Source organism: Isoptericola nanjingensis (assembly GCF_050311635.1).
GTDB classification, from domain to species: domain Bacteria; phylum Actinomycetota; class Actinomycetes; order Actinomycetales; family Cellulomonadaceae; genus Isoptericola; species Isoptericola nanjingensis.
Map to the genome: position 1 here is coordinate 1 of NZ_JBNOZL010000002.1, position 114,719 is coordinate 114,719.

Below are 114,719 nucleotides of genomic sequence, written 5' to 3' on the forward strand. Positions count from 1 at the left end.
CCCGTGATGATCTTCTTCATCCTCTTCCAGCGCTACATCGTCGACGGCGTCGCCACCCAAGGCCTCAAGGGCTGACGTCCGCCGCTGCACCTGCACCACCCACCGAACCAGCCCGCGGCGGAACGACCGTCCGGGCCCGACCCCCGCAGAGCTGCGGGACGGAGGAACCATGAAGCTCGCACGACTCTCCGGCGCCGTCGCCGCCATCGCCGTCACGGTCGGCCTGACCGCCGCCTGCGGCAACGGCGGGGCGGACGCCGGCCCGGCCGCCAAGGTCTCCACGGACGAGGACATCACGCTGTCGTTCGCCTGGTGGGGCAACGACGACCGCGCCGCGCGGTACGAGAAGGCGATCGACGCCTTCGAGGAGAAGTACCCGAACATCACCATCCAGACGCAGTTCCAGTCCTGGGACGACTACTGGACGGCGCGCTCCACCGAGGCCGCGGGCAGCGCCCTTCCCGACGTCGTCCAGATGGACGCGGGCTACGTGCGGCAGTACGGCGCCACGGGCCAGCTCGCCGAGCTGGACGGCCAGGTGGGCGTCAACCTCGACGTCGACGGCGTCGACGACACCGCGCTCGCGTCGGGCCAGATCGAGGGCAAGACGTACGCCGTCCCGGTCAGCCTCAACACCCAGTCGATCATCTACAACACGAAGCTCCTCAAGGAGCTCGGCATGGAGCCCCCGGCCGAGGGCTACACCTGGGACGACCTGGTCGCCTGGTTCGGCGACGTCGCCGAGGCCGGCGCGAAGCACGACCCGCAGGTGTATCCCATCGGCGACATGACGGGAAACAGCCCGTGGTTCCAGCAGTGGCTGGTGCAGCAGGGCAAGGCCCCGTTCACCGACGACGGCCAGATCGCCTTCACCCAGGAGGACGTGCAGGCCTGGGCCGACCTGTGGGCACCGCTGCGCGAGTCCAAGGCGTTCTTCCCCCCGCAGCGCGCGGCGCAGCTCGAGCCCAAGACCGGCCTGAACTCGAGCGAGGTCGTGGCCGAGGCGAACTGGGACACGCTGATGCCCAACTATGTGGCCGAGCTCGGCAGCGACGACCTCGACCTCATGCCCATCCCCACGGGTGACGACGGCAAGAAGATGTACTGGCACTCCGGCGTCATGCTCTCGGCGTCGGCCAGCTCCTCGCACCCGGACGCGGCGGCCGCGTTCATCGACTTCATGACCAACGACCCGCAGGTCGGCGAGATCTTCGGTACCTCCAAGGGGGTGCCGGCGACGGACGCCCAGAAGGACGCGATGACGCTGGAGGACGGCTCTCCCGACTCCCGCCTCATCGGTTACGAGGACGCCAACGCCGACGACGTCACGGAGCCCGCGCCGGTGCCGGTCGAGGGCTACGGCGAGATCGAGGCCGAGATGGCCCGGCTCTCCGAGGAGATGCAGTACGGCAAGCTCACCGAGGAGCAGTTCGTGGACCAGTGGTTCCAGTACGTGCAGGACACCGTCAAGGCGCAGTGACCCGACCGCGACGCCCTGCGTCGCACCTCCTCTGAGTCCCTGACCCACCCCACCGATCCCCGGGCCCGGGAGCCGCGCGCTCCCGGGCCCGGCCCGGGCCGTGCCCGGAGACGCAGCACCCCGCACCACCCGCACACCGCACGACGTGGCGGCGCACCGACGCGCCGCGGCGAAGCAACACCCTCACCTGCCCGGGACACAGCGGTCCCGGCCCAGCAGAAGGAGTTGTCCCACCCATGTCACCAGCGATGTCACCGGCCCCGTCACCGGCCCCCGCACCCGGGGTCTCCCGCACGACGACGCCGCCCCGACGCCGCGGGAGGGTCGCCGCCCTGCTGGTCGCGGTGGCCGCGTCGGTCGGCCTGGTCGCGTCGTCCGGCGTCACCGCGTCGGCCGACCCCGACGACGCGCCCGGCACGTACCGGAACCACGTCATGGACAACCTGGCGGACGCGTTCTCCGACCCGTCGATCATCCGCGGCAAGGACGGGTACTGGTACGCGTACGCGACCCAGACCAGCATGCGCAAGGACAACCAGGGCGGGCCCTGGGAGGACCAGTACTTCATGCCGATCACGCGGTCGAAGGACCTCGTGAACTGGGAGTACGTGGGTGAGGTCTTCGGCCCCGACAACCACCCGGAGTGGCGCGACTTCGCCACCACCTACTACTGGGCGCCCGACGTCCGGTACATCGACGGGAAGTACTACCTCTACTACTCGGTCGCCGGGGGTGACAAGAACACGATCGCGCTGGCCACGGCGGACCACCCCGCTGGCCCGTGGAGGGACATCGGCCACCCGGTGCTGCCCTACGACTACCAGGACAAGGTGGTCAACCAGATCGACCCGGCGGTCTTCGTCGACGACGACGGCCAGAAGTATCTCTACTACGGCTCGTTCAAGGACGGCGGCATCCAGGCCGTGCACCTGAACGACGACGGCACCGAGGTGGTGGGCGACCCGGTGCAGGTGGTCGGCGCGCGCCGCGGCGAGGCCGCGTACGTCGTCAAGCGCGACGGCTGGTACTACCTCTTCTACTCGGGCCTCGGCTGCTGCGCGAAGGCCGACGGCGCCTACCCGGTGTTCGTGGGCCGGGCCAAGGACCCGATGGGCCCGTTCGTCGACGCCGAGGGCGTGGGCCTCACCGGCCTGCACCTGGGCGGCACGATCGTGAACTCGCCCAACGGCAACCGGTGGGTCTCCACGGGCCACTCGGCGAACGTCGTCGACAAGTCCGGCCAGGACTGGATCCTCACCAACGGCTTCGACCGCACCGAGACGGACCCGAGCTGGGGCGGGCGGCCCGCCGTGATGGACCGCCTCGACTGGATCGACGGCTGGCCCACGGTGCGGGCCGGCGAGTGGACCAGCGACGACGTCGAGACCGCGCCCGTCGGGGCGTGGGACGCGGGCAGCGACTTCACCGACGGGCTGCGCGGCTTCGCCGCCGTCGGCGCCGGGCCCTGGACCACCGGCACGGACGCCGACTCGGGCGGCTTCGCCCGTCCGGTCAGCCGCGGCGCGGACCCGCAGCTGCTGCTGCCCCGCAAGGCGCCGCGCGGCGACGTGCGGCTCGAGGCCGACGTCCGGCTGCGGGACGACGCGGGCCGGGTGGGCCTGGTGCTCGCCTCGGACGGCGAGGACGACCACGCGATCGCCTGGCTCGACGCGTCCGGCCGGCTGTCGGTCGAGCTGACCCGGCACGGCGTCGTCGTGCAGCGGAAGGCGACGCGCCTGTACGACGGCGTCGACCTCGGCACCTGGCACGCCCTCACCGCGGAGGTGCGGGACGGCCGCGCCGACGTACAGGTCAGCGCCGACCTGCTCGGCATCCCGCTGGCGGAGCTGTCGGTCGACGTGCCGCGCTCCTGGGACCGCGGCGGCGCCGCGTCCACGCGGGGCTCCGGCGAGCTCGACAACGTGGGCGTCACGACGCTCTACACCCCGGTGACGGAGAAGGTGGCCGACCCGGAGGTCGGTCCGGAGCTCACGGAGTACGGCGAGGAGTTCGACGACGCGGACCTCGACGGCTGGTCGTGGTTCGGCCCGGCCGACGGCCAGGTCGCGGACGGCGAGTACGTGTGGCCCACGCAGGACGCGGACTTCTCCGGCAAGGGCACGATGGCGTCGGCGCTGCTGCGCGACGCCCCGACCGGCACGTACACGGCGGAGACCAAGCTGCACCTGCCGATCACGGACGCCCCCGACGGCCGCAGCCAGGCCGGCATCATCGCGTTCCAGAGCCCGGAGGACTCCATCCACCTGGCCCCCACGCGCACCGGACCGTCGCGGCAGGTGTTCCTGTGGATCGGCCGCGACCGCGACAGCTGGCCGGAGATGCAGATCGGCCCGTCGGCGGACACCATGTGGCTCCGCCTGCGGCACACCGTGGACCCGGACACCGGCGAGCACCTGTTCCGGGCGGCGACGAGCCGGGACGGGAAGCACTACGTCTGGGGCGGCGTCTGGCACCTGCCCGCCGGGCAGGAGCCGCGGATCGGCCTCGTCTCCCTCGCGGGGACCGGCCTCACCGCCGAGTTCGACTACGTGCGGTTCTACCGATGAGCGGCCAGGGGCACGGGCGGGACCTCTCCCGGCGCACCGTGCTGCAGGCATCGGCCCTCGCGTTCGCCGCGACGATGGCGCCCTGGGGCGCCGCCACCGCGCTCGCCGCCCCGGCGGGCCTCGCGGACGAGGACGGCTACGACCTCTGGCTCCGCTACCACCTCACGGCCGACCCGGCCCGGCTGCGCGAGTACCGCAGGGCGCTGACCAGCGTGGCCCGGCAGGGCGCCGGGCCAGTGATGCTGAACGCGGAGGCCGAACTCCGGCGGGCGGTCGAAGGCCTCACCGGCAGGGCCCCCGCGCGGGCAGGCGCCGGGAGGGCGGCGATCGTCATCGGCGTCGCCGGGGAGTCGTCGGACGTGCGCTCCTCGGTGGGCCGCGGCCGCCTGGCGAAGGCCGGCGAACAGGGGTTCGTCATCGCGACGGTCCCCGCGCAGGGCGGGGGCCGCCGGGTGATCGTCGCGGGGAACACCGACCGCGGCGTCCTGGCCGGAGTCTTCCACCTGGTGCGGCTGCTGCAGCTGGAGCGGCCGCTGCGCGAACTGTCGGGCGTGGAGTCGCCGCGCACCCCGCTGCGGATGATGAACCACTGGGACAACCTCGACGGGTCGATCGAGCGCGGGTACGCGGGTACGTCGATCTTCGACTGGGACGCGCTGCCCGAGATCTCCGACCGGATGGTCGACTACGCGCGCACCATGGCGTCGGTCGGCATCAACGCGTCGGTGATCAACAACGTCAACGCGAACGTCGGCTTCATCACGAGCGACATGCTGCCCCGGCTGGCGCCGCTGGCCGAGCTGTTCGCCTCGTGGGGGATCGCGCTCTGGGTGTCCGTGAACTACGCCAGCCCGATGCTCCTCACGGCGGACGACGCCGAGCCGATCACCACCGCCGACCCGGCCGACGCGCGCGTCCGGGCGTGGTGGCGGGACAAGTGCGCCGAGGTCGTGGCCGCGCTGCCCGGCTTCGGCGGCTTCCTGGTCAAGGCGAACTCGGAGGGGCGGCCGGGCCCGCTCGACTACGGGCGCACCCACGCCGAGGGCGCGAACATGCTCGCCGAGGCGCTCGCGCCCCACGGCGCGCTCGTCATCTGGCGCAGCTTCGTGCACGAGGACTTCGGCGACTGGGCCGAGTACCAGTACCGGCAGTTCGCGCCGCTCGACGGCGAGTTCGACGACAACGTCATCGTGCAGACCAAGTACGGGCCGATCGACTTCCAGGTGCGCGAGCCCGTGCACCCGCTGTTCGGCGAGCTGCGTGACACCCACCAGATGCTGGAGCTCCAGCTCACGCAGGAGTACACCGGCCACGAGGTCCACACCGTCTACCTCGCCCCGATGTGGCGGGAGGTGCTGAGCTTCACGACCGGCGGGCCGGGTACGGGGCCGACCGTGGCGGACATCGTGACCGCGGGCCCGGTCGAGGCGCGGCATGCCGGCATCGCCGGGGTGAGCAACGTCGGGAACGCCCGGGACTGGACCGGCTACCAGCTCGGTGCCGCCAACGCGTACGCCTTCGGGCGGCTGTGCTGGGACCCGGGAGCCGACCCGCGCGACCTCGCCACCGAGTGGGTGCGCCTGACGTTCGGCACCGACGACGTGGTCACGTCCACCGTGGTGGACGTGCTGCTGCGCTCGCGCGCGACGTACGAGGACTACTCGTCGCCGCTCGGGCTCGGGTACCTCACGAACCCCGGCGGGGCGCACCTCGACCCCGACCCGCTGAGCACCCTCTACCAGTCGCACCACACGACGTCGGAGGGCACCGGCTTCGACCGCACGGCGGCCACGGGCAGCGGGTTCACCGGCCTCTACCCCCAGGGCTGGGCCGACGTCTACGGGTCCCTCGACGAGTGCCCGGACGAGCTGCTGCTCTTCATGCACTGGGTGCCGTACGGCCACCGGCTGCGGTCGGGCAAGACCGTCATCCAGCACCTGTACGACACCCACTTCACGGGGGTGGAGCACGCCGGCGGGTTCGCGGACGCCTGGGGGTCGCTGGCCGGGAAGGTCGACGAGCAGCGGCACGCCGACGTCGCCGCGAGCTTCGCGGCGCAGGTCGCGCACGCCACCCTGTGGCGCGACGTCGTGGTCGGGTTCTTCTTCGACCAGTCGCGCGTGGTCGACGAGCGGCGCGAGTGGCTTCAGGTGGCGCCGGGCGGGTCGCGGCTGCTGCTCGGCGGCCGGCCGAACCTGCTGCCGGTGTCCGTCACCAACGCCTCCGCGCGGGCCCACGACACGACCGTCTCGCTGGCCGCGCCGTCGGGCTGGGTCACCGAGGCGACGACGCGGCGCGCGGCGTCGGCCGAGACCGTGGAGGTGGACGTGCCCGTCACGCCGCCGCTCGAGGCCGACGCGATCCCCTTCGACGTCGCCGTGGCGCCCGCGCTGCAGCGGCTCGACGGGCGCGGCACGACGCTGGTCGTCGCGCCCACGGGCGCGCGCTGCCACCTGGCGCTCAACGGCGGGCCCGCGGGCGGCGTCCCGGCGCCGGGCTACACACCCCTGACGCCGGAGTCGGCCTGGTCCGAGGCGGCCGGCTTCGGGTGGGTGGGCTCCGCCCCGTCCGCCCGCGACCGCGGCGGCGACCCGCTGCTGCGCGACCACCTGTTCCACAGCTCGTCCCGGGTGCTGCGCGTCGCCGTCCCCCCGGGCGCGCACACGGCGCGGCTGCTGTTCGGCGACACCGGCGGCGCGGCGTCGGGCACGGCGGTCGCGGTGGACGGGACCACGGTCGCCACCGGCGAGAAGCTTGACGCCGGCTCGTTCGCCTGGCTGGACGTCCCTCTCGACGGCGGCGCCGCCGGCCGGACGGCGGACCTCACGCTCACGGGCCAGGGCGGCCCGTGGCGGCTCACCGCGCTCACGATCGCCGACCCTGCTGCGCCGGAACCGTCGCTCGTCGCGCTGCGGGCCACCGCGGAGCCGGTGTGGTGGACGGCCCGGTCGAACGAGGTCACCGTGCTGGTGCGCAATACCGGCGCCGAGGACCGCGAGGTCACGGCGTCGCTGGTCGTGCCCGACGGCTGGTCCGTCGAGGACGCCACGGTGACCGTGCCCGCCGGGCAGGACGCCGAGGTGACGGTCACCGCCACTCCCCCGGCCGCGCCCGGGCTCGCCGTCGTCGAGGTGGTGCTCCGCAGCGGCGACGAGGAGATCGAGCGCGGCCGGGCGGTCGAGGTCGTCACCACCCCGCATGCCGACGACGCCGCCCTGGCGTTCGACGCGGGCACGCCGTCCAGCCCGCTCGTCGCCGGGTACACCCGGCTGTCCCCGCAGGACGTGTTCTCCGAGGCCGTCGGCTACGGGTGGACCGGCGCCGTGCCCGACCACCGCGACCGCGGCAACGCGGACGCCCTGCGGCGCGACCTCGTGATGCAGAAGGTGAAGCCCAGCTCGCTGCGGATCCCCGTGCCCGCGGGGAAGCACACCGTGTGGGTGCTCAGCGGCGACTCGCTCACCGACGCGGGGATCACCACGTTCTCCGAGGGCGGTACGGTGCTGGGCTCGTCCGGCGACGCGAGCCTGCCGAGCCAGTCGTTCGTCTGGTTCTCGTTCGAGCTGGACGGCGGCGCGTCGGGCCGCAGCGCGGACCTCGACATCGTGGGGTCCACGCTCAACGGGCTGTGGCGGGTCGCGGCGCTGGTGGTGGTCTGACACCACCAGCGAGACGACGGACGCACGACGACGCCCCCGCGCCGGCTCCTCGCCGGCCCGGGGGCGTCGTCGTCAGGCGAGCAGCTCCAGCTGGGCGAGCGTCAGCGGCCCGTCGCCGGCCGCCTCCGTGACGACCAGCCGCAGGCGCGCGAACCGTCCCGGGCGCGCGACGCCGAACGGCCGCGTCTGCCGTGCCCAGCGGAACGCCTCGCCCGACCGCTCGTCGAGCACGGTCCAGGTCGCGCCGTCGACAGTCCCCTCGAGGCGCCAGGCGGACGGCGCCGCGCCGTCGCCCGAGGTGAGCGTGTACCGCGCGACGACGGGCTGCTCGCCGTCGCCCGTCCATGTGACGGCGGGCGTCCGGGAGACGAAGGTCAGCGCCGTCGCGGACGTGTCGTCGACCAGGGGCGCGCCGTCCGCGGGCGTCCCGCCGTCGTCGACGGCGACGGTGCCGCGCGCGGTCACGTCGCGCAGCGGGGCGGGAGGCGCGTCGCCGCGGGTGAGCGACGGCGGCGCGGCGTCCGGGCCGGTGCCCCAGGCCGATGGCTGCGGGCCCATGACGAGCTCGATCGTGGCACCGCCGACCAGGTCCGCGTGCGCCAGCCAGGCCGCCTCACGCGGCTCGCCGTCCACGGTCAGGGACTGCACGTAGACGTTCTCGAGGGAGTTCCCCACCGTCCGGACCACGAGGTCGCCGTCGGGCCGGTGCACGGTGATCTGGTCGAACAGGGGCGACCCGACGGCGTACCGCGGCGAGCCGACCTGCAGCGGGTAGAGGCCGAGCGCGGCGAGGAGCCACCACGCCGACATCTCGCCGTTGTCCTCGTCGCCGGGGTAGCCCTGGCCGATCTCGCTGCCCACGAAGAGGCGGCGCAGCGCCTCGCGCAGGATCCGGTGCGCCTTCCACGGGGCGCCCACCGCGGTGTAGAGCCACGGCACGTGGTGCGACGGCTGGTTGCTCACGCCCCACATGCCGAGGCGCACGTCGCGGGCCTCGGTCATCTCGTGGATGACCTGTCCGTACCCGCCCACGTGCGTGCCGTCCTCCGGGCGGGCGAAGAACTCGTCGAGCCGCGCCTCCAGGTCTCCCGGGCCGCCGTAGAGGTTCGCGAGCCCTCGTGGGTCGTGCGGCGCGTGGAACGCGAAGTTCCAGGCGTTGGTCTCGGTGAAGGGCCCGCCCCAGTCGTCCGGGTCGAAACGGTGGGCGGCCGGGGTGAACGCGCCGTCCGCGCCGCGCGCGCGGAAGAACCGGACCTCCGGGTCGAACAGGCCGCCGTACTGCGTGGCCCGGTCCAGCAGGTAGGCCGACTCCTCGCGCAGCGTCGCGCGCCGCTCGTCCGGCGTGGCCGGGTCGTCCGCGAGCGCCGCCGCCATCGTGCCGACGCCGAAGTCGTTGAGGCAGCCCTCCAGCCCCCAGGACACCGACTCGTGCGTGCCCGCGGGCGTGAAGCCGAGGAAGGTGGAGGTCTCCAGCCCCTTGCGGCCCACGGCGTCGTGCGGGGGCGCGACGGTGGCGTTCTTCAGCGCGGCGTCGTAGGCGTCGAGGGCGACGTCGGTGGGCAGCGCGCCTTTGAGGTAGGCGTCGGCGAACGCGACGTCGGAGCTGGTGCCGGTCATGAGGTCGGCGTAGCCCGGCGACGACCAGCGCGAGATCCAGCCCCCGTCGCGGTACTGCTGCACGAACCCGTCGGCCAGCCGCGCCGTGAGCGCCGGGTCCAGCAGGGTCAGCGCCGGCCACGCCGTGCGGTAGGTGTCCCAGAACCCGTGGTTGACCATCATCCGGCCGTCGACGACGGCTGCCCCGGTGACCGTGTCGCTGCTGGGCCCGACGGGCGGTGCGACCGGGCTCGCGTACCGGGGCACGGGCGCCTCGAGCGTGCCGGCGTTCTCGGTGTGCGACGTCGGGTACAGGTGCAGCCGGTAGAGGTTCGAGTACAGCGTGACGCGCTGGTCGGCGGTGGCGCCGGCGACCTCCACGACACCCAGCCGCTCCTGCCAGAGCGCCCGCGCCGCCTGCTGGACCTCGGTGAACGACCGGCCGGCGAGCTCCTGGTCGAGGGCTCGCCGCGCCTGGTCGAGGCCGAGGTACGACGTCGCGAGCCGGAGCTCGACGACCGCGCCGCCCCCGTCGGCCGAGGTGTCGAAGCTCGCGTACCGCGCGTGCTGCCGGTCGCCGCGGGCGGCGCCGACGGCGACGGGCGCCCGGTCGAAGCTGCCGGCCACGAACATGCGGGTGCGGCCCACGGACAGCGGGCTGCCGTCGTCGACCCATCCCGTCACGGTGCCATCGAGGTCCACCGTGAGGCGGGCTTCCCCGGCGGCCGTGGTGACGGTGTCGAGCAGCACGTGCCCGGGCACCCCCTGCGGGAAGCCGAACCGCAGCAGGCCGCCGTGGTCGGTGGGCGTGGCTGCGAGCGTGGTGCCGTCCGCGAAGGTCACGGCGTACAGGTCGGGGCGGGCGGTCTCGTCCGCGTGGTCGAACGGCAGGCCGCGCGCAGCGAGGTCGCCCGTCGGGGTGCCCGGACCGGTCGCCGGCTGCACGACGAGCTGGTTGCGGTCACCCATCCACGGGCTGGGCTGGTGCGAGACGCCGAACCCCTGCAGCACCGGGCGGTTCTGCGGGTCGTTGGCCCGGTGGTACTCGTACAGCCAGCGCCGCGACCCGGCGTCGGTCATCGGCACCCAGAGCGTGAACCCGTTCGGCACCGCGGTGGCGGGCGCGTTGTTGCCCCGGGAGAACTGGCCGCTCGACATCGTGCCGCGGCGGGTGTCGACGAGGTCGACGAGATCGGGTCCGGGCGGCCCCGCGGGCTCCGCGACCAGGGCGACGTCGTCGAGCCAGCCGGAGAACGCACCGTCCGCCAGGTCGTCGGGAGGGTCGCAGCACAGCAGGACGGCGTCGACCGTGCGGCCCGCGGCGACGGCGCCGACGTCGATCCGGACAGAGTTCCACTGGTCGGCGTAGAGGATCTTGCCCTCGCCCTGGGCGCGCGCGGAGACGCCGGTGCCGTGGGCGTCGACGGCCCGCAGGTCGGAGAGGTACGTGCCGTCGGTGAACGCCAGGTCCAGAGCCACGAACGTGGACGGGTACCGCAGGTCGCCGCGCAGGTCGGGCAGCACGACGTAGCTCAGCCGCGTGCGCGGCCCCACCTCGATCCCCAGGTCCCGGAAGAGCACGTGCGTCGCGGGTCCGGGGCCGTCCTTGAGGCCCGCGAAGCCCAGGGCGTGCAGGCCCGTGAACCCCGCGCGCGGCTTGTGGGTGGCGCCCGACGCCGGGCCGTCGCCCACGCGGGCGACCAGCGGCGCCCGGCGCGCGGTCGGCAGCGGCGCAGGGTCGCCGGGCTCGAACGAGGTGCGGAAGTCGGGTCCGGGCATGTGCTCCACTCTCCTGCGATCACGGCCGCGCGGCGACGGGACCGGGTCCCGCCGCCGCGCGGCTCGGTACGACTTCTCAGCGCCGTGCGCCCGTGCTCAGTCGGCGTCCTTCTCGAAGGCGGCGGGGCGCACCTGGACGGCACGGACCCGGTCGACGTCGAGCTTCTCGGACCGGTCGAACCGGTAGATGCCGTTCTGCTCCTGGAACACGTCGGTGAGCTGGGTGTAGCAGTAGCCGAACATCAGCGGGTCGTCGAGCAGGGCGTCCGTCAGGCCGGCGAAGCGCACGTGGAACTCTTCCTCGTCCGCCACGCGCTGGCCGTACCCCCACGACTCGCTGCGGTCGTCGCCCGCGGCGCGCGCGGCCTCCTCCGGGTTCCACCAGATGCCGCCGTACTCGCTGCAGAAGTACGGCTGGCCCTTGTAGGGCAGGGAGATGGGGTCCCCGTCGTAGCTGTTCGCCCAGGGCTCGTCGGTCGTCAGCCCCGCCATGTCGCGGGCGAACCTCTCCGGGTCCTGCTCGTAGTGGTGGGAGTCCCAGACGTCGGTCTCGAGCACGCGGTGCGAGTAGCCGCTCGCGTCGAGCACGGGGCGCGACGGGTCGGCGAGCTTGGTCGCGAGGAACATCGCGCGCGTGACGTCGTCGAGCTGGGTGATCCGGTCGTGCAGCAGCTGGTGGGTCTCGTTCAGCGGGCACCAGCCGATGATCGACGGGTGCGAGAAGTCCCGCTCGAGGGCCTCCAGCCACTCGGCGACGTACGACGTCGTCGGCTTCTGGTGGTCGTCACGGCGGCCGAAGTCGCCGGAGCCCCAGTCGCCGAACTCGCCCCACACCAGGTAGCCGAGGCGGTCGGCGTGGAACAGGTAGCGCTCCTCGAAGACCTTCTGGTGCAGGCGCGCGCCGTTGAAGCCGGCCTCGAGGCCGAGCTGGACGTCGCGCAGGAGCGCGGCGTCGCTCGGGGCGGTCATGAGCGACTCGGGCCAGTAGCCCTGGTCGAGCACGAGGCGCTGGAACACGGGCTCGCCGTTGATGCGGATCGCCTTGCCCTCGATGGCCACGGACCGCAGGCCCGCGTACGAGCGGACGGCGTCGACGACGTCGCCCGCGGCGTCGTGCAGCTCGACCTCGACGCCGTACAGGTGCGGGTCCTGCGTGGACCAGGGCCGCACCCGGCCCGCGGGGATCACGACGCGCACCGAGGGCGCGAGGTCCAGGTCCGCGCGCGTGGTCTCGGTGGCGACGACGCCGTCCGCGTCGGTGACCGTCACGACCACATGGTGGCCGCGGCGGTTCTGCGTGAGCGGCACGCGCACGTCGAGGGCACGGGCGGCGAGGTCGGGCGTGATGCGCGGGCGGCGCAGGCTGGCGCCCGGCACCGGCTCCATCCACACCGTCTGCCAGATGCCCGTGGTGCGCGTGTAGTGGCAGTCCTTGTTGGCGTACAGGCCGGACTGCTTGCCGCGCGCTTGCGGGATGCCGCGGTGGTCGCGGGCGCGCACGACGACCGTCACCGTGTCGCCCGGCACGGCGACGCCGTGCAGGTCCGCCGTGAACGGCGTGAAGCCGCCGCGGTGGCGGGCCACCTCGGTGCCGTCCACCCACACCGTGGCGTCGTGGTCGACGGCGCCGAAGTGCAGCAGCACGTGCGTGTCGTCGCCGGCGACGGCGGACCACTCGGCGGGGACGGTCACCTCGCGGCGGTACCAGACCGCCTCGAGGAAGTCGGTGTTCTCGACGCCGGAGAGCTCCGACTCCGGGGCGAACGGGACGGTGATCGTGCCGGTCAGGGGTCGTTCGCGCAGCCCGCGCTCCAGCCCGGAGTCGCCGGGGTCGATCTCGAACCCCCATTCCCCGTTGAGATTCAGCCACCGGTCCCGCACCACCTGCGGGCGCGGGTACTCGGGGCGTGGCACGGAGGTGCCGCCCGGGGCGGACGGGGGGTCGAGACGATCGAGGACGGACATCGTGGTGCTCCGTTGCATGGACGACAGTTCCGCGCTGATTCAACCGAAGCGGCTCTCAAAATGCAACGTTGAATCAGATGTTGGTCCGAAATTCGGCCGGGCGTCAGGCCTCCCGGCTGCTCTCCCGTACCAGGAGCCGGTGGGCCACGACGACGTCGACGTCCCGTTCGCCGTCGCCGCCCGCAGCCCCCTCCACCTGCGCGATCACCCGGTCGACGGCGGTCTCGGCGATGGCCTGCAGGTCCGGCGCGACCGTGGTCAGCGACGGGTTCGAGTACCGGCCGTCCTCGGTGTTGTCCCAGCCCGTGACGGCCACGTCCTCGGGCACCCGCACCCCGTTGAGCCGGAGCGCGTAGAGCGCGCCCAGCGCCAGCTCGTCGTTGGCGCACACGAGGCCGTCCACCTGGTCGATCCGGGGCAGCACCGCCTCGAGGGCCGCCAGGCCGGCCGGGCGCGAGAACTCCGTGACGGGCACGACCCATCGCGGGTCCACCTCCAGGCCCCGCGCCGCGTGCGCCTCGCGGAAACCCTGGAGCCGCGGGGTGCCCGAGCGGTCCGCCACGGACTCCGCCCCGACGAAGGCGAGGCGGTTCCTGCCCGTCGCGAGCAGGTGCTCGGTGACCTCCCGCGCGGCCCGGACGTTGTCGATGCTCACGTGGTCGGTGCGCCAGCGGCGGTCGTGACCAGGGTCGTCGCGCTCGCCGAGCAGCACCATCGGCGTCTCGCCGCGCACCTCGGCGATCTCCGCCGGGCCGAGGGCCAGCGACGAGAAGATGATCCCGTCGATCGCCTGGACCCGGAACCCGCGCGCCACCTGGAGCTCGGTGTCCCGGTCGGTGCGCGTCTCCTCGATGAGCACCCGGTAGCCGCGGGCGCCTGCCACCTCGATGACGATGTGCGCCAGGAGCGAGAAGTACGGCGAGTGGGCCCACGGGACCGCGAGCGCGAGCGTGTTCGTGCGCCCCTGCCGCAGCTGCCGGCCCGCGAGGTTCGGCCGGTACCCGAGCTCGACGATCATCGCCTCGACCTTGGCCCGCGTCTCCTCGCCGACCCGGCCGGTGCCGTTGACGACGTTCGAGACCGTCTTCCAGGAGACGCCGACGGCCGCCGCCACGTCCTTGATCCCGACCCTGCCCGAGCCGCGGCCCGCCCGGGAGCGCCCTGACGTGCCCGAGGACACCGTCGCCCCGGGCTCCGACGTCGCGCCCCGCTCGTCCTGTGCTGCCATCCACCGACCCTCTCTCGCCCGACGCGGGGCGCCGTCGCCACCGTGTCAGCGGACCTCTTGACGGTCCGCGCCGCCTAGTCCATCGTGGTCCCACGTTGGAGCGCAACGTTGCACTCAGGAGGGTCGATGAAGACCAAGCTGCGTACGTCCGGGGGTTTGTCAGGGCCGTGGGCGAGCCGCGCCCAGGGCCGGTTCCCTCGTCGGTCGGGTTCGAGCGGCACGGTGGACGACGTCGGGCTGAGCAGGCGCGGCCTGCTCCAGGCGGCCCTCGTCGGCGCCGGCGGTGTCGCGCTCGGCGGCGCGCTGTCCGGCTGCGCCACGCCGACCGCGTCCGGCAGCGGCCGGACGTCGGTGATGATCTGGGACCTGTTCTCGGGCGGCGACGGGGGTCTCATGCAGGAGATGGTCGGTGCGGTGCGTGCCGCCAACCCCGACCTGGACGTCGACTCGACGACGCTGGCGTGGGGCCCCCCGTACTACACGAAGCTCGCGATGGCCTCGTCCGGCGGACGCCCGCCGGAGGCCGCGGTGATGCACCTGTCCCGGCTCGCCGGGTACGCGCCCGGCGGCCTGCTGGAGCCGTTCGACCTCGATGCGCTCGCCGAGCTCGGCATCACGCAGGAGGACTTCCCCGCCGCGGTGTGGGAGAAGGCGCAGTTCGACGGCCAGCTCTACGCGCTGCCGCTGGACACGCACCCGTACATCAACTTCTACAACCCGGAGATGGTCCGGCAGGCGGGCCTCGCGGACGCGGACGGCAAGCTCCGCCCGCTGGTCGGCGCCGACGCGTTCCTCGACGCCGGCCGCGACCTGGCGGAGGTCACGGGCGAGACCGGGATGTCGTGGGGCTACCTGCGCGACCCGGCCGGCTGCTGGCGCGTGTTCTGGGGGCTGTACAGCCAGACCGGGGGCGGGTACGACCTCACCCCGGGCAAGGCGGCCGAGCTCGACACCGCCAAGGCCGAGGGGGTCTTCGAGTTCCTCCAGGAGATGCTCGACGGCGAGGTCGCCGCGCCGAACCAGGACGGCGGCGCCGCGACGGGGCGGTTCATGTCGAAGCGCACCGGGCTGGTCTTCGACGGCGAGTGGGACCTGCCGATGTTCCGCGACGCCCTGGGGGACAACCTCGGGGGCGCGCCGTTCCCCACGATCTTCGACCAGCCGGCCAACTACGCCGACTCCCACTCGTTCGTGCTGCCGCGGCAGGCCACGCCCGACCCCGAGGCCCGCCAGGCCACCTACCGCGTCCTGGCCGACCTCCTGCGAGAGAGCATGACGTGGGCGCAGGCGGGCCACATCCCCGCGTACCAGCCGATCGTCCAGATGCCCGAGTACCAGGCCCTGGTGCCGCAGAGCGACTACGCGAAGGCCGCGGAGATCGCCGTCTTCGACCCGGACGTCTGGTTCGCCGGCGGCGGCAGCGACTTCCAGACCCGCATCGGCGACTCGATGATGGACACCCTCTCGAGCAAGGCCACCCCCAAGACCGCCGTCGACCGGATGCTCAGCGAGATGAACCGTCTCCTGTCGCAGCCCGACCCTGCCGCCTGACCGAGAGAGGACGACGATGACCGCCTCGAGCACGTCACTCAGCGCCCCCGTCGCGCGCCCCTCCCGGCGCTCCACGGGCACCCGCCCCCGCACGGGGACCCGCGCCGTGAACCACTCGCTCCGCGCGCAGGACCGTTCCGGATACCTGTTCGTCGCCCCGTTCGCGGTGGCGACGGGGCTCTTCCTGCTGTGGCCGACGATCTACGGCCTGTGGATGAGCTTCACCGACCAGAGCCTCACCGCCACGGCGAGCTCCTTCATCGGCTTCGACAACTACGTCGAGGCCTTCAGCGACCCGCAGGTGTGGACCACGCTGTGGCACACCGTCTGGTTCACGCTCCTCAGCACCGTGCCGCTCATCCTGGTGGCGCTCGTCATGGCGGTGCTGGTGCACACCGGGCTGCCCGGCCAGTGGGTGTGGCGGCTGTCGTTCTTCGCGCCGTTCCTGCTGACCAGCGCCGTCGTGTCGTCCCTCGCGAGCTGGCTCTTCCAGCCCGAGATCGGCCTGCTCGACGTGGGGCTCGCGAAGCTCGGTCTGGGGCCGATCGGCTGGCTGACCGACGAGAACGTCGCGATGTTCTCCATCGCGCTCGTCACCGTGTGGTGGACCGTCGGGTTCAACTTCCTGCTCTACCTGGCCGCGCTGCAGGGCATCCCGCAGCAGCAGTACGAGGCCGCGACCATCGACGGCGCCGGCGGCTGGCGGCGGCTGTTCTCCATCACCCTGCCGCAGATGAAGACCATCACCGGCGTCATCGTGGTGCTGCAGCTGCTCGCGTCCCTGAAGGTGTTCGACCAGATCTACCTGCTCACCGGCGGCGGCCCCAACGGCAGCACGCGCCCGATCCTCGAGTACGTCTACGACACGGGCTTCACCAACTACCGCCTCGGGTACGCGTCGGCCATCTCGTACGTGTTCTTCGCCCTGATCCTCGTGTTCACGCTGGTCCGGCTCCTGCCGACGAAGAAGGAGGCCTGACGTGGCCGTCACCGAGTCCGCCCCGGGTTCCGTCGCCACGCTGGTCGCCGCACGCCGGTCGGCCCGGCAGCAGGCCCGGGCCGAGAACCGCACCCTCACCAAGCTGACGATCGGGCCGTCCCCGTGGGTGCGGGCCGCCGCGCTCGCCGCCCTCGTCGTCATGGCGCTGCTGTGGCTGCTCCCGCTCGCGTGGGGCGCCGTCACCAGCTTCAAGCACGAGGCCGAGGCCGCGCTGCCCGCGTCGTGGTGGCCCACCCAGGGCTGGACCCTCGACGCCTACCGGCAGGTGCTCGGCAACAGCGAGCTGCTGGGCTGGATGTGGAACAGCCTCGTCGTCGCCGTCCTCGTGACCGCGCTGACGGTGCTGATCTCCGCGATGGCCGCGTTCGCGTTCTCGCAGACGGTGTTCAAGGGCCGCGGCCTGCTGCAGTTCCTCACCGTCGCGTCCATCATGATGCCCGGCCAGATCCTCATCGTGCCGCTGTTCAAGCAGATGCAGGCCATGGGCCTCGTGGACACCTTCGCGGGCATCGTGCTGCCGCAGATCGTGGCGCCGGTGATGGTGTTCATCCTCAAGCGGTTCTTCGACGCCATCCCGTCCGAGCTGCTCGACGCCGCCCGCATCGACGGGGCCGGCACGTGGCGGCTGTTCTGGACGATCGTGCTGCCGCTGTCGAAGTCGATCCTCGTGGCCGTCGCGATCTTCGTGTTCATCGGCGCGTGGAACAACTTCCTGTGGCCGTTCATCGTCACGACCGACCCGCAGTTCATGACCCTGCCGGTGGGGCTGTCGACCGTGAAGAACGCCTACGGCGTCCAGTACGCGCAGAACATGGCGTCGGCGATGATCGCCGCCCTGCCGCTGCTCGTCGTGTTCATGCTCTTCCAGCGCCGCATCGTGCAGGGCGTGGCGACGACAGGCATGGGAGGCCAGTAGCAGGGACGATCGGGACATGCCCGACGCGCACGCCCCCGCCACGCAGCACCCCGTCGACAGGCCGACGCAGCGACCGCACGTCGCCGCCGTGGTCGAGGACTGGTGGTGCACCGTGGCGGGGGCGTTCCTGCGCCGTCGCGGCTGGGTGCCGCGCCTGGTCCCCTTCACCGGGTACGGCTCGCCGCGGCGGGTCCGCGTGCTGGCCCGCGTGCTGCTGGTGCCGCCGTCGCACGCCTCGGGGCCCCTGGCGGCGCTGCGGCACGCCCAACGCCGCGGCGCGTGGGCCTATCTGACGCTGCCGGCCCCTCGGGAGGCGGTGCGCGTCACGCTGGGCGGCGTGTCCGTCGACGTGACGACCGACCGGGCCGGGTACGTGGACGTCGAGGTGACGCTGCCGGACGACGCGCTCCTGTCGCCCGGGCGGCACGAGGCGACGCTCACGGCCGTCCGCACGGCGGGCACGTCTGCCGCCGCCGCCGTGGACGTCGCGGGCGACGCCACGACGTTCGGCGTCGTGAGCGACATCGACGACACGACGATGATCACCGCGGTCCCCCGCCCCTTCCTCGCCGCATGGAACACCTTCGTCCGCCGCCCGAGCGCCCGCCGCCCCGTGCCGGGGATGCCCGAGCTGTACCGGCGGATCGCCGCGGACCACCCGGGCGCGCCGTTCGTCTATCTCTCCAACGGCGCGTGGAACACCGCCGACACGCTGGCCGGGTTCCTCGACCGGCACGGCTTCCCGCCCGGCCCGCTGCTGCTCACCGACTGGGGGCCGACGCAGACGGGCTGGTTCCGCAGCGGCCCGCAGCACAAGGGCGACAGCCTCGACCGGCTCATGGTCGCCTTCCCGCGGGTGCGCTGGCTGCTCGTCGGCGACGCCGGCCAGCTCGACGAGGACGTGTACGTGCGCGCGACGGCGCGCTGGCCCGGGCGGGTCGCCGCGATCGCCATCCGGCAGGTCGAGCGCGCCCGCCCGCGGCCCTCCCGCGGGCGCCCGGACCCCGACGCCCCACTGGTGCACGGTGCCGACGGCACGGAGCTCGGCGACCGCCTGGCCGACGTCCTCCGCTGAGGCACCTCGCCGGATGCTCCTGGACGCGGCACCGCGGGCGACTCGGACGCAGGGAGACTGGGGCCCGTGATCTCGACCGTCCTCGTCGCCCACCCGTGGCTGTCCCCCGTGGCGCTGGTCGTCCTGGCGGTCGGGGGATGGCTCGCCGGCCCGTGGCTCACGGGCCGGCCACGGCTGGCCGCCGTCCTGGCCGCGGTGTCCCTCGTGCCGGTCGCCCTGCTGACGCTGGCACCGGTCGACCGGGAGCTGTTCGCGCGGTGCACCGTGGGCTGGGCGCTGCCGACGCCGGGCCGGGTCGAGCTGATGGCGAACGTCGTCCTGTTCGTCCCGCCGGTCTACCTGGCGGCCGTCGCGCTCCGCCGGCCGGTGCTCGCGCTGCTCGCGGGGTCGGCCACGTCCGCGGCGATCGAGGTCGTCCAGGCGCTCGTGCCCGCGATCGGCCGGTCCTGCGACACGAACGACTGGCTGTCGAACACGATCGGGGCCGCGGCGGGCGCCCTTCTCGCCTCGGTCGCGCTGCGCCGGTGGCGGCGCCGGGCTCAGGCCCGCCCGATCGGCACGAACCCCGACTCGTAGGCACGCACGACGGCCTGGGTGCGGTCGCGCACGTTGAGCTTGGCGAGCACGTTGCCCACGTGCGTGCGCACCGTCTCGACCCCGAGGAACAGCTCGCCGGCGATCTCCGCGTTCGACAGGCCGGCGGCGACGAGGCGGAGCACCTCGCTCTCGCGCTCGGTGAGGCCGGCCGACCGGAGGGCGTCCCCGGCCGAGCCGCCCGGGCCGTGCGCGGCGACGAGGCGCCGGACGGCGTCCGGGAACAGCAGCGAGTCCCCCTGGGCCACGACGCGCACCGCGTGCACCACCTGCTCCGGGCGGGCCCGCTTGAGCAGGAAGCCCTGGGCTCCGGAGTGCAGCGCGTCGAGCACGTGGTCGTCGTTCTCGAACGTGGTCAGCACCAGCACGCGCGGCGCCGGGGCGCCCGGCCGCCCCGACGCGACGACGGCGCGCGTGGCCGCGATCCCGTCCACCGTCGGCATCCGCACGTCCATGAGCACGACGTCGGGCCGGGCCTGGGTCACCACCTGCGGCACCTCGGACCCGTCGCCCGCCTCCCCCACGACCTCCAGGCCGGGCTCCGCGTCGAGGATCACGCGCAGGCCCGCGCGCACCAGCGGCTCGTCGTCGACGAGGACGACACGGACGACGGCGGTGTCGGGAGGCACGGTCACGCCGTCGATCCTGCCGTACGGACCGGCGGTCGAGCCCGTCGAGACCCGGGTCCCCGCCGCGCGGATCAGCGGAACCCGAGGTAGTGCCGTTCCCAGAAGCCGCCGAGCGTCGTGGTCGCCAGCTCGTGCTCGACCTCTCCGACGTCGTCGGGCACCTTCCAGCGTCCACGGCGCGCGACCGCCCAGGTACCACCGTCGGGGAGGACGAAGGTCAGCCGACCCCGCCCCCGACGCCCGCGGCGGATCGCGACGCGGACGACCTCGACGGCGGGAAGCCCGGCGTCCGGCGGCCAGAGGGCGCAGATGTCGTCCCGCTGGTCGTGGTCCTCCTCCTCGATGCAGAGGACGCATCCGCGCAGGCCGGCCAGGGCGACCGGGTGCCACGACCACGGGTGGCCGCAGGCCGCGCAGTCCCCACCGAAGAGCTCGTCCATCGCGCGATCATCCCGAGGCACCGCGTTCCCGGTCGACCGGAAATCGCGCCCGCACCACCCACCGGCCGGCGTGCGGCCCGGCGTCGAGGTCGCCGCGCAGCAGCCGGACACGCTCGGCCATGCCGGCGAGCCCGCGTCCGCCGCCGTCGGCGGCGCCCGGGGTCCCCGGCGGCTCGACCGGGTTCGTCACCTCGACCTCCAGGTCACGCTCGCCGACGGCGACGCGCACCGCGACCGGGCGACCGGGGGCGTGCCGGACGGCGTTGGTCAGCGCCTCCTGCACCACGCGGTAGGCCTCGTGCGACGTCGCGCGGGGCAGCGCGCCCGACGCCCCGTCGTCGACGTCGAGCCGCACGTCCGCGCCGGCGTGCCGGGCGTCGTCGACGAGGGCGGGCAGGTCGTCCAGCGACCGGGCCGGGGCGCGCCGCGCGGGGCCGGACGACGCGTCGTCGCCCGCGCGCAGCAGGCCGAGCACGTGGTCGAGGTCCGCCATGGCCGACCGGCCGGCCTCCTCGATCGCGGCGAGCGACCGCCGGGCGGCGTCCGGGTCCGACTCCACCTGGCGCGCGGCGGCCGCAGCCTGGAGCGTGGTGACCGTCAGGGCGTGCCCCACGGAGTCGTGCAGCTCGCGGGCGAGGCGGCCGCGCTCGGCGAGCCGGTCCGCACGCGCCTCGAGCTCCGCGATCCGCGCCGTCTGGTCCGGGCCGAGCAGCGGCTCGGCCGACTGCCGCAGCAGGCGTCGCGCGAGCGCCGTGCCGTACGGGAGCGCGACGAGCGCGAGCAGGGCGAGCACCAGCCAGCCGACGGGGTTGCTGGCGAGCGCGGGTCCCCTCTGCACGAGGAACGCCCGGTCGACGCCGAACGCGGACAGCACCAGCTGCGTCGCGAGCGGCACCGCGACCAGCAGCCCCACGGTGACGAGCGCGCCGAGCACGAGGTGCAGCGCGAACCAGGCGGCACCCCGCCAGCGCGTCGCGACGGTGGGCGCCCCGACCGGGTCGGGCAAGGTGCGCGCGTCGACGTCGAGGAACGTCCGCACGGCGGCGATCTCGAGCGCCCGCACGGGCGCGAGGAAGGGCGGCGAGCCGACGATGACCGCGGTGACCAGCGCCAGCACGCCGACGGCGACCCGCGGCGTCGCCGGGTCGGCGAACATCTGCACGAACCCCGCGGCGAGCGCGAAGTACGCACCCGCCAGCACGCCGCCGATGACGAGGTACACGCCCGCCCGCACCGTGGACGCGCTGGTCAGCGGCGTGAGCGCCCAGCGCAGCGTGCGCCGTCCGCTCCCCGTCGTCGCCGTCATGCCCGCCAGTCTGCCCACCGGCCCTGCCCTGCGCCTCCCCCGGCCGGGGGAGGCACGACGCCCCTGCCACGCTCGCACGGCAGGCACGTCGAGGCCGGCGTCCCGTGCTCGTCGCTCAGCGGGTCGGTCCGTCGTGATCGTCCATCTGGACGATGACCCGCGGACGGCTGGGGCGCAGGATCCGGACGACTGCGACGACGCCGCGCCAACCGAGCATCGTCACGGCGAGAAACCCGAACGACACGATCTGGAACGTGGGGAACACGCCGCGCTCCGCCAGGACCCGAAGGACGACACCGACCGCCCAGGTGCATCCCCACACCACGACGCCCGTCGGCCAGAGGCGCCACGGGGACCGCCAGGCGCGAGACGCGCACCATCCGACCGCCGCGGCGACGAGGAACGGCCATGTCGCCGACAGCGGGCCCACGGGATCTGCGCGGGGAGCAGGACCCGCGACGCCGACCACCGCGAGCCCCAGCACGCAGACGGCGTCGGCGAATGCTGCGAGTGCGATCGTCCCGGTGCGCGCACGGCGCACCGCCCGGCCTCCAGGCGGTCGTGCTGAGCGACGGCCGTCACCGTCGGGCGCGGAGCGCATCCTTCGACGGTACCGCGCGACGTCGCTACGGCTTGCGGGCGCTCACGATCATGTGGGTGCCGAGGAAGCGGCGACGCCAGGTGACGTCGTCGAACCCGAGGCGCCAGAGGATCGACGCGACCTGCTCGGGGGACATGAACCCGAGGGTGGTCTCCTCGAGGTAGGTGTACGACTTCTTGTCGCGGGCCACGAGCTGCCCGAGCAGCGGGATCACGACCTTCACCCCGAGCGCCACGGGGTACTTCAGCAGGCCGCGCGGCGGGCAGGTCTCCAGCAGCGCGAGACGGCCGCCGGGCCGGAGCACCCGCAGCTGCTCGGCGAGCACGCGCTCGGCGTCCTCGACGTTGCGCAGCAGGTAGCCGTGCGTGACGGCGTCGAACGACGCGTCGTCGTAGGGCAGGGCGTTGGCGTCGGCGAACTGCCAGGTCACGGCGTCGGCGCCGGGCTTGGCGCGGGCGCCCTCCAGCATCCCCTCGGAGAAGTCGACGCCGTGGATCGTCGCGCCGGGGTACTGGCGGGCCGCCTCGAGGGCGATGACGCCGGTGCCGGTCGCGATGTCGAGCAGCGAGCCGCCGGCGGGCAGCTGCGCCCGGCGTGCGACGTCGCGGCACCAGGCCGCGTGCCGCCCCAGCGTCATGAGGCGGTTCATCCGGTCGTAGTAGCCGGGGACCGTGTCGAAGAGGCGCTGCACCTCCTCGCCGTGCGGCGAGGGCGAGGTCACGCGGCGAGCTCCTGGCCGCTCATCTTGTGGATGGAGGACATCACGTGGTCGGTCAGCTCACGACGCACCTGGGCCGGGCGGGCACCGGCGGTGAGCTGGCGCGACGGGTCGATCGGGGCGCCGAAGTGCACCTGGATGCCGCGCGTCGGGCGGGGGAGCCGCTTGCCGACGGGCTGCACCTTGTCGGTGCCGCGCAGGGCCACGGGGACGACGGGCGCCGAGCCCGCGAGCGCCAGCCAGGCGACGCCCGTGTGTCCCTGGTGCAGCTTGCCGTCGCGGGAGCGGGTGCCCTCGGGGTAGATGCCGAAGGCGCCGCCGCGCTTGAGCACGACGAGCGCGTCGTCGAGCGACCGCTGCCCGGCGCGCGGGTCCTCGCGGTCGACCGGGATGTGGCCCATCGTGGTGAAGAACCAGCGCGAGACCCGGCCCTTGAGGCCGCGGCCCGTCCAGTACTCCGCCTTGGCGATGAACGTGACGTGCCGGGGCACGACGAGCGGGATGATGATCGAGTCGATGAACGACAGGTGGTTGCTCGCGAGGATCACCGGGCCGCGCCGCGGGATGTTGTGCAGTCCCGTCACCTGGGGGCGCAGGAGCACGTACACCAGGAGCGACAGGACGAGGCGCAGGAACCGATAGGTCACCGCACCATTGTGCCCCCTGCTCCGTCGGCCCCCGCCGAGGCCACCCCGCGGGCGTGTGATCAGGGCGTTCGCGCCGCCTCGGCGGCGAGGAGCGACGCGGCGGCGCGGCGTGCCTCGCGCGCGACGTCGGCGTCGTGCGTGATGGCGGCGGTGGTCTGCGCGCCCTCGGCGAGCAGCACGACCTGCAGGGCGACGGCGTCGGGCAGGCCGGCCTCGCGCACGAGGCCCAGCACGTGCGCCCGGAAGTCCTCCTTGTGCCCGCGCACGGCCTCCGCGATGCGGGGCGACGTCGCGCCGAGCTCGCCGAACGAGTTGATGAACGCGCACCCCCGGAACCCGTCCTCCCGGAACCACGCGTCGAGGAAGTCGAAGACGCTGAGGATCCGGTCGCTCGGCGTGGCCGCGCCGGCGGCCGCGCGCGCCACGCCCTCCGTCCACTGCCTGGTCCGCAGTGCGAGGACGGCGACCACCAGGTCCTCCTTGGACTGGAAGAGCCCGTAGATCCGCTTGAGCGACACCCCGGCCTCGGCGCGCACGGCGTCCATGCCCACGGCCTGCACGCCGCGCGCGTAGAACAGCCGGTCGGCGGCCGCGACCACCGCGTCGCTCGCCGCCTTCTCGTCGACCATCGTTCACCCTCCCGTCGCCGGCCCTCCCCTTGCGGGGAGAACCATCGTTCTCTACTGTAGCGAACAGCGGGAGAACGATCGTTCTCCCCTCCTTCGGAAGGGGCACCACCATGGGCTACATCACCGTCGGGCAGGAGAACAGCACGGACGTCGAGCTCTACTACGAGGACCAGGGCTCCGGGCAGCCGGTCGTCCTCGTGCACGGGTACCCGCTCGACGGGCACAGCTGGGAGCTGCAGACCCGCGAGCTCCTCGCCGCCGGGTACCGCGTGATCACCTACGACCGCCGCGGGTTCGGCGCGTCCAGCAAGGTCGGCTCGGGGTACGACTACGACACGTTCGCGAAGGACCTCGACACCGTCCTGACGACGCTCGACCTGCGAGACGTCATCCTCGTCGGCTTCTCGATGGGCACCGGCGAGCTCGCCCGGTACGTGCGCAACCACGGCCACGAGCGAGTCGCCAAGCTCGCGTTCCTCGCCTCGCTCGAGCCGTTCCTCGTGCAGCGCGACGACAACCCCGAGGGCGTGCCGCAGTCCGTCTTCGACGGCATCGTCGACGCGGCCCGCGGTGACCGCTACGCCTGGTTCACCCAGTTCTACAAGGACTTCTACAACCTCGACGAGAACCTCGGCACGCGGATCTCCGAGGAGGTCGTGCGGGCGAACTGGAGCACCGCCGTGGGCTCGGCGCCCGTCGCCGCGTACGCCGTCGTCCCCACGTGGATCGAGGACTTCCGGCCCGACGTCGAGGCGGTCCGCGCCGCGGGCCTGCCCACGCTGATCCTGCACGGCACGAAGGACAACATCCTGCCGATCGACGCCTCGGGCCGGCGCTTCCACGCCGCCGTGCCCGACGCCGAGTACGTCGAGGTCGAGGGCGCGCCCCACGGCCTGCTGTGGACGCACGCGGACGAGGTCAACGCGGCGCTGCTCGCGTTCGTCCAGCGCTGAGCACGACCCCGCGAGCGCTCAGCTCGCGGTGAGCAGGTAGTCGTCGGCGTCGTCGTCCCACGCGAGGGCGACGGCGCCGGCGGCCGCGGCGCCCTTCGCGAACTGCAGGAACCCGCGGTAGCCGAGCGCCTTCTCCGAGAAGTCGGGGCGGCGCTTGCGCACCTCATTCTTCAGCCCGGACAGCGGCGCGCTCCCGCCGGCGTCGCGCACCACCTGGCGCAGCAGGTCGAACGCGCCCTCGGTGTCCTGCTGCGCGGGCAGCGCCACCTCCGGGTCGCCGGCCGACGGGCCGTCCGACAGCACGACGAAGTCGCGGTCGGCCAGGAAGCGCAGGAACTCGCCGAACGTGCGGAAGCCGTAGTCCGACTCGCTGAACGTGGGGTCCTTGCGCACCAGCGTGCGCTTGAGCATCGACGCCGTGACGGAGCCGCTGGTGGAGGCCTGCAGGTCGGCGAGCGTCTGCGCCACCCGGACCTCCATCGTCGCGTCCTCGCCCGCGGGCGCCGCGTCCTCCTGCTCGAGGTCCGTCTCGACCACGGACTCGACGGGCTCGGCCGCGGGCTCGACGGCGGCCTCGGCCGCGGGCGCCTTCTTGCGACGGCGGGTCCCCGACGTCGCGCCGGACGTCGCGGGCGCGGGCTCCTCGGCGGGAGCGGGGGTCTCCGCCGCCTCCGCCGGGGACTCGACCGGGGCGGGGGTCTTGGCCCGGCCCCCGCGGCCGCCGCCGGACCGGCCGGTCCCCTTGCCGCCGCGCCCGGACCGCTTGGGCGCGGACGCCTCGGACTCGTCGGGCACGTCGACACCCTCGAGCCGGTCGTAGAAGAGGAACTCGTCGCACGCCGGGGGCAGCAGGCGGGACGTGGAGTTCTCCACGCCGACGCCGATGACCTTCTTGTCGAGCTCGCGCAGCTTGTGGACGAGGGGGGAGAAGTCGGAGTCGCCCGTGCACATGACGAACGTGGTGATGTACTCGCGCTCGAACGCCATCTCGATCGCGTCGACCACCATCTTGATGTCGGCGGCGTTCTTGCGGGACGCGCCCATGCGCTGCGTCATCTCGATGAGCTCGACCTGGTGGCGGGTCAGCATCCGCCGGTCCTCGTCGAAGTACGACCAGTCCGCGTACGCGCGGCGCACCACGACGCGGCCGCGCACCGCGAGGGCGTCCGCGATGGGCTTGAAGTCGAACTGCATGCCGCCCAGGTGGTCGCGGGCGCCGAGCGCCAGGTTCTCGTAGTCGAGGAAGACGGCGAGGCGCTCTTCGGTGTCCATGCACGTCAGGCTACGGCGTCGCGTGCTCCGCCGCGGGCCCAGGGCCGGGTACCACGCCCCCAGTCGCACCGTCCAGGTTCCGGGCGTTCGGTCACCCTTTCTTCACCCTCTATCCTGTGTCGGTCCCGACGACGCGACGCCTTGGAGGCTCACCTTGTCAGCAGATCCCGGAGCCACCACGGCGACGGACGACATCGTCCCCGACCCCGCGCTCCCCCCGACGGCCGTCCCGGCCGAGGACCTCAAGCCCCGCTGGACGCCCGCGAAGATCGCGCTCTGGGCGGCGATCGCGCTGCTCGGCGGGGTCGCCTGGGTGATGATCGCGCTGGTCAGGGGCGAGACGATCAACGCGATCTGGTTCGTCTTCGCGTCGGTGTGCACGTACCTCATCGGGTACCGCTTCTACTCGAAGGTCATCGAGCGGTACATCACCCGCCCCGACGACCGGCGCGCCACCCCCGCCGAGACGCAGGAGGACGGCAAGGACTTCGTCCCCACGGACCGCCGCGTGCTGTTCGGCCACCACTTCGCCGCCATCGCCGGCGCCGGCCCGCTGGTGGGCCCGGTCCTCGCGGCGCAGATGGGGTACCTGCCCGGCACCATCTGGATCATCGTCGGCGTGGTGCTCGCGGGCGCCGTGCAGGACTACACGGTGCTGTTCTTCTCCATGCGCCGCGGCGGCCGCACCATCGGCCAGATGGCGCGCGAGGAGCTCGGGCGGATCGGCGGCGTCGCCGCGATCGTCGCGTCCCTGCTCATCATGATCATCATCGTGGCGATCCTCGCCCTCGTGGTCGTCAACGCCCTCGGCGAGAGCCCGTGGGGCGTGTTCAGCGTCTCGATGACCATCCCGATCGCGCTGTTCATGGGCGTCTACCTGCGGTTCCTCCGCCCGGGCAAGATCACCGAGGTCTCCCTCATCGGCTTCGTCCTGCTGCTCGCCGCGATCATCGGCGGCGGCATGGTCGCCGACACGGCGTGGGGCGCCGACGTGTTCACCCTCGACCGCACCACGATCGCCGTCGGCGTCATCGTCTACGGCTTCGTGGCCGCCGTCCTGCCGGTGTGGCTCCTGCTCGCCCCGCGCGACTACCTGTCCACCTTCATGAAGGTGGGCGTCATCGTGGTGCTCGCCGGCGCCGTCGTCATCGTGCGGCCCGAGATCAACGTGCCCGCGATCAGCGAGTTCGCGAGCGGCGAGACCGGCCCGGTGGTGTCCGGCAACCTCTGGCCGTTCCTCTTCGTCACGATCGCGTGCGGCGCACTGTCCGGGTTCCACGCGCTCATCTCGTCGGGCACGACGCCGAAGCTCGTGGAGAAGGAGCGCCAGACGCGCTTCATCGGCTACGGCGGCATGCTCATGGAGTCGTTCGTCGCGATCATGGCGCTGGTCGCCGCGATCTCGATCGACCGGGGCGTGTACTTCGCGATGAACTCGTCGGCCGCGGCCACGGGCGGCACCATCGAGGGCGCGGTCGCGTTCGTGAACTCGCTCGGCCTCGCCGGCGTCAACCTCACGCCCGACACCCTGAGCACCCTGGCCAGCCAGGTGGGAGAGCCGTCGATCGTGTCCCGCACCGGCGGCGCGCCGACGCTCGCGCTCGGCCTGGCGACGATCATGCACCAGCTCGTCGGCGGCACCGCGATGATGGGCTTCTGGTACCACTTCGCGATCATGTTCGAGGCGCTGTTCATCCTCACCGCCGTCGACGCCGGCACCCGCGTGGCCCGCTTCATGCTGCAGGACACCATCGGCAACGTGGCCCCCCGGTTCAAGGACGTGAGCTGGCGACCAGGGGTGTGGGTCTGCACCGCGATCATGGTCGCGGGCTGGGGCACGATCCTCTACCTGGGCGTCACCGACCCGCTCGGCGGCATCAACACGTTCTTCCCGCTGTTCGGCATCGCGAACCAGCTGCTCGCGGCGATCGCCCTCGCCGTCGTGCTCGCCATCGTCGCCAAGCGCGGCCGCGCCTACTGGGCGTGGCTGTGGATCGTGGCCGTGCCGCTCGCCTTCACGGCGCTCATCACCATCTGGGCGTCGTTCGAGAAGATCTTCTCGGACGTGCCCCAGGTCGGGTACTGGGCGCAGCACCGGGCGTTCCAGGACGCGCTCGCCGCCGGCGAGACCTCGTTCGGCACCGCCCCCGACGTCGCGGCGATGGAGGCCGTGGTCCGCAACACCTTCGTGCAGGGCACCCTGTCGATCGTGTTCGTGGTGCTGTCGATCATCGTGATCCTCGCGGCGGTGGTCGTGACGATCAAGGCGTTCCGCGACGGCGGCGGCGAGAACCACGAGGACGCGCCCGTCGCGTCCCGGCGGTTCGCCCCGGCGAACCTCTTCGCGACGGCCGAGGAGAAGCGGATCGAGAAGGAGTGGGCCGACGCCGGCCTGCGGGAGACCAGCGGTGCCGGGCACCACTGACGCCCGCACCGTCGGCGCCACCGCGCGCGACGCCGCCCGGGCACTGGCCCGGGCGGCGTCGGCGGGGTGGACGAACCTGCGCTGGTACGTGCGGCAGGTGATGGGCGACGACGCCTACCGCACGTACGTGACGCACGAGCGGTCGGCCCACCCGGACCGCGAGCCGATGGGCGAGCGGGAGTTCTGGCGCGAGCACTACGCGGAGCAGGACCGCAACCCCGGGTCGCGCTGCTGCTGAGCAGGCACGACGGGGAGTTCTCCCCGTGGTGCATCAGACGTGACGCTGGTTACTCTCTTGCGGGCGAAGGGGGTGAGGGCCGGTGGCGGATCTCCGGGTGGACCTTGATGCGGTGACGGAGCTGGGGTCGAGCCTGACCACGGTGGCGGACGAGTTCGAGAACGCGACGACGCGGTCGGACCGGATCGCGGACGCGGTCGGGCACGACGGCCTGGCGGGCACGGTGCGCGACTTCGCGAGCTCGTGGGACGACACGCGGGAGAAGATGACCGAGAACCTCCGGCTGCTGGCGGACGCGTCGGTGCAGGTGGCGCAGGCGTTCACCGACATCGACTCCGACCTCGCCGACGGCATCAGCGGCGACGGCACCCCCGCCCCGGCACGGACCGGCGGACCGGTGTGAGGCCGGCGGACTGGTCCCCGGTGGGTCTGGACTCGGACCCGACGCCGGGGGATCCGGTGCTGGTGCTCACGGGCGGGCAGGACTATCTGGAGGTCGCGGGCTCGATCGACGACGCGGCGGGCGCGATGTCCCGCCTGGACGTGGCGGGCACGATCTCCCAGGCGGTCGACGCGCTGATGGAGACCAAGGAGGACACGGTCTCGCAGATCCGGCGCGCGCACTCGCGGTACCAGGCCACCGGGGAGGCGCTGGTCGACTACGCGAGCGCCCTCGAGCGGGTGCAGACCGAGACGCTGCACGCACTGGAGCGGGCGCGGCAGGCGCGGGATGCGGCGGACTCCGCGGCCGGGACCCGGGACCGGTACCAGGACCTGGCGGACTCTGCGACCGACGCGGAGACCAAGCGGGAGTATCAGCAGCAGGCGGACAGCGCGGGCGGGAACGCGGACGACGCGAACGCTCAGGCCGCCTCGGCGCGCTCGGACATCGAGTCGGCGGTGGCCGACCGGGACCGGGCGGCGAACGACGCGGTCTCCCGCATCGAGGACATCACCGGCGGTGATGACCTGAACGACTCGTGGTGGGACGACTGGGGATCGAAGGTGGTGGCCGCGATCGCGGACATCGCGGACATGGTCTCCACGATCGCGGGCCTGCTGGCGGTCGTGGTCGCGTTCATCCCGATCGTGGGCACCGCACTGGCGGGGGTGCTGATCGTGGTGGCCGCGGTCGCGGCGATCGTGTCGGCGTTGGCGAACATCACCCTGGCCGCCACGGGAGAACGGTCCTGGGCCGAGGCGGGGATCGCGATCGCGGGCGCGGCGCTGTCGGTGATCGGTCTGGGCGGTGCGGCGAAGGCCGCCACGGGCCTGTCGAAGGCGGCGTTCAAGCAGGGCGCCAAGCAGGGTGCGAAGAAGGCCTGGTGCAAGGTCGGGTTCGGCACCTGCTTCACCGCCGGGACCCTGGTGCGCACGGTCGACGGCGATGTCCCCATCGAGGACCTCACGCCCGGGGACAAGGTCTGGGCCCACAACGTGCAGACCGGGGCCGACGAGCTGCAGCTCGTCATCGAGACGTTCATGCGCACCACGACCACGCTGTATCACCTGACCATCGGCGGGTCCGTGGTCACGACCACGGACGAGCACCCCTTCATGGTCGCCCACATGGGCTGGATCCTCGCCCGGGACCTGCAGCCCGGCGACATCCTCGTGACCCCCGACACCGGCGACGGCACGGGCACCGGCACGGTCACCCTGGACCGGATCGACGTCGAGCAGCGCCCCGAGGACGACCCGGTCACGGTCTACAACGTCCACGTCGAGACCCACCACACCTACTACGTCCTCGCGGGCGACCTGCCCGTCCTGGTCCACAACGCCGCGGGGCACGGCAAGGCGGCCAACTCGGTGGGTCTCGCGCGCGAGGAGCGCGTCGCCAAGATCGTCGGTGGCAAGGTCGCCAAGGGCCCCGATGGACAGGACATCAAGATCAAGGTCGACGGTGTCGGCTCGACCGGGCTCGACGTCATTGGGCCCAACGGTGAGTACATCTTCGTCGGGGGCCCTGCCAAGGCGAAGGACCCAGCCAAGTTCGGCCACGCACTGAATGTGAGCAAGGCTGCGGCGGACCGGGACGGCGTCCGCGCCATGTACTACCTCGAAGACGGCACTCCCACGAGCGCGATCGATCAGGCGGGTCGAAAGCTGGGCGTCGACAACGTGTTCACGTTCCCCAAGGAGTAGCAGATGTCAGACGGTTTCCTCACGCTCTACGTCTCCGCCGTCCGCGGCACGTGGATCACCGACTGGGTCACGGGGACGGGCGCTCGACTGACGGCACCGGGCACCGACGGGTTGGTCGCCGTGCTCGACCTGGAAGGCGACCGTCACCTCGTCGACCGTGACCAGCTCTCCGGGCTTCTCGCCGACAACGCCGACCGGACCTTCCAGACATGGTTGTCCGGGTCCGACGACATGATCGTCACGGTCCGACGACACCGGTACGGCGACGACGGGAGCCGGGGTTTCGTCGGCGTGACCTGCTACCTGGACGGACTGGATCCCGACGACGTCGACGCGGTCTCACGTGCGGCGCAGGAGGTGATCGAGACGTCCACCGCCGACGCCCTGGGTCTCGTCGTCGACCGCCGGGGCACGACGGCCGACGTCGACTGGGACTCGTTCGTGGCGTCACCCGGCGTCGTCCCGGCCGTACCGGACCTGCTGATCCTCGCCAGCCCGCAGGCCGCATCCGCAGCGACCCACGAAGGCCGGTGGAGGCCCGACACACCGGTCGTCGGGTTCAGCACCTGGGAGAGCACGGCCGCCGGGTGACGGGCGACGGAGCGTCCAGCGTCACGACGACAGGCATCGACTTCCGGAGGAGCAATCCGTGAAGGGCGCAGTCATCGTGTCCACCGGGCTGCGCCTGTGACTCACCGACGTCTTCTTCATCACCGCGGTCGACGGGCGAATCGGACGTAGCCGAGCTGACACACCTGGACGTCACGTACCTCCATGACTGTGCCCTCATGACGTTCTCCACGGAACCGATCAGCGAATGGCCCGGGCGTGGGAGTGTGTTCTTCGGGGTGTCGTGGTCGGGAGACGTCGGCGCCGGCGGGGTTTGCTGGGGAAGCATCGAGCACCGCCGGCCGGCCATCGGCTGAACACAGCCCCGCGACGAATGTCGTCATCCAGTACCTGCGAGACACCGAAAGGCATCCTCCTCATGAGCGCGTCGCCAGAAGACCGGGCCTCGGGACCGAGCCGCCCGGACCCGGCCGACAGGTCCCGCCCCGCCTCCGGCTCCGCCGTCCTCGCCGCCGCTCTCCTGACCGACGACCGCGACACCGTCGGTCGCGCACTGCGGGACGGCGTGGCGGTGGTGCCGCACCTCGAGCGGGAGGACGGGACGCCGCAGGTGCGGGTCTTTCACGCACCCGTCGGCTCGGCGAAGCCGTACGACGTGTGTCTCTTCTCCTCCCCCGAGGCTCTCGAGACGTTCCTCGGGGACGACCCGGGACGCGAGTTCAGCCTGCGTCGTCGCGACTCGCTCGCCCCGTTCCTCACGCGCCACGGCGCGGTGCTCGAGCGGGTCGTGGTCGACCCTGCCGGGCCGCACCCGATGGTCCTCGGCGTCGCCGAGACTCTGGCCGCCCTGGACCTCGACCCCGACGACGATCCGACGGGTATGTCCGACGACTCCGGGGCGGGCATCAGCATCGAGGGCCTGCACGCCATGGCCAGCGTGGACGAGCCCGGAGGGTCACGCGGCATCGGCATCGAGCTCAACCTGCCCGACCACTGGGCCCTGATCGACCTGGAGGACGAGGCGCAGCGCGACCTGCAGATCCGCGCGATCGTCAAGCAGCAGGGCGCGGGGCTCGGTGACCGCGGGGCAGGGCTGCGGCGCGACCTGCGGGAGCAGCTCACCGCGGTCGCCGCGAAGGCCGCGGCCGCGGGCGGGCAGGTGATGGCCTACCTGGTGCTGCCCGGAAAGGACGCCGCCCTCGCGCTCAACCTCACGCTGTACTGGCACGACCTCGGCCCCGAGGCCGGCGAGGTCACGCACCTGCAACGCATCCACGACCGCCTCCACCCCCGGCTCGGACCCGACGACGAGCTCACCGTCACCGACACCCTCTCGGGGCCGTTCCTGCGCCACGTCCGCGTCGGCCGGGGTGCGGCCGAGCTCGGCGGCCAGGACGTCTCCCTGCTCCTGGTCGACTACTGGGCGCCGGCTCCCGGCGCACGGTCCGTCGCCCGACTCGCGTTCTCCACCCCGCACGTCGAGATCCGCGACGCGATCCTCGGCCTCACCGACAAGGTCCTGTTCGCCACCGAATGGCTCATGAGCGCGCCCGGCGACGTCACGGGCCCGACCGACGCCGACGCCGCACCGGTGCTCGCCTGATCTCGGCCCGGGGCACGAGGACCTCGGTACCGTGTTCCGCTACTGCCTGAGGAGGAGACGTGCGCGCGATCGTGTTCGAGACCCACGGCGGCCCCGAGGCGCTGCACCTCGCCGACGTCCCCGACCCGCAGGCCGGGCCCGGCCAGGTGCGCGTGCGTGTCGAGGCGGCCGCCGTCAACGGCTGGGACGTGAAGTCGCGTGCCGGGGCGACCGGCGGCCCGGCGCCGACGTCGGCCGTCGTGCCCGGGCTGGAGGTGGCGGGAGTCGTCGACCAGGTCGGGGACGGCGTGGCCGGCGTCGCGCCCGGCGACCGCGTGGTCGGGTTCGCCGTCGGCGGCGGGTACGCGGAGCTCGCCCTCACGTCGGTCTTCGCGCGCGTGCCCGACGGGCTCGCCGCGACCGACGCCGTCACCGTCCCCGTCGCGGCCGAGACCGCGACCCGCGTGCTGCGCCTCCTCGACGTCCGGCCGGGCGAGACGCTGCTCGTGCACGGCGCCTCGGGGTCGGTGGGCGAGCTGGCCGTCCAGCTCGCCGTGCGTCGCGGCGCCCGCGTGATCGGCACGGCGTCGCCGCGGAACCAGGAGCGCGTCGCCGCCCTCGGCGCGACGCCCACCACCTACGGCGCGGGGCTCGTGGAGCGGGTCCGCGCCCTCGCCCCCGACGGCGTGGACGCCGTCCTCGACACCACCGGCGCGGGCGTGCTGCCCGACTCGATCGCCCTGCGCGGCGGCACCGAGCGCATCGTCACCATCGCCGACGACGCCGCGGCGGACCTCGGCGTCGAGGCCAGCTGGCGGTCCGAGCGCGACGCCGGCGAGCTCGCCGAGGCCGTCGACGCCCGGGCCCGCGGCGACCTCGTGACCACCGTCGGCGCGGTGCTGCCGCTGGCCGACGCGCCGAGCGCCCACGCGCTCGTCGAGACGGGCCGCGCGGGCGGCAAGGTCGTGCTGGTGCCCTGAGCAGGGCGTTCCCGCCCGATCTGCATCGGCGATCGTCTCACCAGGCGGTCTCATCCTCGCCCGTATCGCGGATGCTGCGTACGATCGCGTGACAAGCCATCCAGAGCGGCCGAGAGTCCTGGCTCGACGACGCCGCAGCAACCCGTTCTCCGACGGAAGCCTCCCGAGGACGAAGGTGCTCACGCCAGGATCGATGGAGTGACGCATGGTCGCAGAGGCATCCCTTTCGCCCACCCCGGCAGCTCAGCCGGCGTTGCCGGCACGCCCGACGGTCTCGTTCGAGCTCATGCCGCCGCGCCGGCCGGACGCCGCCCCCAAGTTCTGGGAGACGGCGCGCCGGCTCGTGGCCGCACGACCGGACTTCGTGTCCGTGACGTACGGCGCCGGCGGCGGTGACCGGGCGACCGCACGCCAGGTCGTGTCCACCCTGCTCGCGGGCACGCCCGTCCTGCCCGTGGCCCACCTGACCTGCGTGGGCGCGCACCGCGAGGACGTCTCCGCCGTCATCGACGACTTCCTCGACGCCGGCACCCGCGCGTTCCTCGCCCTGCGGGGCGACCCGCCGAAGGACCAGCCGGACTGGGAGCCGCCCGCCGACGGCGTCGCGTCCTCGATCGAGCTCGTGCACCTGCTGCGCGAGGTCGAGGCGCGACGGTGCGCGACCGACCCCGGGGCCGCGCTGCGCGGCGCCGCGCGCCCGATGACGATCGCCGTCGCGACGTTCGTCGACGGCAACGTGCAGGCCGGCACCACCCGGGCCCAGGAGGTCCGGCGCCTCAAGGAGAAGCAGGACGCGGGGGCGAGCTTCGCCATCACGCAGCTGTTCTACGAGGCCGACTCCTACACCGACTTCGTCGCCGAGGCCCGCGCGGCCGGGGTGACGATCCCGATCCTCGCCGGGCAGCTGCCCACGACCGAGCCGCGCCGGCTCCGTCGCGTCGAGGAGCTCACCGGCGTCCGCGCGCCCCGGCACCTGCTGGACGCGCTCGACGCCCTGCCGGACCCGGAGGCCCAGCACGCCTACGGGACCGCGCGTGCCGTGGAGCTCGCCCAGCGCGTGCTCGACGCGGGCGCACCCGGCATCCACGTGTACACGTTCAACAAGTACCGTCCCGCTCTGGACCTGCTCGAGGGTGTCCACCTCGGCGGACCGGCGCCGGCCGACGCCACGTCGGACGGCGCGGACCTGGCCAGAAGGCCGTGGGTACCGAGCATCCCGACCCAGGCTCCCGCCGTCTGACGCGCGGAGCCCGAACTCTGGAGTGCTCATGTCCACCACATCGACACGCCCCACCCCCGCCACGGCATTTCCCGGTGGCACGATCCTCGGCTACCCGCGCATCGGGCGCCGCCGCGAGCTCAAGAAGGCCGTCGAGTCGTTCTGGGCCGGGCGCACCGACGCCGTCGACCTGGAGGTCGCGGCCGGCGCGCTGCGCCGCGAGACGGCCCGCCGCCTCGTCGACCTCGGCCTCAACCCCGACGACGGCTCCGTGCCCGGCGCGTTCTCCTACTACGACCAGGTGCTCGACGTCGTCGCGCTGCTGGGCGCCGTCCCCGAGCGGTTCCGCGACCTGCTCGACGACGCGGACGGCTCGCTCGAGCTCGACGGCTACTTCACCGTGGCCCGCGGCCGCGGCGAGGACGCCCCGCTCGAGATGACCAAGTGGTTCGACACCAACTACCACTACCTCGTGCCGGAGATCAGCGAGACGACGCCGGTCTCGTTCGCCGACCACCGCATCGTGCGCGAGTACGCCGAGGCCAAGGAGGCCGGCGTCACGACGCGCCCGGTGCTCGTGGGCCCGGTGACGTTCCTCGCGCTGTCGAAGGCGGCCGACGAGGCGGGCGAGGGCTTCCACCCGCTCGACCGGCTCGACGACGTCGTCGCCGCGTACGCCGACCTGCTCCGCGCGCTGGCCGCCGTCGGCGTGCCGTGGGTGCAGCTCGACGAACCCGCGCTCGTCACGGACTCCCTCGACGTGCCGGCGGAGCGCCTGCACGCGGCGATCGCCTCGGCGTACCGCACCCTGGCGACCGACCTCGCGACGGCCACCGACGACACCGCCTCCGAGGACTCGGCGGGCGCGCGGCCCGCGATCCTGTTGACGGCGCCGTTCGGCGGGCTCGGCGACGACGGACTCGCCGTGCTCGCGGGCACCGACGTCGACGCGATCGCGATCGACCTGGTCAAGGGCGCCGTGCGCGCCGACCCGGTCCCGGGTCTCGAGGACAAGACCCTCGTCGCCGGCGTGGTCGACGGGCACAACGTCTGGCGGGCCGACCTGGCCGCCAAGCTCGACGTCGTCGAGTCGCTGCGGGGCCTCGGCGCCGGGGCCCTCGCCGTCGGCACGTCGACGTCGCTGCTGCACGTGCCGCACGACGTCGAGGACGAGGTCTTCGACCAGCAGGCGGCGGGCACCACGCTCGACCCGCGCCTGCGCGACTGGCTCGCGTTCGCCGACCAGAAGGTGGGCGAGGTCGCGACCCTGGCCCGTGCCCTCGCCGACGGGCGGGAGTCCGTCGCGGACGCGCTCGCCGCGTCGTCCGCGGCCGTGGCCTCGCGCGCGACGGCGGAGGGCGTCGTCGTGCCCGCGGTGCGCGACCGGGCCGCGGCGCTCACCGACGCCGACTTCGCCCGTGGCCCGTACGCGGAGCGCGCTGCCGCGCAGGCCGCGCGGCTCGACCTGCCCCCGCTGCCCACGACGACGATCGGCTCGTTCCCGCAGACCCCGGAGATCCGCAAGGCCCGCGCCGCGTGGACGAAGGGCGAGCTGTCCGACGCCGACTACTCCGCCGCGATGCGGGAGGAGATCGGGCGCGTCGTGACGCTGCAGGAGGAGCTGGGCCTCGACGTGCTGGTGCACGGCGAGCCCGAGCGCAACGACATGGTGCAGTACTTCGCCGAGCAGCTCGACGGCTTCGCGGTGACGGCGAACGGCTGGGTGCAGTCGTACGGGTCGCGCTGCGTGCGCCCGCCGATCCTCTGGGGCGACGTGCAGCGCCCGGCGCCGATCACGGTCGAGTGGTCCGCGTACACGGCGTCGCTCACCGCGAAGCCGGTCAAGGGCATGCTCACGGGCCCGGTGACGATCCTCGCGTGGTCGTTCGTCCGCGACGACCAGCCGCTCGGCGACACCGCCAACCAGGTGGGCCTCGCCCTGCGCGACGAGATCGCGGACCTCGAGGCGGCGGGCATCGGCATCGTGCAGGTGGACGAGCCCGCCCTGCGCGAGCTGCTGCCGCTGCGCCGGGCCGACCAGCCCGCCTACCTCGACTGGTCGGTCGGGTCGTTCCGGCTCGCGACGTCGGGCGTCGCGCCGGCCACGCAGGTGCACACCCACCTGTGCTACTCGGAGTTCGGCGAGGTCATCGGCGCGATCGACGGCCTCGACGCCGACGTGACGTCGGTCGAGGCGGCCCGCTCCCGGATGGAGATCGTGCCGGAGCTCGCCGACGCCGGGTACTCCCGCGGCATCGGGCCGGGCGTCTACGACATCCACTCCCCGCGCGTGCCGTCGTCCGACGAGGTCACCGAGCTGCTGACGCTCGCCGTCAAGGCGATCGACCCGGCGCTCGTGTGGGTCAACCCGGACTGCGGGCTCAAGACCCGCCGGTACGCGGAGGTCGAGCCGGCGCTCGCCCACCTGGTCGCCGCCGCCCGCGAGGTCCGCGCGACCCTCTGACCGGTGCCGTCGCCCGGGTGACGCAATAGACGTCGACCCGGGCGACGGTCCCGTGCCACCATGGAAGGGCCGGTCGTGCCCTCGGGGCGCGAGCGGACCACGACTTTTCCCACGAGCGAGGAGACAGCGATGCCGGGCGTCGCAGGGAGCGGGGTGGGCCACCAGGCCTGCTCGGGCAGTCCCGCCTGCCCCGGCACCGCCTCCGTCTGAGCCCCGTCGGGGCCGGCAGGTGAGGCGGTGCGGGGCTTCGCCCTGCCCACCCCCGCTCACCTGAAAGCCGATCCCCATGACTCCGCTCACCGAGCAGCAGCTCCGCGCCTCCCTCGTCAACGCCACCCGCAGCGAGCGGCAGCGCATGATCGTCCCCGACCTCGCCGAGGTCGACTGGGACCGCCTCGACTACCTGGGCTGGCGCGACCGCAAGCAGCCCCTGTCCGCGTACGTCGTCATGACGCTCGACGACGAGCCGGGCGCCGAGCCAGTCGGCGTCCTCCTGCGCGCCACCGAGCGCACCGGCCCGCGCCGCGCCGCCATGTGCGCGTGGTGCGAGGACGTCGTCGAGACCCGCGACGTCCAGCTCTTCGTCGCGAAGCGCGGCGGTGCCGCCGGCCGCAAGGGCGACACCATCGGCACGCTCGTCTGCGGCGACTTCCGCTGCTCCCGCAACGTGCGGCGTCGTCCCACCCTCGCCGAGGCGGGGCGCGACGACCCCGGCGTCCGCGAGGCGATCGTCGAGCGGCGCGTCGCCGCCCTGCGCGAGCACACCCGCAAGTTCCTGGACGAGGTGCGCCGCACCGCCTGACCGGCGCGGGCTCCGGCGTTCGCCGAGGGCGATCACCGTGGATCTGGCACTCTCCCATCGAGAGTGCTAAATCTTCTGGTGTAGCCACGGCGGCGCCGGAGGGGCCGGCCCGCCGTTTCGCGACAGGGGCCGCCAGCGCGGCCTCATGACGAGGAGGTGATGCGCGATGGCTACCTACCGGGACCCGTTCCAGGAGATGGACCGACTGTTCGGCTCGCTCGCCCTGAACGGCCGGAGCGCTCCGGGCATGCCGATGGACCTGTTCCGCGAGGGCGACCACTACGTCCTTGCGGTCGACCTGCCCGGGATCGACCCCGGCAGCATCGACGTCTCGTGCGAGGACCGGACACTGACGATCCGGGCCGAGCGCACGCCACGCTCCGCCGAGGGGCAGTGGCTGCTGCGCGAGCGCACCACCGGCACCGTCGCCCGGCAGCTCACGCTCGGCCGCGGGCTGGCGCTGGACCAGATCTCGGCGTCCTACGCCGACGGCGTGCTCACGCTGACCATCCCCGTCGCGGAGGACGCCAAGCCGCGCCGCATCGAGGTGACCCACTCCGCCGCCCCCACGGCGATCGAGGCCGGCTCCTGACCGCACGCCGCGGGCCCGGCGCGCCGGACCCGCGGCACGTCAGCGGTAGAAGCCCTCGCGGAGGTTGATGCCGTGCTCGACCCACGCCTTGAGCGCGGCGAGCATGCCGGTCCAGCCCTCGCAGTTGCCGAACGCGTTCTTCGCGCCGCCGGCCGTGAGGGCCCAGGACGACTCGGTGATGGTGACGAGGGTGCGGGTGTCGTCGTCGAGCGGCTCGAGCTCGAACGTGGTCGTGGTCGACGCCGACCCGTCGGCGGTGTCCGCGCCCTCCCACCGGATGACGATGCGCCGCGGCGGGTCGGCCTCGACGACGGTGACGGGGAACCGGCCGGGGAAGTCCGCGAAGTCCCAGGACACGTCGGCCCCGGGCTCCAGGCGCCCGCGGGCGCCGCCGGTCGTGAAGTACCGGGACAGCTGTGCGGGGTCCGCGATGGCCTCGTAGACGTCGCGGCTCGGGCGCGAGACGCGGCCCGAGACCGTGAAGGTGAGCTCGGAGAGTGCCTGCTTCTCGTTCATGTTGTATTTTTATCACATGAACTCCTCGGCGCCCAGGGACGACGACGACCCCGCCGACGACGACGCCGTGTTCAAGGCCCTCGCGGCGCCGGTGCGCCGGCGCATGCTGGACGCGCTCAAGGAGTCCACCCGCACCACCGGCGAGCTGTGCGCGCTGTTCGCCCAGCTCGACCGCACCACCGTGCTGCAGCACCTGCGCGTGCTCGAGCGGGCCGAGCTCGTCACCGGCCGGAAGGTCGGTCGCGAACGCCACCTCGCGCTCGCGCCGCTGCCCATCAAGCGCCTCCACGACCGGTGGATCGGCGAGTACGCGCGCGCCGCCGTCGACCTGCTCGGGCGGCTGGACGACGACGCCTGACCGGCGCGTGGCCCCTGCCGGCTCGCGTCAGGTCGCGGCGGGCAGCACCAGCGTCGCGGCGCTGACGACGCCCACGACGGCCGCGGCGACCGCCCCGGCCGCCTCACGGACCACGCTCCCCCGCCACCACGTGGCCGCCAGCTCGCGCATCCGGGCGTCGGCCTCGCGGCGGCGGTCGCGCGGGACGCGGGGCCGGAGCCAGCCGGAGCCCTCGGCGAGCGTGAGGAGCGCGGCGGTGCGGTCGCCGGGCGCGGCGCCGTCGAGCAGGACGCCGTGCACGCGACGACGCAGGGCGGCGACGGCCGGCCCGTCCACCGTGCGCCACCGGGTGCTCCGGAGCACGCCCCAGACGGCCCGGTCCTCGCGTCGGAGCAGGCCCTGGGCGACGAGCCCGTCGAGCAGCGGCCGCTCGACGCGGCGCGCCAGCACGTCGACGAGCTCCGTCGCGCGCCGGGGGACCGACGCCGCGAGGTCGAGGACGTCGTCGAGCTCCCGGCGCCCGGTCGGCGCGCGGTCGAGGACCACGACCGGTCCCTCGTCGCCGGCCGTCGGGGGCAGTGCGACCCGGCCCGCGATCACCAGCTCGACGAGCAGCGCGCCGGCGAGCCGGTAGGGGGCGTCGTCGAACACGGACGGCCCGGTGCGCAGGTCGTCGTGGGCCAGGAGCAGCAGCTCTTCGGCGATGAGCACGTGGTCGGACCTCCCGTGAAGCGCCTGGTCGTGGCCTCGTTGCCTACCAGTGCGCCGACTCTGCCACACCCGACCGCGCCTGCGGCACCCCCCACGGGTTACCGTCCTGCAACGGCGCGGGCAGCGCGTCCTGCGGGGCGTCCTGGAATGTGACGCCGCGCAGGAACCGGCCGATGGCGGCCGTGCCCACGGACGTCGCGTCGCTCGTCGTGGCCGGCCACGGGCCGCCGTGCTGCATCGCCGGCGTGACGGCGACGCCGGTGGGCCACCCGTCGACGAGCACGCGCCCCGCGTGCCGGCCCAGGGTGGCCAGCAGCCCGGCCACCTCGGCCCCCTCGTCCGGCCCGCGGTGCACGGTCGCGGTGAGCTCGCCGGGGAAGAGCTCGGCCACGACCGCCCCCAGGTCCGTGCCCTCGGGGTAGGTGACGAGCACGCCGAACGGCCCGAACACCTCCTCGAGCACCGTGTCGCGGTGCTCGCGCAGGGTGGCGAGGTCCGTCTCGACGAGGGTGGGCGTCGCGCGGACGACGCCGTCCTCCCCGGCGTCGGCGACGCCCTCGGCCAGCACCGTGACGCCGGGGGTGCCGAGGACGGCGGAGCGCCCCGCGACGTACCCGGCGCCGACGCGCGCGTTGAGCAGCGCGTGCGCGGGCACCGCGGCGGCCGCCTCGGCGACGACGTCCCCGAGGTCGTGCCCCTCGGGGACGAGCAGGAAGCCGGGCTTGGTGCACAGCTGGCCGGCCGAGCCGCTCACGGACCCGACCCATCCCCGGGCGATCTCCGCGCCGCGGTCGGCGAGGGCGGCGGGACGCACGAGCACCGGGTTGAGCGAGCCGAGCTCGCCGTAGAACGGGATCGGGTCGGGGCGCGACGCCGCGGCGTCGGCGAGCAGCCGGCCCACGCGCGTGGAGCCGGTGAACGCGGCAGCCCGGACCGCGGGGTGCCCCAGCAGGTCACGACCGGCGTCGTCGCCCTCGACCAGGGCGAACGTGCCGTCCGGCAGCCCGGCGCCGGCGAGGGCCTCGGCCATGAGGTCGGCGACCCGGCGGGACAGCTCGACGTGCCCGGGGTGCGCCTTGACGACCACGGGGCAGCCGGCGGCGAGCGCGGCCGCGGTGTCGCCGCCGGGCACGGAGAACGCGAAGGGGAAGTTGCTCGCCGCGAAGACGAGCACGGGCCCGACCGGCCACAGCGTGCGGCGCAGGTCGGGGCGGGGGCCGAGCACGAACTCCGGGTCGGCGGCGTCGAGCCGCACGTCGAGGTAGGCGCCGGCCTCGACCACCCGGGCGAACAGCCGCAGCTGCACGCGGGTGCGCTTCAGCTCGCCGCGCAGCCGCGCCTCGGCCAGCCGGGTCTCGGCCGCGGCGAGCGCGACCAGCTCGTCCTCGTGCGCGCCGAGCGCGTCGGCGACGGCCCGCAGCGCGTCGGCCCGGGTCGACGGGGGGAGGTTCGCGAGCACCGGCGCGGCCGCGACGGCGGCTCGCGCCGCCGCCTCCGCGTGCGCGGGGGCGGTCGTCCGGGCATCGGTGGGGGTCGTCATTCTCTGCACCTCAGAACTGGAAGCCGGTGGGGAACGGGTCGCTCGGGTCGAGCAGGTAGGTGCCCAGGCCGGTGACCCAGGCACGGCCGGTGATGGTGGGCACGACGGCGGGGATCCCGGCGACCTCGGTCTCCCCCACCAGCCGGCCCACGAAGCGCGAGCCGATGAACGACTCGTTGACGAAGTCCGTGTCGAGGGCGAGCTCGCCCCGCGCCCAGAGCTCCGCCATCCGGGCGGACGTGCCGGTGCCGCACGGCGAGCGGTCGAACCACCCAGGGTGGATCGCCATCGCGTGCCGGGAGTGCTCCGCGGTGGAGCCCGGCGCGATGAACTCGACGTGATGGCAGTGGTCCACGCCCGCGATCGTGGGGTGCGACGGCGGGGCCGTCGTGTTGATCGCGTCCATGATCGCGAGCCCGGCGGCGAGGATGTCCTGCTGGCGGGCGCGGTCGAACGGCAGCTTCACGTCGTCGAGGTCGACCATGGCGTAGAAGTTGCCGCCGAACGCCAGCGAGTAGGGGACGGTGCCGAGCCCGGGCACGTCGACCTCGTCGTCGAGCCGCACGACGAAGCTGGGCACGTTCTCGATCGTCACCGACTCGGCGTGCCCGTCGCGCACCTCCACCCGGGCGACGACCACCCCGGCCGGGGTGTCCAGCCGGATGGTGGTCGTCGGCTCGGTGACCGTCACCATGCCTGTCTCCACCAGCACGGTGGCGACGCCGATCGTGCCGTGGCCGCACATCGGCAGGCAGCCGGAGACCTCGATGTACACGACGCCGAAGTCGCAGTCGTCGCGCGTCGAGGGCTGCAGGATGGCGCCGCTCATCGCGGCGTGCCCCCGCGGCTCGTTGACGAGCAGCTTCCGCACGTCGTCGAGGTGCTCGATGAAGTGCAGCCGCTTGTCGTTCATCGTGGCGCCGGGGATCACCCCGAGGCCCGACGTGACCACGCGGGTGGGCATCCCCTCGGTGTGCGAGTCGACGGCGGTGAAGGTGCGGGACGATCGCATGGTCGGCCTCTCTGGGACGGGCCCGGTGCCGGGCTCGGGTGGTTGTCCAGGCTCAGCGCTGGGCGATGTACGCGAGGGCCTTCTCGGTGTCGGCACGCACGGTGGCCTCCTGCTCCGGGGACAGCGGGCCGCGCGGCGGGCGGGTCTCGATGCCGAACGGGCGCCCCGCGATCTGCGTGGACAGCTTGATGGCCTGCACGAACTCGGTGCGCGAGTCCCAGCGGAACATGGCGACCACGTTCTCGTACAGGTCCCGCGCGTCGGTGATCTTCCCGGCCCGCACCAGCTCGTAGAGCTCGACGGCGACCTCGGGGATCGCGTTCGGGTAGCCGGCGAACCAGCCGGTCGCGCCCATCACGAGCGACTCGAACAGCAGGTCGTCGGCGCCGGCGATGACGTCGATGTCGGCCACCTCGCGCAGCTCGGAGATCCGGCGCACGTCGCCCGAGAACTCCTTGATGGCGACCACGTTCTCGAGCTGCGCGAGCTCGGCGACGAGGTCCGGCGTGAGGTCCACCTTGGTGTCGAACGGGTTGTTGTAGACCATGATCGGCAGGCCCACCTCGTTGACGCGGGCGTAGTGCTCGACGATCTCGCGCCGGTTGGCCCGGTAGATCGTCGGCGGCAGCAGGAGGACGGCGTCCGCGCCGTCCTCCTGGGCGAGCTCGGCCCAGTGCTGGGCCTGGTGCCAGCCCACGCCGTGCACGCCCGCGATGACGATGCCGCGGCCGGCGACGGCCTCCACGGCGGTCTGCACGACCTTGCGGCGCTCGTCGTCCGTGAGGGACGAGTACTCGCCGAGCGAGCCGTTGGGGCCCACGCCCCGGCAGCCGGCGTTCATCAGGTGGTCGACGTGCGCGGCGTAGCCCGCGTAGTCGACGGCGAGCCCGGCGGGCGCCGCGGCGTCGGGGGTGAACGGCAGCGTCGTCGCGACGACGACGCCGCCCAGGTCGATCTTCTGGGAGCTCATGCGGTGTGTCCTCTCGGTTCGCGCGCCCCGACTTCGGGGCGCGAGGGGTCGGTGTGGGTGGGGTCGGATCACGTGGGGTCGTCGGGCAGGGTGGCGAGGTCGCCGAGCCGGACGGGCACGACGAGGGGCCGCCGGTCGGGCACCGCGGGCGCCGCCCCCGTGCCCTCGTCGGCCGCGGACCCCGCGGCCCCGACGAGCTCCGCGACCGTGCGGCCGCAGATCCTCGCCTGGCAGGGGCCGAGACCGGCGCGGCTGGTGAGGCGGACGGAGCGCAGGTCGGTCGACGCGGTGGCGCAGGCGGCGGCGCGCAGCGTGCCGGCGTCGACCTCCTCGCAGCGGCAGACGAGCGTGTCGTCGCGCAGCCACGACGTCCAGCCGCTGCGGATGCCGTGCGCGGCCTCGAGCCGGCGCGCGAAGTCGGCGGACCGCCCGCGACGGCGGACGGCGCGGGCGAGCGCCGCGTCGTCGGACACGGCGTCGGTCGCGGCATCGTCGGAAGGGGAGGCGGCGTGGTGCCCGGCCACCCAGCCCTCGGCGAGCGCGGCCTCGGCCCCGCCGATGCCGGTCAGCTCGCCGGCGGCCCACACGCCGGGCGCGGTGGTGCGCTGGCGGTCGTCGACGACGACGAAGCGGCCCGGCGAGATCGCGCACGCCGCCGCGACGGCGAGCTCGAGGCGCGGCGTGAACCCGTGCGAGACGCACACGGCGTCGGCCGCGACGGTCCGCTCGGTGCCCGGCACGGGCGACCACCGCGCGTCGACGCGCGCGATCGTCACCTCCTCGACCCGGCCGTCCCCGCGCACGGCGACCACGGCCTCGCCGACCCGGTACGCGACCCGGTGCCGGGCGAGCGCGGCGGCGTACCCGCCGAGCTCGCCGGTCTTGTGCGCCGCGCCCAGCAGCCCGGCCGGCCGCGCGCCCCACCCGCGGACCAGCGCCGCCGGGGTCGCGGCCTCGTGCACCGACAGCACGCGCGCGCCGGTGCGCAGCAGCGACGTGGCGACCGGCAGCAGGAACGGGCCCGCGCCGGCGACGACGACGCGGTCGCCGACGGCCACGCGCTCGGCCTTGGCGAGGGCCTGGGCCGCGCCGGCCGTCGTGACGCCGGGCAGCTGCCAACCGGGGAACGGGAGCGTCCGGTCGTGGGCACCCGTGGCGAGCACGAGCGCGTCGGGGGTGAGGGTGAGGTGCTCGCGCCCCCCGGCGTCGGCGGGGCCGACCAGCACCCGCAGCCGCACGCCGTCGTCGAGCCGCTCCAGCGCCCACACCTGGGCGGACGTCAGCAGCGTGACCCGCGGGTGCCCGGCGACGACGTCGCGCAGCGCCGTGAACGTGCCCCAGCCGTGGTGGAAGGAGGCCTCGTCGGGCGAGGTCCCGCCGCCCGGGAGCACCCGGTGCCGCCAGAACTGCCCGCCCACCTGGTCGGACGCGTCGAGCAGCGTCACGTCGGCGCCCGCGCGGGCCGCGGCGCGCGCGGCGGAGAGGCCGGCCGGCCCGGCTCCGACCACGACCACGGTGCGGCGGCTCATGAGGTCACCCCCGGCAGCGGGTCGTGCTGCGTCTCGACGACGTCCCCGTCCGCGGCGCGCCGCAGGCACGCCCGCACGTCGCGGGCCCCGTTGACGGTGACGAGGCAGTCGAAGCACACCCCGATGCCGCAGAACACGCCGCGAGGGGCGCCGTCGACGCTGGTGGTGCGCCACGACCGCCGTCGGGCGGCCAGCAGCATCCCCGCGATCGTCTGGCCCTCGGTACCCGCGAAGGGCTCGCCGTCGAGCGTGATGGTCAGCGGGCGCGGCCCGGCGTCCTGCCGGTGCGTGGTCATGAGGCCTCCCCTGGCTCCTCGGAGGGCGAGCCGGCAGCGAGCACCGCCGGGCGGTCGACGCGGAACGGCGCGGGGTCGACCTCGGGCTCCGCGCCGGTGAACAGGTCGGCGAGCAGCTCGCCGCTGACCGGCCCCAGCCCGATGCCGGCGCCCTCGTGCCCGGTCGCGACCCACAGGCCGGGGGTGCGGGGGTCCGGGCCGACGATCGGCAGGTGGTCGGGGACGTAGGGGCGGAAGCCGAGGTAGGTGCGCATGACGCTCGCGTCGGCGAGGAACGGGAACAGCCGCACCGCGCGGGCGGCCATCTCGCGCAGCACGACGGCGCGCAGCCGGTCGTCGAAGCCGACCTGCTCGCGGCTGGACCCGATCAGCACGGTGCCGGCTGCGGTGGACTCGACCACGCTCGACGTCTGCAGCGCGGCGTCGCCGGACTGCGTGGCACCGACGTAGTCGCCGTCGTAGACCTTGTGCCGCACGGCGTGCGGCATCCGGGTCGTCACCAGCACCATCCCGCGGCGCGGGCGCACGGGCAGCGCGACCCCGAGCCGTGCGGCGACGACGCCGGACCACGGTCCTGCGGCCAGGACGACGGCCCCGGCAGGCACGTCGCCGGCGCTGGTGCGGACGCCGACGACCCGGTCGCCGTGGCGCAACGCGCCGGTCACCTCGACGCCGGTGCGCACCCGCGCCCCCGCGCGGCGGGCGGACGCGAGCAGCGCCTCGGCTGCGGCGACGGGCTGCACCTGCGCGTCCTCGGGGTACCAGACCGCGGCCGTGAGGCCGGGGTTGAGGGCGGGCTCGAGCTCGAGGGCGCGGGCGACGTCGATCTCCCGCGCGTCGACCCCGGCGCCGCGCTGCCGGGCGGCGAAGTCGCGCAGCGGCTGCGCACCCTCGGCCGTGGTGGCCGCGACGAGGCCGCCCTTGGGGTCGTACTCGACGGCCGGGAAGCGCGGGCCCAGCTCGTCGGCCAGCTCCTCGACGAGGGTCGGCCAGCGGCGTGCCGCGTGCTGCGCGAGCACCAGCTCGGGGCCGGGCTCCTTGTCGGAGACGAGCAGGTTGCCCTCTCCGTGGGCGGTGGTGCCCGACGCCGCGCCGCCGCGGTCGAGGACGGTCACGGCGAGCCCGCGGCGCGCGAGAGCGCGGGCGCACGCGGCGCCCACGATGCCCGCCCCCACGACCACGACGTCGTCGGTCATCGGCTGCTCCTTGGGTCGATGCTCAGTAATATGTCACATACCAAGACTGGTGAGGGGCCGGCCACGTCGCCGGCCCTGCCGGGTCAGTCCTCCTCGGGTCGCCCCGCCCACCAGCCGGTGGTGTGGCCGATGTGGCGGCGCATGAGGTCCCGCGCCCCGGCGGCGTCGCCGGCCGCGAGCAGGTCGAGCAGCTCGTGGTGCTCGGCCGCCGACTGCTCCAGGTGGTCGGTGGCGACCATCTGGGACAGGCCGAGCAGCCGCGCGCGGCTGCGCAGGTCGGCCACCACGTCCACGAGCAGGGGGTTGCCCGCCAGGGTCGTGAGCCGCAGGTGGAAGTCGCGGTCGGCCTCGAGATAGGTCACGAGGTCGCCCGATCGGGCGCCCGTGACGATGGCGTCCGCCTGCTCGCGCAGGGCCGGCAGCGCGCCCTGCGGGAAGCGACCGGCCAGCTTCTCCATCGCCGGCGGCTCGAGCAGCTGGCGCACCTCGGCGATGTGGCTCAGCATCTCCGGCGACACCTCGGTGACCCGGAAGCCCTTGTTGCGCACCGCGGTGACGAACCCGCGCTTCTCCAGGTCCAGCATCGCCTCGCGCACCGGCGTGGCGGACACGGCGAAGCGTGCGGTGAGCGACGGCACCGAGACCAGCGTGCCCGGGGCGAGATCGCCCGAGACGATCGCCGCGGTGAGCGCCCGCGACACGGTCTCGCGCAGGCTCACCGGCGCCTCGATGCGGCGGAACGACGCGACGGCTTCCGACATGAGCACTTCCTCACGGGGGCTGGTCCGGGGGTGGTGGACATCACAGTAGTGCATGATATGTTACCGCCCACATCGGCTGGCAGGTCAAGACGACCCGCCGGGCGACGGGCACAGGGACCGCGACCCGGCACCCGGCCCACCTGCAGGAACGGCGCAGTTCCGGGCATCTTCCCGGGGTGCGGACCACCCGGCGGACGCGAGGACGCGGACGGCGGCAGCAGTACCGGACGACGACGTCACGCCGGCTCGCCCTGGGCGACGTGGCCCTGCATGTGCAATGTGATATACCACCGAGGAGATTTCGTGGCCATCACCCCGAACCTGGCTCCCGTCCCGACCCGCGCCCCGGCCGTCGCGACGGCCGGTCGTGCCGGCACGCCGCTCGGCACGGACCGCGTGCGCCTCACCGGCGGCCTGCTCCACGACTGGCAGCGGCGCAACCGCGTCGTCACCGTCCCGCACGTCGTCCGCGAGGTGCGGCAGGCCGGGAACCTCGACAACTTCCGGCGGCTCCACGACCCGGCGGTCGGCGACTACCGCGGGCGCTACCCGTTCCTCGACACCGACGTCTACAAGACGCTCGAGGGGATCGCCTACGAGCTCGGCCGCGAGCCGGCCGACGAGGGCGAGGCCGCGGAGCTGGAGACGGCCCGCGACTTCTTCGAGGAGTCCGTGGCGCTGATCGAGCGGGCCCAGCGCGCCGACGGCTACCTCGGCACCTTCTACCAGTCGCCGCAGAGCCCCAAGGAGCCCTGGCAGGACCTCTCGTGGGGCCACGAGATGTACAACCTCGGCCACCTCGCCCAGGCCGCCGTCGCGGCGTCCCGCCAGCTCGGCGACCGCCGCCTGCTCGACGTCGCCGCCCGGTTCGCGGACCTCGTCGTCGAGCGCTACGGCCCCGACGGCGAGCCGGCGTACTGCGGCCACCCCGAGGTGGAGATGGCCCTCGTGGAGCTCGCCCGCGAGACGGGCGACCGCCGCTACCTGGAGCAGGCCCGGCTTTTCGTCGAGCGCCGCGGCGCCGGGACCCTCGAGCACACGATCTTCGCGGCGGACTACTTCCAGGACGCCGTGCCGCTGCGCGAGCTGGGCTCCGTCACCGGGCACGCCGTGCGCATGGTCTACCTCGCGGCCGGGGCCACCGACGTCGCGCTCGAGACGGACGACGACGCGCTCCTCGCCCACCTCGAGCACCTGTGGGACGACATGGTGGCCCGCAAGTCCTACCTCACCGGCGGCATCGGCTCCCGGCACTCCGACGAGGCGTTCGGCGACCGGTTCGAGCTGCCCGCCGAGCGCGCGTACGCCGAGACGTGCGCCGCGATCGGGACGGCGCAGTGGGGCTGGAGACTCTTCCTCGCCACCGGCCGCGCCGACGTCCTCGACCACGTCGAGCGGGTGCTGCACAACGCGTACGCGGTCGGGCTGTCGGAGGACGGCGCCGCCTTCTTCTACGACAACCCGCTGCAGCGCCGCCCCGACCACGAGCAGCGCAGCGGCGCCGAGAAGGACGGCGAGCTGCTGCGCCGGGCCTGGTTCGGCTGCCCGTGCTGCCCGCCCAACGTCGTGCGCTGGACGTCGGAGCTCCAGGACCACCTGGCCGTGGCCGACGACGACTCCCTGACCCTCGCGCTGTACGCGAGCGCCGCGATCGACTCCCCCGCGCTCGACGTGGACGTGACGACCGACCTGCCGTGGGACGGCCGGGTCACCGTGCGCGTGCGCCGCGCCGCCGACGGCCCCACGACGCTCGCGCTGCGCGTGCCCGCCTGGGCCGACGGCGCCACCGCCGCGGTGGACGGTGAGCCCGTGTCCGAGCTCCCGGCCGACGGCTGGCTCCGGCTGACCCGCACCTGGGCTCCGGGCGCGACGGTCGTGCTCGACCTGCCCATGCCGGTCCGCGCCGTCACCGCGCACCCGCACCTGGACGCCGCGCGCGGCAGCGCCGCCGTCCTGCGCGGGCCGCTCGTGTACTGCGTCGAGCAGCAGGACTCCCCCGCCCCGGTGGACGACCTGCTCCTCGCCGCCGAGGACGTGCCCCGGCTCGTGGTCGACGAGGACCACCCGTGGCGCGTGCTGCGCGGCGACCTCGCCGTCGCGCCGCCGAGTGGCGACGACCCGTACCCCCCGCTGGGCGCCACGGCGCCCACCACGCACCGCGCGCCGGTGGCCCTCGTGCCCTACGCGCTCTGGGGCAACCGCGAGGTGGGCGCCATGCGCGTCTTCCTCCGGACGTCCTGACCCGCACCACCGCACCACCGCACCACCGCACTCCCCGACCGACCCGTCGCACCATCCCCACCCTGGGAGGTTTTCCATGACACGACGAGTGACCAGACCAGCCCTCCGTGCCGCAGCGTTCGGCGTCGCGGCCCTCCTCGCGCTCGGCGCGTGCTCCTCCGGCGGCGGAGGCGGGAGCTCGACGGCGAGCACCGCCGGCGGACTCGAGGGCGAGCCCGCCGAGGGCGGCGTCGTGCAGGTGCTGCAGAACGCCGACTTCTCCTACCTCGACCCGGCCAAGGGCTGGGACGGCGGCGTGAACAACTTCTACCGCCTCGTGTACCGCACGCTCACGACGCCGGCGTCGGGCAGCGCGGAGGACCCGAACGAGATCGTGCCCGACCTCGCCACGGACACCGGCACCGTGTCGGACGACGGCCTCACCTGGACGTTCACGCTCAAGGACGGGCTGAAGTTCGACAACGGGGACCCGATCACGTCCGCCGAGGTGAAGTTCGGCGTCTCCCGCGCCTGGGACCCGGAGATCGGCATCGGCTCCCCGTACGCCAAGCAGGTCATCGACGCGCCGAAGGACTACGAGGGGCCGTACAAGTCCGGCGACCTGCCGACCATCGAGACGCCCGACGACACCACGATCGTCTTCCACCTCAAGGCGCCGTTCCCCGACTTCCCCGCCGTCGCGTCGCAGCCGAACTTCGCGCCCTTCCCCGTCGGCTCCGGCGCCGGTGACGAGTTCCTCAACGACATCGTCGCGTCCGGCCCGTACACGCTCGACGAGTACACCCCCGGCAGCGTCATCACGCTCGTGCGCAACGAGAACTGGGACGCGGCCACCGACGAGGTGCGCACCGCCAAGCCGGACGGCTGGAACTTCCAGCTCGGCCTCGACCCGGCCACCATCGACGAGCGCCTGCTGGCCGGCCAGGGCACCGACGTCAACGCCATCGGCGGCAACCTGCAGCCCGCGACGCTCGCCCGCCTGCAGGACCCGAAGTACAAGGACCGCCTGGTCGACTGGCCGGGCGTCTGCACCACGTACATGGGCCTGAACACGACCAAGAAGCCGCTCGACGACGTCAAGGTGCGCCAGGCGATCTCGTACGCGGTGGACAAGGCGGCCGTGCAGAACGGCACCGGCGGCACGATGCTCGCCGACATCGCCAGCACGACGATCCCGGAGTCGGTCGCCGGGTTCAAGGACTTCGACCTCTACCCCAGCGAGGGGAACGCCGGCGACGTCGACAAGGCCAAGGAGCTGCTCGCCGAGGCGGGCTACCCCGACGGCTTCGAGATGACGCTCGACATGCGCACCCAGCCCAAGCTGCAGGCGCAGGCCGAAGCCGTGCAGCAGTCGCTGTCCCGCGTGGGCATCAAGGTCACGTTCAACCCGATCGACACCTCGAAGTTCTACGAGACGATCGGCACGCCCAAGCTGCAGAACGACGCCGCGATCACGGGCTGGTGCCCGGACTGGGCGTCGTCGGCGAGCACCGTGATCCCGCCGCTGTTCGACGGGCGCCGCATCACCGACAAGGGCAACTCGAACCTCGCCCAGATCGACGACCCGGCGATCAACTCCGCCATCGACGACGCGCTCGCCATCACCGACCCTGCGGCGGCGAACGAGGCGTGGGGCAACCTCGACGAGCAGGTCCTCACCGAGGCTCCGATCGTGCCGCTGCTGGTGGAGAAGGTCGTGCTGCTGCCCGGCGAGAACGTCACCGGGGTGTACTCCAGCCCCGGCGTCGCGACCGGCGGGCTCGACTACACCGGCGTCGGGCTCAAGGACCCGAGCAAGGGCTGAGCCATGACCATCAGCATGACCACGCTCGAGGCAGAGACCGGGGGCGCGCCGTCCGTCGGCGTCGCGCCCCCGGCGCCCCGGCAGGGCGTCTGGCACCATCTGCTCCGCCACCGCGGGGCGGTGCTGGCCCTGTCGTACATCGCGCTCGTCGCGCTCCTGGCCGTCGCCGCGCCGCTCGTCGTCAAGCTCTCCGGCTGGGGACCGTACGAGTTCGACCAGACCGCCATCGACCCGAATCTCGGCGGCCTGCCGATCGGTCCGCTCGGCGGGATCAGCGCCGAGCACTGGTTCGGCGTCGAGCCCGGCACCGGCCGCGACCTGTTCGCGCGCATCGTCTACGGAGCGCGCACCTCCATGCTCATCGCGCTCGCCGCCACCACGCTCACCACGCTGCTGGGGGTCCTCTTCGGGCTCCTCGCCGGGTACCACGGCGGCAAGGTCGACCAGGTCGTGTCGCGCGTCATGGACTTCCTCATGGCGTTCCCCGCCCTGATCTTCATGATCGCGATCCTGTCGGCGCTCCCCGCGAGCAACCGCGCGCCGCTGCTCGTGCTCGTCATCTCGGTGTTCGGGTGGCCCTACCTCGCCCGCGTGGTGCGCGGCCAGACGATGACGATCACGCAGCGCGAGTTCGTCGAGGCGGCCCGGGCGTCCGGGGCGTCGGGCTGGCGGATCGTGCTGCTGGAGATCCTGCCGAACCTGCGCTCCACGATCATCGTCATGACGACGCTCGCCGTGCCCGGGTACATCGGCACGGAGGCGGGACTGAGCTTCCTCGGCGTGGGCGTCGTCCCGCCGACCCCGTCCTGGGGGCAGATGATCGCGCAGTCGATGAGCTGGTACGCCGTCGACCCGATGTACTTCCTGATCCCCGGAACCTTCCTGTTCCTGCTCGTGCTGTCCTTCACGGTCCTGGGCGACCGGCTCAAGGACGTCGTCGACGCGGGGGAGAGGCGCTGATGGTCCGCTTTCTCGTGACGAGGCTCGCCGGCATGGTGGGCGTGCTGTTCCTCGTCGTCCTGTTCACGTACGCGATCTTCTTCGCGCTCTCCCCCGACCCCGCGGTGCAGATCTGCGGCAAGAACTGCACGCCGGAGCTGATCGACCAGATCCGCACCAACCTGGGCCTGGACCGGCCGTTCTACGAGCAGTTCCTCGGCTTCCTGTCCGGGCTGTTCGTCGGGACGACCTACGGCACGGGCGCCAACGCGATCGACTGCGCGGCGCCGTGCCTGGGCTACTCCTTCCAGACCGGGCAGCCCGTGCTCGAGATGTTCGAGCAGCGCTTCGGCGTCTCGGCCACGCTCGCCGTGGGCGCGGCCGTGCTGTGGCTGCTGATGGGCGTCTCGGGCGGCATGATCGCCGCGATCAAGAAGGGCACCTGGTTCGACCGGGCCGCGACCGGCGCCGCGCTGGGCGGCGTCTCCATCCCCAACTACGTGCTCGCCCTCGTGCTGCAGTACGTGCTGGTGGTGCGGCTCGGGTGGCTGCCCTTCCCCCAGGCGGTGCCGTTCGCCGCCGACCCCGGGCAGTGGTTCCTCAACTTCGTCATGCCGTGGCTGGTGCTCGCGTTCACCTACGCGTCGATGTACCAGCGGCTCACGCGGGCGAACGTGCTCGACACGCTCGACGAGAACTTCGTCCGCACGGCGCGCGCCAAGGGCCTCGCCCCGCGGCTGGTGTGGCGGCGGCACGCGCTGCGGCCCGCGCTGACGCCGGTCGTGACGCTGTTCGGCATGGACTTCGCCGGCCTGCTGGGCGGCGCGATCATCATCGAGACCGTCTTCGGCCTCAACGGCATCGGCAAGATGGCGTCCGACTCCATCACCAAGAACGACCAGCCGGTCATCATGGGCGTCACGCTCGTCGCGGCCTTCCTGGTCATCGTCGGGAACGTGATCGTGGACATCGTCTACACGACGATCGACCCGCGCGTCCGGATCGGAGCGAGGGCATGAGGGGGCAGGCATGAGCACGCTGCTCGAGGTCGAGGACCTCACCATCACCTTCCGGACGGCCCACGGGCCGGTCGACGTCGTGGACGGGCTCTCGTTCACGCTGGAGCAGGGCGCGTCGCTGGGGATCGTCGGCGAGTCGGGCTCCGGCAAGTCGATGACGTCGCTGGCCGTCATGGGCCTGCTGCCGCCCACGGCGAGCCTGCGCGGCCGGGTCTCCCTGGACGGCGCGGACCTGACGTCGCTGCCCGAGTCGAAGGTGCGGCGCCTGCGCGGCGACCGCATGTCGATGATCTTCCAGGACCCGCTGTCGTCGCTGAACCCCTACTACTCCGTGGGGATGCAGATCGAGGAGGCCTACCGGGCGCACCGCCCCGGGGTCACGCGGCGGCAGGCGCGCAAGGTCGCGGTCGAGGCGATGGAGCGCGTGCACATCGCGGACGCCGCCCGGCGGGTGGACCACTACCCGCACCAGTTCTCCGGCGGGATGCGCCAGCGCGTGATGATCGCGATGGCGCTCTCCACCGAGCCGGACCTGCTCATCGCCGACGAGCCCACCACCGCGCTCGACGTCACCGTGCAGGCCCAGATCCTCGACCTGCTCCAGGAGGTGCGCCGGGAGACCGGGACGGCGCTGATCCTCATCTCGCACGACCTCGCCGTCGTGTCGGAGATCGCCGAGGACGTCGTCGTGATGCGGCACGGCGTGGCCGTGGAGCAGGCCCCCGCCGAGCGGCTGTTCTCCGACCCGCAGCACCCGTACACGCGGGCGCTGCTGGACGCCGTCCCCCGGATCGACGACGAGATCGGCGAGCTGCGCGGCATCGACGCCGCCGCCGGCGTGGGAGGGAAGCCATGAGCGCCACCAGCACCGGGCAGAGCACCAGGCAGAGCACCGGGCAGAGCACCGGGCAGAGCACCGTCGCCCCCGCGAGCGCGCCGACGGCCCCGACGTCGCAGTCGTCCGAGCCGCTGCTGCGCGCCACCGACCTGGTCAAGGAGTTCGCGGTGCCCGGCACCGGCGGGCTGCTGGGGCGGGCGGACACGTTCCGGGCGGTCGACGGCGTGAGCCTCGAGGTCCGCGCCCGCGAGACGCTGGCGCTCGTCGGCGAGTCCGGGTCCGGCAAGTCGACGACGGCGCGGATCGTCGCACGGCTGACGGACGCGACGTCGGGCGAGGTCGTCTTCGACGGCGAGCCCGTGACGCGCGCGAAGGGCGACCGGCTGCGGCGGTTCCGCAGCGACGTGCAGGTGGTGTTCCAGGACCCGTACTCGTCGCTCAACCCGCGGCACACGGTGGAGCGCATCGTCACCGCGCCGCTGGTCTACCAGGGGCGCGAGGTGCCGGGCGGCACCCGGGCGTTCACGCAGCAGCTCATGGAGCGCGTGGGCCTGGACCCCGACCACCACCGCCGCTACCCGTCGCAGTTCTCCGGCGGCCAGGCGCAACGCATCGGCATCGCCCGCGCGCTCGCCGTGTCGCCTCGGCTGGTGGTCTGCGACGAGGCGGTCTCCGCGCTCGACGTGTCCGTGCAGGCGCAGATCATCAACCTGCTGCGCCGGCTGCAGCGCGAGGAGGGGTTCAGCTACCTCTTCATCGCGCACGACCTCGCGGTGGTGCGGCAGATCGCCGACCGCGTGGCGGTGATGTCGAAGGGCCGCATCGTCGAGCAGGGCGAGCGCGACGCCGTCTTCGACGACCCGCAGCACGAGTACACCCGGACCCTGCTGGCTGCCGTGCCGCGCATCCGCCCCGAGTGGGAGCGGGCGCGGCGCGAGGCGGCGGAGGCGCGGGCCGCGACGGCCACGCCCGACCGCGAGGCCGAGGCCGCCGGCACCGAGGAGGAGACGACCGCGTGACCACCTATCACCTGCCGGGGCTGCACGTCACGGAACGCACGACGGCGGTCCCCCTCGACCACGCCCGGCCCGACGGCGAGCAGATCGACGTCTTCTGGCGCGAGCTGGTCGACCCCGAGCGCCGCGGCGACGACCTGCCCCTCCTGGTCTACCTGCAGGGCGGGCCGGGCGGCGCGTCACCCCGTCCCCTGAAGCGCGACGGCTGGCTCGACGAGGCCCTGACCACGTACCGCGTGATCCTGCCGGACCAGCGCGGCACCGGCCGCAGCACGCCGCTGGACGGCGAGGCGGTCGCGGCGCGCGGCGACGCCGTCGCGGGCGCCGACTACCTGGCATGCTTCCGGGCCGACTCGATCGTGGCCGACCTGGAGCACGTGCGCCGCACCCACTACGACGGCCGCCGGTGGGCGAGCCTGGGCCAGTCGTTCGGCGGCTGGATCACGCTCGCCTACCTCTCGGCCGCGCCGGAGGGTCTCGCGGCCTGCTACGTGACCGGCGGCATCCCGGGGACGCCCGCGAGCGCCGACGAGGTCTACCGGCGCACGTTCGCGCGCGCCGAGGCCAAGACGCGCCGGTACTACGACCTGTACCCGCAGGACGTCGACGCCGTGGCCGCGATCGCCGACCGGCTCGCGGAGGGCGACGTGCGCCTGCCCGACGGCGACGCGCTCACCGTGCACCGGTTCCAGTCCCTGGGGATCGACCTGGGGATGAAGCCCGGGTCCGAGCGCCTGCACTGGCTGGTCGACGAGGCGTTCGTGCGCCCGGGCCGCCTGTCGCACGCGTTCCTGGAGCAGGTGCTGGTGCGCTCGTCGTCGGCGTCGAACCCCTTGTTCTGGACGCTCCAGGAGTCCATCTACGGCGACGGGGCGAACGGCCCGACGGCGTGGGCGGCGCAGCGCGCCCGCGACGAGCGGCCGCAGTTCGGGCCCGACGAGCGGCCGCTGCTGCTCACGGGCGAGATGGCGTTCCCGTGGATGTTCGACGAGGTGCGGCTGCTCAAACCGTTCGCGCCGGCGGTGCACGAGCTCGCCGCGCGCCGGGAGTGGAGCCCGCTGTACGACGTCGAGCGCCTCGCCGCGAACGACGTGCCGCTGGCCGCGGCGGTCTACTTCGACGACATGTACGTGGACTCGGGGCTGCAGCTCGACACCCTGTCCAGGCTGGGCGGCTCGCACGCCTGGGTGACCAACGAGTACGAGCACGACGGGATCGGCGACCCTCGGGTGCTGCGGCGCCTGCGGGAGCTGGTCCGGGACGCAGGAGGAGAACGACGATGACGCAGCAGGCCCACGACCACCGGCCCCCGCACTCGGGGAACCGCACCCCGCGCCTCACGGAGGTGCCGGCCTTCACCGAGATGATCGCCCAGGGCTGGTCCACCGACGTCGTGCCCGCCCGGGTGCCCGACGGCGCGGCCGAGGCCGCCGCGGCGCACCGCGCCCGGCTGGCGGAGCGGCTCGGCGGGCGGACCGTCGTCGTCGGCGCGGGCCGGGCGCCCGTGCGCAGCAACGACACGTCGTACGACTTCCGGGCCGACAGCGACTTCGTGTGGCTGACGGGCTGCCAGCTCGAGGACGCCGTCGTCGTGCTGCACGGGGCGGACGCCGTGCTCTACGCGCCGCCGCCCGCGCGACCGGGCGACCCGGCCTTCTTCTCCGACGCGATGCACGGCGAGCTGTGGGTGGGCGCCTCCCCCGGGCTCGGCGAGTGGGCGCGGGCGCTCGGCGTCCCGGTGCGCCCGCTCGCGGACCTGGACGACGCCCTGGCGCACGGCTCCGGCTGGTGGGCCGGGCGCGCCGTGCCGGACGACGTCGTGGCGCGGCACGGGCTGGAGCCCTCGGCCGAGCTCGCCCGGGCGTGCGCGGACCTGCGCATGGTCAAGGACGCCTGGGAGGTGGCGCAGCTGCGCGCCGCCGTCGACCACACGGTGACGGGCTTCGAGGCCGTGGCCCGGGAGATCCCCGCGGCGGTGCGGTCCGGCGGCGAGCGCTGGCTGCAGGGCACGTTCGACCGGCACGCCCGCACCACCGGCAACGGGCCGGGCTACGCCAGCATCGTCGGCAGCGGCCCGCACGCCCCCACCCTGCACTGGGTGCGCTGCGACGGCCCCGTGCTCCCCGACGCCGCCCTGCTGCTCGACATGGGTGTCGAGACGACCACCCTCTACACCGCCGACGTCACGCGCACGGTGCCGCCGTCGGGCCGGTTCAGCCCCGAGCAGCGCGCCGTGCACGACCTGGTGGAGAAGAGCCACCGGGCCGGCATGGCGCACGTGAAGCCGGGCGTGAACTACCTCGACTTCCACTACGCGGCCATGGAGGTGATCGCGCAGGGCCTGCACGACTGGGGCCTGCTGCCGGTCTCCGTCGACGAGGCGCTGTCGCCGCAGGGCCAGCATCACCGCCGCTGGCTCGTGTGCGGCATCGGGCACCACCTGGGCCTCGACGTGCACGACTGCGCGCACAGCGACTGGCAGCAGTACATGGGCGCCGACCTGGAGCCGGGCGTCGTCATGACCGTCGAGCCAGGCCTGTACTTCCACGCTCACGACCTCACCGTGCCGCCGGAGCTGCGCGGCATCGGCGTGCGGCTGGAGGACGACCTGCTCGTCACCCCCGACGGCCACGAGGTGCTCTCCGACGCCCTGCCCATCGACGCCGCCGGCGTCGAGGCCTGGACGTCGGCGCTGCTGCCCGCCGCCGTCTGAGGCGTCCCCGCCCCGGCGCATGCCGGGGCGGGGCCGAGCAACACCCGCGTCACCCCCGTCAGGCAGGACCTCCGCAGACGAAGGGAACTGGTGTGAGGAACGGACGAGACCGGGGCGGGCTGCCCGCCCTGACGGCAGCGGCGACGGCGGCGGCGGTGGGAGCGTCGCTGCTCGTGGGAGCGGGCACGGCGGCCGCGGCCGACGCGCCGCCCGAGATCCCCGTGGCGGCGGACGGCACCGTCGCCGTCGACCCGACGTACGACGGCCCCCAGGTCACCGAGGTCCGCGTGATCAACGAGGGCAGGTTCCTCGAGATCTCGTGGGACCGGTACGTCGACGAGACCGCGGCGGTGAGCCCCGAGAACGTCACGCTCAGCCAGGGCGGCACCACCGTCGCCCTCACCGCCAAGCCTGCCACCGGGCCCACGGACACGATCTTCTTCGACAAGGACAACCGGCAGATCGCCGCGTCGGACGCGAACAGCATGGCGCGCCTGCCCGACGACCTGCACCTGGCGAGCATCGCGTACACCGGCACGCTCGACCCCGACGAGCCGCTCACGCTCACCGTCGACGGGTCGCAGATCGAGGACGCCGAGGGCCGGCCCGCCGAGGACGTGACGTACACCGGCGTCCCCCGGCTCGACTACTACACGCAGTCCGTGACCACCGGATCCGGGATCGTCGTCAAGGCGAACCCGCGCGTCGACCCCGCCACGCTCGACCTGGCCGCCGCGCAGGTGGACGTCCAGCTCGGCAAGGCCGACAACGGGATCGCGGCGCGGATGGCCGACTTCGGCTGCTCGCTCGCCGTGTACGCGGCGCGCGAGAACGCCTATCTCGTGCCCGAGCATCGCGGCGGCTACGACCCCGAGATGTACGACGTCGAGGGGTACGGCGGCAGCGAGTGGAACGGCTGCGTGTCGTCGATCTCCGAGCGCAACGTGCTGCGCACGCGCGACGACGAGAACGCGTTCCTCAACACGGGCTACCGGAACGAGAACATCCTGGTGCACGAGTTCGGCCACGCCGTGCGGCTCGTGGGCATCGAGACGCTGGCCGACAAGAGCCTCTCCGACGAGCTCTACAGGGCGTACGAGAACTCGTGGTCCACCGGCCGGTGGCCGAACACGTACGCGATCGGCAACATCGACGAGTACTTCGCGACGCTGTCGGCCATCTGGTTCGACGTCATGGCGGAGAAGCCCGACTGGACGGACGGGGTGCGCAGCCCGATCAACACCCGGGCCGAGCTGAAGGAGTACGACCCGCAGGCCTACGCGCTGTTCGCCAAGGTCTACCCCGCGGATCTCACTCTCCCGGCCCCGTGGGACGAGCCGGCGCCCGACGTCTACCACGGCGACTTCACGCAGGTGCCCGAGGCGCCCGAGCGCGTCACCGCCGAGGGCGTCGACTTCGCGACGGACGCGTTCCGGATCGTCACCGACGGGATCGGCACCGAGTACCAGATCGACCGGTACGCGGGCGACGGCGACCACCCCGAGCGGGACATGGTCGTCTGGTCGAGGTGGGGCGACGGCGTGTGGTCGCTCGCCCCTGTCGGCGGCGGCGCGTACACGATCGCCGCGTCCGACGGCTCCGGCGCGCTCGCCGCGGTCTCGGACACCGAGGTCCGGTACGCCGGCGTCCGGGCGGACGCGGACGACCCGCGGCAGCGGTGGACGTTCGCGCCGGACGCCTCGACAGAGCAGGAGCACGACGGGCAGCTCGTCAACGCGGCCACCGGCGGTGCTCTCGACGTCGACGGCCACACCGCGTCGGGCGTCTCGCTCACCCTGTCGGCCCCTGCCGCCGCGACCCGGTGGCTGCTGGAGGACACCACCCGGACCGCGGCGCAGGGCGTCGGCGCCTACCTGCTGCCGGACGTCACCGCCCCGGAGGTCACGTCCGCGTGGGCCCACCCGAACCGGAAGACCCTGACCCTCGACGCGACGGACGACGCGTCCGGCGTCGCGCTCGTGGAGTACCGGGTCGGCCGCGGCGAGTGGACCACCTACGGCGGGACGATCCGCATCCACCCGCACGACCGTGTCGAGGCGCGTGCGACGGACCGCGCGGGGAACGTCTCGGAGGTCCTCGTCGTCACGCGGCGCTGACCGGACGACGTCACGACACAGGTGGTGGGCTGCGGGTCAGCCCCGCTCGTGCGCGCCGATCATCGGGAGGCCGAAGGCCAGCCCGACGGCGAGGATGCCGCCGACGACCATGTAGGGGTCCAGGGTCGGGTTCCCGCCGGAGGCGCCGGAGCCGAGCAGCACCAGACCGCCCAGGAAGAGCACGAGCGCGCCGAGGAAACGGCCGAGGACGGCGCCGGTGGGCTCGGACTTGACGCGCGGGTTGACCTGGAAGTCGCTCATGGTCCGAGGATATGCCGACCGCGGCGGGCGGGGCGAACGCCCGCCGCGGTCGGTGCCGCGGCGCTCAGCGGCGCACGCGGACGGCCATCTCCTTGCTGCGGGTCTCGCCGGCGGCGTTGGTGAGGACGGCGACGTACCGGTGCGTGCCGGGATCCCGGTCCGCGAGCACGGTGGCGGCGGACTGCGCCTCTCCCCCGGTCCCCGGGACCAGCTCCTGCCGGTCCACCTCGACGCCGTCCTCGTAGAGGACGTAGCCGGTGGCCTGCGTGCCCCACCACTTGTCCATCGCGACGACGTAGTCCCCGTCGCCGTCGCCGTTGTCGTGCGACAGCGTGGGCGTGCCCGGGTTCGCGTCGGTCACCCGCACCGTGTGGGGGCCGGCGCACGGCGTCGTCCCCGCCGCGTTGACGAGCTCGCAGGTGTACTCGTACCTGCCGTTCTTCTTCCCGGTGACGGGGACGGCGATCCGCTGGGCGTCCGTGCCGCCGTGCGCGAGCTTCTCGGAGTGGATCAGCGCGCCGTCCTCGTACAGCCGCAGGCCGGTGGCGTTCTCGCCCCACCACAGGTCGACGAGCACGCGGTAGTCGCCGTCGCGCAGGCCGGTGTCCCAGCCGTTGTCGTCGCTGATCCGGGCGGTACCCGGCGCCCCGGCGGGCACCAGGACGTCGAGCGTGCCGACGACGCCGTTCACCTCGACCTCGACGGTCGCGCGGCCGGGCGCGACGGCGGTGGCCTCGTGCGTCGCCGGGTCCAGCGCCAGCACGGCGCCCGACGGCGCGTCGTCGGGCGAGCCGACGAACACCCGCTCCCCGCCCCAGCGGGACGACACCGGCCACGCGACCGGCACCTGGCGGGTGCCGTCCTGCGTGAGCAGCGCGCTGACCTGGCCCGACGTGCCCACGGCCAGCTCCTCGGGCCCGCTCACCGCGACGCTCTCGGCGCGCGCCTCGACCTCCCAGGAGAACCAGCCGCCGTCGCCGGTGCCCTGCGCCGCCGGGTCGACGCCGATCATCGACCAGCCGGTGAACCCGCCGTCGTCGGGCGTGCTCGCCGGGCTCTTGCCCGAGTTGCCGTTGACGACGTACGGGACCCCGTCCGCGGTGGCCGCGTGGAAGACGCCCACGTGCGACCCGACGGAGGCGAGCTGCTTGCCCGACGTCTCGCGGAAGTCCTCGAACCAGCCGCGCAGCGCCTCCGCCTCGACCCGGTCGACGAGCTGGCTCGCCTTCGTGGGCAGCGGGTCGTCGAGCGGGTGGTGGAAGAAGGTCACGACGCCCGTCACGGCGTCGTCCGCGGCCGCGTCGTCGAGCGCGTCGCGCAGGGCGCGGAGCTGGGCGAAGTCGCTGCCCAGGCGACCGCTGGACGAGTCGAGCATGACGAGGCGCGTGGTGCCGCCGTCGCCGCGCGGGTCGGGCACGTCGACGACGTGCGTCCGCTCGCCGAACTCGTCCTCGAAGTTCTCGATGGACCCGCCCATGACCTCGTGGTTGCCCGGCAGGTAGTACCAGGGGAAGTCGGCGTCGGCGAGGCCCTCGTCGAGCACCTCGCGGGCCAGGTCGAAGTCGGCGGGCGACGCCTCGTCCACCAGGTCGCCGTTGATGACGAGCAGGTCCGGGTCAGCCGCGACGATCTCCGCCAGGGCCTGCTTCGCGCCCAGCACCGCCCCCGACCCCGGGTCCCGGGCGACGAACTGCGCGTCCGACAGCACCGCGACGCGCAGCGGCGCGTCGTCCGTCGCGCCGTCGGCCACGACCACCGGGTCCTCGACCCGCTCCGCCACCGGCGCGTCGACGTCCGGCGGCACCTGCGCGCGCAGGTCCGAGACGACGACCTCGCCCGTGTACTGCTCCGCCGCCCGCGTCTCGAGGAGGCGCAGGCGCTGCAGCGTGAGCGGGAACGCGACTCCCTCGGGCACGACGACCTGCACCTGGCGCCAGCCCTCCCACGACACGGTCGGGCCGTCGAGGTTGGTCACGACCCCGTCGCCCTGGCGCACCTGGAGCCGCAGCCACGCGCCGTTCCCGTCGCCGTGCACCCACGCCGTGAGCGTGCGCGGCTGCCCGGGCACCACGGTCCCGCCGTCCGGCGCGACGGCGTACTGGCCGCGGGTCGCGGTGGACTGCGTGAAGTCGTAGGTCAGCGTCAGGCCCGCCGCGCCCTCGTGGCCCTCGGCGGGGGTGACCGAGCCGCCGGGCGCGCGGTCGTGCGCCGAGGTCCAGCGGTCGGCGTCCGCCAGGTCCGCCACGACCATGTCCTTCAGCGAGACCGCCACGGCGACCTCGACCTGCTCGTCCCCGACCGCGAGCGTGAAGGTCGCGGCGCCCGCGCCCTGCAGCGCCCGCACCGTGAACGACCCGTCGGCCGCCGGCTCCAGCGCGGCGACGCCGTCGCCGCCCATGACCTCGACGTCGCGCGCCTCGACCGGCGCCGCGTACCCGTCGGCATCGTGCCCGACGACGGTGAGGGACGCCGTCGCGTCCGCGTCCGGGAGCGTCACGACCGGCTCGGGAACGGTGAGGCGCTCGAGGCCGCCGAGCACCGTGAGCTCCGCGGAGCCCGTCGCCACCCCGTCCGCCGCGGGGGTCGCGGCGCGGACGGTCGCGGTGCCGGCCGCGACGCCGGTGACGACCCCCGCGCCGTCGTCGGCGCGGGCGACGGCGGCGACCGCCGCGTCGGTCGTCGTCCAGTCGTCCGGACGGGTGTCGACGGGGGCGCGGGACTCGTCGTACCCCGCCGCGGTCAGGGTGCGGTGCAGGCCGGGGAAGACGCGCAGCGCGTCGCCGGCGGGCGCGGCGCCCGTGGGCACGGCCGCGCGCACGTCGAACGCGTGCACCTCGCCGGACCCCTCGGGGGTGAACAGCCCGAGGCCGTTCGCGTCCAGGCGCTCGCCGCCGTCCGACGGGCTGTTCAGCACGCTGGTCCCCGCGTCCCCGGGCAGCCGCGCGACCATCGTCGTCGAGCCGCCCCCGTCGAGGTTGATCGCGTCGTCGGCGCCGAGCTGATCGAGGAACCGGCCCAGCTCGGGCAGGGAGGCGCCGATGCTCTGCGCCTGCCGGCCGTCGACGACCACGAGGTACGCCGTCGTGCCGTCCGCGCTGAGGCCCACCGCCGTGCGGGGGTGCCGGAGCGTGGCGAAGTCGCTGGTGGACGACGTGACCTCGCCGTCCTCGAGCAGCCAGTCGTCGGGGTCGCCGCCGATCGCGGTGCGGAGCTCGCCGAGGTCGTCGCGCAGGCCGTACGCGAGCGTCACCTCGTCGCCGGGCGCGAGGGCCGCCAGCGCGTCGGCCGCAGCCCCGGGCCGGGCGACGACGGCGCGGACGTCGGCGGGCAGGCGACCGGATCCCGGAGCGCCCACGGAGACGACGGTCCCGGCCGCGCCCTCGTCGCTCCCGGGTGCGGTGCGGACCTGCACCTCGACGCCCTGCTCCCCCGCGCCGAGCGGGCGGGTGCGGGCCGCGTCGCCCCAGGCGGCGTCGAAGACGGCGACGCCGCCCGCCGGCACGGCGGTGACGTTGAGGCCCGCGACGGGCAGCTCGGGCGCGTCGTCTCCCGTCCCGAGGGTGACGGTGCCCTCCAGGAACAGCTCGGCGAGGCGCGCGACGCCCGACGAGTCGACCGTCAGCGCCTTCTCGCGGCCGGGGGCGGCGGACTTGAGCAGCGTGCCGTCGTCCACGGCCGCGCCGAGCGCGGCGCCGGAGTTGTTGATGTCGAAGAAGTCGCCGTTGATCGCGGCGACGGCGCCGCGGTCGGCGGCCATCTCGCTCACGGTCGCGTTGCCGGCGACGGCGTCGGGGCCGAGGTAGCCGAGGCGCGGCCCGCCGTCCCGGCCGAGGTGCGCGACGAGCACCTCGCCGCTCAGCCAGCCCTCCGCGGAGACGCGCGCGAACTCCGTGAGCTCCAGCCCCGGGGCGATCAGCCGCTCCGCGCGCTCGGTGACGATCGCCACGCCCGCGTCGTCCAGCGGCAGGTCGGCGACGTCGTCGGAGACCGTGCCCGCCGTGGCGGGCGCGACGCCGGCGGTGGCGAGCGGCAGGTCGGGATCGGGCGTCGCGGCCGCGGCGGCGCCCGCGGGCACCGCCATCGCCAGGCCGAGCAGGAGACCGACCCCGAGGGGCACGGTCCGTCGGGCAGGGGGTAGTGCTCGGCTCTGTGCTCGGCTCACTGGGGGATCCTCCGCTGGTCGGGCCGGGACGTGCGCCGTCGCAGCGTCCCGCGACCAGGTTGCCACCAACTTTCACTCTGTCAACCAGCAGGGAAACTTTTCGCCGTCGAGCGGGCGCCGAAACGCCGCCGCACGGCGCGCGACCGACGTCCGGATCCGCCATGGTGGAACGCATGGACCGCCGACGCTCCTCCTCCCGCCCCGCCCGTCGCACCCGCGCGCTCGCCGCGCTGGGCGCGGCGGCGCTGACCGCGACGACCGCCGTCGTGGGCACCACCGCCGCGTCCACGGCGAGCGCCGCCCCGCGCGACGACATCAAGGTACCGACCGCCGTCGGGTACGGCGGCGCGATCAGCACGGTGGACCCGGAGGCGAGCCGCGTCGGCCTGGAGGTGCTGCGCAAGGGCGGCAACGCGGTCGACGCGGCGGTGGCGGCGGCCGCGGCGCTGGGGGTGACCGAGCCGTACAGCGCCGGCGTCGGGGGCGGCGGGTACTTCGTGTACTACGACGCCGACAGCGGCGAGGTGCAGACGATCGACGGTCGGGAGACGGCGCCGGCGGAGATGCCGAACGACGCGTTCGTCGACCCGGCGACCGGCAAGCCGTACCCGTTCACCCCGGACCTGGTGACCAGCGGCGTCTCGGTCGGCACGCCGGGCACGCCCGCGACCTGGCAGACGGCGCTCGACGAGTGGGGCACCTACTCCCTCAAGAAGGCGCTGAAGCCGGCGACGCAGCTGGCGCGGCGCGGGTTCGTCGTCGACCAGACGTTCCACGACCAGACGGCGAGCAACGCCGAGCGGTTCGCCGCGTTCCCCGCCACGGCGGAGCTGTACCTGCCGGGCGGTGAGCCGCCCGCCGTCGGCAGCGTGTTCCGCAACCGCGACCTGGCGGACACGTACGACCTGCTGGCGAAGCGTGGCACCGACGCGTTCTACGGCGGCGAGCTCGCGGCCGAGATGGTGGACGTCGTGCAGCACCCGCAGACCTCGCCGGACACCGACCTGCCCGTGCCGCCCGGCTACCTCGACCTCGACGACCTGGCCGGGTACGAGGCGCTGCTGCAGGACCCGACCGTCTCCGACTACCGCGACTACGACGTCTACGGCATGGCGCCGTCCTCCAGCGGCGGGTCCACGGTGGGCGAGGCGCTGAACATCCTCGAGACGTTCGACCTGGCCGGCATGGACGACGCCGCCTACCTGCACCACTACCTCGAGGCGAGCGCCCTGGCCTTCGCCGACCGCGGCGCCTACGTGGGCGACCCGGCGTTCGTCGACGTCCCGCTCGACACCCTGCTGTCGGACGACTTCGCCGCCGAGCGCGCGTGCCTGCTCGACCCGGAGGCCGCGGCGACCAAGCCCGTCGCGCCCGGCGACGTGGACGCCGACGACGCGGCGTGCGGGGAGACGATCGCGCCCGCGGACTCCGACACGGAGAACGTCTCGACGACCAACCTCACCGTGGTCGACGGGGACGGCAACGTCGTCGAGTACACCCTGACGATCGAGCAGACCGGCGGCTCCGGGATGCTCGTCCCGGGCCGCGGCTTCCTGCTGAACAACGAGCTCACCGACTTCTCCACCGTGTGGGCGGCGGACGACCCGAACCGCATCGAGCCCGGCAAGCGTCCGCGGTCGTCGATGGCGCCGACGATCGTGCTGCGCGACGGCGAGCCGGTCCTCGCCCTCGGCTCGCCCGGCGGCTCCACGATCATCACGACCGTGCTGCAGACGCTCACCCACCACCTCGACCGCGGTATGCCGATCGGCGAGGCGCTCGCCGCGCCGCGCGCGGCGCAGCGCAACACGGCGTCCGTCACCGCCGAGCCGGAGTTCATCGAGGCCTACGGCCCGGCGCTCGAGGAGTACGGGCACACGCTCGTGCCGTCGGGCGACGCGTTCACCTCCGCCGCCGAGATCGGGGCCGCCACCGCCGTGCAGCTCGGCGACGACGGCCTGCTCACGGCCGTCTCCGAGCCGCGACGGCGCGGCGGCGGCGCCGCGATGGTGGTGCACCCGGCGGACCGGTGAGGCGTCGGCGCTGCAGCCGCGGCGGTTGCTCGTGCTGCTCCAGGAGGGCGTCGACGAGCACGGCGAGCCCGACGCCGGCCAGCACCCCGGGCCGGGTCCTCATGCCCGCGGGCGCAGCGACCTCCGGCGTCAGCCGACGACGAGCTTGCGCAGCAGCGCCTCCAGCTGCTCGCGCTCCCCACGCGAGAGGGGACCCAGCAGGCCGTCCTCGAGCTCGAGGTGCGCGGGGTACGCCTCGTCGATGAGCCGGCGCCCCTCGGGCGTCAGCGTGACCACCCGCCCGCGCCCGTCGCCGGCCCGCGCCTGCCGGGCCACGAGCCCGGCGGCCTCCAGCCGGTCGACCCGCTTGGACGTCGCGCCGGCCGTCACCATGGTGTGCTCCGCGAGCTCCCCCGGGTTGAGCGCGAACGGGTCGCCCGCGCGCCGCAGCGCGCACAGGACGTCGAACTCGCCCTCCCCGATCCCGAACCGCCGGTAGTTCGCGACGAGCGCGGCGGTGAAGTCGTCGGAGATCCGACGCATCCGCCCGATCACCGCCATCGGGCTCGGGTCGAGGTCGGGGCGTTCTCTGCGCCACTGCTCGACGAACGTCGCGACGCGATCGACCTCAGCCATGGGGCCATTCTACTTTCCACGGAAAGTAAGATGCTTTCCATGGAAACTTCTTCCGGGCCGCGCCGGGCCTGGCTGCGCGTCCGCTGGCCCCTGGTCGCGGCCGTCGGGCCGGTCGCGTTCGGGTCCACCTACGTCGTGACCCACCACCTCCTCCCCGGGGGCTCCCCCCTGTGGGGGTCGGCGATCCGCGCGCTGCCGGCAGGCGTCGTCCTGCTGCTGGTCGCGCGCCGGCTGCCCCGCGGGTCGTGGTGGTGGCGCTCGGTCGTGCTCGGCACCCTGAACATGGGGATCTTCTTCTGCCTCGTGTACGTCGCGGCCCAGCTGCTGCCGTCCAGCGTCGCCGCCTCGCTCATGTCGCTCAGCCCGATCGCGATCGCCGGCGCGGCGTGGCTCCTGCTCCGTGAACGGCCCACGCCGCGCGTCGTCGTCGCGGCCGCCGTGGGCGGCGCCGGCGTCCTGCTGATCGTCGGCACCGCGACCGGCGCGCTCGACGGCTGGGGCATCGCGGCGTCCGTCGCCTCGATGGTGCTCTCGTCCGCCGGCGCCGTCCTCACCAAGCGCTGGCAGGACGGGACGCCCGTGCTCACGGTCACCGCGTGGCAGCTCGTCGTCGGCGGCCTCGAGCTGCTCGTCGCCGCGGCGCTCGTCGAGGGCGCGCCGCCCGCGCTCTCGGTCACCGAGTCCCTCGCGTTCGCGTACGTGAGCCTCGTCGCGACGGCGCTCGGGTTCGTCTGCTGGTTCAGCGGGTTCCGCCACCTCCCGGCCGGGGCCGTCGGCGTGATCGGCCTGCTGAACCCCGTCACCGGCGTCACGCTCGGGGTCCTCGCCGGGGGCGAGGTGCTCACCGGGTCCCAGACGCTCGGGATCGGCCTCGTGCTGGCGAGCGTCGCGCTCGTCAATGCGGGAGGGAGGACCAGGCCCCGTCAGGGCGCGCCGGGGACCCCGGGCCCCGAGCCGCGCGTGGCCGCCTCCAGCAGCTCCAGCACGTGCACGTAGTCGCGGCCGGTGGCGCGCGACATCCCCATCTCGCAGGTGCGGTTGTTCGAGACGTAGGCGTCGTACCGGCCGCCGGGCAGTGCCCGCTCCCCCGCCGCGACGTCGGTCGCCTCGGCGTGCGTGGCGGCGGCGGTGAGCTCGGGGTGCAGCATCCCGCGGTCCCCGGCGAAGCCGCAGCAGCCCCACGCGGCGGGCACCACGGCGTCGTCGGCGACGGCGGCCGCGACGGCGCGCAGGTCGTCCACCGCGCCCAGGTGCACCGTCGCACAGGTGGGGTGCACGACGACGCTGCCCTGCTTCTCGATCGCGACGCCCTGCGCGGCGAGGGCGGGCAGCACGTCGGTGCGCACGAACGTCACGGCGTCGACGATGCGCAGCCGGGCGAACCGCTCCGCGTCCTCGCCGGAGAGGTGGTGCGGCGTCTCGACCAGGCCGTGCGTGCAGCTCGACGCGTCGCACACGACCGGCAGCGCCCCGCCGCGCGTCGCCGCCCACAGGGCGTCGAGCACCTGTCGCGCCATCCGCGCCGCGCCGTCCGGCAGGCCCTTGCTCGCCCACGGGGTGCCGCAGCACAGGCCGCCGATCCCCTCCGGCACGGCCAGGCCGATCCCGGCGCGCTCGCACAGCACGCGCAGGGCGTGCTCGGCACCCACCGCGCTCCCGTCGACGTCCGGCAGGCCCCGGGGGGCGGGGGCGAACAGCTCGCCCATGCACGACGAGAACAGGACGGCCGGGGGTGCGCCGCCGGTGGCGGCACGGAGGTCGTCGGCCTCGCGCCGGAGGCCTGGGCCGGGCAGGTCGTCGTCCACGCGCGGCACGACGTCGGTCCCGACGACGCCGCGCGCGATCTCCGAGGCCACGCGCACCACGGGCGTCGGCAGCTTCTCCACCACGCCCAGCGCGCCGCGCAGCACGTCGACGACCGGGCCCCACGACCCCGCGAGGGCCTCGCCGCCCTTCTGCACGACGGCGGGGTTCGACCGCGCCCGGTGCCCCTTCATCACGACGCCGGTGTCGATGCCGACGGGGCACGCCTCGACGCACATCGAGTCCGCGGCGCAGGTCTGCACGCCCCAGTACCGGTACGCCTTCGCCAGCTCCTCGCGCTCGCCCTCGGGCGCGACGGCGAGCTCCTTGAGCAGCGCGATCCGCTGGCGCGGCGTCGTCGTGACGGTCCGCGAGGGGCAGCCCGGCTCGCAGTACCCGCACTCCACGCAGCGGTCGACGAGCGGGGCGTCCTCGCCGCCGGCGGAGGCCTCGACCTTGAGGTCGCGCAGGTGCTCGTGCGGGTCGTCCGTGATGATGACGCCCGGGTTGAGCAGCCCCCGCGGGTCGAACAGGCTCTTGATCTCGCGCATGACGGCGTACAGGTCGTCGCCGTACTGGCGCCGCACGAACGGCGCCATGATGCGGCCCGTGCCGTGCTCGGCCTTGAGCGAGCCGCCGCGGCCGAGCACCAGGTCCACGAGGTCGTCGCTGAACGCCGCGTACCGGTCGAGCTCCGCCGCGTCGCCGAGCCGAGGCGTGATCATGAAGTGCAGGTTGCCGTCCTTCGCGTGCCCGAAGGTCACGGCCTCGTCGTTGAGGCTCCCGTCGTACCCGTGGCGCGCGAACAGCCCGCCCAGGTCGCGCACCGTGGCGGTGAGGTCGGCCACGGGCACCACGACGTCCTCCAGCAGCGCCGTCGCGCCGGCCGGGCGGGCTCCCGCGACCGCCGTGTACAGGCCCTTGCGCACGCGCCACAGCCGCTCGCGCGTGGCGGGGTCGGTCGTGAGCGTGGCGGGCAGCTCCAGCGCGAGGCCGTCGACGACGGCGCGCGCGGCGTCCTGCAGCGGGGCGAGCGCCTCGTCGGTCGCGGCGCGGTACTCCACCAGCAGCGCCGTCTGGCCCGTGATGCCGGCGCCCGCGGCCAGCGACCGCATCGAGGGGTCCGCCTTCGGGTCCGCCGCCGCGACCCGCAGGGAGGCGGGGTCCATGAGCTCGATCGCCTCGGGGCCGGAGGCGCCCAGCGGCACGAGCGCGTCCGTGGCGCGCTCGAGGGAGTCGAAGACGAGCAGCGTCGTCGCGACCTGTGTCAGCAGCGGCACCGTGCGGAACGTGACGTCCGCGACCCACCCCAGCGTGCCCTCCGAACCGATCATCAGGTGCTCGAGGATCTTCACCGGGCTGTCGTGGTCCAGCAGCGCGTTCACGGAGTAGCCCATGGTGTTCTTCATCGCGAACTGCCGCTCCACCTCGGCGCGCATCGTCGCGCTGCCGCGCACCCGGTCGCGCAGCTCCGCGAGGCCGCGGTGCAGGTCCGGCTCCAGGGCGGCCAGGCGCGCGTCGGCGTCGGGCGCGCCCGTGTCGACCACGGTGCCGCCGGGCAGCACCACCGTCATCGCCTCGACGGTGCGGTACGCGGTGCGCGTGGTGCCCGACGACATCCCCGAGGAGTTGTTGGCCACCACTCCCCCGACGGTGCACGCGATCTCGCTCGCCGGGTCCGGCCCCAGCCGCCGCCCGCGCCGCGCCAGGTGCCCGTTGACCAGCCGCAGCGTGGCGCCGGGCTGGCAGCGCACCCGCTCCCCGCCGTCGAGCACCTCCACCCGCGTGAACCGCGCGCGCGTGTCGACCAGCATCCCCGCGCCCGACGCCTGCCCCGACAGGCTCGTGCCCCCCGAGCGGAACGTCACCGGCAGGCCGCGGCGGCTCGCCTCCCGCATCGCGGCCACCACCCCGTCCACGTCGTGCGCCCGCACCACCACCTCCGGGCGCAGCAGGTAGTGCGACGCGTCGTGCGCGTGCGCCACCCGCGTCAGCAGGTCCGTCCGCAGCTCGAAGCCGGCGGGTTCGTCGTGCGGCACGGGTGCTCCGTCCTCCGGGTCGACGTCGACCGCGGGCGTGGCTGAGGGCTGTGAGGCGCTGGCGCCACCGTACTCTTGGCGGGTGCCGCACGACGCCCCTCCCTCACCCGTGACCGCCCGCCGGATCCTCGTGGCGGGCACGTCCGGGGCGGGCAAGTCGACGCTCGCCGGGCGCGTGGCGGCCGCCCTCGACCTGCCGTACACCGAGCTGGACAGCCTGTTCCACGGCGCCGGCTGGACGCCCCGTGCGGAGTTCGAGGACGACGTCCGCGCCGTCGTCGCGCAGGACGCCTGGGTCAGCGAGTGGCAGTACACGCCCGTGCGGCCGCTGCTGCTGGAGCGCGCCGAGCTGCTGGTGTGGCTCGACCTGCCGGTGCCGGTCGTGCTGTGGCAGGTCGGACGGCGCACCGTGCGGCGCAGGCTGCGGCGGACGGAGCTGTGGAACGGGAACGTCGAGCCGCCCCTGCGGACCGTCCTCTCCGACCGCGACCACATCCTCCGGTGGGCGTGGCGCACCCGGCACAAGCTCCGCGGGCTCGACCGGCGGCTGACGCGCGAGGCGCCGCACGTGCAGGTCGTGCGGCTGCGCCGCCGCCGCGACGTCGAGCGCTGGGTGCGCGCCCTGGGTCCCCGGCCTGAGGAGCCGGAGGTCTCCAGCAGCGCGGCGGAGCACCGTCACCGTCTGGTCGGCCGCGGCCTCACAGCGCGCTGATGCCGTCGCCGAGCACCTTGGCGCCGATGACGAGCAGCAGGACGGCCATGATCACGCCGTTGTTCTGGACCATCCACGTCTTCAGCCCGTCGAGCACGTGGGCGGCGCGCTCCCCCATCGCGAGGTAGATGACCAGCGGGGTCACGACGCCGGCGCTGGCGATGAGCGCGAAGACGACGGCGGCCACGACCTGCGCGTTCGTGTCGCCCGGTGCGGCCGAGGCGATGGCGGCACCGCCGGACACGACGAGCAGCAGGTTCTTCGGGTTGACCGCGGACAGGAGGACGGCGAGGCCGAGCGCCTTGCCGGGCGTGAACTGGTCGATGGCCGCCATCCACTTCGGCGTCTCCGGCTCGACGCCCTCGCGCGGCCGGCCGCGCCACTGCTTCACCGCGAGCAGCAGGAGCAGCACGCCGAGCACGATCTTGACGATCGCCGCCCACAGGGGCGTGCCCTCCTCGTCGGGGGCGGCCGAACCGGCGAGCACGGCGACGAGCGCGACCACGACCAGGACGGCGACGAACCAGCCGATCAGGAAGGCGGCGGCGTTGGCCTTGGCACGCCGGCTGACCAGCATCAGCACGACGGCGACGATCGGCAGCGGGCTGATGAGGACGCCCACCGCCACCGGGAGGGACTGTCCGATCGCTGCGCCCACCTGTGCTCCTTCGTCCGGGTCTGGTCCGAACGTAGGCGGGGTGGGACGAGACCGCCCGTCGAGTCGCCTGCCGAGGTGTCAGCGCGCGGTGTCGACCCGGTCGTGCAGGACGGCGTCGAGCGCCTCGACGATCCGGACGTCGCCGTCCAGCCAGTCGACGTCGAGCAGCGTGGAACGGTCCAGCCAGCGCAGGTCGTCGTGCTCGACGAGGGGCCGCGGGTCACCGTCGGTGACGACCGCCAGCCAGAGGCGCAGCACGTGCCGGTCGGTGATGATCCAGCCGCCGTCGTCGGGGCCGGGCAGCTCGTGGCCGAGATCGACCCGCACCCCGAGCTCCTCCATGAGCTCGCGGTGCAGCGCCTCGGCCGGCGTCTCCCCCGGGTCCACCTTGCCGCCCGGGAACTCCCACCGGCCCACGAGGTGCTCGGGCCGGCTCCGCCGGGCGGCGAGCAGGCGCGCCGGGTGGTCGAGGTCGTCGACGATCGCGGCGGCGACCACGAGGCGGCGGGCTGTCATGACGGAAAGTCTGCCATCCGTGTCCCGGCGCACCGTGTCGTGGCCGGTCCCCGGACGTGCGAGAGCCCCGCGCCGACGACCTCCCCTGTCGTCGGGCGGGGCTCGCACCTACCCGCTGTCAGCCGACTCCCAGGCCGGCCTGTCGCGCCCATGCGACGGCCTCCGCCCGGTTGGAGACACCGATCTTGCGATACACGCTGCGCACCTGCGACTTCACCGTGTTCCGGGTGACGAACAGCTTGGTCGCGATCTGCTCGAGGGTGACGTCCTCGGACAGGTTGGACAGGACCACGCGCTCGCGGCGCGTCAGCAGACGGTTCGTCACCGGGGCCATTTCGATCGTGCTCATCGTTCTTCCTCCGTCGACGGCCGCCGACCGAAGGTCGACCAGGGGAAGCCGTCATGGATGAAGATGCGGACGGGCCGCTCTCATGACGCGAAATTCTGCGGATCGCTGTCGCCCGAGGACGACGACGGCCGGCCGCGCCCCCTCGAAGGGCGCGGCCGGCCATGTCGTCGCAGGTCAGCGCGGTTATCCCAGGCAATCAACGCATTTCGGGCCCGATGGTCACGATTCGGTCACGAGATTCGGGAAAGCGTCAGCCGGCCTGGGCGGCGTACTCCTCGGCCGTCAGCAAGGCCCCGCGGGAGGTCACGTCGACCTTGAAGAGCCACCCCGCACCGAAGGGGTCGGAGTTCACGACGGCCGGGTCGTCCACGGCCGACTGGTTGACCTCCACCACGGTGCCGCTCACCGGCGAGTACAGCTCCGAGACGGACTTGGTGGACTCGATCTCGCCGACGACGGCGCCCGCCTCGATCGTCACGCCCACCTCGGGCAGCTCGAGGTAGACGACGTCGCCCAGCGCGTCGGCGGCGACGGACGTGACGCCGATCGTGGCGGGCGACGCGTCGTCCACCCACTCGTGCTCGGCGGAGTAGCGGAGGTTCTCGGGGAAGTCGGCCATGGGGACTGCTCCTTCGGGTTCTGCGTGCTTGACGACGGTCGGGCTCAGGACGAGGTCAGGACGATCGTCCTACGACCGCTGGTAAAAGGGCAGCGGGACGACGACGAACGGCTCGGCGCGGCCGCGCACGTCGACGGCGAGGGCGGTGCCCTCGGCCGACACCTCGGGCGTCACGTACGCCATCGCCACCGGGTAGCCGAGCGTCGGCGACGGCGCGCCGGACGTCACGTGGCCGACGACGGCTCCCACCGCGCCGTCGAGGCCGCGCTGCACGACGTCGTACCCCGCGCGGGCCGGACGGCGACCCTCCCCGCGCAGGCCGACGAGGACGCGTGCCGGCGCGCTCCGGGCGCGCGCCGCGAGGGCGTCGCGGCCCACGAACGGCAGCGGCTCGCCGTCGGCGCCGGTCTTGTCGAGCTTCACGACGCGGCCGAGGCCCGCCTCGTACGGCGTCGTGGTCTCGTCGAGCTCGTGCCCGTAGAGCGGCATGCCCGCCTCGAGCCGGAGGGAGTCCCGCGCGGACAGCCCGGCCGGGACGAGGCCGCGCCCCTCCCCCGCCGCCAGCAGCGCCCGCCAGAGCTCCACCGCCCGGTCGGCGGGCACGAACAGCTCGAAGCCGTCCTCGCCCGTGTACCCGGTGCGGGCCAGCAACACGCCGATCCCGGCGACCGTGGCCTCCGCCGACGCGTAGTACTTCATGCCGCGGACCGTGTCGACGTCGTCGTCGGCCGAGAGCGAGGCGACGACCTCCTCGGCCTGCGGGCCCTGCACCGCGACCAGCGCGGTCTCGGCGGACCGGTCGGTGACGAGCGCGTCGAAGCCGGACGACCGCGCGACCAGCTCGGCCGCGACGCGCGGCGCGTTGCCCGCGTTGGCGACGACGAGGAAGTGCTCGTCGGCCAGGCGGTAGACGATGAGGTCGTCGAGCACCGAGCCGTCCTCGGCGCAGATCATCGAGTACCGCGCCCGGCCGACGCCGATCGCGCTCGCGTTGCCCACGAGCGCCTGGTCCAGCGCCGCGCCCGACTCCGCGCCCTCGAGGTGGATCTCCCCCATGTGCGACAGGTCGAACAGCCCCGCGGCCTCGCGCACCGCGCGGTGCTCCGCCAGGTCGGAGGTGTACCGCAGCGGCATCAGCCAGCCGCCGAAACCGGTGAGGCTGGCGCCCAGCGCGACGTGCTCGTCGTGCAGCGGCGTGGTCTTGTCCTGCGTCTCCTGCTGGTCCTCGGCCATCGAGGCTCCCTTCGGTGTGTCCCGGGTCGCGTGTGGTGGGCAGCGATCAGTGCGTGGGGGCGGGCTCCGCGTAGGACTCCAGGGGCGGGCACGCGCACACGAGGTTGCGGTCGCCCTTGGCCCCGTCGATGCGGCGCACGGGCGACCAGTACTTCGCGCCCCGCAGGCTGGGCAGCGGGAAGGCGGCCCGCTCGCGGGAGTACGGGTGCTCCCACTCGTCGGCGACGACGCTCGCCGCGGTGTGCGGGGCGTGCCGCAGCGGGTTGTCGTCCACGGTCCACTCCCCCGCCGCGACACGGTCGATCTCACCGCGGATGGCGATCATCGCGTCGACGAAGCGGTCCAGCTCGGCGAGGTCCTCGCTCTCGGTGGGCTCCACCATCAGCGTGCCCGCCACCGGGAACGACATCGTCGGGGCGTGGAAGCCGTAGTCGATGAGGCGCTTCGCCACGTCCTCCGCGGTCACGCCCGTCTCGGCGGTCATCGGCCGCAGGTCGAGGATGCACTCGTGCGCCACCAGGCCGTTCTCGCCGGTGTAGAGCACCGGGAAGTACGGGTCCAGGCGCTTCGCCACGTAGTTCGCGGTGAGGACGGCGGCCTTCGACGCCTCGGTCAGCCCGTCCGGCCCCATCAGGGCGAGGTACGCGTACGAGATCGGCAGGATCCCCGCCGACCCGTGCGGCGCCGCGCTCACGGGCGCGATGCCGTCGTGGCCGTCGATCCCCGGCGTCGGGTCCGCCGGCAGGAACGGCACCAGGTGCGCGGCCACCGCGACCGGGCCCACGCCCGGACCACCGCCGCCGTGCGGGATGCAGAACGTCTTGTGCAGGTTGAGGTGCGAGACGTCGCCGCCGAACTCCCCCGGTCGCGCCAGCCCGACCAGCGCGTTGAGGTTCGCGCCGTCGATGTACACCTGCCCGCCTGAGTGATGTACAAGGTCGCAGACCTCGCGGACGTGCTCCTCGTAGACGCCGTGCGTCGACGGGTACGTGATCATGATCCCGGCCACCTGCGGGCCGTGCTGCTCGAGCTTCGCCCGCAGGTCGTCCAGCTGGATCTCGCCGTCGTCCGCCGTCGCCACGACCACCACGCGCAGGCCCGCCAGCGCCGCCGAGGCCGCGTTCGTGCCGTGCGCCGACGCTGGGATCAGCACGATGTCGCGGTGCTCCTCGCCGCGCGACCGGTGGTACCCCTTGATCGCCAGCAGCCCCGCGAACTCGCCCTGCGAGCCGGCGTTCGGCTGCACGGAGACGCCCGCGTACCCCGTGATCTCCGCGAGCTGCGACTCCAGCGTCGACACCAGCTCCGCGTAGCCCAGCGCCTGGTCAGCCGGCACGTACGGGTGGATGTCCGCGAAGCCCGGCCAGCTGATGGCCTCCATCTCCGCCGTCGCGTTGAGCTTCATCGTGCACGAGCCCAGCGGGATCATCGTGCGGTCCAGCGCCAGGTCCTTGTCGCTCAGCGACCGCAGGTACCGGAGCATCGAGGTCTCGCTGCGGTGCAGGTGGAAGATGGGGTGCTGGAGGTACTGCGTCTGTCGGGTCACTTCCGCGGGGAGGTCGACAACCTCTCGCGCGGACGCGTTCACGGGCGCCAGGGCGCCCTCCACTTCGGGAAGGTCTACGTCCGCGCGAGAGGTTGCCGACCTCCCCGCTCCCTGGTGCGTTCCGCCGTCCTGGGGGGTGGCGGCGGCGAAGGTCGCGAGAACGGCGTCCACGTCCGCCGAGGTGGTGGTCTCGTCGCAGGCGATCTGTACATGGTCGGCGTCGGCCTTGTACAGGTTGTAGCCGGCGTCCGCGGCTGCTGCCACGACGCGTCCTGCCTGGCCGGGGACCACCGCGCGGACGGTGTCGAAGAAGACGTCGTGCTCGACCGCGATGCCCGCCGCGCGGAGGCCCGACGCGACGGCCGCGGCGCGGGCGTGGGTGCGCTCGGCGATCGCGCGGAGGCCGTCGGGGCCGTGGTACACGGCGTACATCGAGGCCACGATGGCGAGCAGCGCCTGCGCGGTGCAGATGTTGCTCGTCGCCTTCTCGCGGCGGATGTGCTGCTCGCGGGTGGCGAGGGCGAGGCGCAGGCCCGTGGCGCCGTCGGCGTCGGTCGAGACGCCGACGAGGCGGCCGGGAAGCTGGCGCTCCAGGCCCTTGCGGACCGCCATGAACGCGGCGTGCGGGCCGCCGTAGAAGAGCGGGACGCCGAAGCGCTGGGCCGAACCGACCGAGACGTCGGCGCCGAGCTCGCCCGGGGAGGTCAGCAGGGTGAGGGCCAGGAGGTCCGCGGCCACCGTGACCAGCGCGCCGCGCTCCTTGGCCTCCGCGACCACGCCGCGTGCGTCCAGCACGCGGCCGGACGCGCCCGCCTGCTGCACCACGACGCCCACCAGGTCGCCGGCGGGGAGCGTCCCGCCCGCCGCGACGAACGCGTCGAGGCCCGCCGCCAGGCCGCCGTCGAGCCCGACCACGACCACCGGCAGGCCGATCGCCTCGGCGCGGCCGCGCGTGACCGACAGGCTCTGCGGGAACAGGTCGGCGTCGAGCACGACGTACCCGCTCTTCGCGCGCGAGGCGCGCCACATCAGCGCGACGGCCTCGGCGACGGCCGTGGCCTCGTCCAGCAGGGACGCGCCCGCGATGCCCAGGCCGGTGAGGTCCTCCACGGCCTGCTGGAAGTTCAGCAGCGCCTCGAGGCGGCCCTGGGAGATCTCCGGCTGGTACGGCGTGTACGCCGTGTACCAGGCGGGGGACTCGAGCACGTTGCGGCGGATGACCGGGGGAGTGGCGGTGCCGTAGTAGCCGAGGCCGATCATCTGGCGCTTGACCTGGTTCCTCCCCGCGAGGTCGCGCAGGTGGGCGAGCACCTCGGCCTCCGAGCGGGCGGCCGGCAGGTCCAGCGGGCGGTCGGTGCGGATCGACGCGGGGACGGCAGCGTCCACCAGCGCGTCGAGGCTCGCGTGGCCGAGGGTGTCGAGCATCGCGGCGACCTCGCGGCCGCGCGGGCCCACGTGCCGGTCCGCGAAGACGTCGGGGTCGACGCCGGTGAGGATGTGCGAGTCGTCCGGGAGGGTGGTCACGTCGGAGCTCCGAGGGTCGGGCCGGGCAGGCGGGGGACTGGCAGGTCCTCCCCGCTCTGTCATCGGACGCGCGCGCGTCGACCTGAGAGTTTTGCCGGTCCGCCATGGCGTCGTCGCAGACGTGACCTACGACGTCGACGGGGCGCGCCGACTTGCACCGTCGGTGGGCCCGCCCGTCGCGAGGACGGGGCAGGGCCGCTTTCCAGAGTTGCCTCGCCACGACGGTACGGATGCCTGAGAGATTCCCGGGGAGGGTTGCTCCTTCGGCGCCGGCCGGCCACCTTGCGGGGGCGCGGCGCGAGCTCTCCCGTCGCGGTTCGAGCGGCTATGCGGCAACCGCACCCGGAGGTGCGGCCGCGTTGTGGGCAGCCGGGGCTGCGGTGTGACGCGCCCGATCCTACCCGGCCGCGGCGCCGTCCCGGGCCTTGCGGGCGTCCCGGTCCCGGGTGCCCGTGGCGAACGCGCCCACGACCAGCACCGCGCCGGCGAGCACCAGGTAGAGCGCGAGCAGCTGCGCGCCCGTGGCGACGTCCGAGCTGGGCCGCAGCAGCATCACCAGCCCGAGCACGATCCACAGCACCGCGTTGACGAGCTGCCAGTCCCACGACGTCGTGCGGAGCGCGCGACCCCGCAGCGCGCCGATGACGCCGACCACGCCGGCCGCGCACGCCCAGACCGCCACGACCAGGTACATCACCGGGCCGGTCATGGACGGCCAGACGATGATGAGGACGCCGGCGACGAGGCTGACGACGCCCGCGATCAGCCGCCAGCTGATCTCGTCGCCCGTACCCTGCGGACGGCCCGACCGCTTGGTGGGGGCGCCCTCCAGCGTGAGCAGCACGCCCGGGACGACGATCACCAGGCCGACGAGCCACCGCACCCACACGAGCCCGCGGTCGGGGTTCGCGAACAGCACGATCCCCGCGGCCAGGTACATCAGCGCGCGCAGGTACACCAGACCCCAGAGGCGGCGCGCGGCGCCGAACGTGCGGTCGGACAGGGGCGCGGCCCCCGACGACCCGGCGGGCCCCGACGTCGTGTCGCTCATGCTCGCGATGCTAGGAGCGGTCCCGCCAGGTCGCGCGGCGGAGACCTGCGGCGTCGCGAGCGGGAGCGGCCCTCAGGCGAGCTCGAGGTCGCGGGTCACCTCGACCATCGCGTCGACGACGGCGCGCACGGCCGGGCCGGGCTCGTGCCGCGTGGCGCGGTGCCGCGCCACGATCCGGCGGGTGCCGAGACCCGCGAGGCGCGCGACCTCGACGCCCTCGGGCACGTCCCCGCCCTGGAGCGCGAGCGCGGGCAGCATGGCCACGCCCTGGTTCGCCGCGACGAGCGCGAGCGCCGTGTCGAAGTCGAAGAAGCGGTGCCGCTGGCTGACGGTCGTGCCGAGCGTGCGGGCGAGGCGGCGCAGCGCGCGGTCGGACGCCGTGTCGGCCTCGGCGCCGACCCACTGCAGGTTCGCCAGGTCGTCGAGGCGCTCGGGCATGGGCAGCCCGGCGGGCACGACGACGCACCACGGCTCGTCGAGCAGGGGGACGTCGTGCACGCCGCGGGGGGCGGGGGAGTCCATGTCGGCGTCGCGCTCGAGGAGGATGACGTCGAGGTCGCCGGCGCGCAGCATGCGGATCGCCTCGGCCGGCTCGTGCTCGCGCACGTCCACCTCGACGGCCGGGTACTGCTCGGCCAGGTCGAGCAGCATGGGCGCCACGACGGCACGGATCGCCGTCTGGAAGGCGCCCAGCACGACCCTGCCGCTCACCCCCTCGCCGAGCCCGGCGATCGCCTGCCGGGCCTCGAGAAGCTCGGCCTCGATCCGCTCGCCGGCCTCGGCCAGCACGCGGCCCGCCGGGGTGAGGGTCACGCCGCGCGGCCCGCGGTCGAGGACGGCGATGCCCTCCTCGGCCTCGAGGCGGGCGATCTGCTGGGACACCGCGGACGGGGTGACATGCAGAAGATCTGCTGCCGCGAGCACGCCCCCGGCCCGGTGCACGGCAAGGAGGAAGGCAAGTCTCCGTGGGTCTGTGGCCATGTAGAGATACTAACTGCCGGTCGGAGAAGGATTTGATTGTGCTGAACGCAGGTCGTGCTGCAGAATCGTTTCGACGCCAGCCGGACCTCTCCGGTTCCCGGGTCTCGGGAGCGGCGTCCCCACATCCTCAGCTCTTCCTTCCCGTGGCACACCTGTGCCACGCCGACCCCCCGGAGGTGCCCGTCATGACGATCTCCCTGCTGACCGTGATTACTGCCCTCGGGTGGGCCGGCGCCCTCGCCGGGCTCATCGCCTACGGGATGGTGAGCAAGGGCCGCTGGACCGCGAACTCGTTCGCCTTCCAGATCACCAACATGTGCGGTGCGGTCGTGATGACCGTCGTCGCGGGCGTGAACGGCGTCTGGCCGTCCGCCGCCGCGAACCTCGCCTGGATCGTCATCGGCGCGCAGACGCTGCTGACCGTCAGCAAGGCGCGGGCCGCCGCGCGCCGCGACGCGGAGGTCGCGCCCGTCGAGTCGGCCGAGCAGGTCGACCTCGCCGCCTGACCCCGCGTCACTCCCGGCGGTGCCGCACGAACGCGGGCACCACCGCCCACAGGCCGAGCAGCACGACCGCCGACGCGGCGCCCACGACGATCCCCGCCGTGCGGCCCAGCACGACGTCGAACACGAGCTCCGCCGTGCCCGCCAGCGCGATCGCGAGGAGCACCAGCCCGGCGCGCGCCATCAGGTCGCCACCCGTCACCACCGACCGCTTGAGGTGCTTGCGGAACAGGGCCCGGTGCAGCGCCACCGGGGCGACGAGGAGCCCCGTCGTGGCCACGCACACGAGCACGAGCGTGAGGTAGACCGTGCGCTGGTAGTCGTCCAGGTCCGCGAAGCGGCTCTGGAACGGCAGGATCAGCAGGAAGCCGGTGAGGATCTGCACCCCGGTCTGCATGACGCGCAGCTCCTGCAGCAGCTCGTTCCAGTTGCGGTCCGAGCGCTGCTCCGGAGTCTCCTGACGGCCGTAGGACCGGTCGGGCACGCCGCCGGTGGGCTCGTCCGTCATCCCCCGTCCCCACCGGGTGCGACGTCGAGCGCGACGTCGACCACGACGGCGCGGTGGTCGCTGACGCCCAGGTCCACGGCCCGCGCGGCGGCGGCCGCGGTGACCGGGCCGTCCGCGAGCACGTGGTCGATGCGGAGCCAGGGCCGCGTGCGCGGATAGGTCGGCACGTGCACGAGCTCGCGCCAGCCCGTGCGCCGGGCGGGCAGGTCACCGCGGGTGTTGAGGTCGCCCAGCAGCACCAGCGGCCGCGGCGCGTGCCGCAGCCGGCGCCGCAGCCGCCGCAGCTGCGCGCCCTTCCACGGCTCGGTCTTCGACAGGTGGGTGGCGACGACGGTCAGCGGGCCGTCGGGGGTCGCCACGGCGGCCGCGACGGCGACGCGCGGCTCGTCCACGCCGAGCGGCGGGACGCCCGGCAGGTTGAGGCCGGGCAGCCGCATGGCGTGCCAGGCACGCACCGGGTGCCGGCTCAGCAGCGCGATCCCGTAGCCGGGCGGGGCGGGCAGGCGGCCGTCGTCGCCCGCGGCCGTGCGGGGGGCCCGGCGGCGGCGCCACGCCGGGTCGAGCGACCCGCGGACCGCGGGGACGAAGCGGTGCTCCGGCATCCCGAGCGCCGCGGCGACCCGGTACGCCTGCGCCTCCCCGTCGGACCGCGCCTGGCCGTGGTCCACCTCCTGCAGCGCCACGACGTCGGCGTCCAGCGCGGCCAGCGCCTGCCCGAGCCGGTCGAGGTCCACCTGCCGCCCGTCCACGAGCGCGTGCTGGACGTTCGCCGTCACCAGCCGGATCATCCGCCCTCCGTCCACGAGGTAGTACCGGTCCTGCCGAGGTAGTACGCACCCCCGCGAGGTAGTACCAGCCCTGTCGAGGTCGTACCTGGCCTGCCGAGGTAGTACGAACCCGCACGAGGTAGTGCGAGCCTCCCGCACCACGCGCCGTCTCGCACCCACGACCGCGGCCTCGGCCTCGGCCCACGACCTCGCGGGAGCCCCTACTACCTCGCGGGAATGCGTACTACCTCGCGAAGGTGCGTACCACCTCGCGAGGGTGGGTTCCACCTCGGCGTCAGAGCGTGCGGTGCCAGGCGACGATGCGGTCGACGGCGCGGGAGACGACGTCGGGCGCGGCGGCGAAGGAGAGGCGCACCCAGTCGCCCCCGCCCACGACGTCGAAGTCCGCGCCGGGGGTGATCGCGACGTCGGCCTCGGCCAGCAGGCGGCGGCAGTAGGTCACCGAGTCGCCGCCGACGGCGTCGCGGAAGCCGGCGACGTTCCCGTACAGGTAGAACGCACCGTCGGCGGGCGCGACGGGGCGCCAGCCGAGCTCGTCCACGCGGTCGAGCAGCGCGGCGCGCGACGCCGCGTACCGGGCCACGTTCTCCGCGGCGGCGGCGTAGCCGGCGGGGGAGAACGCCGCGACGCCCGCGTGCTGCGCCAGCGCCGGAGGCGAGAGGGCCACGTTGCCGGCGAGCGCGTCGACCGGCCCGACCAGCTCGTCGGGCAGGACGAGCCAGCCCAGCCGCCAGCCGGTCATGGCCCAGTACTTGGAGAACGAGTTCACCACCACGGCCCCGACATCCGTGTACATCGCCGCCGTGGCCTGCTGTACATCGGTCGAGTAGGCGATGCCGTGGTAGATCTCGTCGCTGATCAGGCGCACGTCGTGCTCCTCGCACCAGCGCGCCAGCGCGGCCAGCTCGGCGGGCGGGAGCATCGTGCCGGTCGGGTTGGCGGGGGAGGCCACGACCAGGCCGTCCAGCCCGCCCTCGTAGTACGCCTCCATGAGCTGGGAGACGGTGGGCTGGTACCGGGTGTCCGGGCCGCAGTCGAGCTCCACCACCTCGCACCCCAGCGCGGCGAGGATGTTCTTGTACGCCGGGTACCCCGGGCGGGCCAGCGCGACCCGGTCCCCGACGTCGAAGGCCGCGAGGAACGCGAGCAGGAACCCGCCGCTCGACCCGGTCGTCACGGCGATGCGCGCCGGGTCGACGTCGACGTCGTACCAGCGCCGGTAGTGCCCCGCGATCTCGCGGCGCAGCGCGGGCACGCCCATCGACTCCGTGTAGCCGAGGTCCGCGGTGCGCAGCAGCTCCGCCGCCTTCTCCCGCACGACGTCCGAGGCGCCGGTCGACGGCTCGCCCGCGCACAGGTTGAGCACGTCGTGGCCGGCGGCACGCCGCTCGTTGGCGGTGGCCAGCACCTGCATGACGGCGAACGGCGGCACGTGGCTGCGGCGCGAGACCTTCATACGGCCATCATGCCGGGTCCGGTCCCCGCGGCGGTGGCCCGGTCCGCCCCTAGGCTGGGAGCAGCCGACCCGAGGGGATGCCGATGTTCCGACGACGCCAGGACACGGAGAAGGACCCGGCGCGCCGGGCCGCGCAGTACCAGGTGGACCGGGAGGCGGCCGCCGACGCCGCGGCCGCGGAGGAGGCCGGCGACGCCGCACCCGACGAGGAGGCCGCCGGCGCGGGCCGGGCCAGGCGCCGCATGGACGACCGCGCCCTGTGGGTGGACACCGTCGTCGACCAGGCCATCCGGCGCGGCGAGTTCGACGACCTGCCGCTGGCGGGCAAGCCCATCCCCGGGCTGCGCGGCACGCACGACCCGGACTGGTGGCTCAAGAACCTCGTGGAGCGCGAGCAGATCACCGGCGTCCTCCCGGCGGCGCAGCTGCGCCGCGACGACGCCGAGCTGGACGAGACGCTCGACCGCGAGCCCGAGGAGCGGCGCGTCCGCGATGCCGTCGAGGAGTTCAACGCGCGGGTGATCGACGCCCGCCGGCAGCTCATGGGCGGCCCGCCGGTCGTGACCCCGACGCGCGACGTCGAGCGCGAGGTGCAGCGGTGGCGCGAGCGCCGCCGCGCCCGCGGGATCTTCTGAGGCACCGTGGGTGACGTCGTCGTGGTGTCGGGACCGCCGGGCTCGGGGAAGTCGGCGGTCGGGGCGGCCCTCGCCGACCTGCTCGACCCGTCCGCGCTGCTCGAGGCGGACTGGTTCTTCGGCCGGTGGCGGCGCGGCGCCGTCGACCCCTGGCTCCCGGAGGCGGCGCCCCAGACCGCGCCCGCCGGCCGGGCCGCCCTCGCCGCGACCGTGGAGCTCGCGCGGTCCGACGCCTGGGTGGTCTATGACGGCGTGCTGCACCGCGACGCCGCCCGGGACCTCGCGGCCCGCGCCGCTGCTGCGGGTATCGCCGTGCACCGCGCCGTCCTGCTGCCGCCCGTCGACGTGTGCCTGACCCGCGTGGCCGCACGCACGGGGCACGGCTTCGACGACCCCGACGCCACGCGGGACATGCACGCGGCCTTCGCCGCGGAGGTCCACGGAGCGCAGGCCGACCCGGCGGCCGATCGCGCCGTCCTGCGGGACGACGGCGCCTCGCCGGCCGACCTCGCGTCGCGGGTCCGCGACCTGCTGCACGCCGGGGCGCTGCGGGTGCCCGGCCCGGTCCCGACCGGGGGAGCGTGGCCGTGACCGGGCACGCCGTCCTGCTCGACCTGCAGGGCACGGTCCACGAGGGCGACCGCCTGGTCCCCGGTGCCGACGCGGCGGTCGCGGCGCTGCGCGACGCGGGGCACGCCGTCCGCTTCGTCACCAACACGGACTCCCAGGACTCGGCGTCGATCGTCGCGCGGCTGCGGGGGATGGGTCTCGGCCTGGACGCGGACGAGCTGTTCACCCCGGTGGACGCCGCCGTCGCCGACCTCGAGGGCACCGGCGCGCGGGTGCACGCGCTCGCCACCTCCGCCGTCCGCGACCAGCTCGCCGCGCGCCTCGACGTCGTCGGGCCGGAGGACGACCCGACGCACGTGCTCGTGGGCGACGTCCACGACGTGCTCGACTACCCGGCCCTGGATGCCGCCTTCCGCGCCGTCCTGGACGGCGCGGAGCTGCTGGCGCTGCAGCACGGGCGCTGGTTCCTGCGCGGCGGCCGGCCCGCGCTCGACACCGGGTCCGTGGTCGCCGCGATCGAGCACGGCGCCGAGGTGGCGGCGCGCACGCTGGGCAAGCCGAGCACGGAGTTCCTGCGGCTCGCGCTGAGCACCGTCAGCCCGGCGCCGGAGCCCGGGCGCACGTGGGTGGTGGGCGACGACCGCTCGTCGGACGTCGCGATGGGCCGTGCCGCGGGCGTCCGCACGGTGCTGGTGCGCACGGGCAAGTTCGCCCGCCAGGCCGACGACGGCTCGCTGCCGCGGCCCGAGCATGTGCTGGACGACGTCACGGCGCTGCCGGAGCTGCTCCGCCGGGCGTGAGGGCGCCGGGCACGAGCGTCGGCCCCGGCGGTTACCGTGGCGCCGTGACGACGCCCCACGACCCGACCCTCACCGCCGCCTGCCTGGCCTCCCGTGCGGCCGCGGCGCTGGCCGTGACGCGGCGGCCGACGACGGTCGACGGCCTGGTGGCCGGTGACCCCGGCACGGTGGTGCGCGGCGTCGCCGTGACGACGCTGGCCACGCTCGAGGTGCTGGAGCGCGCCGTCGCTGCGGGCGCGAACGTCGTCGTCACGCACGAGCCGCCCGACTACGACCACACGGGCGCCTCGGTGCCCGACCTGGAGGCGGAGGGCGACCCCGTGCTCGCCGCCAAGCGCGCGTTCGTGGCCGAGCACGGCCTCGTCCTGTGGCGCGCGCACGACGCCTGGCACGACCGGCGCCCGGACGGCGTCGACGAGGGCGCGGCCCGCGCGCTGGGCTGGTCGCTCGACCCTGCCGCCGAGGGAGCATCGGTGTGCGACGTCGGCCCGACGACGCTGGGGGCCCTGGCCGCGCACGTCGCGACGGCGCTCGGCTCGCGCACGGCCCGCTTCGTGGGCGACCCCGACCAGCCGGTGCGCCGCGTGGGCCTGGACCTGGGGTTCCGCGGCTTCGCGCGCAACCGCGCGCTGCTGCGCCGCGCCGACGTGGACGCCGTCGTCGTGGGGGAGGCCCACGAGTGGGAGACCCAGTCGTACGCCGTGGACGCCGCTCACCTCGGCACGACCGGTCGGGGCGCGCCGAAGGGGCTGGTCGTGGCCGGGCACGTGCCGGCCGAGCAGGCGGGGATGGCGTTCTTCGCCGACTGGCTGCGCGACGTCGTGCCGGAGGTGCCGGTGACGTTCCTGCCCGCGCCGGACCTCGCCCGCCCGGCCGGGGTTCACTCCACGTAGGCGAGCGCGTCGATCTCGACGAGCATCTCCTCGCGGGGCAGGCCGACCATGACGGTGGTGCGCGACGGCAGCACGGCGTCCGGGCCGAGCCGCTCGGTGAGGAACGCGCCGTACGCGTCGTTCATGGCACCGAAGTCGTCGCGGGTCGTGAGGTAGACGCGCAGCATGACGACGTCCGCCATCGTGCCGCCGCCGGCCTGGACGATCGCCTCGACGTTCTGCAGCGTGCGCGTCGTCTGCGCGGCGACGTCGCCCGGGTAGAGGTACTCGTTGGTCGCAGGGTCCACGGGGCCCTGCCCGGAGACCTGCAGCAGGTTGCCGACCCGCACGCCCTGGTGGAACGTGTGGGCCGGGGCGGGGGCCTGGTCGGTGGAGATCGCGGTCTTCGAGGTCTGCTCAGCCATTGGCTCGTCCTTTCGGGGGTGGTACGGCCGCTCTGGACCCGGCGTGCATTTCAGCGGCGTGTGCGGCATCGTCGCACCGTCGACGGGGAACGAGGAGGGCCTGACGATGGACGGTACCGGAGCCGAGGACACCTGTCGGATCGACCGCGAGAAGGTCGCCGCCCGGGAGGGCGAGCGCGTCGGCCGGTGGCACAAGGCGATCCCGCCCGAGCTGTGGGGGCTGACCGTCGCGGAGGTCCGCGAGCGCCGCCCGCGCCTGTCGCAGCTGCCGACCCCGCTGCTCACGCTGTCCCGGTCCGCGCTCGACACCAACCTCCGCGTGATGGCCGACTGGTGCGCGGAGCGCGGCCTCGACCTCGCCCCGCACGGCAAGACGACGATGGCGCCACACCTGTGGGCCGAGCAGGTCGATTCCGGGGCGTGGGCGATCACGGTCGCGAACCCGTTCCAGCTGGGCGTGGCCCTCGAGTTCGGCGTGAGCCGCGTGATGGTCGCGAACAGCGTGATCTCGCCGCTGGCGCTGCGCTGGATCGCGGACGAGCTGGCCGCCGACCAGCACCTGCGGGTGCTCGTCTGGGCGGACTCGCCGGTCACGGTGGACCTCATGCACGACGCGCTGGCGGCGCACGTCGAGGCCTCGGGCTCGCGCCCGCCGATCGACGTGCTCGTCGAGCGCGGCGGCGCGGGCGGCCGCACGGGCGCCCGGGACCTGGACACGGCGCTGGCGGCGGCGGAGCGCGTGGTCGCGTCGCCGCACCTGCGCCTGGCCGGCGTCGGGGGGTACGAGGGCGCACTGGCGCACGACTCGGACGCACACAGCCGGGACGTGGTGCGCGGCTACCTGCGCGACATGGTCGAGGTGCACGAGCGCCTGGCGGCCGACGGGCGCTACGAGGTGGAGGTGCCCGTCGTGACGGCGGGCGGCAGCGCGTACTTCGACGTCGTCGACGAGGTCATGGCGCCGCTGGTCGCGACGGGCACGCGCGTGGTGCTGCGCAGCGGCGCCTACATCGTGCACGACGACGGCTTCTACCGGCACGTCTCCCCGCTGGGCGAGGAGCCGCGCAGCGGCGGGCCGAGGTTCCGCAGCGCGATGCACGGGTGGGTGCGCGTGAGCTCGCAGCCCGAGCCGGGCCTCGCACTGTTCGACGCCGGCAAGCGCGACCTGCCGTTCGACGAAGGGTTGCCCGAGGTCCAGCTGCGCCGCCCGCGCGCGGCCGGCGAGGAGCCCGCCGCCGTCCCCGGCGTCCAGGTCACCGCGCTCAACGACCAGCACGGCTTCCTGCGCTGGGACGCCACGGCCGACGTCGACCTGCGCATCGGCGACGAGCTGCGGCTGGGTCTGTCGCACCCGTGCACGGCGATGGACAAGTGGACCCTCGTGCCGGTGGTGGACGACGCCGACACGGCCGACCCGGTCGTCGTCGACCTCGTCCGGACCTGGTTCTGAGGGGCAGCAGCATGGCCGCCGACCTGCTGATCCGCGACGCGCTGGTGCTCGACGGCACGGGCGCACCGGGCGTCGTCGCCGACGTCGCCGTGACCGACGGGCGCGTCACGGCCGTCGACGACGGCCGCTCCGACGCCCGTGCGGCGGGCGCCCACCGCACGGTGGACGCCGAAGGCCGCGCGCTGACGCCCGGCTTCATCGACATGCACGCGCACTCCGACGTGCAGATCCTCGCGAACCCGGACCACACCGCGAAGGTGAGCCAGGGCGTCACGCTGGAGGTGCTGGGCCAGGACGGCCTGTCCTTCGCGCCCGTGGACGAGCGCACGCGCACCGCGATCCGCGCCCAGATCGCGGGCTGGAACGACGACCCGCCGGGCTTCGCCTGGGACTGGGAGTCCGTGGCCGGCTACCTCGACCGCCTGGACCACGGGATCGCCTGCCACGCCGCCTACCTGGTGCCGCAGGGCACGCTGCGGCACCTCGTCGTCGGGCCGGACGAGCGCCCGGCGACGCCCGTGGAGGTCGCCCGGATGGGCGAGCTTCTCGCCCAGGGGATGCGCGAGGGCGCGCTGGGCATGAGCAGCGGCCTCACGTACACGCCGGGCATGTACGCCGACGACGACGAGCTCGCCGCGCTGCTGCGCGTCGTCGCCGCGCACGACGGCTACTACAGCCCCCACCACCGGTCGTACGGCAAGGGCGCGCTCGAGGCGTACGCCGAGATGATCGACCTGTCCCGAGCGACGGGCTGCGCGCTGCACCTCACGCACGCGACGATGAACTTCGCGCCCAACAAGGGCCGCGCGGGCGAGCTGCTCGCCCTGATCGACGCGGCGCTGGGCGACGGCGTCGACATCACGCTCGACACGTACCCGTACCTGCCGGGCTCGACGACGCTCAGCGCGATCCTGCCGAGCTGGTCGTTCTCGGGCGGCACGGACGCGCTGCTCGCGCGGCTGGCGGACCCCGCCGACCGCGAGCGCATCGTGGACGAGCTGGAGCACGTCGGCACCGACGGCTGCCACGGCTGCGTCGCGGAGTGGGACACGATCGAGATCAGCGGCGTGCAGAACCCGGCGCTGGCCGGCCGGGTGGGCCGCACCGTCGAGGCGATCGCCCGCGACGAGGGCCGCGCGCCGGGCGACGTGTTCGTGGAACAGCTGATCGCCGACCGGCTCGGCACGACGATCCTGCAGCACGTGGGCCACGAGGAGAACGTGCGCGCGATCATGCAGCACCGCACCCACACCGGGGGCTCGGACGCGATCCTCGTGGGCGGCCGCCCGCACCCGCGCGCGTGGGGCACCTTCCCGCGCTACCTCGCACGGTACGTGCGCGAGCTCGGCGTCCTCACGCTCGAGGACTGCGTGCACCACCTCACGGGCCGCCCCGCGGCGCGGCTGAGGCTGGTCGACCGCGGCCTGGTCCGCCCCGGCTACGCCGCGGACCTCGTGCTGCTCGACCCCGACACCGTCCAGGACGCGGCCACGTTCGAGGACCCGCGCCAGCAGGCGACGGGCATCGACCTGGTCCTGGTCGACGGCGTCGCCGTCATCGACGACGGCGCACGCACCGACGCCCTCCCCGGCCACGCGCTGCGACGCACCGGGAGCGGCACCCGCTGAGACAGGAGGAACCCGATGCACGCGCTGCTGCAGGCCGCGGGGGACGACGACGACACGCTCGCGCTGATCAACCAGCCGTGGTCGGAGCACGACACGCAGGTGCTGGTGGTCACCGCCATCGGCATCGCCGTGGTGGTGCTCCTCATCACGATGCTCAAGATGCACGGCTTCCTGGCCCTGACCATCGGGTCGCTGTTCGTGGCGATCGGGTCCGGCATCCCGCTCGGCGACGTCGCCGGGGTGTTCGAGACCGGCGTCGGGGACGTGCTGGGCACCGTGGGCGTGCTGGTGGTGCTGGGCGCCATGCTCGGCAAGCTGCTCGCCGACTCCGGGGGAGCGGACGAGATCGTCGACAAGATCTTCCGCGGCAGCACCGGGAGCCTGCCGTGGCGGATGGCGCTCATCGCGTTCCTCATCGGCATCCCGATGTTCTTCGAGGTCGGGCTCGTCCTCCTGATCCCGGTGATCATGCTGGCCGTCCGGCGCTCGGGCCTGCCGGCGATGCTGCTGGCCATGCCGGCGCTGGCCGGGCTGTCGGTGCTGCACGGCTTCGTGCCGCCGCACCCCGGGCCGCTGGCCGCCATCGGCAACCTCGGCGCCGACGTCGGCATCACCATGGCGCTCGGCCTGCTCATCGCCGTGCCCACCGTGATCATCGCCGGCCCGGTGTGGGGCCGGTTCGCCGCGAGGCTGGTGCCGATCGGCGCGCAGGGCGGCGGCGGGGGCATCGTCGCCGAGGAGGCGGGCGGCTCCGGGGAGCCGGGCACGGTCAAGACCCGCAACCCCACCTTCGTGCTCACCCTGGTGACCATCCTCAGCCCGGTGATCCTCATGCTGGTGCGCGCGGGCGTCGAGGTCTGGGCCAGCCCGGACTCGTGGTTCTACCCGTTCGTGTCGTTCATCGGCGAGCCGCTGGTGGCGCTGCTCATCGCCGTCCTGCTCGCGATGATCACGTTCGGCACCAGCGTCGGGTTCTCGCTCGGCACGCTCGGCTCGAAGATGACGGAGAGCCTCAAGCCCATCGCGAGCGCCACGATGATCGTCGGTGCCGGCGGCGGCTTCAAGGCCGTGCTGGTCGAGGGCGGCACGGGCATCGCCATCGGCAAGGCCGCCGTCGCGATGAGCCTGTCCATCCTGCTGCTCGGCTGGCTGATCGCCGTGCTGGTGCGCATCGCGACCGGGTCCGCGACGGTCGCGATCGTCACCGCGTCGGGCATCGTCGCGCCGCTCGCCACGGGCCTGACACCGACGCACCTCGCGCTCCTCGTGCTGGCCATCGGCGCGGGCTCGCTCATCCTGTCGCACGTCAACGACGCCGGGTTCTGGCTGGTCAAGGAGTACTTCGGCATGACCGTCGGTCAGACGCTCAAGACCTGGACGGTGATGGAGACGATCATCGCCGTCCTCGGACTGGTCTTCACCTGGCTGCTCTGGCTCGTGGTGTAGCCGGTCGTCCGGCACGGCCCGGTCGCGCGGGCGGGCCGAGTTCCTTACCTTCGGGTCGTGGAGCAGGCCGGCACGAGCAGCGCGTGGGAGCCCGACGCGCTGCCCGGCTTCGAGCGGCTGACCCTGCCGCTGGAGCCGGACTTCGAGGGCGACGTCGTCGCGACGCTGGTACGGAGGGCCGTCGAGCCCGGCGTCGCGACGTCCGGCCTGCCCGCCGGCGACACCGGGCGGGACGCGGGCATCGACGTCCTGTACGTGCACGGCTGGGTGGACTACTTCTTCCAGACCCACCTCGCGGCGTTCTGGGAGCGGCAGGGCGCGCGGTTCTACGCCCTCGACCTGCGCAAGTACGGCCGCAGCCTGCGCGAGCACCAGACGCCGGGCTTCGTCACCGCGCTGGCGACGTACGACGAGGACATCGAGGCCGCGCTGGCCGTGCTCGGCCACGGCCCGAAGCCGTCGTCGGGCCGACGGCTGGTGCTCATGGGCCACTCGACGGGCGGGCTGGTGCTCAGCCTGTGGGTGTCGCACCGGCCGGGCCGCGCGGACGCGCTGGTGCTCAACAGCCCGTGGCTCGAGTTCCAGACCCGCAGCGTGGGCCGGTGGATGCTGGAGCCGGGCCTGCGCGCCCAGGCCGCGCTCGCGCCGCGCAGCCACCTCGTGAACGTGGACCTCGGGTTCTACACCCGCAGCGTGTCCCGGCGGTTCGACGGCGCGTGGGACATCGACCCGGCCTGGCGGCCCGACACGGGCTGGCGCACCACCCCGGCGTGGCTGTCCGCGATCTTCCAGGGGCAGGAGCGCGTGTCCCGCGGGCTCGGCATCGACGTCCCGGTGCTGGTGCTGCTGTCCGCCCGCTCGACGGCGCCCGTGCGGTGGAGCCCCGAGATGATGACCACCGACTCCGTGCTCGAGGTGGGCGGCGTCGCGCGCCGGGTGCCCGCACTGGGCAGCCTCGTCACGCTGGTGCGCATCGACGGCGCCATGCACGACGTCACGCTCTCCGCCCCCGCCGTCCGCGACGTCGTCTGGCGCGAGATCTCCCGCTGGGTCGGCGCCTACGTGCCCGCCGCGGCGCCGGCGGCCGAGCCGGAACCGCAGGGCGTGGCCGCCTGGTGGCGCCGCGCCTTCGGCCGCGGCCGCCCGTCCCGGCGGGCGGTCACAGCGCCCGCACCAGCTCGACCTCCTCGCCCTGCTCGAGGACGAAGCGCTCGCCCGACGGCGTGAACCCGAGCTTGCGATAGGCGGCCTGGGCGCGCGGGTTGTCGACGTGCACGCACAGCCGCGCCCGCTCGACGCCGCGGCTCCGCGCCCAGTCCTGGGCGCCGTCGAACAGCCGCGCCAGCAGGCCGGCGCCGCGGTGCTCGGGCCGGACGAACACGCCCACCAGGTGCACCTGCCGCTGCGTGACCGGCCCGCCCAGGACGTCGGTCGCGCCCGGCTCCTCGACCAGGCCGGTCGTCGTGCCGACCCAGCGCCCGTCGGCGTCGACGGCGACGAACGCCGCCACCGCGTCGCTCGTCGCGTTGCCGCGCGCCCGCTCCTGCCAGAACGTGTCCGGCCGCGCGGCCGCGACGTCGTGCGTCTCGAGGAACGCCACCGGGGCCGCCGGGTCCTGGAGCGCCGCCAGGCGCAGGTCGCGGGTCTCGCGCCACTCGTCCTCCCGGGCGCGGCGGACGGTGAGCAGGGCGGGCGGGGTCGTCATGAGCCGATCCTGTCACCTCGGGACCCGGCACGGCCGCCACCCCGCGAGGCAGGACCCGACACGCCGAGGTAGTGCAGGATCTGCCGAGGTAGTACGGAACCCACCGAGGTAGTACGAGATCTCGCGAGGTAGTCAGGGTCTCCTGCTACCTCACGCGTCACGACGCGCCGAGGACGCGGGCGCGGACGTGCGCGACGACGCCGTCGGCGGCGGCCTCGACCTCCGCCAGGGTGGTCTCGAAGCCGGACTCGTCGCCGTACCAGGGGTCGTCGACGTCGAGCAGGTGCTCGTCACCGCCCGGCTCGACGACGGGGGCGTCGGGGTCGAACGACCGGTACAGGCGGATCTCGGCGAGGCCGGCGGGCCCCGCCGCGCCGTCCGCGAGGCGGCGCAGGCGGCGCGCGTGCTGCGCGGTCATGGGCAGGACCAGGTCGTGGTCGGCGAGGTCCGCGGGGGTGACCTGGCGGGCGCGGTGGCCGTCGCCCGTCGGGTAGCCGTGCGCGGCCAGCGTGCGGCGTGCGCGGCCGTCCACGGGGTTGCCGTGCTCCTCGTCGCTCACGCCCGAGGAGTCCACGACCACGCGGTCGCCGAGCCCGGCGGCCTCGAGCCGGTCGCGCAGCACGATCTCGGCCATGGGGGAGCGGCAGATGTTGCCGGTGCAGACGGTCATCACGCGGTACGGGGTGGCGGTCACCGGCCCATTCTCACCTCTCGCCGAGCCCCGCCCCTGATCCGTGCCTACCGTGAGGCATGGCGAGATGGGCGGCGGACGGGCTGATCGCCGTGACCGGCGCGAGCGGGCGGCTCGGGTCACGACTGGCGTTCCGGCTCGCGGCGGAGGGCGCGCGGCAGCGGCTGGTCGTGCGGGACCCGGCGCGCGCGCCGCGGCTCAGCGACGGCCGGGCGCTGCCGGTGTCGGAGATCGCCGTCGCCGACGGCTTCCACGACGCCGACGCGATGCGGGCCGCGTTCGACGGCGTGCGCACCGTGTTCCTGGTGAGCGCGCGCGAGGCCCCCGACCGCGTCGCGCAGCACGTCGCGACGATCGACACCGCCGCGGCGGCCGGCGTCGAGCGGGTGGTCTACACGTCGTTCGCGGGCGCGGCGCCCGACGCCGTGTTCACGTTCGCCCGCGACCACTGGCACACGGAGCAGCACCTCGCCGACGTCGCCGCGCGCACCGGGCTGCGCTGGACGGTGCTGCGCGACAACCTCTACTTCCACGCGCTGAGCACGTTCGTCGGGCACGACGGCGTGATCCGCGGCCCGGCGGCGGACGGGCGCGTGGCGGCCGTGTCGCACGACGACGTGGCGGACGTCGCGACCGCCGTCATCCTCGACGAGCGGCCCGCCCGCCACGACGGCGCCACCTACGAGGTCACCGGGCCGCAGGCGCTCACCCTCGACGAGGTCGCGGCGACGCTCGGCCGCGCCGCCGGCCGCGACGTCACCTACCACCCCGAGACCGAGGAGGAGGCGTACGCCTCCCGGGCCGGGTACGGGGCGGAGCCGTTCGAGCTCGACGGGTGGGTCACGTCGTACGCCGCCATCGCCGCGGGCGAGCTGGCGCACGTCTCCGACGACGTCGGCCGGCTCGTCGGCCGGCCCGCGCGCTCGCTCGCCCAGTGGCTCGACGACTACCCGGGCGAGTGGGCGCACCTGCGGCGCGCCTGATCCCGGTCGGCTCGTGCTGCGGAGTTCACCCTGAGGAAAACCCTTGGCCTCCCTCGCCGGGCGGGCGTAGCGTCGTCGGCACATGAGAAAGGAGGTGATCGGAGCAGTGAAGACTCTTCGGACCCATGAGGTGGTCGCGCGCTAGTCGCGTGCGCCCTTGAGCGTTTCGCGCTGTCGGCCTGACGACCTGATCATTCGTCGGACCGTTCGGCGCACGGGACGGGTAGCGAGTTCCTCGCGACCACCGGATCCCGCGGGTGCCGTGCCCTCGTCCAGCACGGCAGGAGGTTCGACCTCCGGCCCGCGGGCTCTTTGCTGTCCGGGGGAGGAGTCGTCCTGGGCGGTCGTCAGACCAGCATCGCCGCGCGGCGCTCCCGCAGCAGGCGCCGTTCCGCCTGGGCGACGAGCTGGTCCGTGTCGGCGGCACCGGCCACCGACCACGCGGCGGCCGAGTGCAGCGCCGGCCACGCCACGCCGTCGAGCCCGCCCTCCAGCCCTCCGGACGGCGCGGCGACCTGCGCGAGCAGGTGCTGGCGCAGGGCGTCCGCGGAGGCCGCGGCCTGGATGTCGTCCATCGCCGGCAACGTCGCCAGGACGGCGAAGCCGTCGCCCTCCACACGACCCGCCTCGCAGCCGGCGGGCAGCGCCGCCCCGATCCGCGCCGCGAGCTCCCCGAGCACCGCGTCCCCGGTGTCCTGCCCGTGGTCGGCGTTGAGCCGCGCCATGCCCCGCACGTCGAGCAGCACCAGCACCACACGGGTCGCACCGCCGCGCACGAGCGCGCAGCGGTGCCGCAGCGCGTACCAGGTGGCGGCGCGCCCCGGCAGGCGGGTCAACGGGTCGTGGGTGGAACGCTCGGCCAGCTCGGCGACGACGGCGCGCATCACGTCGGCCGTGCTCGCCGCGCCCCAGCCCGACGGCCCGCTCACCAGGACGTCGTCGTACCGCCGGTCCGCGGTGCGGGCCATCGCGAGCGTCGCGACGTCCGCCAGCGCCGTGCCGGGCTCGACGACGAGGGGCGACCAGTCCGCGACCGCCCCGGTCGGGCGCCGCTCCAGGACCGCGCGCCCGTACCCGAGGCGCCCGGTGAGCGCCGCCGTGAGGCCGGCCCGCGTGACGATGCCGGTGCGGGCGGGCTCCGTGTCGTCCTGCACCGCGACCGATCCCACCTCCGGACGCCGGAAGATCACCTCGAGCTGCCCGACGGGCAGCGTGGAACCCACCACCAGCACCGGCTGCGCCAGCGCCGCGACCGACCCCACGCGCGCCGTCCGGCGGGGGGCGACGTGGCGGGCCAGGCGGGCGATCTCGTCGTGCACAAGCGGAAGTATGGCCACCCGGTGACCCGGTCAGAGGCGCTCCGCGGAGATGTTCGCCGAGCGTTCGCCGGCCGTTCAGCCGGGGCCTCGGAAGCGGCCTCGAAACTTGGGAGCGCGACCACGCAGCGCCCACGATCGCCCGTCCCTAGAGTGTCGCGAGGGTACGCGATGTCTGTGATGTCTCGGGGGCGACACATGCGAAGGACGAGCACGGCGGTCGGGCGCAGGACGACGAGCGGCCTGCTGGCCGCCGCGCTCGCGCTGGGCGGGCTGGTGGGCCTCGGTGCGCAGACGGCGACGGCACCGCCGGCGGCCGCGGCCGAGGGCGACGTCAACCCGTTCACGTCCGCCGGCGGCTACACCGTCTACGCGCAGCGCGACGCCTTCGCCGGCAACCAGGAGCTCGAGGGCTCGTTGGCCGCGGGCCGGAACTTCGCGCGGACGACGGCCGAGCAGTGGGCCGTGATCCACGTCGCCGCCGGCACCGCCGACTACACGGTCCCCACCGTCGACGGCGACCCGAACCGCCTGCTGATCGGGCGCTTCGACCCCGACACGGGCCGGAACGTCGGCGAGGTCAACATCACGAGCCGGGGCGCGACCACGTCCGACAACGTCGGCACGCTGAAGATGGTGGACCGCGACCTCGGGCCCTTCGAGACGTCGGCCCGCGGCGAGAGCTGGGTGCGCGTCTCGCAGCCGGGGTCCGCACCGCCGCTCATCGACGCGACGGCGCAGACCTATCCCGCGGACGCGCAGCCCCCGACGGGCGGCAACACGTCCATCTTCACGGCACAGACGGGCGGCACCCAGGACGTCGTCGCCGGGTACGTGCAGGCGAACCAGGACGCGACCACCGAGGAGAGCGCGCAGTGCCTCGCGGCGATGGCGGACCCCGACAGCCAGGACGCGCACCACGTGACGGTCGCGGAGGACGACGGCGACCGCAAGGTGCTCGCCCCGCTCGCGGCCGACCGGCCCAACGTGGTCGCGTACGAGGACGTCGCGGGTGCGAGCCTGCTCCAGTTCTCGGCGGGCAGCCCCACCCCCGGCCAGGCGAACCCCCTGATCATCCGCGTGCCCGCGGGCACCACCGACGTGCACGGCCTGCGCGTCGACCCGCAGGGCCAGTTCTCCCCGTACATCCTGTGGGACCTGTCGGCGGTGACGGGGGATGTGACGGTCGAGAACACCGGCAGCCGCATCGACGGCTCGATCTTCGCGCCGTTCGCCGACGTCACGGTCGACGCCGCGCCCCTCGACGGCCAGGTCATGGGGCGGGACGTCACCCTGCTGGGCGGCGAGGTGCACTCGTTCCTGTTCGCGAGCACGATCCCGTGCGGCGAGCCGCGGGGCACGTTCGAGGTGGACAAGGAGCTCGACGGCATCACCGCGGGCGACCTGCCGGAGGGCACCACCTTCGCCGTGGACTGGACCGCCACGTCGCCCGACGGCGAGGTGCTCGGCACCGGGACGCTCGAGCTGCCCGCCGACGGCTCGCCCGTGCGCCCGACGGCGGTGGACGGCACCCCCCAGACCTTCCCTGTCGGCACCGTGATCACGTTCGAGGAGCAGACGCCGGACGCCGTACCTGGCTGGGAGTGGGGGGCGCCGTCCGTGGCCCCGAACCCGGTGACCATCACCGCGGACGGCGACGGCGTCGTGGCCGCGACGGTGACGAACACCGCGGAGCGCACGACCGGCACCTTCGAGGTCGCCAAGACCGCGTCGGACGGCACCGAGGACCCGCCGACGGTGCCCGAGGGCACCACCGTCACGGTCCGGTGGGAGGCGGAGTTCCCCGGGGGTGGCGTGGGCACGGCCTCCGGCACCATCGAGCTGGTGGCGAACGCGGACGGCACCTTTACGCCGCAGGGCCCAGTGGACGACCAGGGGGACCCGGTGACCTTCCCGGTGGGCACCGTGATCCGCCTCGTGGAGGTCGACGCCGGCGCGGCGCCGGACGGCTACGACTGGGGCGACCCCACGTGGAGCCCGGGCCAGGAGTTCACCATCGAGCGCGGTGGCGAGGCCGTCACGGTCGATCTCGCGAACCTGCTGGTGCCGGAGTCGGGGACGGCGTCGTTCAGCGTCGTCAAGGTGCTCGACCTGGACGCCCCGGTCGACCCGGAACCGCAGTTCTCGATCGAGTACACGTTCGACCCGCCCGGCGGTCCGCGCGAGGCCCGGCAGCGGGAGATCGCCGTCGGCGACCCCATCACGATCGACACCCTGCTCGACGGCGAGCCCATCCCCGCCGGCAGCACGGTGTGGGTGCAGGAGCCCGCGCCGACGGCCGACGGCGGCATCACCTGGGAGGACCCGGTGCTCACCGCGAACGGGGAGCCGCTCACCGACCCGGACGAGGACGGCTTCTACCCGATCGAGCTGACGGGAGACGAGACCGTCGCGCTCGAGGTGTCCAACGTCGGGCAGGTGGCGACCGGCACGTTCGAGCTGTCCAAGACGCTCGACGGTCCGCAGGCCGAGGACGTTCCCGAGGGCACGGAGTTCACGGTGGGGTGGACGGCGACCTATGTCGACGGCACCACGACCAGCGGCTCCACCACCCTCGCCCCGGACGGCGAGCCGGTGGCCCCGACGGACGCCGACGGCGACCCGCTCGACTTCCCCGTCGGCACCACGGTCACCTTCGACGAGGCGGACCTGCCCGACCTCCCCGGCTGGGACTGGGGCGAGCCCACGATCACGCCGGCAGAGATCACGGTGGGTGATGGTGAGACCGCCGAGGTCGTCGTCACCAACTCCGCCACGGTGGAGCACGGCACGTTCGAGGTCTCGAAGGCCCTCGAGGGCGCCGACCCGGGCGACGTGAGCGGCGACGGGTTCACCGTGCCGTGGACCGCCACCCTGCCCGACGGCAGCACCGACAAGGGGGTGCTCACCGTGCCGGCCGACGGTTCCGCCGTCGGCCCGGACCGCGAGTTCCCGGTGGGGACGACGGTGCACGTCACCGAGGACCCGCCCTCCGACGCGATGCTGCCCGACGGCTGGACCTGGGCCGTCCCGACCTGGTCCCCGGGCAGCAGCGTGACGATCGACGAGGGCACCGGCACCACGGCCTTCACGGTGACGAACTCGGCCGTCCCCATCACGACCCTGCGGGTGGAGAAGCTGGTCGAGGGCGCGGACCTGCCCGACGGCACCCGCTTCCCGGTCGAGTACCGCGTGGACGACGGCCCCGTCCAGGAGGGCGACCTCGTGCTCGGCGACCCGTTCGTGGCGGACGACGTCCCGCTGGGCACCACGGTCGAGATCCGCGAGGCCGACCCGCCCGCCGTCGACGGCAGCACGTGGGCCGCGCCGCGCTGGGCGATCAACGGGCAGACGCTCGAGCCCGACGACGACGGCTGGGTGGTGATCCACGCGAACGACGAGCGGCTCAACGCCGTCACGCTGACGAACACGGCCCGCCCGACGACGCCGGGTGGCCAGCTGCCGGAGACGGGGTTCGGCGGCGGCACGCTCCCGCTGCTGGCCCTCGGGCTGCTGCTCCTCGGCATCGCCGTCCGGCTCGTGGCGCGCACGCTCCGGGCCTGACGGGTGAGGATCGTCCCGTGACTCCCGAGCCGGAGGGCGTGCCCGACGTCGCGGCGCTCCGGCGCGGCGCCCACGAGCGCGCCGTCGCCCGCCCGCGGCGGCCGTTCGCGGGTGCGGTGACGGACCTCGCGACCGACGGCGTCGCGCTGCGCCGCTACACGCCCGACCGCCGTCGCCCCGGCGCCGCGGTGGTCTTCCTGCACGGCGGGTACGGGCTGTTCGGCGACCTCGAGCTGCAGGACGGCTGGTGCCGGCGGGCCGCCGAGGCGCTCGGCGTCGTCGTGCTCGCCGTCGACTACCGGCTCGCGCCGGAGGCGAGGCTCGACGACGCCGTCGTGGACGCGCTGGCCGCGCTCGACCTGCTCGCCGGCGACGGCTTCGACCGCCTCTATCTCGACGGCGACTCCGCGGGCGGCGCCGTCGCCGTCCTCGCCGCCGCGCGCACCGCGCACCCGCTGGCCGGCCTGCTGCTCACCAACCCCAACCTCGACCTGTCGCTCGAGACCTACGACGACGACCTGCCGGGCGGGCCGGGCCGCGAACTCTCCACGTACGCGATGCGCGCGTGGACCGGCGTCGAGCCCGCTGACGCGCCGCGCCTGCAGCGCTCCGCGCGCGGGCTGCCGCCCACGCTGGTGGCCGTGGGAGAGCTGGACTCGCTGCGCCCCGAGGCGCGGGAGCTCGCGGACACCTGCCGCCGCGACGGCGTGCCCTGCCGGCTGGTCGAGCTTCCCGGCGCCGAGCACGGGTTCGTCGGCACCGAGCGCGCCGGCACGGTGCTCACCGAGGCCGCGGCGTTCTTCCGCCTCGCCTGAGCACCGCCCGCCGGCTCAGGCCTCGTCCGTCTCCGCGACGCCGACCGCGACGGCGAGGTCCTGCCACGACATGCCGGAGCCCTTGAAGACGTTCGGCCGGTCCGTGGCCCGGGCGTGGCCGCGCACGACGTCGGCGAGCGGCACGAGGTCGTCGACACGCAGGGCGCCCTCGTGGACGGCGAGGACCACGTCGCCGCACTCGCGCATCGCGGTCGCACGGTCCTCGACGACCACGAGCGCCCGCCCCATGAGCCCGGCGTCGAGCTCGCGACGGTCGGGCTCGTGCGAGCCGATGGCCACGACGCACGCGCCGTCGCGCACCAGGGCGCCGTCGAAGAGCGGCGCGCCCGCCGACGTCGCGCACACCACGAGGTCGGCGTCGGCGACGTCGGCCGTGCCTCCCGCGCGGGCCGGCAGGCCACGCGCGACCAGCGCCTCGACGGCCGCCGCCAGGCGCCCCGGGTCGCGGCCGACGAGCGCGACGTCGTCGAGGTCGCGGACCGCCGCCATCGCCACCGCGTGCTCCACCGCCTGCGGCCCGGTGCCGACGACGACCAGGCGCCGCGCGTCCGCCGCGGCGAGGTGGTCGACCGCGACCGCCGAGGTCGCGGGCGTGCGCAGCTCGGTGAGCGCCGACCCGTCGATCTGCAGCCGCGGGGTGAGCGTGGCGGCGTCGAGCAGCAGGTAGGTCGCCTGGATGCGCGGCAGGCCGCGGGCCGGGTTGTCCGGGGCCACGGACGCGATCTTCACCCCGGCCCAGTCGCCGAGCACCGACGGCATGAGCAGCAGGTGCCCCGCGCCGGCGGCCACCGACGACCGTGCCGGGTCGTCGGCCGGGTCGAACCCGTCGGCCAGCGCCCGCTCGACCAGCCGGCGGGCGTCGTCGGGCCCGATCCGGCGGCGGACCTCGTCGCCCGTGACGAACGGCAGCCCCGTCCCGGCGCTCATCTGCTTTCTCCCGGCCCTCGACGTCACGGACGGGGCCAGGATGCCACGGGGCCGCCGCGGGGATGCGCAGGCCGGACGCCCGCAGCACGGGCCGGCCGGCCCGTCGGAGGGGTCGACGGGCCGGCCGGGGTCGGGGTGACGGCGCGCCCGCGCAGGGCGCGCCGTCAGGGGCGGATCGGCTCAGCCGAAGGTCACCTCCAGCGAGCCGTCCGCGGCGAAGGACCAGTCGAGGTCGCCCGCGTAGGCGCCGCACGCGGAGCCGTTGGAGCCGGACCAGAACTGGTTGGTGCCGTCGTCGCTGCCGACGATCCGGTCGTTCGACCCGCTGTCGCACGACACGTTGCCGCTGAACCGGTGCGTGCCCTCGTCGAAGTTGAAGTTGCGCTCCTCGTTGCCGATGCTCACGTTGTCGCTGACCGTGATCGAGCCCGGGTTGCTGTTGTACGTGAGCCCGTGCTTGCCGTTCTCGTAGGCGATGCTGCCCGTGATCACGTGGTCGACGGGGATGTCCTCGCCGCCCAGCTTGTAGCCGTTGCGGTCGCCGCTGCCGGCCTGCGAGCCGTCCGACAGGGTGCCGTTCTCGTAGGAGAGCGAGTCCTCGATGGTCACCACGCCGATGGGGCCCGTGTCGGACTTGGCGTACAGGTCCCAGCCGTCGTCGATGTTGTTGTGCGCCACGCAGTCGCGGAACACGTTGCCCTCGCCGACCGTCAGCTTGGCCGCGAAGCCGTCCGCGTCCTCGCCGTCGGAGTCGACGTTGTCGTAGGACTCCGAGCTGAGCACCAGGTTGTCCGACGGCCACTCCGCCTTCGGCGCACCGGCGACCAGGCGGGCGATCTGCAGGCCCGTGTCGGCGTTCCCGCGGGTGACGACGCGCTCGATCACGTTGTCGTCGCCGCCGAGCAGGATGCCGTTGTCGCCCGAGTTCTGCACGGTGATGCCGTACACGTGCCAGAAGTTGCCCCCGATGGCGAGGCCGCGGTTGGCGGAGTCCTCGGCCTGGGCGGAGAAGTCGAGCACCGGCTTCTCGCCCGGGTACGCCGACAGGAGCGTGCGCTCCGACGACGTCCCGTCGTTGCCCGGCTCGATCGTGAGCGTGTCGGCCAGGTCGTACTGGCCGCCGCGCAGGTAGATCGCCCCGCCCGGCTCGACGGCGGCGATCGCCGCGGCGACCGTCGTCGGGTCCGCCTCGGTGCCGGCCGCGCCGGCCGAGCCGTCGGGCGCGGCGTAGATGACCTCACCGCTCGGGGTCGGCGGGTCCGTCGGGTCCGTGGGGTCCGTCGGCGGGTCCGTCGGGTCCGTGGAGCCCTGGCCGGCGTACGTCTCGAGCTCGGCTACCTTCGGTGTGCCGGAGGCGCCGGTGATCTCGAGGTCGAGCTTGCTCAGCGTGGTCGTGGGCAGGTTGACGACCCCTGCGCGGCTGCCGGTCGCGAGGACGGCGCCGTTGTCGTGGTTGACGATGCGGAACGCGGTGATCGTGCCCTCGGAGCCGGCCGCCTCGACGACCTTGGCCTGCGCCACCGTCTGCGGGGCGGCCCACTTGACGGACACGCGGCCCGTGGTGCTCGTCGGCGACCAGAAGGTGCTCAGGTTGCCGTCGGTCACGTTGCCGAAGCTGCTGCCCGACGCCTTGGTCGAGCCGTCCGCGCCGGCGCCCAGGCTGAGGTTGGTGCCGCTCGGCTCCTCCGTCGGCGGGTCGGTCGGCTCACCGGTCGGCGGGTCGGTGGGCTCCTCGGTCGGCGGGTCCGTGGGGTCGGTCGGGTCCGGCGTCGTCGCCTCGCACGAGCCGTCGGACACCTTGAGACCCTTGTTCGCGCCGGCGGTCGCGGCGACGACGTCCGGCACGCAGCCGGCGTCGTCGAGCGAGTAGTCGTAGGGGATGCTGACCGTCGTCGTGGACGTCGGGTTCGGGCCGGCGGGGTTGTTGTCCTCGCCCGGCTCCGACCACGTGACGTTGTCGAAGGTGTTCCCGGCGACCTGCCAGTAGCCCGGCAGGTCGGTGTAGAACGTGCCGAGCACGTCCTTCGAGTCCTGGAAGTAGTTGTTGTCGACCTTGGCCTTGCCGCCGGCGCGCGCGTTGATCCCCGACTCGTGGATGTCGACGTAGTGGTTGTTGTAGATGTGGGCCGTCGCCCCTCGCAGCAGGGGGAGGCGAGAGTCGATGTTCTCGTAGAGGTTGTGGTGGTAGGTGACCGGCCCGTTGCCCAGGTCGCTGTCGCCCGAGCCGACGAGTCCGCCGCGGCCGGAGCCGCGGAGGATGCTGTAGGAGAGCGTCACGTACTTCGTGTCGCCCTTCATGTCGAAGAGGCCGTCGTAGCCCTCGGACTCGCCGCCCGAGGCCTCGAGCGTCACGTGGTCGGCCCACACGTTCGAGACGCCGGACTCCATGCCGATCGCGTCGCCGCCGTTGGACGTCGGGGAGCCCGACTTCTTGACGTTCTTGACCGTGACGTTCTGGATGATGATGTTGCTGGCCTCGCGGATGTGGATGCCCACCTGGTCGAACGTGGCGCCGCTGCCCACCCCGACGAGCGTGACGTTGCTGATCTGCTTCAGCTCGATCACGCCGTCCGCGGTGTTGCAGCTGTCTCCCGAGACCTTGCTCGTGTTGCCGTGGTTGATCGTGCCCTCGACCTGGATGGTGATCGGGGTGTCCTCCGAGGCGCGGCCGCACAGCGCCTCGTGGATCTGGGTGCCGGTCGTCGCCTTCACGACGGCGCCACCGGAGCCGCCCGTCGTGCCACCGTTCTGGGTGGCGAACCCGGTCGGGCCGGTCTCTGCCGCCTGAGCGCCGGGGAGCGTCAGAGCCGTCACTCCGATCGCGGCGGCCAAGGACGTCGTCACCCCCGCCGCCAGGAGTCGTCGCGCTGCTTGCCGTCTCATCGTTGCTGCCTCACCTTCGTCGTCGAACGCGGGACTTGCAGCCGGTGCCGAGGCCGCTCCGCACGGCGGTACGACCGCTGTCCGCCACCCACATTGGTTACGAACAGATCACAGCAACCGGTTTCCTGACCGTAGGGGACCGGTTTCCCGGAGCGCAACCCCCAATTTCACCCGGTGCCGGGTGGGGCTGACGGTTGACGGCACTGCCGGGCGTCAGGCAGCGGGCTCCGCAGAGCTCCGGGCCCACCCGGCCAGGAGGTCGGCGACCTGCACGCGCGGATCGTGGCGGGAGTCCACCTGCCGCACCCCGAGGAGGGGCGGAGGAGCGGGCGACGCCGCGGCGGCGAGGCTCGCGGCCAGGACCGCGGTCCGCTGCCGCGTGAGCGCGCTCTGCTCGTCGTGCACGACGACGACCGAGCGGTAGCCGTCGCTCCATCGCAGCACCGTCTCGGCCAGGGCCGGCACCAGCGGCTCGAGCGGCGGCGGGACGGCGGGGTCGCCGTCGAGCAGCCGGTCCAGGACCGCCACGACGTCCCGCAGGGTCAGGCCGGCCAGCTCCGGCACGCCGTCGGCCACCACGCCCGAGACGAGGGCGAGGAACCGGCCGACGGCAGCAGGGTCCGGCCGGCGCCGGTGCTTGAGGTGCGTCATCGCGACGAACGCGGCGAGGACGTCGCCCCGGCCTCGCAGGACCGCGACCGCGCGGCCGTGGTCGCGGCCGAGGCGCGACCCGTCGAGGTACGACGGCTCGCCCGTGAGCAGGTCGAGCACCCGCCCGGCGACGTGGTCGCGCTTGTCGACGACGTGCACCGTCGAGCGGCCCGCCAGCTCCGCCAGGAACCACTCCACCGCCTCCGGCTGCCCCGGCCGCAGGAGCAGGTGGGCCTTGTGCTCCTGAGTCCGACGGTGGTTGAACCGCGACCGCAGCGTGCCGAGCACCGCCGCCGCCTCCTCGCGGGTGAGGTCCACCCCCGCGTGCGCGATCACCGGCGACGCCGGGTCCAGCAGGTTCGTCCCGGAGAACCCCGACTCGTCGCACGCGATCTCCACGACGGCGGGCGCGGGCATGACGTCATCGTGGCGCGGCCGCCCGCGTGCCACCACCTCGTCCCGCCGACGCCCGCACCGCATGACACATGTCATGGCCCAGACGTGCGGTCGACACAGGAGCCGGTGACGGGGGGCACTACCAGGTGCTCCCCGCCCCGGGTGGACTGGGGACAGCCCCATGACGACCGACACCCAGGGAGCACACCGTGAACCTCGTCGACACGTTCCAGGACCTGGTCGCCCAGGTCCCCGAGCTCGCCCAGCCGCTGATCGTCGCGGTCGCGGCCATGATCCCCTTCATCGAGGGGGAGGGCGGCGCGACCATCGGCATCCTCGGCGGGATCCACCCCGCCGTCGCGGCCGCCGCCGCGATGGTCGGCAACTTCCTCGCCGTGACCGCCGTCGTGCTGGCCAGCGCCGGCGCCCGCGACGCGGTCGTGAACCGCCGTCGCGCGAAGACCCGGCAGCGCAGCGCCGTCCCGGTGGGCTCCGGTGCCGTGAAGGACGCGACGATCCCGGCCGAGCCGGCGGACGACCGACGCAGCGCCCGCCGGGCGAAGTTCCAGCGCGCGTACGAGCGCTACGGCGTCCCCGGCGTCAGCCTCCTCGGCCCGCTGCTGCTGCCGACCCACTTCACGGCCTCGATGCTGGTGGCGTCCGGCGTCGGCAAGGCCCGTGTGCTCGTCTGGCAGGCGGTGGCGATCGTCGGCTGGACCACGGTCACCGCCGTCGTCGCCAGCCGGTTGCTGAACCTCGTCTACTGAACCGTCTCCTGGGACGCCGTCAGCGCACGACGTCGTAGACGAGCTTGACCACGCCGTTCGCGCACGAGAGTTGACGGACACGTCGCGCGGAGGCGCTGATCTCGGGTGCGAGAAGGGTGCGACGCGTCAGACCTTTGGGGTCGCGGTGGTCGTGCCGCCCCCGTTGGTCGTGGTCGGAGCGATCGTGACACGGTAGTTGTACTTGTGCGAGGCCGTGAACTTGTAGGTCTTCAGGCCGTACTTGTCCAGGGTGATCGTCTTGCGCGTGTGCCAGCCGGTGGAGTTCTTGTACTGCACCTTCACCTTGGCGTACGAGTACGAGTGCCAGCCGGACGGGGTGTACCTCTTCAGGCCGATCTTGACGGTCTTGTGGCTGCCGCTCGAGGTCACCTGGATGACGTTGCCGTACTTGAGCTTGCCGTCGATCGAGGACTTCATCATGAAGGTGCCGCTGGAGTACGAGGCGTCCTTGAGCGTGACGTCCGGCGTGGTCGAGTTGTAGTCGGTGTCGACCACCACGCGCACGTTCTTCACCTTGAAGGTGCCGCGGCCCCAGGACGACTTCGCGGCGATGTAGGTGTCCAGGCTCTTGTAGTTCTGCGAGGCGACCGAGCCCAGGTCGAGGTTCTTCGCGACGCGGGTGCTGCCGCGGTAGACGTCGGCGGAGATGTCGGCCCACCAGTACTGGCCGTAGCCGCTGAGGTTGCCGAGCTTCACGCTCGTGCGGACGTCGTAGTACTTCGTCGCGGAGTTGGTCCCCGTGCTGCCGTTGGAGGGCGTGACCTTGATCGAGGTCACGTCGATCGCCGGGGCGGTGGCTGCGGTCGCGGGAGCGACGGCGGTGCCGAGCAAGAGCGAGGCCGCCGCCACCGTAGTGACCGCGAGCTTGGACAGGATGCGCATGGGGACCCTTTCGAGGGGAGAAGTGAGCCGCGCGGATCCTATTCAGGTGCCCGTGATATGTGCCCGCCGAAACCACCGCCCGGACCGCCCAGGACCTGCAGTAGCGGATACCGGAGAGCGGCCTCGCCGGCGCGCCGACAGGTCGCGCAGGCCCGGGATGCCGGGCCTCGCGGGGGCTGACCGGTCGGCCCCCGCCTCCCGCGCCGCCCTCCCGCGCGGCACGCTGCCGTCGCCCGAGGGCCGAAGATTTCACCCACTCAGCGCACGCTCAGCCGCCTCCGTGGGTGCGCAGAGGGCCCGGGCCAGACAGACACCCGCTTCCTCACCGATCGGTAGGCATGAGGCGTCGGTTCTTCGACCTTCACCGCCTGAAACGGGCCGACGGTCGGGACGGCGCCAGCTCGCCGGAAACGACGAAATGCTCTGGCCTGGCGCAACTGCTGAGCCCCGGGAGCGTCGAGCACACCCTGACCGGATCGTCAGACACCCCTGGACCCCGGCGGCACACCAGGAGGGGGTGCAGCGACGACGGAGAGCCGCCAGCCCCGCGACGGTCAGCGTGGCGAGCTGTGTTGCAGCGTTCCGAAGCCGGCGACTCGACGGCGCCTCCACGTGGCCACGCGACCACCGCAGACGGTCGCGGCGTTGCCCCGCCGGACAACTCCATGGGCTGAGGCCATGGCACCCCGTCCTCGCTGTTGGCACATGCTCCAGGCTTCTCGTGGAGGGTCGCCGCCAGGGCGAGCGAGGGTCGGCGAAGTAGACCGGCAGCCTCGTGGCCAGGGTCAGGGCGCCATGGCGGGCCATCTCGGCGCGGGTGCATGGACAACTCTCGCTCGGAGCACGGTCTACCCGACGACCGCCTCGTCAACGTCATCCTCCCGCTGCCCGCACGACGGGACTTCACCCCGGTTCGACGCCGGGAAGCGGGGCCCGCGCCGTCGCCCAGCCAGATCGCACCCCGCGGAACGCAGAAAGTCCCGGCCAGGAGAACCTGACCGGGACTTTCCGAAGGTGTTCCGACCCTGAAGCCGAAACCCTCCTCACGTGCGCGAGGGGGGAGTTGAACCCCCACGCCCTCTCGGGCACACGGACCTGAACCGTGCGCGTCTGCCTATTCCGCCACTCGCGCGTGCCGCAGAAGATTAGCACGGCGCGGGGGGTGCTCCCCAATCGCCTGGCGAGGGCCTCGCGCACCCCGGAAAGGGCATGGTCCCGCCACTGGTGGCGAGCGTGGCGGCCGTCACCGCACCGTGACCTGCCGGTCCCGCTTCTGCGCCGAGCGTTCGCAGGAAATCCACACCGCGCGGAGGAGTGGTGCTGCGGCGCTGCCTACGATCTAGATAGTCTGCCCGCGGACGTGTCGGGCCAATGGGAGGAGGTGGCATGGGCGCCCTGGATCGCTTCGAGAAAGGCGTGGAGCGCGTGATGAACAACGCGTTCGCGAAGGTGGGTCGCAACAGCGAGATCAAGCCGGTCGAGCTGGCGAGCCGCCTGCGGCGCGAGATCGACGACCGCGCTGCCGTCGTCGGGCGCGACCGCACGGTCGTGCCGAACGAGTTCACCATCGAGCTGTCGTCCGCGGACTTCTCGCAGATCGACGCCTGGGGCGCGGAGACGATGGCCGACGAGCTGGCCACGAACCTCACCGAGTACGCCGCCTCGCAGCACTACGCCTTCGTGGGCCCGGTCAGCGTGTCGTTCGAGGAGCACGAGGACCTGCCGGGCGGTCGCTTCCAGCTGCGCTCCGCGACCGTGCGCGGCAACGTCGCCCCCGCCACGTCGGCGGCGCCGTCCACCCGCCACCCCCTCATCGACATCGACGGCCAGCGCTACCTGCTCACCGGCCCCGTGACGGTCATCGGCCGCGACGCCGAGGCCGACATCGTCGTCGACGACCCGGGAGTCTCGCGCCGCCACCTGGAGATCCGCGTGACGCCGGACGGCGTCGTCGCGACCGACCTCGGCTCCACGAACGGTCTGTTCGTCGAGGGCCACCAGGTGCCCGCGGCCACGCTGCTCGACGGGAACACCCTGACCATCGGCCGTACCCGCATCATGTTCTGGACCGGCAGCGCCTCGGGCCAGCAGAACGAAGGCTGGTGATCCCCCCAGGATGAGTGAGCTGACGATCACCCTGCTGCGGCTGGGCTACCTGGTGCTGCTCTGGGTGTTCGTGCTCTCCGCGATCGCGGTGCTGCGCCGCGACCTGGCACCCCGGGGCGCCCCGCGCGCCTCCAAGTCCGAGCGTCGTCGCGCGGAGGCCGCACCCGCACCCTCCGCGGGCGCCCCGGCCGCCTCCGCACCCGCGCCCGCCCGGCGCGGCGGGCCCACGCGCCTGGTCGTGACGACCGGCCCGCTGGCCGGCACGACCCTTCCGCTGTCCTCGGCGTCGATCCTCATCGGCCGGTCGCCGGGCTGCACCCTCGTGCTCGACGACGACTACTCGTCGTCGCGCCACGCCCGCATCTTCCCGCAGGGCGACCAGTGGTACGTGGAGGACCTCGGGTCGACGAACGGCACCTTCATCGGGGACACCCAGGTGTCGGGACCTCAGCCGCTGGCGCCGGGTGTCGGCGTCCGGATCGGCCAGTCCGTCGTCGAGCTCCAGGGGTGACCGCTCCGTGACCCTCACCCTGCGCTACGCCGCGCGGTCCGACGTCGGGCTCGTGCGGTCCAACAACCAGGACTCCGCGTACGCCGGGCCGCACCTGCTGGCCGTCGCCGACGGCATGGGCGGGCACGCGGGCGGCGACGTCGCGTCGCGCCTCGCGATCGCCGCCCTCGCCCCGCTCGACCGCACCGAGCACGGCCCCGAGGAGGCGCTGACCGACCTCGAGCACACGGTGGAGCGCGCCCGGCAGGACCTGGTGCGCGTCAGCGACGCCGACCCGGAGCTGGTCGGCATGGGCACCACTGTCACCGCCCTGCTGCACACGGGCACCACCCTGGTGATGGCCCATCTCGGCGACTCGCGCGCCTACCTGCTGCGCGACGGCCGCCTGACGCAGGTCACGGTGGACCACACCTTCGTGCAGCACCTGGTGGACACGGGCCGCATCTCGCCGGAGGAGGCGGAGCACCACCCGCAGCGCAACGTCGTCATGCGGGTGCTGGGCGACTTCGACGTCGACCTCACGCCCGACATGTCGGTGCGCGAGGCGCGCGCCGGCGACCGGTGGCTGCTCTGCTCCGACGGGCTTTCCGGGTTCGTCTCGCCCGAGCAGATCACCGAGGTGCTCACCGAGACCGCGGCGCCCGACGAGGCCGCCGACCTGCTGATCACCCTGTCCATGACGGCGGGCAGCACCGACAACATCACCGTCGTCGTCGCCGACGTCGTGGAGGACGGCGACGCCCCCGCGGCGGAGGGCGCGACGGCGGCCCCGGTCGAGGGCGCGACCGTGCCGCAGGTCGTGGGCGCGGCCGCCACGGGCGAGCTCCCCGCGGTCCTCCAGACCCCGGCCGACGACCCGGCCGACGACCCCGTGCCGACCGAGCAGGGCGCGGCCGACGGCCCGGACGACCCCGAGGACGACGACACCGACGACGACGCGCGGCCCGCCCGCAAGCGCCGTCCGTGGATCACGGTGCTCGTGGTGCTCGTGGTGCTCGGCGGCGTCGGGTACGGCCTGTGGCGCGCGTACGGGTGGACGCAGGAGCAGTACTACGTCGGCGTCGCCGACGGCGAGGTCGCGGTCTTCCAGGGCATCCCGGCCAGCGCCGGCCCCCTGACCCTCTCCACCCCGGTGGAGCTCACCGGCACCCCGGTCTCCGACCTGCCGGACTACTGGGCGGACCGCCTCGACGGGTCCATCCGGGCGTCGTCCGAGGCCGAGGCTCGCGAGCGCGCGGACCGGCTCATCGCCGAGGCCGCCCCCGAGCCGTCACCGTCTCCCACCCCCTCCGCGAGCCCCTCGAGCTCGCCGTCCCCCTCGAAGAGCACGTCGACCGCGAAGCCCACGAAGCAGCCCGCCGACGCCGACAGCAAGGCCGACGGGGGGTCGAAGGGGTGAGCGTCGACGTCGAGACCCCCGCCGGGCGCACGGTCGAGCCCACCGAACGCCGTCCCGCCCGCCTGGCCGAGCTGTTCCTGCTGATCCTCGCCCTGGCCGCGGGCATCAGCGCGTTCGCGATGGTCGGCCGCAGCGTCACGGGCGAGCTGCCCGGCGACTTCTGGGCCGTCAGCCTGCTCCTGGTGGGCATCGCCGCGGCGGCGCACGTCGTGCTGCGTCTCCGCGCCCCGTGGGCGGACCAGGTGATCCTGCCCGCCGTGGTGCTGCTCAACGGCCTCGGCCTGGCCATGATCCTGCGGCTCGAGCTCGCGGACACCCAGGGCGCCGACGCCTGGTCGCAGATGATGTACACCGCGCTCGGCGCGGTCATCGCGATCCTCCTCGTCTGGTTCCTGCGCGACCACCGGTGGATCCGCCGCCTCACGTACACGGCGATGCTCGTGGGCCTCGGGCTCGTCGTGCTGCCGCTCATGCCCGTCATCGGTCGGGAGATCAACGGCGCCCGCATCTGGGTGAACATCGCCGGCTTCTCCCTGCAGCCCGCCGAGTTCGCCAAGATCGCGTTCGCGATCTTCTTCGCCGGGTACCTCGTGACCAACCGCGACACCCTTGCCCTCGCGGGCAAGAAGGTGCTCGGCCTGCAGCTGCCGCGCATCCGCGACCTCGGCCCGATCATCATCGTGTGGGCGGCGTCCCTCGCCGTCCTCGTCTTCGAGCGCGACCTCGGCACCTCGCTGCTGTTCTTCGGCCTGTTCGTCGCGATGCTGTACCTCGCCACCGAGCGCTTCAGCTGGGTGCTCATCGGGCTCGTGCTGTTCGCAGCCGGCGCGCTCGTCGCCGCGAGCGTGTTCCCGCACGTCGGCGCGCGCATGGACGTGTGGCTGCACCCGTTCGACAACGAGCTGTACAACGCGGTCGGCGGGTCCTACCAGATCGTGCAGGGCACGTTCGCGCTGGCCGCGGGCGGCCTGTTCGGCACCGGCTGGGGCGAGGGCTACCCGTACCTCGTGCCGTACGCCTTCTCCGACTTCATCTACTCGTCGCTGGGCGAGGAGCTCGGCCTCACCGGCCTGCTCGCGATCCTGCTGACGTACTTGCTCATCGTGCAGCGCGGCCTGCGCACCGCCATCGCGGTGCGCGACGGCTTCGGCAAGCTGCTGGCCGGCGGTCTCGCGTTCGTCATGGCGCTGCAGCTCTTCGTCGTCGTCGGCGGCATCACGCGCATCATCCCGCTGACCGGCCTGACGCTGCCGTTCATGGCGCAGGGCGGGTCGTCGCTGCTGGCCAACTGGATCGTCATCGCGCTGCTGCTGCGCGTCTCCGACAACGCCAGGCGCCCGTCGGCGCTGCCGATGCGCGGCACGGTCGCGCAGGGCGGCGGCATGCACGACCCCATCGTGGTCGGCGCGCACGACGGGACGACGCCGGGCGGCGGCGTCCCCGTCCGGCGGTCGGCCGCGGACGCGCCGTCGCGCGGGTCGACGCCGTCGCACCCCACCGAGGCGTTCGGCGGGCCGCTGGACCCGCGCCGCGACGATCCCCGAGGAACGACTGGAGGTGAGCACCTGTGAACACGACCCTGCGCCGGCTCGCGAGCGTCGTCATGGTCATGTTCCTGGCGCTCATGGTGTCGACCACGTGGATCCAGTTCTTCCACGCCGACGAGCTGAACAGCGACACCCGCAACATCCGCTCGATCTACGCCGAGTACGGGCGCGCCCGCGGCCCGATCGTCGTCGGCGGCGAGGCCGTCGCGCTGTCCAAGCCCGTCGACGACGAGTTCGGCTACCAGCGCGAGTACACGAACGGCAAGCTCTACTCGCCGCTCACCGGGTTCTTCTCGCTGGCCAACGGCACGACGGCGATCGAGCACGCGGAGAACGACTACCTCAACGGGCAGGCCGACGCCCTCTGGGTGGACCGCCTGCAGAACCTGCTCACCGGTAGCGACCCGGAGGGCTCGTCCGTCGAGCTCACCATCGACCCGAATGCGCAGAAGGCCGCGTGGGACGCCCTGGGCGACCAGGAGGGCGCCGTCGTCGCCCTCGACCCCAAGACGGGCGCCGTCCTCGCGATGGTGTCCAAGCCGTCCTTCGACCCCAACGACCTCGCGTCGCACTCCACCAAGAAGGCCGGGCAGGCGTACACCGACCTGCTCAACGACGACGACGAACCGCTGGTGAACCGCGCGACGTCCTGGAACCCGCCCCCCGGGTCGACGTTCAAGCTCGTCACGACCGCCGCTGCGCTCGAGAGCGGCGACTACACGCCTGACACGGTGATCGACGCGCCGTCCTCGTACACCCTGACGGGCACGAACACGCAGGTCGGCAACTTCGCCGGCACGTCGTGCGCGTCGTCGGGGAAGATGACGCTGGCCGACGCTCTGCGGATCTCCTGCAACACCGCCTTCCTCGGCCTGGGCGGCGAGCTCGGCGCCGATGCGATGAACGAGCAGGCCGAGAAGTTCGGGGTCGGCAGGCGGTTCGAGGTCCCGTTCTCGACCGCGGCGAGCCAGTACGACCCGGACCCGGACGAGATGAACACGGCGCAGGTCGAGCTGTCCGGCATCGGCCAGGGCAGCGTCGCCACCACGCCGCTGCAGGTCGCCATGATCTCCGCGGCGATCGCGAACGGCGGCGAGGTCATGCAGCCCTTCTCGGTGGACACCGTGCGGGACCCGCAGCTCGAGGTGGTCCGTGAGACCTCGCCGTCGAG

General features: G+C 73.9%; 94 protein-coding genes, 1 tRNA gene and 2 riboswitches (1 of these 97 running past the window's edge). Of the genes, 51 read left to right on the forward strand and 44 right to left on the reverse strand.

All coding sequences use genetic code 11. The annotated features are described in order from the left end of the window. Window positions 1-169 precede the first annotated feature (169 nt). The 3 genes from ACQP6G_RS02900 (at window position 170) to ACQP6G_RS02910 (ending at window position 7,706) form a co-directional block, all read left to right on the forward strand. On the forward strand, window positions 170-1,480 hold the full coding sequence (locus ACQP6G_RS02900; RefSeq protein ID WP_429762696.1) for an ABC transporter substrate-binding protein: 1,311 nt from the start codon (window positions 170-172) through the stop codon (window positions 1,478-1,480). A 236-nt stretch (window positions 1,481-1,716) separates the two neighbouring features. Beyond that, window positions 1,717-4,047 (forward strand): glycoside hydrolase family 43 protein, encoded by a 2,331-nt coding sequence (locus tag ACQP6G_RS02905; protein WP_429762697.1) that lies wholly within the window; start codon window positions 1,717-1,719, stop codon window positions 4,045-4,047. After that, the gene (locus ACQP6G_RS02910) at window positions 4,044-7,706 is read left to right on the forward strand and encodes an alpha-glucuronidase family glycosyl hydrolase (RefSeq protein WP_429762698.1); all 3,663 of its coding nucleotides are present in this window, start codon (window positions 4,044-4,046) and stop codon (window positions 7,704-7,706) included. The genes ACQP6G_RS02905 and ACQP6G_RS02910 overlap by 4 nt, the downstream gene beginning before the upstream one ends. A gap of 72 nt (window positions 7,707-7,778) precedes the next feature. Here the strand turns inward: ACQP6G_RS02910 and ACQP6G_RS02915 are convergent, their stop codons facing one another. The 3 genes from ACQP6G_RS02915 to ACQP6G_RS02925 form a co-directional block, all read right to left on the reverse strand. Then, window positions 7,779-11,081 (reverse strand): GH92 family glycosyl hydrolase, encoded by a 3,303-nt coding sequence (locus ACQP6G_RS02915; protein WP_429762699.1) that lies wholly within the window; start codon window positions 11,079-11,081, stop codon window positions 7,779-7,781. A 96-nt stretch (window positions 11,082-11,177) separates the two neighbouring features. Beyond that, on the reverse strand, window positions 11,178-13,046 hold the full coding sequence (locus ACQP6G_RS02920; protein WP_429762700.1) for a glycoside hydrolase family 2 protein: 1,869 nt from the start codon (window positions 13,044-13,046) through the stop codon (window positions 11,178-11,180). 103 nt (window positions 13,047-13,149) lie between these two features. Beyond that, complete coding sequence (locus tag ACQP6G_RS02925; RefSeq protein WP_429762701.1) at window positions 13,150-14,274, reverse strand: LacI family DNA-binding transcriptional regulator; 1,125 nt, start codon at window positions 14,272-14,274, stop codon at window positions 13,150-13,152. Window positions 14,275-14,400: 126 nt separating this feature from the next. Between ACQP6G_RS02925 and ACQP6G_RS02930 the strand changes: the two genes are divergently transcribed. The 5 genes from ACQP6G_RS02930 (at window position 14,401) to ACQP6G_RS02950 (ending at window position 19,392) form a co-directional block, all read left to right on the forward strand. Continuing rightward, a complete protein-coding gene (locus tag ACQP6G_RS02930; RefSeq protein WP_429762702.1) occupies window positions 14,401-15,825 on the forward strand; it encodes an extracellular solute-binding protein in 1,425 nt (474 codons plus the stop codon). Window positions 15,826-15,841: 16 nt separating this feature from the next. Beyond that, window positions 15,842-16,804: a carbohydrate ABC transporter permease gene (locus ACQP6G_RS02935; RefSeq protein ID WP_429762703.1), complete on the forward strand. Its 963-nt coding sequence runs from the start codon at window positions 15,842-15,844 to the stop codon at window positions 16,802-16,804. A gap of 1 nt (window position 16,805) precedes the next feature. After that, complete coding sequence (locus ACQP6G_RS02940) at window positions 16,806-17,741, forward strand: carbohydrate ABC transporter permease (protein WP_429762704.1); 936 nt, start codon at window positions 16,806-16,808, stop codon at window positions 17,739-17,741. A 16-nt stretch (window positions 17,742-17,757) separates the two neighbouring features. Further along, window positions 17,758-18,816: an App1 family protein phosphatidate phosphatase gene (locus tag ACQP6G_RS02945; protein WP_429762705.1), complete on the forward strand. Its 1,059-nt coding sequence runs from the start codon at window positions 17,758-17,760 to the stop codon at window positions 18,814-18,816. 66 nt (window positions 18,817-18,882) lie between these two features. Next, window positions 18,883-19,392 carry a VanZ family protein gene (locus ACQP6G_RS02950; RefSeq protein ID WP_429762707.1) on the forward strand — a complete coding sequence of 170 codons (510 nt, stop codon included), beginning with the start codon at window positions 18,883-18,885 and terminating at the stop codon, window positions 19,390-19,392. Here ACQP6G_RS02950 and ACQP6G_RS02955 read toward each other — a convergent pair. From ACQP6G_RS02955 to ACQP6G_RS02985, 7 genes are all read right to left on the reverse strand, one after another. Further along, window positions 19,356-20,045 (reverse strand): response regulator, encoded by a 690-nt coding sequence (locus ACQP6G_RS02955; protein WP_429762708.1) that lies wholly within the window; start codon window positions 20,043-20,045, stop codon window positions 19,356-19,358. The genes ACQP6G_RS02950 and ACQP6G_RS02955 overlap by 37 nt on opposite strands. A 65-nt stretch (window positions 20,046-20,110) precedes the next feature. Further along, a complete protein-coding gene (locus ACQP6G_RS02960; RefSeq protein ID WP_429762710.1) occupies window positions 20,111-20,479 on the reverse strand; it encodes a hypothetical protein in 369 nt (122 codons plus the stop codon). A gap of 7 nt (window positions 20,480-20,486) precedes the next feature. Further along, window positions 20,487-21,785 carry a sensor histidine kinase gene (locus ACQP6G_RS02965; protein ID WP_429762712.1) on the reverse strand — a complete coding sequence of 433 codons (1,299 nt, stop codon included), beginning with the start codon at window positions 21,783-21,785 and terminating at the stop codon, window positions 20,487-20,489. 115 nt (window positions 21,786-21,900) lie between these two features. Beyond that, on the reverse strand, window positions 21,901-22,386 hold the full coding sequence (locus tag ACQP6G_RS02970) for a DUF3054 domain-containing protein (RefSeq protein WP_429762713.1): 486 nt from the start codon (window positions 22,384-22,386) through the stop codon (window positions 21,901-21,903). Window positions 22,387-22,411: 25 nt separating this feature from the next. Further along, window positions 22,412-23,107, reverse strand: a complete 696-nt coding sequence (locus ACQP6G_RS02975) for a ubiquinone/menaquinone biosynthesis methyltransferase (protein ID WP_429762714.1) — start codon at window positions 23,105-23,107, stop codon at window positions 22,412-22,414. Continuing rightward, the gene (locus ACQP6G_RS02980; RefSeq protein WP_429762715.1) at window positions 23,104-23,751 is read right to left on the reverse strand and encodes a lysophospholipid acyltransferase family protein; all 648 of its coding nucleotides are present in this window, start codon (window positions 23,749-23,751) and stop codon (window positions 23,104-23,106) included. Before ACQP6G_RS02980 ends, ACQP6G_RS02975 begins: the two co-directional genes overlap by 4 nt. 59 nt (window positions 23,752-23,810) lie before the next feature. Further along, window positions 23,811-24,380: a TetR/AcrR family transcriptional regulator gene (locus tag ACQP6G_RS02985; protein WP_429762716.1), complete on the reverse strand. Its 570-nt coding sequence runs from the start codon at window positions 24,378-24,380 to the stop codon at window positions 23,811-23,813. A gap of 110 nt (window positions 24,381-24,490) precedes the next feature. Between ACQP6G_RS02985 and ACQP6G_RS02990 the strand changes: the two genes are divergently transcribed. After that, window positions 24,491-25,333, forward strand: a complete 843-nt coding sequence (locus ACQP6G_RS02990) for an alpha/beta fold hydrolase (RefSeq protein WP_429762717.1) — start codon at window positions 24,491-24,493, stop codon at window positions 25,331-25,333. An 18-nt stretch (window positions 25,334-25,351) separates the two neighbouring features. Here ACQP6G_RS02990 and ACQP6G_RS02995 read toward each other — a convergent pair whose 3' ends face one another. Beyond that, entirely contained in the window at window positions 25,352-26,605 is a 1,254-nt protein-coding gene (locus ACQP6G_RS02995) for an NYN domain-containing protein (protein WP_429762718.1), read from the reverse strand. A gap of 154 nt (window positions 26,606-26,759) precedes the next feature. Here ACQP6G_RS02995 and ACQP6G_RS03000 point away from each other — a divergent pair, with 154 nt between their 5' ends. From ACQP6G_RS03000 to ACQP6G_RS03050, 11 genes are all read left to right on the forward strand, one after another. Further along, window positions 26,760-29,030, forward strand: coding sequence for a carbon starvation CstA family protein (locus ACQP6G_RS03000; RefSeq protein ID WP_429762719.1), 2,271 nt, complete (start codon window positions 26,760-26,762; stop codon window positions 29,028-29,030). Next, the gene (locus tag ACQP6G_RS03005; protein WP_429762720.1) at window positions 29,014-29,268 is read left to right on the forward strand and encodes a YbdD/YjiX family protein; all 255 of its coding nucleotides are present in this window, start codon (window positions 29,014-29,016) and stop codon (window positions 29,266-29,268) included. Before ACQP6G_RS03000 ends, ACQP6G_RS03005 begins: the two co-directional genes overlap by 17 nt. A 112-nt stretch (window positions 29,269-29,380) precedes the next feature. After that, window positions 29,381-29,671: a hypothetical protein gene (locus ACQP6G_RS03010; RefSeq protein ID WP_429762721.1), complete on the forward strand. Its 291-nt coding sequence runs from the start codon at window positions 29,381-29,383 to the stop codon at window positions 29,669-29,671. 20 nt (window positions 29,672-29,691) lie between these two features. Continuing rightward, a complete protein-coding gene (locus tag ACQP6G_RS03015) occupies window positions 29,692-31,416 on the forward strand; it encodes a polymorphic toxin-type HINT domain-containing protein (RefSeq protein ID WP_429762722.1) in 1,725 nt (574 codons plus the stop codon). A 3-nt stretch (window positions 31,417-31,419) separates the two neighbouring features. Further along, a complete protein-coding gene (locus ACQP6G_RS03020) occupies window positions 31,420-32,007 on the forward strand; it encodes a hypothetical protein (RefSeq protein WP_429762723.1) in 588 nt (195 codons plus the stop codon). A gap of 397 nt (window positions 32,008-32,404) precedes the next feature. Continuing rightward, the gene (locus tag ACQP6G_RS03025) at window positions 32,405-33,589 is read left to right on the forward strand and encodes a hypothetical protein (protein WP_429762724.1); all 1,185 of its coding nucleotides are present in this window, start codon (window positions 32,405-32,407) and stop codon (window positions 33,587-33,589) included. 59 nt (window positions 33,590-33,648) lie between these two features. After that, window positions 33,649-34,548 carry an NADP-dependent oxidoreductase gene (locus ACQP6G_RS03030; RefSeq protein ID WP_429762725.1) on the forward strand — a complete coding sequence of 300 codons (900 nt, stop codon included), beginning with the start codon at window positions 33,649-33,651 and terminating at the stop codon, window positions 34,546-34,548. Between the two features lie 93 nt (window positions 34,549-34,641). Beyond that, window positions 34,642-34,748: riboswitch (SAM riboswitch) on the forward strand. A gap of 5 nt (window positions 34,749-34,753) precedes the next feature. Next, the gene (locus ACQP6G_RS03035; RefSeq protein WP_429762726.1) at window positions 34,754-35,788 is read left to right on the forward strand and encodes a methylenetetrahydrofolate reductase; all 1,035 of its coding nucleotides are present in this window, start codon (window positions 34,754-34,756) and stop codon (window positions 35,786-35,788) included. 28 nt (window positions 35,789-35,816) lie between these two features. Then, a complete protein-coding gene (gene metE, locus ACQP6G_RS03040) occupies window positions 35,817-38,231 on the forward strand; it encodes a 5-methyltetrahydropteroyltriglutamate--homocysteine S-methyltransferase (protein ID WP_429762727.1) in 2,415 nt (804 codons plus the stop codon). A 286-nt stretch (window positions 38,232-38,517) separates the two neighbouring features. Next, window positions 38,518-39,033: an FBP domain-containing protein gene (locus ACQP6G_RS03045; RefSeq protein WP_429762728.1), complete on the forward strand. Its 516-nt coding sequence runs from the start codon at window positions 38,518-38,520 to the stop codon at window positions 39,031-39,033. A gap of 166 nt (window positions 39,034-39,199) precedes the next feature. Beyond that, a complete protein-coding gene (locus ACQP6G_RS03050; protein WP_429762729.1) occupies window positions 39,200-39,625 on the forward strand; it encodes an Hsp20/alpha crystallin family protein in 426 nt (141 codons plus the stop codon). A gap of 39 nt (window positions 39,626-39,664) precedes the next feature. Here ACQP6G_RS03050 and ACQP6G_RS03055 read toward each other — a convergent pair whose 3' ends face one another. After that, a complete protein-coding gene (locus tag ACQP6G_RS03055; protein ID WP_429762730.1) occupies window positions 39,665-40,141 on the reverse strand; it encodes an SRPBCC domain-containing protein in 477 nt (158 codons plus the stop codon). A 16-nt stretch (window positions 40,142-40,157) separates the two neighbouring features. On the opposite strand from ACQP6G_RS03055, the gene ACQP6G_RS03060 reads away from it, so the two are divergent. Next, on the forward strand, window positions 40,158-40,499 hold the full coding sequence (locus ACQP6G_RS03060; protein ID WP_429762731.1) for an ArsR/SmtB family transcription factor: 342 nt from the start codon (window positions 40,158-40,160) through the stop codon (window positions 40,497-40,499). A gap of 27 nt (window positions 40,500-40,526) precedes the next feature. Here ACQP6G_RS03060 and ACQP6G_RS03065 read toward each other — a convergent pair whose 3' ends face one another. From ACQP6G_RS03065 to ACQP6G_RS03100, 8 genes are all read right to left on the reverse strand, one after another. Beyond that, on the reverse strand, window positions 40,527-41,189 hold the full coding sequence (locus tag ACQP6G_RS03065) for a GOLPH3/VPS74 family protein (RefSeq protein WP_429762732.1): 663 nt from the start codon (window positions 41,187-41,189) through the stop codon (window positions 40,527-40,529). 43 nt (window positions 41,190-41,232) lie between these two features. After that, window positions 41,233-42,729 carry an aldehyde dehydrogenase (NADP(+)) gene (locus tag ACQP6G_RS03070; protein ID WP_429762733.1) on the reverse strand — a complete coding sequence of 499 codons (1,497 nt, stop codon included), beginning with the start codon at window positions 42,727-42,729 and terminating at the stop codon, window positions 41,233-41,235. A 10-nt stretch (window positions 42,730-42,739) separates the two neighbouring features. Then, complete coding sequence (locus ACQP6G_RS03075) at window positions 42,740-43,741, reverse strand: proline racemase family protein (protein WP_429762734.1); 1,002 nt, start codon at window positions 43,739-43,741, stop codon at window positions 42,740-42,742. 52 nt (window positions 43,742-43,793) lie between these two features. Next, entirely contained in the window at window positions 43,794-44,711 is a 918-nt protein-coding gene (locus ACQP6G_RS03080; RefSeq protein WP_429762735.1) for a dihydrodipicolinate synthase family protein, read from the reverse strand. A gap of 68 nt (window positions 44,712-44,779) precedes the next feature. Next, window positions 44,780-46,240 (reverse strand): FAD/NAD(P)-dependent oxidoreductase, encoded by a 1,461-nt coding sequence (locus ACQP6G_RS03085; protein WP_429762736.1) that lies wholly within the window; start codon window positions 46,238-46,240, stop codon window positions 44,780-44,782. After that, window positions 46,237-46,536, reverse strand: a complete 300-nt coding sequence (locus ACQP6G_RS03090; RefSeq protein WP_429762738.1) for a (2Fe-2S)-binding protein — start codon at window positions 46,534-46,536, stop codon at window positions 46,237-46,239. Before ACQP6G_RS03090 ends, ACQP6G_RS03085 begins: the two co-directional genes overlap by 4 nt. Beyond that, window positions 46,533-47,732, reverse strand: coding sequence for an NAD(P)/FAD-dependent oxidoreductase (locus ACQP6G_RS03095; RefSeq protein WP_429762739.1), 1,200 nt, complete (start codon window positions 47,730-47,732; stop codon window positions 46,533-46,535). The genes ACQP6G_RS03090 and ACQP6G_RS03095 overlap by 4 nt, the downstream gene beginning before the upstream one ends. 83 nt (window positions 47,733-47,815) lie before the next feature. Next, window positions 47,816-48,493 carry a GntR family transcriptional regulator gene (locus ACQP6G_RS03100; RefSeq protein ID WP_429762740.1) on the reverse strand — a complete coding sequence of 226 codons (678 nt, stop codon included), beginning with the start codon at window positions 48,491-48,493 and terminating at the stop codon, window positions 47,816-47,818. Window positions 48,494-48,796: 303 nt separating this feature from the next. Between ACQP6G_RS03100 and ACQP6G_RS03105 the strand changes: the two genes are divergently transcribed. The 9 genes from ACQP6G_RS03105 (at window position 48,797) to ACQP6G_RS03145 (ending at window position 61,180) form a co-directional block, all read left to right on the forward strand. Next, window positions 48,797-50,734 carry a glycoside hydrolase family 127 protein gene (locus ACQP6G_RS03105; protein ID WP_429762741.1) on the forward strand — a complete coding sequence of 646 codons (1,938 nt, stop codon included), beginning with the start codon at window positions 48,797-48,799 and terminating at the stop codon, window positions 50,732-50,734. An 88-nt stretch (window positions 50,735-50,822) separates the two neighbouring features. Beyond that, window positions 50,823-52,538, forward strand: a complete 1,716-nt coding sequence (locus ACQP6G_RS03110) for an ABC transporter substrate-binding protein (protein ID WP_429762742.1) — start codon at window positions 50,823-50,825, stop codon at window positions 52,536-52,538. A gap of 3 nt (window positions 52,539-52,541) precedes the next feature. Further along, a complete protein-coding gene (locus ACQP6G_RS03115; RefSeq protein ID WP_429762743.1) occupies window positions 52,542-53,498 on the forward strand; it encodes an ABC transporter permease in 957 nt (318 codons plus the stop codon). Then, window positions 53,498-54,496: an ABC transporter permease gene (locus ACQP6G_RS03120; RefSeq protein ID WP_429762744.1), complete on the forward strand. Its 999-nt coding sequence runs from the start codon at window positions 53,498-53,500 to the stop codon at window positions 54,494-54,496. The genes ACQP6G_RS03115 and ACQP6G_RS03120 overlap by 1 nt, the downstream gene beginning before the upstream one ends. A 10-nt stretch (window positions 54,497-54,506) precedes the next feature. Further along, window positions 54,507-55,352 (forward strand): ABC transporter ATP-binding protein, encoded by an 846-nt coding sequence (locus tag ACQP6G_RS03125; RefSeq protein WP_429762745.1) that lies wholly within the window; start codon window positions 54,507-54,509, stop codon window positions 55,350-55,352. After that, window positions 55,349-56,353, forward strand: coding sequence for an ATP-binding cassette domain-containing protein (locus ACQP6G_RS03130; RefSeq protein ID WP_429762746.1), 1,005 nt, complete (start codon window positions 55,349-55,351; stop codon window positions 56,351-56,353). The genes ACQP6G_RS03125 and ACQP6G_RS03130 overlap by 4 nt, the downstream gene beginning before the upstream one ends. Further along, window positions 56,350-57,633, forward strand: a complete 1,284-nt coding sequence (locus ACQP6G_RS03135) for an alpha/beta hydrolase family protein (RefSeq protein WP_429762748.1) — start codon at window positions 56,350-56,352, stop codon at window positions 57,631-57,633. Before ACQP6G_RS03130 ends, ACQP6G_RS03135 begins: the two co-directional genes overlap by 4 nt. After that, on the forward strand, window positions 57,630-59,063 hold the full coding sequence (locus ACQP6G_RS03140) for an aminopeptidase P family protein (RefSeq protein WP_429762749.1): 1,434 nt from the start codon (window positions 57,630-57,632) through the stop codon (window positions 59,061-59,063). The genes ACQP6G_RS03135 and ACQP6G_RS03140 overlap by 4 nt, the downstream gene beginning before the upstream one ends. Window positions 59,064-59,155: 92 nt before the next feature. Beyond that, window positions 59,156-61,180 (forward strand): RICIN domain-containing protein, encoded by a 2,025-nt coding sequence (locus ACQP6G_RS03145; RefSeq protein ID WP_429762750.1) that lies wholly within the window; start codon window positions 59,156-59,158, stop codon window positions 61,178-61,180. A gap of 36 nt (window positions 61,181-61,216) precedes the next feature. Here the strand turns inward: ACQP6G_RS03145 and ACQP6G_RS03150 are convergent, their stop codons facing one another. Together ACQP6G_RS03150 and ACQP6G_RS03155 are read right to left on the reverse strand one after the other, a co-directional pair. Then, window positions 61,217-61,441: a hypothetical protein gene (locus ACQP6G_RS03150; protein ID WP_429762751.1), complete on the reverse strand. Its 225-nt coding sequence runs from the start codon at window positions 61,439-61,441 to the stop codon at window positions 61,217-61,219. Between the two features lie 64 nt (window positions 61,442-61,505). Then, the gene (locus tag ACQP6G_RS03155; RefSeq protein ID WP_429762752.1) at window positions 61,506-65,603 is read right to left on the reverse strand and encodes a phosphodiester glycosidase family protein; all 4,098 of its coding nucleotides are present in this window, start codon (window positions 65,601-65,603) and stop codon (window positions 61,506-61,508) included. Between the two features lie 173 nt (window positions 65,604-65,776). Between ACQP6G_RS03155 and ggt the strand changes: the two genes are divergently transcribed. Continuing rightward, complete coding sequence (ggt, locus tag ACQP6G_RS03160) at window positions 65,777-67,636, forward strand: gamma-glutamyltransferase (RefSeq protein ID WP_429762753.1); 1,860 nt, start codon at window positions 65,777-65,779, stop codon at window positions 67,634-67,636. Window positions 67,637-67,765: 129 nt separating this feature from the next. Here ggt and ACQP6G_RS03165 read toward each other — a convergent pair whose 3' ends face one another. Continuing rightward, window positions 67,766-68,251, reverse strand: a complete 486-nt coding sequence (locus tag ACQP6G_RS03165; protein ID WP_429762754.1) for a MarR family winged helix-turn-helix transcriptional regulator — start codon at window positions 68,249-68,251, stop codon at window positions 67,766-67,768. A 39-nt stretch (window positions 68,252-68,290) separates the two neighbouring features. Here ACQP6G_RS03165 and ACQP6G_RS03170 point away from each other — a divergent pair, with 39 nt between their 5' ends. Next, window positions 68,291-69,247, forward strand: coding sequence for a DMT family transporter (locus ACQP6G_RS03170; RefSeq protein ID WP_429762755.1), 957 nt, complete (start codon window positions 68,291-68,293; stop codon window positions 69,245-69,247). Here the strand turns inward: ACQP6G_RS03170 and ACQP6G_RS03175 are convergent. Further along, a complete protein-coding gene (locus tag ACQP6G_RS03175; RefSeq protein ID WP_429762756.1) occupies window positions 69,175-72,093 on the reverse strand; it encodes an FAD-binding and (Fe-S)-binding domain-containing protein in 2,919 nt (972 codons plus the stop codon). The genes ACQP6G_RS03170 and ACQP6G_RS03175 overlap by 73 nt on opposite strands. 82 nt (window positions 72,094-72,175) lie before the next feature. On the opposite strand from ACQP6G_RS03175, the gene ACQP6G_RS03180 reads away from it, so the two are divergent. Then, on the forward strand, window positions 72,176-72,805 hold the full coding sequence (locus ACQP6G_RS03180) for a P-loop NTPase family protein (RefSeq protein ID WP_429762757.1): 630 nt from the start codon (window positions 72,176-72,178) through the stop codon (window positions 72,803-72,805). Here ACQP6G_RS03180 and ACQP6G_RS03185 read toward each other — a convergent pair. The 8 genes from ACQP6G_RS03185 to ACQP6G_RS03220 form a co-directional block, all read right to left on the reverse strand. Continuing rightward, complete coding sequence (locus ACQP6G_RS03185; protein ID WP_429762758.1) at window positions 72,792-73,463, reverse strand: GAP family protein; 672 nt, start codon at window positions 73,461-73,463, stop codon at window positions 72,792-72,794. The two genes, ACQP6G_RS03180 and ACQP6G_RS03185, sit on opposite strands and share 14 nt — an antisense overlap. Window positions 73,464-73,541: 78 nt before the next feature. Beyond that, window positions 73,542-73,979 (reverse strand): (deoxy)nucleoside triphosphate pyrophosphohydrolase, encoded by a 438-nt coding sequence (locus tag ACQP6G_RS03190; protein WP_429762759.1) that lies wholly within the window; start codon window positions 73,977-73,979, stop codon window positions 73,542-73,544. Between the two features lie 118 nt (window positions 73,980-74,097). Then, a complete protein-coding gene (locus ACQP6G_RS03195; protein ID WP_429731230.1) occupies window positions 74,098-74,328 on the reverse strand; it encodes a helix-turn-helix domain-containing protein in 231 nt (76 codons plus the stop codon). Between the two features lie 250 nt (window positions 74,329-74,578). Beyond that, window positions 74,579-74,947, reverse strand: a complete 369-nt coding sequence (gene gcvH, locus ACQP6G_RS03200) for a glycine cleavage system protein GcvH (RefSeq protein ID WP_429762760.1) — start codon at window positions 74,945-74,947, stop codon at window positions 74,579-74,581. Window positions 74,948-75,016: 69 nt separating this feature from the next. After that, complete coding sequence (gene gcvT / locus ACQP6G_RS03205; RefSeq protein WP_429762761.1) at window positions 75,017-76,180, reverse strand: glycine cleavage system aminomethyltransferase GcvT; 1,164 nt, start codon at window positions 76,178-76,180, stop codon at window positions 75,017-75,019. Between the two features lie 46 nt (window positions 76,181-76,226). Further along, entirely contained in the window at window positions 76,227-79,313 is a 3,087-nt protein-coding gene (gene gcvP / locus ACQP6G_RS03210) for an aminomethyl-transferring glycine dehydrogenase (RefSeq protein ID WP_429762762.1), read from the reverse strand. A gap of 149 nt (window positions 79,314-79,462) precedes the next feature. Further along, window positions 79,463-79,570, reverse strand: a riboswitch (glycine riboswitch). A gap of 77 nt (window positions 79,571-79,647) precedes the next feature. Next, on the reverse strand, window positions 79,648-80,301 hold the full coding sequence (locus tag ACQP6G_RS03215) for an HdeD family acid-resistance protein (RefSeq protein ID WP_429762763.1): 654 nt from the start codon (window positions 80,299-80,301) through the stop codon (window positions 79,648-79,650). A 72-nt stretch (window positions 80,302-80,373) separates the two neighbouring features. Further along, window positions 80,374-81,282 (reverse strand): LysR family transcriptional regulator, encoded by a 909-nt coding sequence (locus ACQP6G_RS03220; RefSeq protein WP_429762764.1) that lies wholly within the window; start codon window positions 81,280-81,282, stop codon window positions 80,374-80,376. A 185-nt stretch (window positions 81,283-81,467) separates the two neighbouring features. On the opposite strand from ACQP6G_RS03220, the gene ACQP6G_RS03225 reads away from it, so the two are divergent. Next, a complete protein-coding gene (locus ACQP6G_RS03225) occupies window positions 81,468-81,788 on the forward strand; it encodes a CBU_0592 family membrane protein (RefSeq protein WP_429762765.1) in 321 nt (106 codons plus the stop codon). A 7-nt stretch (window positions 81,789-81,795) separates the two neighbouring features. Here the strand turns inward: ACQP6G_RS03225 and ACQP6G_RS03230 are convergent, their stop codons facing one another. The 3 genes from ACQP6G_RS03230 to ACQP6G_RS03240 all read right to left on the reverse strand — a co-directional run bounded on the left by ACQP6G_RS03230 (window position 81,796) and on the right by ACQP6G_RS03240 (window position 84,537). After that, window positions 81,796-82,293: a DUF6328 family protein gene (locus ACQP6G_RS03230; protein WP_429762766.1), complete on the reverse strand. Its 498-nt coding sequence runs from the start codon at window positions 82,291-82,293 to the stop codon at window positions 81,796-81,798. Beyond that, window positions 82,290-83,069 carry an endonuclease/exonuclease/phosphatase family protein gene (locus ACQP6G_RS03235; protein ID WP_429762767.1) on the reverse strand — a complete coding sequence of 260 codons (780 nt, stop codon included), beginning with the start codon at window positions 83,067-83,069 and terminating at the stop codon, window positions 82,290-82,292. Before ACQP6G_RS03235 ends, ACQP6G_RS03230 begins: the two co-directional genes overlap by 4 nt. Before the next feature lie 286 nt (window positions 83,070-83,355). Then, a complete protein-coding gene (locus ACQP6G_RS03240) occupies window positions 83,356-84,537 on the reverse strand; it encodes an aminotransferase class I/II-fold pyridoxal phosphate-dependent enzyme (protein WP_429762768.1) in 1,182 nt (393 codons plus the stop codon). 83 nt (window positions 84,538-84,620) lie between these two features. Here ACQP6G_RS03240 and ACQP6G_RS03245 point away from each other — a divergent pair, with 83 nt between their 5' ends. From ACQP6G_RS03245 to ACQP6G_RS03260, 4 genes are read left to right on the forward strand one after another with little or no spacing between them, the layout of a single operon-like run. Further along, window positions 84,621-85,172, forward strand: coding sequence for a DnaJ family domain-containing protein (locus tag ACQP6G_RS03245; RefSeq protein ID WP_429762769.1), 552 nt, complete (start codon window positions 84,621-84,623; stop codon window positions 85,170-85,172). A 6-nt stretch (window positions 85,173-85,178) separates the two neighbouring features. Then, the gene (locus ACQP6G_RS03250; RefSeq protein WP_429762770.1) at window positions 85,179-85,763 is read left to right on the forward strand and encodes an AAA family ATPase; all 585 of its coding nucleotides are present in this window, start codon (window positions 85,179-85,181) and stop codon (window positions 85,761-85,763) included. Then, a complete protein-coding gene (locus ACQP6G_RS03255) occupies window positions 85,760-86,542 on the forward strand; it encodes an HAD-IIA family hydrolase (RefSeq protein WP_429762771.1) in 783 nt (260 codons plus the stop codon). The genes ACQP6G_RS03250 and ACQP6G_RS03255 overlap by 4 nt, the downstream gene beginning before the upstream one ends. A gap of 44 nt (window positions 86,543-86,586) precedes the next feature. Continuing rightward, window positions 86,587-87,435 carry a Nif3-like dinuclear metal center hexameric protein gene (locus ACQP6G_RS03260; RefSeq protein WP_429762772.1) on the forward strand — a complete coding sequence of 283 codons (849 nt, stop codon included), beginning with the start codon at window positions 86,587-86,589 and terminating at the stop codon, window positions 87,433-87,435. Here ACQP6G_RS03260 and ACQP6G_RS03265 read toward each other — a convergent pair. Continuing rightward, window positions 87,423-87,839 (reverse strand): RidA family protein, encoded by a 417-nt coding sequence (locus tag ACQP6G_RS03265; protein ID WP_429762773.1) that lies wholly within the window; start codon window positions 87,837-87,839, stop codon window positions 87,423-87,425. The two genes, ACQP6G_RS03260 and ACQP6G_RS03265, sit on opposite strands and share 13 nt — an antisense overlap. A gap of 106 nt (window positions 87,840-87,945) precedes the next feature. On the opposite strand from ACQP6G_RS03265, the gene ACQP6G_RS03270 reads away from it, so the two are divergent. From ACQP6G_RS03270 to ACQP6G_RS03285, 4 genes are read left to right on the forward strand one after another with little or no spacing between them, the layout of a single operon-like run. After that, a complete protein-coding gene (locus tag ACQP6G_RS03270) occupies window positions 87,946-89,289 on the forward strand; it encodes a type III PLP-dependent enzyme domain-containing protein (RefSeq protein WP_429762774.1) in 1,344 nt (447 codons plus the stop codon). Between the two features lie 11 nt (window positions 89,290-89,300). Further along, complete coding sequence (locus tag ACQP6G_RS03275) at window positions 89,301-90,917, forward strand: N-acyl-D-amino-acid deacylase family protein (RefSeq protein ID WP_429762775.1); 1,617 nt, start codon at window positions 89,301-89,303, stop codon at window positions 90,915-90,917. A gap of 15 nt (window positions 90,918-90,932) precedes the next feature. Continuing rightward, window positions 90,933-92,363 (forward strand): GntT/GntP/DsdX family permease, encoded by a 1,431-nt coding sequence (locus ACQP6G_RS03280; protein WP_429762776.1) that lies wholly within the window; start codon window positions 90,933-90,935, stop codon window positions 92,361-92,363. A gap of 57 nt (window positions 92,364-92,420) precedes the next feature. Further along, window positions 92,421-93,590: an alpha/beta hydrolase gene (locus tag ACQP6G_RS03285; RefSeq protein WP_429762777.1), complete on the forward strand. Its 1,170-nt coding sequence runs from the start codon at window positions 92,421-92,423 to the stop codon at window positions 93,588-93,590. Here ACQP6G_RS03285 and ACQP6G_RS03290 read toward each other — a convergent pair. Then, entirely contained in the window at window positions 93,523-94,068 is a 546-nt protein-coding gene (locus tag ACQP6G_RS03290) for a GNAT family N-acetyltransferase (RefSeq protein ID WP_429762778.1), read from the reverse strand. The genes ACQP6G_RS03285 and ACQP6G_RS03290 overlap by 68 nt on opposite strands. 157 nt (window positions 94,069-94,225) lie before the next feature. After that, window positions 94,226-94,738 carry a low molecular weight protein-tyrosine-phosphatase gene (locus ACQP6G_RS03295; protein ID WP_429763207.1) on the reverse strand — a complete coding sequence of 171 codons (513 nt, stop codon included), beginning with the start codon at window positions 94,736-94,738 and terminating at the stop codon, window positions 94,226-94,228. Window positions 94,739-94,818: 80 nt separating this feature from the next. On the opposite strand from ACQP6G_RS03295, the gene ACQP6G_RS03300 reads away from it, so the two are divergent. Beyond that, window positions 94,819-95,742, forward strand: coding sequence for an SDR family oxidoreductase (locus tag ACQP6G_RS03300; RefSeq protein WP_429762779.1), 924 nt, complete (start codon window positions 94,819-94,821; stop codon window positions 95,740-95,742). A gap of 347 nt (window positions 95,743-96,089) precedes the next feature. Here ACQP6G_RS03300 and ACQP6G_RS03305 read toward each other — a convergent pair whose 3' ends face one another. After that, on the reverse strand, window positions 96,090-97,061 hold the full coding sequence (locus tag ACQP6G_RS03305; RefSeq protein WP_429762780.1) for a sensor domain-containing diguanylate cyclase: 972 nt from the start codon (window positions 97,059-97,061) through the stop codon (window positions 96,090-96,092). A 195-nt stretch (window positions 97,062-97,256) separates the two neighbouring features. Between ACQP6G_RS03305 and ACQP6G_RS03310 the strand changes: the two genes are divergently transcribed. Continuing rightward, window positions 97,257-100,622, forward strand: coding sequence for a DUF5979 domain-containing protein (locus tag ACQP6G_RS03310; RefSeq protein WP_429762781.1), 3,366 nt, complete (start codon window positions 97,257-97,259; stop codon window positions 100,620-100,622). A gap of 17 nt (window positions 100,623-100,639) precedes the next feature. Further along, the gene (locus ACQP6G_RS03315) at window positions 100,640-101,437 is read left to right on the forward strand and encodes an alpha/beta hydrolase fold domain-containing protein (protein WP_429762782.1); all 798 of its coding nucleotides are present in this window, start codon (window positions 100,640-100,642) and stop codon (window positions 101,435-101,437) included. A gap of 15 nt (window positions 101,438-101,452) precedes the next feature. Here ACQP6G_RS03315 and ACQP6G_RS03320 read toward each other — a convergent pair whose 3' ends face one another. The 3 genes from ACQP6G_RS03320 to ACQP6G_RS03330 form a co-directional block, all read right to left on the reverse strand. Beyond that, complete coding sequence (locus ACQP6G_RS03320) at window positions 101,453-102,385, reverse strand: ornithine cyclodeaminase family protein (protein WP_429762783.1); 933 nt, start codon at window positions 102,383-102,385, stop codon at window positions 101,453-101,455. A gap of 180 nt (window positions 102,386-102,565) precedes the next feature. Next, window positions 102,566-105,268: a pectate lyase family protein gene (locus ACQP6G_RS03325; RefSeq protein ID WP_429762784.1), complete on the reverse strand. Its 2,703-nt coding sequence runs from the start codon at window positions 105,266-105,268 to the stop codon at window positions 102,566-102,568. 213 nt (window positions 105,269-105,481) lie between these two features. After that, on the reverse strand, window positions 105,482-106,336 hold the full coding sequence (locus ACQP6G_RS03330) for a DUF3800 domain-containing protein (protein WP_429762785.1): 855 nt from the start codon (window positions 106,334-106,336) through the stop codon (window positions 105,482-105,484). Window positions 106,337-106,524: 188 nt separating this feature from the next. Between ACQP6G_RS03330 and ACQP6G_RS03335 the strand changes: the two genes are divergently transcribed. Next, window positions 106,525-107,082, forward strand: a complete 558-nt coding sequence (locus ACQP6G_RS03335) for a small multidrug efflux protein (protein WP_429762786.1) — start codon at window positions 106,525-106,527, stop codon at window positions 107,080-107,082. A 126-nt stretch (window positions 107,083-107,208) separates the two neighbouring features. Here ACQP6G_RS03335 and ACQP6G_RS03340 read toward each other — a convergent pair whose 3' ends face one another. Then, entirely contained in the window at window positions 107,209-107,985 is a 777-nt protein-coding gene (locus ACQP6G_RS03340) for a hypothetical protein (RefSeq protein WP_429762787.1), read from the reverse strand. Window positions 107,986-109,033: 1,048 nt separating this feature from the next. Beyond that, window positions 109,034-109,117, reverse strand: a tRNA-Leu gene (locus ACQP6G_RS03345). 254 nt (window positions 109,118-109,371) lie between these two features. Between ACQP6G_RS03345 and ACQP6G_RS03350 the strand changes: the two genes are divergently transcribed. The 5 genes in view from ACQP6G_RS03350 to ACQP6G_RS03370 are tightly spaced (at most 10 nt apart) and all read left to right on the forward strand, a layout consistent with a single transcriptional unit that may run on beyond the window. Continuing rightward, window positions 109,372-110,091, forward strand: a complete 720-nt coding sequence (locus ACQP6G_RS03350) for an FHA domain-containing protein (RefSeq protein ID WP_429762788.1) — start codon at window positions 109,372-109,374, stop codon at window positions 110,089-110,091. A 10-nt stretch (window positions 110,092-110,101) separates the two neighbouring features. Beyond that, window positions 110,102-110,602 (forward strand): FHA domain-containing protein FhaB/FipA, encoded by a 501-nt coding sequence (locus ACQP6G_RS03355; RefSeq protein WP_429762789.1) that lies wholly within the window; start codon window positions 110,102-110,104, stop codon window positions 110,600-110,602. Window positions 110,603-110,609: 7 nt separating this feature from the next. Beyond that, window positions 110,610-112,001 carry a Stp1/IreP family PP2C-type Ser/Thr phosphatase gene (locus ACQP6G_RS03360; protein ID WP_429762790.1) on the forward strand — a complete coding sequence of 464 codons (1,392 nt, stop codon included), beginning with the start codon at window positions 110,610-110,612 and terminating at the stop codon, window positions 111,999-112,001. Further along, window positions 111,998-113,572, forward strand: coding sequence for an FtsW/RodA/SpoVE family cell cycle protein (locus ACQP6G_RS03365; protein ID WP_429762791.1), 1,575 nt, complete (start codon window positions 111,998-112,000; stop codon window positions 113,570-113,572). The genes ACQP6G_RS03360 and ACQP6G_RS03365 overlap by 4 nt, the downstream gene beginning before the upstream one ends. After that, a protein-coding gene (locus tag ACQP6G_RS03370) for a peptidoglycan D,D-transpeptidase FtsI family protein (protein WP_429762792.1) crosses the window boundary here: on the forward strand, window positions 113,569-114,719 show its 5' portion. 313 nt of this gene lie beyond the right edge of the window; the window shows 1,151 of its 1,464 coding nt (coding positions 1-1,151); it begins with the start codon at window positions 113,569-113,571; its stop codon lies off the right edge, out of view. Before ACQP6G_RS03365 ends, ACQP6G_RS03370 begins: the two co-directional genes overlap by 4 nt.

Excerpts from the sequence above, each read along its gene's own strand:
- ACQP6G_RS03245 (WP_429762769.1), top strand. The coding sequence starts at position 84,621 with ATGTTCCGACGACGCCAGGACACGGAGAAGGACCCGGCGCGCCGGGCC.
- ACQP6G_RS03295 (WP_429763207.1), bottom strand. The coding sequence starts at position 94,738 with ATGACCGTCTGCACCGGCAACATCTGCCGCTCCCCCATGGCCGAGATC.
- ACQP6G_RS03165 (WP_429762754.1), bottom strand. The coding sequence starts at position 68,251 with ATGGCTGAGGTCGATCGCGTCGCGACGTTCGTCGAGCAGTGGCGCAGA.
- gcvH (WP_429762760.1), bottom strand. The coding sequence starts at position 74,947 with ATGGCCGACTTCCCCGAGAACCTCCGCTACTCCGCCGAGCACGAGTGG.
- ACQP6G_RS03025 (WP_429762724.1), top strand. The coding sequence starts at position 32,405 with ATGAGCGCGTCGCCAGAAGACCGGGCCTCGGGACCGAGCCGCCCGGAC.
- ACQP6G_RS03340 (WP_429762787.1), bottom strand. The coding sequence starts at position 107,985 with ATGCGCATCCTGTCCAAGCTCGCGGTCACTACGGTGGCGGCGGCCTCG.
- ACQP6G_RS03045 (WP_429762728.1), top strand. The coding sequence starts at position 38,518 with ATGACTCCGCTCACCGAGCAGCAGCTCCGCGCCTCCCTCGTCAACGCC.
- ACQP6G_RS03320 (WP_429762783.1), bottom strand. The coding sequence starts at position 102,385 with ATGAGCGCCGGGACGGGGCTGCCGTTCGTCACGGGCGACGAGGTCCGC.
- ACQP6G_RS03215 (WP_429762763.1), bottom strand. The coding sequence starts at position 80,301 with ATGAGCGACACGACGTCGGGGCCCGCCGGGTCGTCGGGGGCCGCGCCC.
- ACQP6G_RS02965 (WP_429762712.1), bottom strand. The coding sequence starts at position 21,785 with ATGACGGCGACGACGGGGAGCGGACGGCGCACGCTGCGCTGGGCGCTC.
- ACQP6G_RS03060 (WP_429762731.1), top strand. The coding sequence starts at position 40,158 with ATGAACTCCTCGGCGCCCAGGGACGACGACGACCCCGCCGACGACGAC.
- ACQP6G_RS02995 (WP_429762718.1), bottom strand. The coding sequence starts at position 26,605 with ATGGACACCGAAGAGCGCCTCGCCGTCTTCCTCGACTACGAGAACCTG.
- ACQP6G_RS03080 (WP_429762735.1), bottom strand. The coding sequence starts at position 44,711 with ATGAGCTCCCAGAAGATCGACCTGGGCGGCGTCGTCGTCGCGACGACG.
- ACQP6G_RS03290 (WP_429762778.1), bottom strand. The coding sequence starts at position 94,068 with ATGACGACCCCGCCCGCCCTGCTCACCGTCCGCCGCGCCCGGGAGGAC.
- ACQP6G_RS02935 (WP_429762703.1), top strand. The coding sequence starts at position 15,842 with ATGACCGCCTCGAGCACGTCACTCAGCGCCCCCGTCGCGCGCCCCTCC.
- ACQP6G_RS03270 (WP_429762774.1), top strand. The coding sequence starts at position 87,946 with ATGGACGGTACCGGAGCCGAGGACACCTGTCGGATCGACCGCGAGAAG.
- ACQP6G_RS02970 (WP_429762713.1), bottom strand. The coding sequence starts at position 22,386 with ATGCGCTCCGCGCCCGACGGTGACGGCCGTCGCTCAGCACGACCGCCT.
- ACQP6G_RS03140 (WP_429762749.1), top strand. The coding sequence starts at position 57,630 with ATGACGCAGCAGGCCCACGACCACCGGCCCCCGCACTCGGGGAACCGC.
- ACQP6G_RS03355 (WP_429762789.1), top strand. The coding sequence starts at position 110,102 with ATGAGTGAGCTGACGATCACCCTGCTGCGGCTGGGCTACCTGGTGCTG.
- ACQP6G_RS03035 (WP_429762726.1), top strand. The coding sequence starts at position 34,754 with ATGGTCGCAGAGGCATCCCTTTCGCCCACCCCGGCAGCTCAGCCGGCG.
- ACQP6G_RS03050 (WP_429762729.1), top strand. The coding sequence starts at position 39,200 with ATGGCTACCTACCGGGACCCGTTCCAGGAGATGGACCGACTGTTCGGC.
- ACQP6G_RS03055 (WP_429762730.1), bottom strand. The coding sequence starts at position 40,141 with ATGAACGAGAAGCAGGCACTCTCCGAGCTCACCTTCACGGTCTCGGGC.
- ACQP6G_RS02900 (WP_429762696.1), top strand. The coding sequence starts at position 170 with ATGAAGCTCGCACGACTCTCCGGCGCCGTCGCCGCCATCGCCGTCACG.
- gcvP (WP_429762762.1), bottom strand. The coding sequence starts at position 79,313 with ATGACAGAGCGGGGAGGACCTGCCAGTCCCCCGCCTGCCCGGCCCGAC.
- ACQP6G_RS02930 (WP_429762702.1), top strand. The coding sequence starts at position 14,401 with ATGAAGACCAAGCTGCGTACGTCCGGGGGTTTGTCAGGGCCGTGGGCG.
- ACQP6G_RS03070 (WP_429762733.1), bottom strand. The coding sequence starts at position 42,729 with ATGACGACCCCCACCGATGCCCGGACGACCGCCCCCGCGCACGCGGAG.
- ACQP6G_RS03120 (WP_429762744.1), top strand. The coding sequence starts at position 53,498 with ATGGTCCGCTTTCTCGTGACGAGGCTCGCCGGCATGGTGGGCGTGCTG.
- ACQP6G_RS03275 (WP_429762775.1), top strand. The coding sequence starts at position 89,301 with ATGGCCGCCGACCTGCTGATCCGCGACGCGCTGGTGCTCGACGGCACG.
- ACQP6G_RS03265 (WP_429762773.1), bottom strand. The coding sequence starts at position 87,839 with ATGGCTGAGCAGACCTCGAAGACCGCGATCTCCACCGACCAGGCCCCC.
- ACQP6G_RS03170 (WP_429762755.1), top strand. The coding sequence starts at position 68,291 with ATGGAAACTTCTTCCGGGCCGCGCCGGGCCTGGCTGCGCGTCCGCTGG.
- ACQP6G_RS03225 (WP_429762765.1), top strand. The coding sequence starts at position 81,468 with ATGACGATCTCCCTGCTGACCGTGATTACTGCCCTCGGGTGGGCCGGC.
- ACQP6G_RS03220 (WP_429762764.1), bottom strand. The coding sequence starts at position 81,282 with ATGGCCACAGACCCACGGAGACTTGCCTTCCTCCTTGCCGTGCACCGG.
- ACQP6G_RS02915 (WP_429762699.1), bottom strand. The coding sequence starts at position 11,081 with ATGCCCGGACCCGACTTCCGCACCTCGTTCGAGCCCGGCGACCCTGCG.
- ACQP6G_RS03280 (WP_429762776.1), top strand. The coding sequence starts at position 90,933 with ATGCACGCGCTGCTGCAGGCCGCGGGGGACGACGACGACACGCTCGCG.
- metE (WP_429762727.1), top strand. The coding sequence starts at position 35,817 with ATGTCCACCACATCGACACGCCCCACCCCCGCCACGGCATTTCCCGGT.
- ACQP6G_RS03240 (WP_429762768.1), bottom strand. The coding sequence starts at position 84,537 with ATGAAGGTCTCGCGCCGCAGCCACGTGCCGCCGTTCGCCGTCATGCAG.
- ACQP6G_RS02945 (WP_429762705.1), top strand. The coding sequence starts at position 17,758 with ATGCCCGACGCGCACGCCCCCGCCACGCAGCACCCCGTCGACAGGCCG.
- ACQP6G_RS03330 (WP_429762785.1), bottom strand. The coding sequence starts at position 106,336 with ATGCCCGCGCCCGCCGTCGTGGAGATCGCGTGCGACGAGTCGGGGTTC.
- ACQP6G_RS03085 (WP_429762736.1), bottom strand. The coding sequence starts at position 46,240 with ATGAGCCGCCGCACCGTGGTCGTGGTCGGAGCCGGGCCGGCCGGCCTC.
- ACQP6G_RS03350 (WP_429762788.1), top strand. The coding sequence starts at position 109,372 with ATGGGCGCCCTGGATCGCTTCGAGAAAGGCGTGGAGCGCGTGATGAAC.
- ACQP6G_RS03310 (WP_429762781.1), top strand. The coding sequence starts at position 97,257 with ATGCGAAGGACGAGCACGGCGGTCGGGCGCAGGACGACGAGCGGCCTG.
- ACQP6G_RS03075 (WP_429762734.1), bottom strand. The coding sequence starts at position 43,741 with ATGCGATCGTCCCGCACCTTCACCGCCGTCGACTCGCACACCGAGGGG.
- ACQP6G_RS03150 (WP_429762751.1), bottom strand. The coding sequence starts at position 61,441 with ATGAGCGACTTCCAGGTCAACCCGCGCGTCAAGTCCGAGCCCACCGGC.
- ggt (WP_429762753.1), top strand. The coding sequence starts at position 65,777 with ATGGACCGCCGACGCTCCTCCTCCCGCCCCGCCCGTCGCACCCGCGCG.
- ACQP6G_RS03115 (WP_429762743.1), top strand. The coding sequence starts at position 52,542 with ATGACCATCAGCATGACCACGCTCGAGGCAGAGACCGGGGGCGCGCCG.
- ACQP6G_RS02905 (WP_429762697.1), top strand. The coding sequence starts at position 1,717 with ATGTCACCAGCGATGTCACCGGCCCCGTCACCGGCCCCCGCACCCGGG.
- ACQP6G_RS03125 (WP_429762745.1), top strand. The coding sequence starts at position 54,507 with ATGAGCACGCTGCTCGAGGTCGAGGACCTCACCATCACCTTCCGGACG.
- ACQP6G_RS02920 (WP_429762700.1), bottom strand. The coding sequence starts at position 13,046 with ATGTCCGTCCTCGATCGTCTCGACCCCCCGTCCGCCCCGGGCGGCACC.
- ACQP6G_RS03190 (WP_429762759.1), bottom strand. The coding sequence starts at position 73,979 with ATGACAGCCCGCCGCCTCGTGGTCGCCGCCGCGATCGTCGACGACCTC.
- ACQP6G_RS03100 (WP_429762740.1), bottom strand. The coding sequence starts at position 48,493 with ATGTCGGAAGCCGTCGCGTCGTTCCGCCGCATCGAGGCGCCGGTGAGC.
- ACQP6G_RS03195 (WP_429731230.1), bottom strand. The coding sequence starts at position 74,328 with ATGAGCACGATCGAAATGGCCCCGGTGACGAACCGTCTGCTGACGCGC.
- gcvT (WP_429762761.1), bottom strand. The coding sequence starts at position 76,180 with ATGGCCGAGGACCAGCAGGAGACGCAGGACAAGACCACGCCGCTGCAC.
- ACQP6G_RS02910 (WP_429762698.1), top strand. The coding sequence starts at position 4,044 with ATGAGCGGCCAGGGGCACGGGCGGGACCTCTCCCGGCGCACCGTGCTG.
- ACQP6G_RS03325 (WP_429762784.1), bottom strand. The coding sequence starts at position 105,268 with ATGAGACGGCAAGCAGCGCGACGACTCCTGGCGGCGGGGGTGACGACG.
- ACQP6G_RS03090 (WP_429762738.1), bottom strand. The coding sequence starts at position 46,536 with ATGACCACGCACCGGCAGGACGCCGGGCCGCGCCCGCTGACCATCACG.
- ACQP6G_RS03230 (WP_429762766.1), bottom strand. The coding sequence starts at position 82,293 with ATGACGGACGAGCCCACCGGCGGCGTGCCCGACCGGTCCTACGGCCGT.
- ACQP6G_RS03130 (WP_429762746.1), top strand. The coding sequence starts at position 55,349 with ATGAGCGCCACCAGCACCGGGCAGAGCACCAGGCAGAGCACCGGGCAG.
- ACQP6G_RS03095 (WP_429762739.1), bottom strand. The coding sequence starts at position 47,732 with ATGACCGACGACGTCGTGGTCGTGGGGGCGGGCATCGTGGGCGCCGCG.
- ACQP6G_RS02960 (WP_429762710.1), bottom strand. The coding sequence starts at position 20,479 with ATGGACGAGCTCTTCGGTGGGGACTGCGCGGCCTGCGGCCACCCGTGG.
- ACQP6G_RS03300 (WP_429762779.1), top strand. The coding sequence starts at position 94,819 with ATGGCGAGATGGGCGGCGGACGGGCTGATCGCCGTGACCGGCGCGAGC.
- ACQP6G_RS02985 (WP_429762716.1), bottom strand. The coding sequence starts at position 24,380 with ATGGTCGACGAGAAGGCGGCGAGCGACGCGGTGGTCGCGGCCGCCGAC.
- ACQP6G_RS03020 (WP_429762723.1), top strand. The coding sequence starts at position 31,420 with ATGTCAGACGGTTTCCTCACGCTCTACGTCTCCGCCGTCCGCGGCACG.
- ACQP6G_RS02990 (WP_429762717.1), top strand. The coding sequence starts at position 24,491 with ATGGGCTACATCACCGTCGGGCAGGAGAACAGCACGGACGTCGAGCTC.
- ACQP6G_RS02925 (WP_429762701.1), bottom strand. The coding sequence starts at position 14,274 with ATGGCAGCACAGGACGAGCGGGGCGCGACGTCGGAGCCCGGGGCGACG.